The sequence below is a fragment of the Brachybacterium sp. GCM10030252 genome (assembly GCF_042666535.1).
GTDB lineage: Bacteria > Actinomycetota > Actinomycetes > Actinomycetales > Dermabacteraceae > Brachybacterium.
The window spans coordinates 1-110,714 of sequence record NZ_JBHTDM010000003.1; the positions used below are offsets into that span (position 1 = coordinate 1).

General features: G+C 71.4%; 103 protein-coding genes (1 of these 103 running past the window's edge). 57 read left to right on the forward strand and 46 right to left on the reverse strand.

Going from position 1 to position 110,714, the window contains the following annotated elements:
- Positions 1 to 99: 99 nt before the first annotated feature.
- Complete coding sequence (locus tag ACFQRJ_RS00020) at positions 100 to 261, forward strand: hypothetical protein (protein WP_377015670.1); 162 nt, start codon at positions 100 to 102, stop codon at positions 259 to 261.
- A gap of 54 nt (positions 262 to 315) precedes the next feature.
- Positions 316 to 870: a CPBP family intramembrane glutamic endopeptidase gene (locus tag ACFQRJ_RS00025; RefSeq protein WP_377015673.1), complete on the forward strand. Its 555-nt coding sequence runs from the start codon at positions 316 to 318 to the stop codon at positions 868 to 870.
- A gap of 64 nt (positions 871 to 934) precedes the next feature.
- Here the strand turns inward: ACFQRJ_RS00025 and ACFQRJ_RS00030 are convergent, their stop codons facing one another.
- From ACFQRJ_RS00030 to ACFQRJ_RS00055, 6 genes are all read right to left on the reverse strand, one after another.
- On the reverse strand, positions 935 to 1,579 hold the full coding sequence (locus ACFQRJ_RS00030; RefSeq protein ID WP_377015676.1) for a dihydrofolate reductase family protein: 645 nt from the start codon (positions 1,577 to 1,579) through the stop codon (positions 935 to 937).
- Positions 1,580 to 1,838: 259 nt separating this feature from the next.
- A complete protein-coding gene (locus ACFQRJ_RS00035) occupies positions 1,839 to 2,054 on the reverse strand; it encodes a CsbD family protein (protein ID WP_377015679.1) in 216 nt (71 codons plus the stop codon).
- 98 nt (positions 2,055 to 2,152) lie between these two features.
- A complete protein-coding gene (locus ACFQRJ_RS00040; protein WP_377015682.1) occupies positions 2,153 to 2,359 on the reverse strand; it encodes a hypothetical protein in 207 nt (68 codons plus the stop codon).
- A gap of 296 nt (positions 2,360 to 2,655) precedes the next feature.
- On the reverse strand, positions 2,656 to 4,677 hold the full coding sequence (locus ACFQRJ_RS00045; protein ID WP_377015685.1) for a CocE/NonD family hydrolase: 2,022 nt from the start codon (positions 4,675 to 4,677) through the stop codon (positions 2,656 to 2,658).
- A gap of 99 nt (positions 4,678 to 4,776) precedes the next feature.
- Complete coding sequence (locus ACFQRJ_RS00050; protein WP_377015688.1) at positions 4,777 to 6,096, reverse strand: acetyl-CoA carboxylase biotin carboxylase subunit family protein; 1,320 nt, start codon at positions 6,094 to 6,096, stop codon at positions 4,777 to 4,779.
- A 143-nt stretch (positions 6,097 to 6,239) separates the two neighbouring features.
- Complete coding sequence (locus ACFQRJ_RS00055) at positions 6,240 to 8,186, reverse strand: aconitate hydratase (protein WP_377015691.1); 1,947 nt, start codon at positions 8,184 to 8,186, stop codon at positions 6,240 to 6,242.
- Positions 8,187 to 8,510: 324 nt separating this feature from the next.
- Here ACFQRJ_RS00055 and ACFQRJ_RS00060 point away from each other — a divergent pair, with 324 nt between their 5' ends.
- The 7 genes from ACFQRJ_RS00060 (at position 8,511) to ACFQRJ_RS00090 (ending at position 15,186) form a co-directional block, all read left to right on the forward strand.
- Positions 8,511 to 9,254, forward strand: a complete 744-nt coding sequence (locus ACFQRJ_RS00060; RefSeq protein ID WP_377015694.1) for a DUF5701 family protein — start codon at positions 8,511 to 8,513, stop codon at positions 9,252 to 9,254.
- 94 nt (positions 9,255 to 9,348) lie between these two features.
- The gene (locus ACFQRJ_RS00065) at positions 9,349 to 10,260 is read left to right on the forward strand and encodes a dihydrodipicolinate synthase family protein (protein WP_377015697.1); all 912 of its coding nucleotides are present in this window, start codon (positions 9,349 to 9,351) and stop codon (positions 10,258 to 10,260) included.
- Positions 10,261 to 10,267: 7 nt separating this feature from the next.
- Positions 10,268 to 10,774, forward strand: a complete 507-nt coding sequence (locus ACFQRJ_RS00070; RefSeq protein ID WP_377015700.1) for an AAA family ATPase — start codon at positions 10,268 to 10,270, stop codon at positions 10,772 to 10,774.
- Between the two features lie 252 nt (positions 10,775 to 11,026).
- Positions 11,027 to 11,995 (forward strand): YncE family protein, encoded by a 969-nt coding sequence (locus ACFQRJ_RS00075; protein ID WP_377015703.1) that lies wholly within the window; start codon positions 11,027 to 11,029, stop codon positions 11,993 to 11,995.
- 172 nt (positions 11,996 to 12,167) lie between these two features.
- On the forward strand, positions 12,168 to 13,871 hold the full coding sequence (locus ACFQRJ_RS00080) for a carbon starvation protein A (RefSeq protein ID WP_377015706.1): 1,704 nt from the start codon (positions 12,168 to 12,170) through the stop codon (positions 13,869 to 13,871).
- Entirely contained in the window at positions 13,871 to 14,131 is a 261-nt protein-coding gene (locus ACFQRJ_RS00085; RefSeq protein ID WP_377015709.1) for a cory-CC-star protein, read from the forward strand. Before ACFQRJ_RS00080 ends, ACFQRJ_RS00085 begins: the two co-directional genes overlap by 1 nt.
- Complete coding sequence (locus tag ACFQRJ_RS00090) at positions 14,122 to 15,186, forward strand: ArsA family ATPase (RefSeq protein WP_377015712.1); 1,065 nt, start codon at positions 14,122 to 14,124, stop codon at positions 15,184 to 15,186. Before ACFQRJ_RS00085 ends, ACFQRJ_RS00090 begins: the two co-directional genes overlap by 10 nt.
- 322 nt (positions 15,187 to 15,508) lie before the next feature.
- Here ACFQRJ_RS00090 and ACFQRJ_RS00095 read toward each other — a convergent pair whose 3' ends face one another.
- Positions 15,509 to 16,138: a helix-turn-helix transcriptional regulator gene (locus tag ACFQRJ_RS00095; protein WP_377015715.1), complete on the reverse strand. Its 630-nt coding sequence runs from the start codon at positions 16,136 to 16,138 to the stop codon at positions 15,509 to 15,511.
- Between the two features lie 125 nt (positions 16,139 to 16,263).
- On the opposite strand from ACFQRJ_RS00095, the gene ACFQRJ_RS00100 reads away from it, so the two are divergent.
- The gene (locus ACFQRJ_RS00100) at positions 16,264 to 16,632 is read left to right on the forward strand and encodes a VOC family protein (protein ID WP_377015718.1); all 369 of its coding nucleotides are present in this window, start codon (positions 16,264 to 16,266) and stop codon (positions 16,630 to 16,632) included.
- Positions 16,633 to 16,818: 186 nt separating this feature from the next.
- Here the strand turns inward: ACFQRJ_RS00100 and ACFQRJ_RS00105 are convergent, their stop codons facing one another.
- Together ACFQRJ_RS00105 and ACFQRJ_RS00110 are read right to left on the reverse strand one after the other, a co-directional pair.
- Complete coding sequence (locus ACFQRJ_RS00105) at positions 16,819 to 17,361, reverse strand: GDSL-type esterase/lipase family protein (RefSeq protein WP_377015721.1); 543 nt, start codon at positions 17,359 to 17,361, stop codon at positions 16,819 to 16,821.
- Entirely contained in the window at positions 17,327 to 17,998 is a 672-nt protein-coding gene (locus ACFQRJ_RS00110; protein ID WP_377015722.1) for a hypothetical protein, read from the reverse strand. The genes ACFQRJ_RS00105 and ACFQRJ_RS00110 overlap by 35 nt, the downstream gene beginning before the upstream one ends.
- A gap of 264 nt (positions 17,999 to 18,262) precedes the next feature.
- On the opposite strand from ACFQRJ_RS00110, the gene ACFQRJ_RS00115 reads away from it, so the two are divergent.
- Positions 18,263 to 19,834, forward strand: a complete 1,572-nt coding sequence (locus ACFQRJ_RS00115; RefSeq protein ID WP_377015724.1) for a multicopper oxidase family protein — start codon at positions 18,263 to 18,265, stop codon at positions 19,832 to 19,834.
- Between the two features lie 27 nt (positions 19,835 to 19,861).
- Here the strand turns inward: ACFQRJ_RS00115 and ACFQRJ_RS00120 are convergent, their stop codons facing one another.
- Positions 19,862 to 20,524 carry a response regulator gene (locus ACFQRJ_RS00120; RefSeq protein WP_377015726.1) on the reverse strand — a complete coding sequence of 221 codons (663 nt, stop codon included), beginning with the start codon at positions 20,522 to 20,524 and terminating at the stop codon, positions 19,862 to 19,864.
- Positions 20,521 to 21,708 carry a sensor histidine kinase gene (locus ACFQRJ_RS00125; RefSeq protein ID WP_377015729.1) on the reverse strand — a complete coding sequence of 396 codons (1,188 nt, stop codon included), beginning with the start codon at positions 21,706 to 21,708 and terminating at the stop codon, positions 20,521 to 20,523. Before ACFQRJ_RS00125 ends, ACFQRJ_RS00120 begins: the two co-directional genes overlap by 4 nt.
- Before the next feature lie 134 nt (positions 21,709 to 21,842).
- Here ACFQRJ_RS00125 and ACFQRJ_RS00130 point away from each other — a divergent pair, with 134 nt between their 5' ends.
- On the forward strand, positions 21,843 to 22,328 hold the full coding sequence (locus ACFQRJ_RS00130; protein WP_377015732.1) for a hypothetical protein: 486 nt from the start codon (positions 21,843 to 21,845) through the stop codon (positions 22,326 to 22,328).
- 40 nt (positions 22,329 to 22,368) lie between these two features.
- Here ACFQRJ_RS00130 and ACFQRJ_RS00135 read toward each other — a convergent pair whose 3' ends face one another.
- Positions 22,369 to 23,142, reverse strand: a complete 774-nt coding sequence (locus tag ACFQRJ_RS00135; protein WP_377015735.1) for a response regulator — start codon at positions 23,140 to 23,142, stop codon at positions 22,369 to 22,371.
- Positions 23,139 to 24,440 carry a sensor histidine kinase gene (locus ACFQRJ_RS00140; RefSeq protein ID WP_377015738.1) on the reverse strand — a complete coding sequence of 434 codons (1,302 nt, stop codon included), beginning with the start codon at positions 24,438 to 24,440 and terminating at the stop codon, positions 23,139 to 23,141. The genes ACFQRJ_RS00135 and ACFQRJ_RS00140 overlap by 4 nt, the downstream gene beginning before the upstream one ends.
- A gap of 102 nt (positions 24,441 to 24,542) precedes the next feature.
- Here ACFQRJ_RS00140 and ACFQRJ_RS00145 point away from each other — a divergent pair, with 102 nt between their 5' ends.
- Entirely contained in the window at positions 24,543 to 25,292 is a 750-nt protein-coding gene (locus ACFQRJ_RS00145) for a GAP family protein (RefSeq protein ID WP_377015741.1), read from the forward strand.
- Positions 25,293 to 25,398: 106 nt separating this feature from the next.
- On the forward strand, positions 25,399 to 26,712 hold the full coding sequence (locus ACFQRJ_RS00150) for an alpha/beta fold hydrolase (protein WP_377015744.1): 1,314 nt from the start codon (positions 25,399 to 25,401) through the stop codon (positions 26,710 to 26,712).
- A 9-nt stretch (positions 26,713 to 26,721) separates the two neighbouring features.
- Here ACFQRJ_RS00150 and ACFQRJ_RS00155 read toward each other — a convergent pair whose 3' ends face one another.
- The 3 genes from ACFQRJ_RS00155 to ACFQRJ_RS00165 are packed head-to-tail and all read right to left on the reverse strand — an operon-like array spanning position 26,722 to position 30,351.
- Positions 26,722 to 27,804, reverse strand: a complete 1,083-nt coding sequence (locus ACFQRJ_RS00155) for an NAD(P)/FAD-dependent oxidoreductase (RefSeq protein WP_377015747.1) — start codon at positions 27,802 to 27,804, stop codon at positions 26,722 to 26,724.
- A complete protein-coding gene (locus ACFQRJ_RS00160; protein WP_377015750.1) occupies positions 27,804 to 29,195 on the reverse strand; it encodes a sodium/glutamate symporter in 1,392 nt (463 codons plus the stop codon). The genes ACFQRJ_RS00155 and ACFQRJ_RS00160 overlap by 1 nt, the downstream gene beginning before the upstream one ends.
- Positions 29,188 to 30,351 carry an NAD(P)/FAD-dependent oxidoreductase gene (locus ACFQRJ_RS00165; RefSeq protein WP_377015753.1) on the reverse strand — a complete coding sequence of 388 codons (1,164 nt, stop codon included), beginning with the start codon at positions 30,349 to 30,351 and terminating at the stop codon, positions 29,188 to 29,190. Before ACFQRJ_RS00165 ends, ACFQRJ_RS00160 begins: the two co-directional genes overlap by 8 nt.
- 134 nt (positions 30,352 to 30,485) lie before the next feature.
- Here ACFQRJ_RS00165 and ACFQRJ_RS00170 point away from each other — a divergent pair, with 134 nt between their 5' ends.
- Entirely contained in the window at positions 30,486 to 31,421 is a 936-nt protein-coding gene (locus ACFQRJ_RS00170; RefSeq protein WP_377015756.1) for a MurR/RpiR family transcriptional regulator, read from the forward strand.
- A 28-nt stretch (positions 31,422 to 31,449) separates the two neighbouring features.
- Here the strand turns inward: ACFQRJ_RS00170 and rbsK are convergent, their stop codons facing one another.
- The gene (gene rbsK, locus ACFQRJ_RS00175; protein ID WP_377015759.1) at positions 31,450 to 32,403 is read right to left on the reverse strand and encodes a ribokinase; all 954 of its coding nucleotides are present in this window, start codon (positions 32,401 to 32,403) and stop codon (positions 31,450 to 31,452) included.
- 267 nt (positions 32,404 to 32,670) lie between these two features.
- Here rbsK and ACFQRJ_RS00180 point away from each other — a divergent pair, with 267 nt between their 5' ends.
- Together ACFQRJ_RS00180 and ACFQRJ_RS00185 are read left to right on the forward strand one after the other, a co-directional pair.
- On the forward strand, positions 32,671 to 34,098 hold the full coding sequence (locus ACFQRJ_RS00180) for an exo-beta-N-acetylmuramidase NamZ domain-containing protein (RefSeq protein ID WP_377015762.1): 1,428 nt from the start codon (positions 32,671 to 32,673) through the stop codon (positions 34,096 to 34,098).
- A gap of 13 nt (positions 34,099 to 34,111) precedes the next feature.
- Positions 34,112 to 35,998, forward strand: coding sequence for a glycoside hydrolase family 3 protein (locus tag ACFQRJ_RS00185; RefSeq protein WP_377015765.1), 1,887 nt, complete (start codon positions 34,112 to 34,114; stop codon positions 35,996 to 35,998).
- A 62-nt stretch (positions 35,999 to 36,060) separates the two neighbouring features.
- Here the strand turns inward: ACFQRJ_RS00185 and ACFQRJ_RS00190 are convergent, their stop codons facing one another.
- On the reverse strand, positions 36,061 to 37,233 hold the full coding sequence (locus ACFQRJ_RS00190; protein WP_377015768.1) for a DUF4185 domain-containing protein: 1,173 nt from the start codon (positions 37,231 to 37,233) through the stop codon (positions 36,061 to 36,063).
- Between the two features lie 137 nt (positions 37,234 to 37,370).
- Entirely contained in the window at positions 37,371 to 38,765 is a 1,395-nt protein-coding gene (locus ACFQRJ_RS00195; protein WP_377015771.1) for an MFS transporter, read from the reverse strand.
- Between the two features lie 207 nt (positions 38,766 to 38,972).
- Between ACFQRJ_RS00195 and ACFQRJ_RS00200 the strand changes: the two genes are divergently transcribed.
- Positions 38,973 to 39,548 (forward strand): helix-turn-helix domain-containing protein, encoded by a 576-nt coding sequence (locus tag ACFQRJ_RS00200; protein WP_377015774.1) that lies wholly within the window; start codon positions 38,973 to 38,975, stop codon positions 39,546 to 39,548.
- 12 nt (positions 39,549 to 39,560) lie between these two features.
- Here the strand turns inward: ACFQRJ_RS00200 and ACFQRJ_RS00205 are convergent, their stop codons facing one another.
- Positions 39,561 to 40,016: a MarR family winged helix-turn-helix transcriptional regulator gene (locus ACFQRJ_RS00205; RefSeq protein WP_377015777.1), complete on the reverse strand. Its 456-nt coding sequence runs from the start codon at positions 40,014 to 40,016 to the stop codon at positions 39,561 to 39,563.
- Positions 40,017 to 40,137: 121 nt separating this feature from the next.
- On the opposite strand from ACFQRJ_RS00205, the gene ACFQRJ_RS00210 reads away from it, so the two are divergent.
- The 10 genes from ACFQRJ_RS00210 (at position 40,138) to ACFQRJ_RS00255 (ending at position 48,904) form a co-directional block, all read left to right on the forward strand.
- Positions 40,138 to 41,487, forward strand: a complete 1,350-nt coding sequence (locus ACFQRJ_RS00210) for an FAD-binding oxidoreductase (protein ID WP_377015780.1) — start codon at positions 40,138 to 40,140, stop codon at positions 41,485 to 41,487.
- Positions 41,488 to 41,592: 105 nt separating this feature from the next.
- Entirely contained in the window at positions 41,593 to 42,462 is an 870-nt protein-coding gene (locus tag ACFQRJ_RS00215) for a glycosyl hydrolase family 32 (RefSeq protein WP_377015783.1), read from the forward strand.
- Complete coding sequence (locus ACFQRJ_RS00220) at positions 42,459 to 43,550, forward strand: mandelate racemase/muconate lactonizing enzyme family protein (RefSeq protein WP_377015786.1); 1,092 nt, start codon at positions 42,459 to 42,461, stop codon at positions 43,548 to 43,550. The genes ACFQRJ_RS00215 and ACFQRJ_RS00220 overlap by 4 nt, the downstream gene beginning before the upstream one ends.
- A 58-nt stretch (positions 43,551 to 43,608) precedes the next feature.
- On the forward strand, positions 43,609 to 43,884 hold the full coding sequence (locus ACFQRJ_RS00225) for a type II toxin-antitoxin system Phd/YefM family antitoxin (RefSeq protein ID WP_377015789.1): 276 nt from the start codon (positions 43,609 to 43,611) through the stop codon (positions 43,882 to 43,884).
- Positions 43,881 to 44,141, forward strand: a complete 261-nt coding sequence (locus ACFQRJ_RS00230; protein WP_377015792.1) for a type II toxin-antitoxin system RelE/ParE family toxin — start codon at positions 43,881 to 43,883, stop codon at positions 44,139 to 44,141. The genes ACFQRJ_RS00225 and ACFQRJ_RS00230 overlap by 4 nt, the downstream gene beginning before the upstream one ends.
- A 174-nt stretch (positions 44,142 to 44,315) precedes the next feature.
- Positions 44,316 to 45,029 carry a nucleoside hydrolase gene (locus tag ACFQRJ_RS00235; protein ID WP_377015795.1) on the forward strand — a complete coding sequence of 238 codons (714 nt, stop codon included), beginning with the start codon at positions 44,316 to 44,318 and terminating at the stop codon, positions 45,027 to 45,029.
- Positions 45,030 to 45,076: 47 nt separating this feature from the next.
- Positions 45,077 to 45,985, forward strand: a complete 909-nt coding sequence (locus ACFQRJ_RS00240; protein ID WP_377015798.1) for a carbon-nitrogen hydrolase family protein — start codon at positions 45,077 to 45,079, stop codon at positions 45,983 to 45,985.
- A 5-nt stretch (positions 45,986 to 45,990) separates the two neighbouring features.
- Positions 45,991 to 46,398 carry a GNAT family N-acetyltransferase gene (locus ACFQRJ_RS00245; RefSeq protein ID WP_377015801.1) on the forward strand — a complete coding sequence of 136 codons (408 nt, stop codon included), beginning with the start codon at positions 45,991 to 45,993 and terminating at the stop codon, positions 46,396 to 46,398.
- A 55-nt stretch (positions 46,399 to 46,453) separates the two neighbouring features.
- Complete coding sequence (locus tag ACFQRJ_RS00250; RefSeq protein ID WP_377015804.1) at positions 46,454 to 47,386, forward strand: phosphotransferase; 933 nt, start codon at positions 46,454 to 46,456, stop codon at positions 47,384 to 47,386.
- Positions 47,387 to 47,515: 129 nt separating this feature from the next.
- Positions 47,516 to 48,904 (forward strand): GntP family permease, encoded by a 1,389-nt coding sequence (locus tag ACFQRJ_RS00255; protein ID WP_377015807.1) that lies wholly within the window; start codon positions 47,516 to 47,518, stop codon positions 48,902 to 48,904.
- Between the two features lie 31 nt (positions 48,905 to 48,935).
- Here the strand turns inward: ACFQRJ_RS00255 and ACFQRJ_RS00260 are convergent, their stop codons facing one another.
- The 3 genes from ACFQRJ_RS00260 to ACFQRJ_RS00270 are packed head-to-tail and all read right to left on the reverse strand — an operon-like array spanning position 48,936 to position 52,170.
- Positions 48,936 to 49,853 carry a carbohydrate ABC transporter permease gene (locus ACFQRJ_RS00260; RefSeq protein ID WP_377015810.1) on the reverse strand — a complete coding sequence of 306 codons (918 nt, stop codon included), beginning with the start codon at positions 49,851 to 49,853 and terminating at the stop codon, positions 48,936 to 48,938.
- Positions 49,850 to 50,800 (reverse strand): carbohydrate ABC transporter permease, encoded by a 951-nt coding sequence (locus tag ACFQRJ_RS00265; RefSeq protein WP_377015813.1) that lies wholly within the window; start codon positions 50,798 to 50,800, stop codon positions 49,850 to 49,852. Before ACFQRJ_RS00265 ends, ACFQRJ_RS00260 begins: the two co-directional genes overlap by 4 nt.
- Positions 50,797 to 52,170 carry an ABC transporter substrate-binding protein gene (locus tag ACFQRJ_RS00270; protein WP_377015816.1) on the reverse strand — a complete coding sequence of 458 codons (1,374 nt, stop codon included), beginning with the start codon at positions 52,168 to 52,170 and terminating at the stop codon, positions 50,797 to 50,799. The genes ACFQRJ_RS00265 and ACFQRJ_RS00270 overlap by 4 nt, the downstream gene beginning before the upstream one ends.
- Positions 52,171 to 52,575: 405 nt before the next feature.
- Here ACFQRJ_RS00270 and ACFQRJ_RS00275 point away from each other — a divergent pair, with 405 nt between their 5' ends.
- From ACFQRJ_RS00275 to ACFQRJ_RS00295, 5 genes are all read left to right on the forward strand, one after another.
- On the forward strand, positions 52,576 to 53,733 hold the full coding sequence (locus ACFQRJ_RS00275; RefSeq protein ID WP_377015819.1) for a glycoside hydrolase family 172 protein: 1,158 nt from the start codon (positions 52,576 to 52,578) through the stop codon (positions 53,731 to 53,733).
- Positions 53,730 to 55,397, forward strand: a complete 1,668-nt coding sequence (locus ACFQRJ_RS00280; protein ID WP_377015822.1) for a fucose isomerase — start codon at positions 53,730 to 53,732, stop codon at positions 55,395 to 55,397. Before ACFQRJ_RS00275 ends, ACFQRJ_RS00280 begins: the two co-directional genes overlap by 4 nt.
- A gap of 97 nt (positions 55,398 to 55,494) precedes the next feature.
- Positions 55,495 to 56,493, forward strand: a complete 999-nt coding sequence (locus ACFQRJ_RS00285) for a LacI family DNA-binding transcriptional regulator (protein ID WP_377015825.1) — start codon at positions 55,495 to 55,497, stop codon at positions 56,491 to 56,493.
- Between the two features lie 36 nt (positions 56,494 to 56,529).
- The gene (locus tag ACFQRJ_RS00290) at positions 56,530 to 57,417 is read left to right on the forward strand and encodes an aldo/keto reductase (RefSeq protein WP_377015828.1); all 888 of its coding nucleotides are present in this window, start codon (positions 56,530 to 56,532) and stop codon (positions 57,415 to 57,417) included.
- 461 nt (positions 57,418 to 57,878) lie between these two features.
- Positions 57,879 to 58,376 (forward strand): FBP domain-containing protein, encoded by a 498-nt coding sequence (locus tag ACFQRJ_RS00295; protein ID WP_377015830.1) that lies wholly within the window; start codon positions 57,879 to 57,881, stop codon positions 58,374 to 58,376.
- A gap of 293 nt (positions 58,377 to 58,669) precedes the next feature.
- Here the strand turns inward: ACFQRJ_RS00295 and ACFQRJ_RS00300 are convergent, their stop codons facing one another.
- The 7 genes from ACFQRJ_RS00300 to ACFQRJ_RS00330 all read right to left on the reverse strand — a co-directional run bounded on the left by ACFQRJ_RS00300 (position 58,670) and on the right by ACFQRJ_RS00330 (position 69,660).
- Positions 58,670 to 59,296, reverse strand: a complete 627-nt coding sequence (locus ACFQRJ_RS00300) for a nucleoside/nucleotide kinase family protein (protein WP_377016369.1) — start codon at positions 59,294 to 59,296, stop codon at positions 58,670 to 58,672.
- A 100-nt stretch (positions 59,297 to 59,396) separates the two neighbouring features.
- Positions 59,397 to 62,804, reverse strand: a complete 3,408-nt coding sequence (locus ACFQRJ_RS00305; protein ID WP_377015833.1) for a UvrD-helicase domain-containing protein — start codon at positions 62,802 to 62,804, stop codon at positions 59,397 to 59,399.
- Positions 62,801 to 65,602 (reverse strand): PD-(D/E)XK nuclease family protein, encoded by a 2,802-nt coding sequence (locus tag ACFQRJ_RS00310; protein ID WP_377015836.1) that lies wholly within the window; start codon positions 65,600 to 65,602, stop codon positions 62,801 to 62,803. Before ACFQRJ_RS00310 ends, ACFQRJ_RS00305 begins: the two co-directional genes overlap by 4 nt.
- A 118-nt stretch (positions 65,603 to 65,720) precedes the next feature.
- On the reverse strand, positions 65,721 to 66,806 hold the full coding sequence (locus tag ACFQRJ_RS00315; protein ID WP_377015838.1) for a hypothetical protein: 1,086 nt from the start codon (positions 66,804 to 66,806) through the stop codon (positions 65,721 to 65,723).
- 196 nt (positions 66,807 to 67,002) lie between these two features.
- Positions 67,003 to 68,160, reverse strand: a complete 1,158-nt coding sequence (locus ACFQRJ_RS00320) for an SPFH domain-containing protein (protein WP_377015840.1) — start codon at positions 68,158 to 68,160, stop codon at positions 67,003 to 67,005.
- A gap of 66 nt (positions 68,161 to 68,226) precedes the next feature.
- Positions 68,227 to 68,724, reverse strand: coding sequence for a glutathione peroxidase (locus tag ACFQRJ_RS00325; RefSeq protein WP_377015842.1), 498 nt, complete (start codon positions 68,722 to 68,724; stop codon positions 68,227 to 68,229).
- 24 nt (positions 68,725 to 68,748) lie between these two features.
- Positions 68,749 to 69,660, reverse strand: coding sequence for a PfkB family carbohydrate kinase (locus ACFQRJ_RS00330; protein WP_377015844.1), 912 nt, complete (start codon positions 69,658 to 69,660; stop codon positions 68,749 to 68,751).
- Positions 69,661 to 69,737: 77 nt separating this feature from the next.
- Between ACFQRJ_RS00330 and ACFQRJ_RS00335 the strand changes: the two genes are divergently transcribed.
- Complete coding sequence (locus ACFQRJ_RS00335; protein WP_377015846.1) at positions 69,738 to 71,669, forward strand: penicillin-binding transpeptidase domain-containing protein; 1,932 nt, start codon at positions 69,738 to 69,740, stop codon at positions 71,667 to 71,669.
- 75 nt (positions 71,670 to 71,744) lie between these two features.
- Here ACFQRJ_RS00335 and ACFQRJ_RS00340 read toward each other — a convergent pair whose 3' ends face one another.
- Positions 71,745 to 72,236 carry a nucleoside deaminase gene (locus ACFQRJ_RS00340; protein ID WP_377015848.1) on the reverse strand — a complete coding sequence of 164 codons (492 nt, stop codon included), beginning with the start codon at positions 72,234 to 72,236 and terminating at the stop codon, positions 71,745 to 71,747.
- A 32-nt stretch (positions 72,237 to 72,268) separates the two neighbouring features.
- Positions 72,269 to 74,383 (reverse strand): FAD-dependent oxidoreductase, encoded by a 2,115-nt coding sequence (locus tag ACFQRJ_RS00345; protein WP_377015850.1) that lies wholly within the window; start codon positions 74,381 to 74,383, stop codon positions 72,269 to 72,271.
- A gap of 26 nt (positions 74,384 to 74,409) precedes the next feature.
- Here ACFQRJ_RS00345 and ACFQRJ_RS00350 point away from each other — a divergent pair, with 26 nt between their 5' ends.
- The 5 genes from ACFQRJ_RS00350 to ACFQRJ_RS00370 are packed head-to-tail and all read left to right on the forward strand — an operon-like array spanning position 74,410 to position 77,554.
- The gene (locus ACFQRJ_RS00350; RefSeq protein WP_377015852.1) at positions 74,410 to 75,003 is read left to right on the forward strand and encodes an isochorismatase family protein; all 594 of its coding nucleotides are present in this window, start codon (positions 74,410 to 74,412) and stop codon (positions 75,001 to 75,003) included.
- Entirely contained in the window at positions 75,000 to 75,479 is a 480-nt protein-coding gene (locus ACFQRJ_RS00355; RefSeq protein WP_377015854.1) for a DUF1648 domain-containing protein, read from the forward strand. The genes ACFQRJ_RS00350 and ACFQRJ_RS00355 overlap by 4 nt, the downstream gene beginning before the upstream one ends.
- A gap of 46 nt (positions 75,480 to 75,525) precedes the next feature.
- Positions 75,526 to 76,566, forward strand: a complete 1,041-nt coding sequence (locus tag ACFQRJ_RS00360; RefSeq protein WP_377015856.1) for a GNAT family N-acetyltransferase — start codon at positions 75,526 to 75,528, stop codon at positions 76,564 to 76,566.
- Between the two features lie 17 nt (positions 76,567 to 76,583).
- Complete coding sequence (locus ACFQRJ_RS00365) at positions 76,584 to 77,051, forward strand: SRPBCC family protein (RefSeq protein WP_377015858.1); 468 nt, start codon at positions 76,584 to 76,586, stop codon at positions 77,049 to 77,051.
- Positions 77,051 to 77,554 carry a DUF1992 domain-containing protein gene (locus ACFQRJ_RS00370; RefSeq protein ID WP_377015860.1) on the forward strand — a complete coding sequence of 168 codons (504 nt, stop codon included), beginning with the start codon at positions 77,051 to 77,053 and terminating at the stop codon, positions 77,552 to 77,554. Before ACFQRJ_RS00365 ends, ACFQRJ_RS00370 begins: the two co-directional genes overlap by 1 nt.
- Before the next feature lie 9 nt (positions 77,555 to 77,563).
- Here ACFQRJ_RS00370 and ACFQRJ_RS00375 read toward each other — a convergent pair whose 3' ends face one another.
- The 3 genes from ACFQRJ_RS00375 to ACFQRJ_RS00385 form a co-directional block, all read right to left on the reverse strand.
- Positions 77,564 to 78,400: a nucleotidyltransferase domain-containing protein gene (locus ACFQRJ_RS00375; RefSeq protein WP_377015862.1), complete on the reverse strand. Its 837-nt coding sequence runs from the start codon at positions 78,398 to 78,400 to the stop codon at positions 77,564 to 77,566.
- Positions 78,397 to 79,296 carry a serine protein kinase RIO gene (locus tag ACFQRJ_RS00380; RefSeq protein ID WP_377015864.1) on the reverse strand — a complete coding sequence of 300 codons (900 nt, stop codon included), beginning with the start codon at positions 79,294 to 79,296 and terminating at the stop codon, positions 78,397 to 78,399. Before ACFQRJ_RS00380 ends, ACFQRJ_RS00375 begins: the two co-directional genes overlap by 4 nt.
- 218 nt (positions 79,297 to 79,514) lie before the next feature.
- Positions 79,515 to 80,324, reverse strand: a complete 810-nt coding sequence (locus ACFQRJ_RS00385; protein ID WP_377015866.1) for a hypothetical protein — start codon at positions 80,322 to 80,324, stop codon at positions 79,515 to 79,517.
- A gap of 162 nt (positions 80,325 to 80,486) precedes the next feature.
- Between ACFQRJ_RS00385 and ACFQRJ_RS00390 the strand changes: the two genes are divergently transcribed.
- Both ACFQRJ_RS00390 and ACFQRJ_RS00395 read left to right on the forward strand, forming a co-directional pair.
- Entirely contained in the window at positions 80,487 to 81,866 is a 1,380-nt protein-coding gene (locus ACFQRJ_RS00390) for a hypothetical protein (RefSeq protein WP_377015868.1), read from the forward strand.
- Between the two features lie 32 nt (positions 81,867 to 81,898).
- Positions 81,899 to 82,624 (forward strand): VOC family protein, encoded by a 726-nt coding sequence (locus ACFQRJ_RS00395; RefSeq protein WP_377015870.1) that lies wholly within the window; start codon positions 81,899 to 81,901, stop codon positions 82,622 to 82,624.
- 13 nt (positions 82,625 to 82,637) lie between these two features.
- Here ACFQRJ_RS00395 and ACFQRJ_RS00400 read toward each other — a convergent pair whose 3' ends face one another.
- The 3 genes from ACFQRJ_RS00400 to ACFQRJ_RS00410 form a co-directional block, all read right to left on the reverse strand.
- Entirely contained in the window at positions 82,638 to 83,198 is a 561-nt protein-coding gene (locus ACFQRJ_RS00400; protein ID WP_377015872.1) for a TetR/AcrR family transcriptional regulator, read from the reverse strand.
- Positions 83,199 to 83,213: 15 nt separating this feature from the next.
- Entirely contained in the window at positions 83,214 to 83,783 is a 570-nt protein-coding gene (locus tag ACFQRJ_RS00405; RefSeq protein WP_377015874.1) for a hypothetical protein, read from the reverse strand.
- Between the two features lie 308 nt (positions 83,784 to 84,091).
- Positions 84,092 to 84,865 carry a TetR/AcrR family transcriptional regulator gene (locus ACFQRJ_RS00410; RefSeq protein WP_377015876.1) on the reverse strand — a complete coding sequence of 258 codons (774 nt, stop codon included), beginning with the start codon at positions 84,863 to 84,865 and terminating at the stop codon, positions 84,092 to 84,094.
- Positions 84,866 to 85,221: 356 nt separating this feature from the next.
- On the opposite strand from ACFQRJ_RS00410, the gene ACFQRJ_RS00415 reads away from it, so the two are divergent.
- Both ACFQRJ_RS00415 and ACFQRJ_RS00420 read left to right on the forward strand, forming a co-directional pair.
- Complete coding sequence (locus tag ACFQRJ_RS00415; RefSeq protein ID WP_377015878.1) at positions 85,222 to 87,120, forward strand: SpoIIE family protein phosphatase; 1,899 nt, start codon at positions 85,222 to 85,224, stop codon at positions 87,118 to 87,120.
- Positions 87,121 to 87,153: 33 nt separating this feature from the next.
- Positions 87,154 to 87,867, forward strand: a complete 714-nt coding sequence (locus tag ACFQRJ_RS00420; RefSeq protein WP_377015880.1) for a GAF and ANTAR domain-containing protein — start codon at positions 87,154 to 87,156, stop codon at positions 87,865 to 87,867.
- Between the two features lie 18 nt (positions 87,868 to 87,885).
- Here the strand turns inward: ACFQRJ_RS00420 and ACFQRJ_RS00425 are convergent, their stop codons facing one another.
- The gene (locus tag ACFQRJ_RS00425; RefSeq protein ID WP_377015882.1) at positions 87,886 to 89,397 is read right to left on the reverse strand and encodes an amidohydrolase; all 1,512 of its coding nucleotides are present in this window, start codon (positions 89,395 to 89,397) and stop codon (positions 87,886 to 87,888) included.
- A gap of 97 nt (positions 89,398 to 89,494) precedes the next feature.
- Between ACFQRJ_RS00425 and ACFQRJ_RS00430 the strand changes: the two genes are divergently transcribed.
- From ACFQRJ_RS00430 to ACFQRJ_RS00455, 6 genes are all read left to right on the forward strand, one after another.
- Entirely contained in the window at positions 89,495 to 90,484 is a 990-nt protein-coding gene (locus ACFQRJ_RS00430) for an ABC transporter ATP-binding protein (RefSeq protein ID WP_377015884.1), read from the forward strand.
- Complete coding sequence (locus tag ACFQRJ_RS00435; protein ID WP_377015886.1) at positions 90,481 to 91,269, forward strand: ABC transporter permease; 789 nt, start codon at positions 90,481 to 90,483, stop codon at positions 91,267 to 91,269. Before ACFQRJ_RS00430 ends, ACFQRJ_RS00435 begins: the two co-directional genes overlap by 4 nt.
- A 25-nt stretch (positions 91,270 to 91,294) precedes the next feature.
- The gene (locus ACFQRJ_RS00440; RefSeq protein ID WP_377015888.1) at positions 91,295 to 92,461 is read left to right on the forward strand and encodes a sensor histidine kinase; all 1,167 of its coding nucleotides are present in this window, start codon (positions 91,295 to 91,297) and stop codon (positions 92,459 to 92,461) included.
- Positions 92,458 to 93,096: a response regulator gene (locus ACFQRJ_RS00445; RefSeq protein WP_377015890.1), complete on the forward strand. Its 639-nt coding sequence runs from the start codon at positions 92,458 to 92,460 to the stop codon at positions 93,094 to 93,096. The genes ACFQRJ_RS00440 and ACFQRJ_RS00445 overlap by 4 nt, the downstream gene beginning before the upstream one ends.
- Positions 93,097 to 93,129: 33 nt before the next feature.
- On the forward strand, positions 93,130 to 94,056 hold the full coding sequence (locus ACFQRJ_RS00450) for a Na+-dependent transporter (RefSeq protein ID WP_377015892.1): 927 nt from the start codon (positions 93,130 to 93,132) through the stop codon (positions 94,054 to 94,056).
- Positions 94,057 to 94,256: 200 nt separating this feature from the next.
- Positions 94,257 to 96,293 carry an ABC transporter ATP-binding protein gene (locus ACFQRJ_RS00455; protein WP_377015894.1) on the forward strand — a complete coding sequence of 679 codons (2,037 nt, stop codon included), beginning with the start codon at positions 94,257 to 94,259 and terminating at the stop codon, positions 96,291 to 96,293.
- A 46-nt stretch (positions 96,294 to 96,339) separates the two neighbouring features.
- Here the strand turns inward: ACFQRJ_RS00455 and ACFQRJ_RS00460 are convergent, their stop codons facing one another.
- Both ACFQRJ_RS00460 and ACFQRJ_RS00465 read right to left on the reverse strand, forming a co-directional pair.
- Positions 96,340 to 97,266 carry an SRPBCC family protein gene (locus ACFQRJ_RS00460; RefSeq protein WP_377015896.1) on the reverse strand — a complete coding sequence of 309 codons (927 nt, stop codon included), beginning with the start codon at positions 97,264 to 97,266 and terminating at the stop codon, positions 96,340 to 96,342.
- Positions 97,239 to 97,610: an ArsR/SmtB family transcription factor gene (locus tag ACFQRJ_RS00465; RefSeq protein ID WP_377015898.1), complete on the reverse strand. Its 372-nt coding sequence runs from the start codon at positions 97,608 to 97,610 to the stop codon at positions 97,239 to 97,241. Before ACFQRJ_RS00465 ends, ACFQRJ_RS00460 begins: the two co-directional genes overlap by 28 nt.
- 67 nt (positions 97,611 to 97,677) lie before the next feature.
- On the opposite strand from ACFQRJ_RS00465, the gene ACFQRJ_RS00470 reads away from it, so the two are divergent.
- On the forward strand, positions 97,678 to 98,511 hold the full coding sequence (locus ACFQRJ_RS00470) for a class I SAM-dependent methyltransferase (RefSeq protein ID WP_377015900.1): 834 nt from the start codon (positions 97,678 to 97,680) through the stop codon (positions 98,509 to 98,511).
- A 74-nt stretch (positions 98,512 to 98,585) separates the two neighbouring features.
- On the opposite strand, the gene ACFQRJ_RS00475 is transcribed toward ACFQRJ_RS00470, so the two are convergent.
- Entirely contained in the window at positions 98,586 to 99,587 is a 1,002-nt protein-coding gene (locus tag ACFQRJ_RS00475; protein WP_377015902.1) for a bile acid:sodium symporter, read from the reverse strand.
- 95 nt (positions 99,588 to 99,682) lie between these two features.
- Here ACFQRJ_RS00475 and ACFQRJ_RS00480 point away from each other — a divergent pair, with 95 nt between their 5' ends.
- The 4 genes from ACFQRJ_RS00480 to ACFQRJ_RS00495 are packed head-to-tail and all read left to right on the forward strand — an operon-like array spanning position 99,683 to position 103,287.
- Positions 99,683 to 100,927 carry an SHOCT domain-containing protein gene (locus ACFQRJ_RS00480; protein ID WP_377015904.1) on the forward strand — a complete coding sequence of 415 codons (1,245 nt, stop codon included), beginning with the start codon at positions 99,683 to 99,685 and terminating at the stop codon, positions 100,925 to 100,927.
- A 1-nt stretch (position 100,928) separates the two neighbouring features.
- The gene (locus ACFQRJ_RS00485; RefSeq protein ID WP_377015906.1) at positions 100,929 to 102,404 is read left to right on the forward strand and encodes a proline-rich domain-containing protein; all 1,476 of its coding nucleotides are present in this window, start codon (positions 100,929 to 100,931) and stop codon (positions 102,402 to 102,404) included.
- A 36-nt stretch (positions 102,405 to 102,440) separates the two neighbouring features.
- Positions 102,441 to 102,761, forward strand: a complete 321-nt coding sequence (locus ACFQRJ_RS00490) for a hypothetical protein (RefSeq protein ID WP_377015908.1) — start codon at positions 102,441 to 102,443, stop codon at positions 102,759 to 102,761.
- A gap of 1 nt (position 102,762) precedes the next feature.
- On the forward strand, positions 102,763 to 103,287 hold the full coding sequence (locus ACFQRJ_RS00495) for a hypothetical protein (protein WP_377015909.1): 525 nt from the start codon (positions 102,763 to 102,765) through the stop codon (positions 103,285 to 103,287).
- Positions 103,288 to 103,305: 18 nt separating this feature from the next.
- Here the strand turns inward: ACFQRJ_RS00495 and ACFQRJ_RS00500 are convergent, their stop codons facing one another.
- A complete protein-coding gene (locus tag ACFQRJ_RS00500) occupies positions 103,306 to 104,187 on the reverse strand; it encodes an NAD(P)-dependent oxidoreductase (protein WP_377015911.1) in 882 nt (293 codons plus the stop codon).
- Between the two features lie 349 nt (positions 104,188 to 104,536).
- Between ACFQRJ_RS00500 and ACFQRJ_RS00505 the strand changes: the two genes are divergently transcribed.
- Together ACFQRJ_RS00505 and ACFQRJ_RS00510 are read left to right on the forward strand one after the other, a co-directional pair.
- Positions 104,537 to 105,748, forward strand: a complete 1,212-nt coding sequence (locus tag ACFQRJ_RS00505) for an endonuclease/exonuclease/phosphatase family protein (RefSeq protein ID WP_377015913.1) — start codon at positions 104,537 to 104,539, stop codon at positions 105,746 to 105,748.
- 58 nt (positions 105,749 to 105,806) lie between these two features.
- On the forward strand, positions 105,807 to 106,655 hold the full coding sequence (locus tag ACFQRJ_RS00510; RefSeq protein WP_377015915.1) for a sulfurtransferase: 849 nt from the start codon (positions 105,807 to 105,809) through the stop codon (positions 106,653 to 106,655).
- Positions 106,656 to 106,677: 22 nt separating this feature from the next.
- On the opposite strand, the gene ACFQRJ_RS00515 is transcribed toward ACFQRJ_RS00510, so the two are convergent.
- Both ACFQRJ_RS00515 and ACFQRJ_RS00520 read right to left on the reverse strand, forming a co-directional pair.
- The gene (locus ACFQRJ_RS00515; RefSeq protein ID WP_377015917.1) at positions 106,678 to 107,319 is read right to left on the reverse strand and encodes a class I SAM-dependent DNA methyltransferase; all 642 of its coding nucleotides are present in this window, start codon (positions 107,317 to 107,319) and stop codon (positions 106,678 to 106,680) included.
- 79 nt (positions 107,320 to 107,398) lie between these two features.
- Positions 107,399 to 109,192 carry an alpha/beta hydrolase gene (locus ACFQRJ_RS00520; protein WP_377015919.1) on the reverse strand — a complete coding sequence of 598 codons (1,794 nt, stop codon included), beginning with the start codon at positions 109,190 to 109,192 and terminating at the stop codon, positions 107,399 to 107,401.
- A 71-nt stretch (positions 109,193 to 109,263) separates the two neighbouring features.
- Between ACFQRJ_RS00520 and ACFQRJ_RS00525 the strand changes: the two genes are divergently transcribed.
- A complete protein-coding gene (locus ACFQRJ_RS00525; RefSeq protein ID WP_377015921.1) occupies positions 109,264 to 110,205 on the forward strand; it encodes an NAD(P)-dependent oxidoreductase in 942 nt (313 codons plus the stop codon).
- A gap of 12 nt (positions 110,206 to 110,217) precedes the next feature.
- On the opposite strand, the gene mtnN is transcribed toward ACFQRJ_RS00525, so the two are convergent.
- Positions 110,218 to 110,714, reverse strand: partial view of a 5'-methylthioadenosine/S-adenosylhomocysteine nucleosidase gene (gene mtnN / locus ACFQRJ_RS00530; protein ID WP_377015923.1) — the 3' portion only. 235 nt of this gene lie beyond the right edge of the window; 497 of the gene's 732 nt are visible here — the last part of the coding sequence; its start codon lies off the right edge, out of view; its stop codon occupies positions 110,218 to 110,220.

Sequence of the window (110,714 nt, forward strand, 5' to 3'; positions counted from 1 at the left end):
ATGCTGGCCGTCGAACGGCTCGCATCCTAGGCCATGCACCCGCCGGGACCGAGTGGTCACGACCCTACCGAACAAGGCCGCACTAAGGAGGGTCCCCCAGTGAGCGCATCCCCTTCCTCCCCTCATAGACCCGGCTTCCTCGAGCTGGTCCGCGCCGAAGAGCTGCCCACCACCGCCCACTGGGCCCTGCGCGACTGGATCGCGATCGCGGCCGTCCCCCTGATCTTCCTGGGCGGCTGGCTGGTCGAGGCGGCGACCTAGAGCACCACCGTCCTCGCCATCTCCGACACCAGCATCCGGATCCTTCTGTTCATCGTGCTGGTGATCGCCAACCGCGAGCTGCTGGCCCGGCACTGGCGGGCCATGTGGCGGGCCAAGTGGCGCTCGCTGGGGCTCATCCTCGTCGGCATGGTCGTCATCCAGATCGTGATCTCCCTGCTGGGGGCGATCTTGCGACCGTTGTCCGGGGCGGACCTCACCGAGGAGAGCGTCGTGCCCGAACAGGCGTCGATCGCCTTCGGGGTGGTGCTGTTCGCCTCCCTCGGGCCGACGGTGACCGCGCTGGTCGAGGACTTCACCTTCCGCCATACCCTGCTGATGAAGTTCCCGGTGTGGAACAAGGCCGCCCTGGCCGCGTTGCTGGTGGTGGGCAACGCCCTTGTCTTCGGCCTGATCCACGTCAACAACTTCGACGGGCACTGGCTGCTGACGCTCGCCTACGCCGGCGCGGGCCTGGTCATGAACCTGGTCTACCTGTGGACGCGCAACATCTGGCACGTGCTGCTGATGCACGCCCTGAACAACTTCCTGCTCGGCGGGCCGGTCATCGTCCTGTTCGTTCACCTGATGGAGGGCGCGATCGGGGCGTGAGGCCCCGTCAGTTCACTCGACCATCCCGTTGACCTCGGAGATGGTCGGCGTCGCTCTCGGCCTCTCAGCGCCGCCAGAAGAAGCAGTGGGTGATGCCGCTGGGCGGGGTGACCTTCTCGAGGTGGAAGCGATCGGTGAGAACCTCGGGCCGGTCCCATAGTCGCAGCCCGGTACCCAGCTCCGTCGGGTAGACGGCCACATGCATCTCGTCGATGAGGTCCGCATCGAGGAACTCCCGGAGCGTGGTGACGCCGCCGCCGATGCGCACGTCCTTTCCGCCGGCCGCTTCCATCGCGCGCTCGAGCGTTTCGTGCGGGGTGGCCTCGAGGAAGTGGAAGGTCGTCTCGCCGAGGGTGAGGTCCGGCCGCGGGTGGTGGGTGAGGACGAAGACGGGGGTGTGGAACGGGGGCTCCTCGCCCCACCAGCCCTCCCACTCCAGGTCCGGCCAGGGCCCGCGGATGGGGCCGAACTTGTTGCGGCCCATGATCTCGGCACCGATGTTCCGGGCGAAGTCACGGGTGATGTAGTCCTCCACGCCGCGGGTGCCGCCTGGATCGGTGCGGTTGACCCAGCTGGCGGTCGCTCCCGCCCAGCCGAACAGGTCGCCGGGTTCCACCTCGCCGAAGGGCCGCTCCAGGGTCTGGTTCTCGCCGGCGCCGATGCCATCGCGAGAGACGTTGAAGTTCTGGACTCGGACTCGCTGGGTCATCGCGTGCTTCCTTCGGGCGTCGTCGCGGCAGGGAATGCGTCGACTCAGACTAGAGCTTCGCAGGCGCCTGGCGTTGTCCGATCCTGCGACGATGCCGGTCGGCCGTTGCCGCGCCATGTCGGCCCGCCGCACATCAGCGGCCACCGTGGAAGGGGCCGGACACACCGGTGGCGGCCCCACCGAGGTGGAGCCGCCACCGTGGCGCCCAACGCGCGTCGTCCGGGAGCGCGCGGGAGGGGGCGCCGGTCGTGGGCGCTGGTCAGCGAGAGCCGTCGCCCTTGTCGTCGCGGAGCCCGTCGAGGGCGCCCTTGACGGCGTCCCGGGCATCCTGCGCCTTGTCCTTGGCGGCGGCCTTGGTCTGCTGCGCCTGGCCCTCGGACTCTGCTTCCTTGTCACCGGTGGCCTTGCCGAAGCCTTCCTTCGCCTGGCCGGTCACCTTGTCCTTCGCGTTCTCGAACTTCTCGTCTGCACTCATCGGTGCCTCCTGGTGTCGACGCGAACATGCGTTCCGTTCTGGCCGCCCACTATACGAACCACACCGAAGCACTCTCGACCGGGTGGTCGCGCGGGGTCTTACGCCCCGAGGGTCGCTCCGCAGATGGGGCACTGCTCGTACTCCTTCCGCCCCCAGCGCGCCACGGGGAGGACGAAGAACAAAGTGAACTGCTGGAAGGACTTGCGGCGCATCCACTGAGCCGTGTTGTGGCAGCGCGGGCAGGTGCGCGTCGCTCCCGGGCCGAGGTCCCGCTCCTTCGGAGCGATGGAGAAGATGAAGAACATGGCGTGCTCCTAGTGGCTGTGTCGAGGTCGCCATACCGCCGCAGTGGTCGGAATAAGGGTCGCAGACCGGCAACTACGGCGGTATGGCCACGCGGTGCGGGACGCGCTGATGCGAGGCGGTCCGCGGTGCACGGCGGCCCCGGCCGGCTCGCCAGGGAGCACCCCCTCGTAGAGGCCGCTTGGACCCCGCGTAAACGGCCTCAACGAGGGGGTGCTCCCGGTGCGCCTGCTGCCCCGCGCCCCTTCACGTAGTGGCGGGGGAGGGGTGCTCGCGGGGCGCCCGCGGCCCCGCGCCGCTACACGTAGTCGCGGGGGATGGTGGTGCTCCAGGTCTGGGAGTGGATGCGTTCGACCCCCTCCCAGGCATCGAGCTCGGCGTAGACGTGGAAGTCGGTGGGCGTGGAGGTCAGCACGGTGCGCGTCGTGGTGTGCGCTGCCCACTCGCCGCGGGAGAACCCGATGTCCCACAGGGTCTCGCCGCGCACGGAGTTCACGTCGGTCCCCACGAAGCTGTAGGTCTCGTGGGCGTCGCGGCTGACGGTGAGGTCGATGTCGTCGAAGCGCACGGTGCCCAGCCCCTTGACCACGTCCAGCCGGCCGGCGAGCTCGACCAGGTCGCGGCTGACCTTCCACTCGTGGTTGCCCGGCTCCAGCCGGGTCGTGGCCAGCGGTTCGGCCCCCTCGGGCTCCCCGAACGTCGGGCTGACCTCGTCCTCCGGGCGGGGACGCACGGGCAGCACCAGTTCGCTGTCTTCGGGGTGGATCGTCAGCCGCACGGGCTCGGGCGGCGGCCACACCACCGGCCAGTACGACGTGGAGATCGAGACCCGCAGCCGGTGCCCGGCCGGGAAGGACTGCGCCATGCCGTTCAGCCACACCTGCACGGTCTGCCGCTCGCCCGGGACCAGCTCGCTGGGGTCGTCAGAACCGGTGCGGTGGGTGAGGTTGTGGACCCCGTAGCTGACGCGGGTGGAGGCGCCGTCGGGCGCGATATCCGAGAGCCGCACGATGACCTGCGCGATCGGCTGGTCCACGGCCACGTCCAGCGAGACCATCGGCGAGCCCAGCACCTCGAGCCGCTCGGTGAGCTCGTCGGAGGTGAAGACCAGGCAGCCGCCGTCCTCCTCGCGCTGGTCGTAGGGCATGTCCGGCGGGGCGTTGTACGAGCACCACTTGCCGGCGAACTGCCCCACCGACAGCGGCGAGCGCACCGATCGCGGCGGGCTGGAGGGGTCGGAGCCGGGCGGATGGATCCGGTAGTAGCCCAGCGGGTAGTGCGTCGGCTCGATGCGGTCGCTGGGCCAGGAGCTCTCGCCCACCCAGCGGCCCGGCCGCTCCTCGTAGGTGGTGGCCGGCGGGGCGTGGTCCTGCATCCAGATCGTCAGCGCCGGCCGGTCCATCGCGCCGTTGTCCCGCCGGTCCTTCAGCCAGTGATCCCACCAGTCGACCATCTCCTGCAGGAACCCGATGGCCGGTCCGGGCTCGCCGAGGTGGGGGTACTTGTGGCTCCACGGGCCGATCAGGCCGCGCACCGGGGAGTCCAGGCCGGACAGCAGGCGGAAGACGGCGTTGGAGTATCCGTCGGCCCAGCCGCTGACGGCGAGCACCGGCACCTCGATCGCCGAGTAGTCCTCGATCACGGAGCCGTGGCGCCAGTAGTCGTCGCGCCGCTGGTGGCGCAGCCACGTATCCAGCCACAGCCCGCTGTTCTCCAGCCGCTCCAGCCACATCTCGCGCCAGCTCTCGCCCACCACGGCCGGGTCGGGCGGGCAGCCGTTGTAGGCGAACATGGTCGAGGCCCAGGAGAGGTTGTCCGTGAGCAGGCAGCCGCCCATGTAGTGGACGTCGTCGGTGTAGCGGTCATCGGTGGAGCACACGGTGACGATCGCGCCGAGGCTCGGGGGCCGACGGGCCGCGACCTGCAGGGCGTTGAACCCGCCCCAGGAGATGCCCATCATCGCGGTGCGGCCCGAGCACCACGGCTGCTCGGCCATCCACGCCAGGATCTCCTCGGCGTCGCGCAGCTCCTGCTCGAGGTACTCGTCGGTCAGCACCCCCTCGGAGTCGCCGCTGCCGCGCAGATCCACCCGCAGGCAGGCGTAGCCGTGCCCGGCCATGTAGGGATGGTGGATGGAGTCGCGCTGGGCGGTGAGGTCGCGTTTGCGATAGGGGATCAGCTCCAGGATCCCGGGCACCGGCTCGGTGTCCGAGGAGACCGGCCGCCACATCCGCGCCGCCAGGCGCGTCCCGTCGGACATCTCGATCCACAGGTGCTCGGTCTCGGTGACCTCGTGCGGAAAGCTCGTCACGGTCCTCATCCGGTCTCCACGTCTCCTCTCGTCACGATTCTGGTCCGTTCGTCACAGCTCCGGGCCTTGGTCACAGCCTGAGCGCTCGTCCCGGCTCGAGGGCGCTCGTCACAGCTCCAGCCCGGAGTCCGAGATCGTCGTCCCGTCGGCGGCGACCTCGTCGATCCGGAAGTCCAGCGCCTCCACGCAGCGCTGGAAGGCACGGGTGATGGTGGCCTCGTCGTCCCCGCCCGTGAAGATCGTGGCCATCACGTAGCTGTAGGCGTCCTCCGAGACCCGCTGCGAGAGGCGCTCGCCGACCACCGCCGTCACCTCGATGGTGGTGCCGGGCAGCTCGCGCTCCAGCTCGGCGATCTGCTCGCCGGAGGGGACTGCGCGCACGATCCCGTCCTCGCGGAAGACGCGCAGGAACCACTTCGCGGCCATCCCGTAGGGGCCGGTGCGGTGGGGCAGCTGCGGCGTGCGTCCGAAGGCCACATCCAGCATGGCCTGGTGGTTCGAGACACCGTCGACCATCTCGAACAGCAGCGCGTGGGACTGGGAGTGGCGGGCGTTGACCTCGAGCACGTTGATCGCGCCGGTGCGCTCGTCCCAGAAGAACTCGACGTTGAAGGTGGAGTCGGTCAGCCCCGTCGCAGTGATCACCTTCCGCGCGATGTCGCTGAGGCGCTCCTGGATCTCCCACGGAGCCGAGGACGGGTACTGATAGCGCAGGAAGCTCGAGCTGTCCGGGTAGTCGAAGGAGTCGATCACGCCGTAGACGACGACCTCGCCGCCGTGGCTGAACCCCTCCAGTGTCATCTGCCGCCCGCCCACGGCGGCCTCGACCAGGCAGGCCTGCCCGCCGATGCGCTCGATCTCCGGGGGCAGCGGGACCATGTCCAGCACGTCCTGGAACGGCGACCCGAGGCGGTCGATGACGGCGCGCACGTCCGGCAGGTGGCGGCGCAGATCCGCGTCGTCCTCGAGCCGGTAGGCACCCTCGGACGACGCGGAGTTGACCGGTTTGATCCACACCGGATAGCTCATGCCCTCGGGCAGCACCGGCTCGGGGATGTCGAGGTCGAGCAGGCCGAACGCGGGTACCTCCTCGATCGCGTCGGCCTGGACCAGCCGCGCCCAGTACTTGTGCTCGCAGCGCAGCACCGCCCGGAGATCGGCCGACGGCAGCCCGTAGCGGGAGCACAGGATCGGCACCATCTCCACCATCGGGAAGTCCCAGAAGCTGACGATCGCGTCGATCGGATCGGCGGCGTCGCGCAGTTCCTCCTCCGCCCGGTGCAGCAGCTCGTGGATGTCGATGTGGGTCGACTGCAGGTCCCGGCGCGCCAGCAGGCGGTGGAACTCGAGGTCCGCGGCGCCGGGCAGGCGGCGAAGGATCTCCAGGTTGTGCTGGTCCAGCCCGAGGACGAAGACGTGGCGCGTCATGTTCGATCTCCTTCGACCGTGGTGCGGGGTGCTCGCGTCAGCAGAGCCCGGTGCCCTCATAGTGCGGGAGAGGGCAGGCCGCGTAAAGGCGCTATGACCGGCCGGTCAGCGAGCGCGGCGCGTGAGCACGCGCCCCGGCCGCCTCAGCTGACCTCGCGCGCCGCCAGCGGGATGCGCCCGCCGGCCAGGATCATCTCCACCTGCCGGTCCGAGAGCCGGTGGCGCAGGCGCACCTCGCGGCCGCCGATGGTGGCGGTGAGGTCGTGGCCGGCCTGCAGTGCGTCGTGGATGCCCTCGAGCACCGCCTGGTCCCCGACGCTGATCTGCTCGCGGTCGGAGGGGTCGACGAACTCCAGGGCGAGGATCCCGAAGTTGGCGAGGTTCTGCCAGTGGATCCGTGCGAAGGACTCCGCGATCACCACGCGCAGCCCCAGGTACTGCGGAGCGATCACCGCGTGCTCGCGGGAGGAGCCCTGCCCGTAGTTCTTGCCCGCCACCACCACGTGCCCGCCGGGGGTCTGCTGGGCCTTGGCGGGGTAGTCGGGATCGATGCGGGTGAAGGCGAACTCGGAGATCTTGGGGATGTTGCTGCGGTAGGGGAGGGCCTTGGACCCGGCCGGCATGATCTCGTCGGTCGAGACGTCGTCCCCCATCGCCAGCAGCACCGGCACGTCGAGGTGGTCCTCGATGGGCTCGGCGTCCGGCAGCGCGGAGATGTTGGGGCCCTTGACCAGCTCCACCTTCGCCGCCTCCTCGGGCGGCAGCGGCGGGGTGAGCATGTCGTCGATGACGCTGTAGCGCTCGGGCATCGTCGGCCGCGGGTAGACGATCGTGTGGGAGTCGACCAGCGTGCGCGGATCGGTGATCTTCCCGGTCAGCGCGGCGGCCGCGGCGGTCTCCGGCGAGCACAGCCACACTGCGTCCTCCTCCGTGCCCGAGCGGCCCGGGAAGTTGCGCGGCATCGTGCGCAGCGAGTTGCGGCCGCTGGCGGGCGCCTGGCCCATGCCGATGCAGCCCATGCAGCCGGACTGGTGGATGCGAGCGCCGGCCGAGACCAGCGCGGCCAGCCAGCCTCCGGAGATGAGGTCGGCGAGGACCTCGCGGGAGGTGGGGTTGATGTCGACCGAGACGCCCGGGTGCGCCTGGCGGCCATCGAGGATCTGGGCGACCACGGCGAAGTCGCGCAGCCCCGGGTTGGCCGACGAGCCGACCACGACCTGCGAGACGTCCTCTCCGGCGACCTCGGCGACCGGCACCACGTTGCCGGGGGAGGAGGGTTTGGCGATCAGCGGCTCGAGGGTGGCCAGGTCGATGTGCTCTGTGTGGTCGTAGCTCGCGCCCTCGTCTGCCTCGATGCGCTGGAACTCGTTCTCGCGGCCGACGGCCCGCAGGTAGTCGCGCACGGCGTCGTCGGCGGGGAAGACGGTCGCGGTGGCGCCGAGCTCGGCGCCCATGTTCGCGATCACGTGGCGGTCCATGGCGCTCAGCTGCGCGAGCCCGGAGCCGTGGTACTCGATGATCCGGCCGACGCCGCCGCTGACCCCGTGGCGGCGCAGCATCTCGAGGACCACGTCCTTGGCCGAGACCCAGTCCGGCAGGGTCCCGGTCAGCTCCACGCCCCAGATCTCCGGGACGCCGACGTACAGCGGCTGGCCGGCCATCGCCATCGCCGCCTCCAGGCCGCCCACGCCGATGGCGAGCATGCCCAGGGCGCCCGCGGCGCAGGTGTGGGAGTCCGAGCCGATGAGGATGGTGCCGGGCCGGCCGAAGTGGGCCTGGTGGACGGGGTGGGAGACGCCGTTGCCGGGCTTGGAGAACCACAGCCCGAAGCGCTGCGCGGCGGACTGCAGGAAGAGGTGGTCGTCGGGGTTCTTCTCGTCGGTCTGCAGCAGGTTGTGGTCGACGTACTGGACCGACAGCTCCGTGCGCACCCGATCGAGGCCCATCGCCTCCAACTCCATCATCACCATGGTGCCGGTGGCGTCCTGGGTGAGGGTCTGGTCGACCTTGAGGCCGACCTCGGAGCCGGGCGCCAGGTCCCCTTCGAGCAGGTGAGAGTCGATGAGCTTCTGTGCGACGTTCAGTGCCATGGCGCTGTTCCTCCTGGGATCGCGGCCCGCCCCGGTCCGTCGGCGGACCTTCTTCCAGCCTAGGCCGGATCCGGGCGGGCTGCCCAGGGTTCGACCGGGCGGGCGGCAGCGGCTCCCGACGGGCGCGACGCGGGGAAGCGGTCACTGGGGAAGTGCAGTCAGCCTGGCTGACGGCGCCGCGGCTCGCAGCACCACTGCCCGAGCGTCCGGGTCAGAGGGGCAGTACCGGATTCTCGCGGCGGTAATCTGGCCGCAGGCAGGCGACGTCTTCTCGCGCCAGGGAATGAGGCACGCTTCCGCCACGTTGGGGTGCTTGCGGCCGACGTGCCCTCGTCACGCCGCGCCCCGCACCATCCCGGCACTGCCGCCCCTGCCCGAGGAGACGCCATCACGCAGCCCGACGCCGCCCTGCCGACGAACGCCGCCCCCACCGCCGTGTCCCTGCCGAGCCTCGCCGACCAGGCCCAGCGCCTGATCGACCTCGACGTCCATGCCCGCGCCGGACTCACGGCGCAGGCCCTGCACGCTGCGGCCGACTCGCGGGGGAGCGCCCGCACCGATGCGCTGCTGGCGATCCGCCCCGACCTGGCGCCGCCGTCGGCCCTGGCACCACTGATGCGACGGGCCGACAAGCCCGGCTTCGTCGTCGAGGACATGACTGATGTGGACGAGTTCGCACCCGTCGGCATCGACGTCCCGTCGACCCCGGTGTACGTCGTCGAGGGGGTCGACCGCGGCGACGCTTTCGCCAACCGCACGCCAGAGGAGAGCCTCCCGGAGATCACGGGTCCCGGTCGCAGCCCGCTGCTGCTGATGGAGGGTCTGCACTGGGTCCTCCAGCAGCCGGGCGTCCTGGAGCGCAACCACTGCTTCATGACCATCGGATCCCGGCTGACGACGAAGAGCGGAAAGTTCGACTCCCGCACCCCGGCGCTGTGGATCAGCAACGGGACCGGACGCGACGGGCGCGAGCGGAAGGACGCTCCGAAGCTCGGCTGGTGCTGGTGGGGCAACCGCCACACGTGGCTCGGGATCGCCTCCGCCGCCGGTCGTGTCGCCGTGAGCTGAGCGTCGCGCCGCCAGGCTCTGACAGCCGGGCCCTGAGAAACGGGTGCTGAGAAACCTGTAGAGGGGCGGGTCCGGGCGCTGTACGTTCGGGCGCATGCTCACCGGTCTCAGCGCCTTTCCCCTCACCCCGTTCCGGCACGACGACGTGGACATGGGCGCGTATGCACGCCTGGTCGCTCGCATGGTCGAGGCGGGCGTGGACTCGATCGGCGCGCTGGGGTCGACAGGTTCCTACGCCTACCTCGACCGCAGCGAGCGGCGAGCGGTCGCCGCTGCCACCGTCGAGCACGCCGGCGAGGTGCCGGTGATCGTCGGCATCGGAGCGCTGCGCACCTCATGGGTCAGGGCTCTCGCCGCCGACGCCCAGGAGGCGGGGGCATCCGCCGTGCTGCTGGCCCCGATGAGCTACCAGCCGCTGACCGAGGACGACGTGGCCGGGCTCTACGAGGACGTGACCGCCGAGCTCTCGGTCCCGCTGGTCGTCTATGACAACCCCGGCACCACGCATTTCACCTTCGCCCTCGATCTCTACGCCCACATCGCCCGGTTGCCCCAGGTGGGGGCGATCAAGATCCCACCGGTGGCGGGGAGCGTCGCCGAGGTGCGTGAGCGCGTGCAGGCGATCCGTGCCGTCGTTCCCGGCCACGTGAAGCTCGGGATCTCCGGTGATGGGTTCGCGGCAACAGGATTGCTGGCCGGATGCGACGCCTGGTTCTCGTCCCTCGGCGGCACCCTCCCTCGCACGATGGCCGGCGTCGCTCGCAGCGCACTCGCGGCCCGGGCCGACGGCACGTCCCGGGCAGAGCGCTCGCTGGCCGACTCGGAGGGACTGCGCCCTCTGTGGGACCTGATCGCCGACTTCGGGAGCCTGCGCGTCGCGGCCGCGATCGCCGAGCACCTCGGACTGGTCGCCGCACCCTCCCTGCCGCGCCCGCTGCGCGGCCTCACCGAGGAGGACCGTTCTCGCGTGCGAGAGGTCGTCGACACGCTGGATCTGAGGGAGTGACAGCCGCATGGGCACGAAGAACTACTTGATCGAAGGGCTCTCGGGCACCGGCAAGACCACCGTCGCCGAGGAGCTCCAGCGACGCGGCCACCACGTGATCCACGGGGATCGGGAGCTGGCCTACCAGGGTGACCCCGAGTCCGGTGAGCCGACCGAGACCCAGCTCCACGAGCACCACATCTGGGATGCCCGGAAGGTCAGGCAGCTCGCGGGCGATCAGTCGGCGCCCGCCACCTTCTTCTGCGGCGGCTCGAGGAATCTCCCGCAGTTCCGGGACGTCTTCGACGAGGTGTTCGTGCTGCGGGTCGACCTCGCCACGCTCACCCGGCGGCTGGATGCGCGGCCGGACGAGGAGTGGGGCGGAGGGAAACCGACCGAGCGATCCCGTATCGAGCAGTGGCACCGCAACCACGAGGACGTCCCGGCCGGCGCCATCCCGATCGACGCCACCGCGCCCGTGGCCGACGTCGTGGACGACATCCTCCGGAGGTGCGGCACCCGCACAGTGCGGTAACAGGCTCGCGGAGGCTGCCATCGCGCGCACCGGTGGGGGCACGTCGTTGAACCGGCCTCACCCCGCGTCTACCGTGTTTCGCGGTCGCGCAGCGGCGTCCACCGTGCCCTGCGCGCAGCGAACCGAGCATCCCGGAACGAACCGAGCGTCCCGAGTGGACGAGCGAAAGGGCAGAGCGACATGGTGACCCGACGGACCGTATTCCGCGCCGTGGGCGGCGGACTCCTCGCAGCAGGAGCGGCCCCGACCGTGATGACCTCCCCGGCAGGCGCCGAGAACACCCCCAGCGGCGGAGACCTCGAGGGCACTCTGGTCGTGGTCGAGAAGAGCGGCCATGCCGTCGCCTTCCACGACGCCGCCGACGGGACCCTGCTCGAGCGGATCGAGCTGGGGGAGTACCCGCACGAGATGGTCATCGACAGCGCCTCGAAGTACGCCTACGTCGGCCACTACGGGGTGCGGATGTCCGGTGATGTCGGCAGCGGCGGGACCAGCGTGTTCGTCATCGATCTCGACGCCCGCGAGCTGGTGCGGACGATCGACCTCAGCCCGTTCAACCGCCTCCACGGCATCGCGATCGACGAGCAGGACCGGCTCTACGTCCTCAGCGAGGAGAAGGCCGTGCTGGTGCGGATCGACGATCCCGCAGAGGCCGAGGCCCCGTCGGCCGCCGTGCACACCGGCGGCATCAAGACCCACATGGTCACGCTCAACCGTGAGGGCACCCGCGCCTACGTCACCGGGCTGCTGTCGCACACCGTGAGTCTGGCCGACCCGCACGACGCCTCCGTCGCCCCGGTGATCGCCTCCCCGGGCCGGATCCCGGAGAGCTGCGCCCTCAGCCAGGACGAGAAGCACCTCTACGTCGGCGCCCGCGAGGACAAGGCACTCGTGCGGCTCGATGCGCGGACGATGAAGGAGAAGCAGCGGGCCGACGTCCCCGGCGACCCGCTGCGCGTCTACGTGATCCCCGGCCAGGACAAGCTGCTGACCACGGACATCGAGAACCGCACCGTCACCCGCTACGACGCGGATCTCGCCGAGGAGACCTCCATCGGTTTCGACGGGACGCCGGCCGGGATCTCCTTCCACCCCTCGGAGCCGACGGCGTTCGTGACCCTGCTGGATGCCGACACGGTCGCGATCCTCGACCTCGACGCCTTCACCGTCACCGGCACCATCTCCACCGGCTCCGAGCCCGACGTGACCGCGTTGATCTGACGTCCGAGCGCACCCGGAGCGGTGCCGACAGCGCCCCCGTCGTCGGCTACCGTGTGTGCCAACGCGCGCGATGGGGACGCGGACGGAGCCACGCCGCCCACGGCGGCCGCCGGCCCCTGATCGTGGACGCCCACCGGCGCGCGTACCGCACATGACAGGAAGGCTTCCCCCAGTGAACTCGCTGATCCTCGCCGTCGTCGGCATCGCCATGATGGTCGCGGGGTACGTGCTGTACTCCCGCTTCCTCTCCGGTCGCGTCTACAAGCTCGACGCGGCCTTCCGCACCCCCGCCCATGAGCTGCGCGACGGCGTGGATTTCGTGCCCACCAACAAGTTCGTGCTCTGGGGGCACCACTTCACCTCCGTCGCCGGGGCCGCGCCCATCGTCGGCCCCGCGGTCGCCGTGATCTGGGGCTGGCTGCCCGCGTTCCTGTGGGTCACGCTCGGCACCGTCTTCTTCGCCGGCATGCACGACCTCGGCGCGCTGTGGGCCTCGGTGCGCAACCGCGGCCAGTCCATCGGCACGCTCTCGGCCCGCTACATCGGCGCCCGCGGCAGCCGGCTGTTCCTGGTGGTCATCTTCCTGCTGCTGCTCATGGTCAACGCCGCCTTCGCCGTGGTGATCTCCGGGCTGTTCGTCTCGACCCCGACAGCGGTGATCCCGGTCTGGGGCGCGCTGGTGGTCGCGGTGCTGATCGGTCAGGCCATCTACCGGCTGAAGTGGAGCCTGCCGGTGGTCTCCGTGGTGGGCGTGGCCGCCCTGTACGCCCTGATCCTGGTCGGCGACCGGTTCCCCGTCGCCCTGCCGGAGACGGTGCTGGGGATGTCCGCCGAGGCGTTCTGGATCCTGGTGCTGTTCGTCTACGCCGCCATCGCCTCGACCCTGCCGGTGTGGGTGCTGCTGCAGCCGCGCGACTACATCAACGGCCTGCAGCTGTTCATCGGCCTGGGGCTGCTGTACGGCTCGGTGCTGATCTTCCGGCCCGAGATCGTCGCCCCCTCGTTCAACACCAGCGTGCCCGAGGGCACGCCCGGGGTGATGCCGCTGCTGTTCGTGACCATCGCCTGCGGCGCGATCTCCGGCTTCCACGGCATCGTCTCCTCCGGCACCTCCTCCAAGCAGCTGGACAAGGAGACCGACGCCCGCTTCGTCGGCTACTTCGGCGCCGTCGGCGAGGGGCTGCTGGCGCTCGGCGCGATCATCGCCACCACCGCGGGCTTCCGTACGCTCGCCGACTGGGAATCGGTGTACTCGGCGTTCAACGAGGGCGGCGTCGTCGCGTTCGTCGACGGCGGCGGCGCGATCCTCAACGCCGGCCTGGGCCTGCCGACGTCGCTGTCGGCCACGATCCTGGCCACCATGGCCGTGCTGTTCGCGGCGACCACCATGGATACGGGCGTGCGACTGCAGCGCTTCGTGGTCCAGGAGATGGGCCAGATCGTCGGCCTCAAACTCGGCACGCTCTCGGCGACCCTCGTCGTGCTCGTGGTGTGCCTGGCACTCGCCTTCGGCGCGGGGGCCGACGGGTCCGGCGGCATGCTGATCTGGCCGCTGTTCGGCACCACCAACCAGCTGCTGGCCGGGCTGACCCTGGCGATCCTGGCCGTGATGCTCACCCGCAAGCGCCGCCCCGTGCTGCCGGTGATGATCCCGCTGCTGTTCGTCCTCTTCGTCAGCGTCTACGCCCTGCTGATCCAGCTCGGCGGGTTCCTCGCCGAGGGCAACTGGCTGCTGCTGATCATGGACATCGTCATCCTGATCGCGGCGGTGTGGGTGATCGTCGAATCCGCCATCGCCCTGAACCGTGCGCGCCGGCAGGAGCCGGAACTGGACGAGCCGGCCGCGACGACCGCCGACGAGGGCCGCGCACGCTGATGGCGCGCTCCCGCTGGCGGGCATTCAGCGACGGACTGCGCGAGTTCTACGTCGCCCCGTACCGCCGCACCTTCGCCCGTGCCCGGCGCGACCAGGACGACCTGTTCCGCATGCTGGTGATGAGCGAGATGCTGGGGGTGCCGAACCCCGTCTCGTATTACACCGCGGAGCTGCTGCCGGTGCTCTACGACAGCTTCCACGACTGGCACCGCCGCATGGGCATGGAGCGCTCCCCGCTGGAGGATTTCCGATGCTGCTGAGCCTTGCCGCCCAGCGGCGCGTGCTGTTCCTGGGCGGCAAGGGCGGCGTCGGCAAGACCACCGTCGCCTCCGCGCTCGCGCTCGCCGCCGCGCGGGAGGGCCGGCGGGTGCTGGTGGTCTCCACCGACCCGGCCCACAACCTCGGCCACCTCTGGGATCAGAGGATCGGCGATCGCATCACCCCGCTGGACGGGGACGGAGGTGCCGCGGCTGCGATGGATGGCGACGGTGGCCCGCGTGTCGGCGCCGGTCCCGCCGCTGGAGATGGCACCAGCGGCGGCTTGCTCGCCGGCATCGAGATCGACCCCGACGCCACCACGGATCAGCACCTGGCCGAGGTGGGCAGCACCCTGAAGCGGCTGATGCCCGAGCACCTCGCCGGCGAGGTCGACAAGCACATGGGCCTCTCCCGCCGCTCCCCGGGCACCCACGAGGCCGCTGTGCTGGAGCGGATCACCGAGCTGGTCGAGACCGGGATGCAGGACTTCGACCTGGTCGTCGTCGACACCGCCCCCTCCGGTCATACCGCCCGACTGATGACGCTGCCGGAGGTCATGACGGCCTGGACCGACGGGCTGCTGAGCCGCCGGGAGAAGTCCGAGAAGCTGGGCGCGGCGCTGCGGGGCCTGGACGGGCACGGCTCGAAGATCCTCGGCAGTGCCGCCCCGCGCGACCCCGTCGCGGAGCGCGACGAGGAGATCCGCTCCATCCTGCTGCGCCGCCGCGATCGCCTCGCTGGCCTCCGGGAGGTTCTCACCGACGCCGAGACCACCTCCTTCGCGATCGTGCTGGCCGCCGAGCGTCTGCCGGTGCTCGAGACCATCGAGCTGCACGAGGAGCTGACCCGCACCGGCGTCGACGTCGGCGCACTCGTGGTCAACAAGCGCTCCCCGGCAGGCCGCGGGGACTTCCTGGAGCGCCGCCGGGCACTGGAGGAGGAGCATCTGGCCACCCTCCGCTCCGCGCTGCCGGAGGTGCCGCTGCAGGAGATCCCGCTGGGGGAGGAGGACGTCGTCGGCGTCGCCGCGCTGGAGCGGTTCGCGCGGTTGCTGTGACGTGCTGACGGCTCGAGGCCGCGCCTTCCCGGCACCCGAACATGCCCGCCGGGGCTCGTCGCCGCGGACATGCAGCTGGCCATGCTGTCCCTCGCCAACCCCGTGGTCCTCCAGCAGCTGGACGAGAAGAGCGACAGTTACGAGCACGCCCGGCTGATGAGTGTGGACCGGGCCCGAGAGGTGCCCGTGTCGATCCGGACGTTCCTCACCGAGGTCAGCGCCATGGAGGCCTCCGACGGCGGGGGCGTCCTGGCGGGCGAGCCCGAGGACACCCTGCGCGAGCTGACCGTTTGGACCGATGCAGAGGGCGTGACCGAGGGGGTCACTCGTCGGTCTTCTCGATCCGCGCGATGCAGTCGGTGCGGAAGCCGCGCACTGCCTCGCGCAGCCGGCACCAGCCCACCAGGATCCAGGCGCCGCGCACGGTGATCAGTCCCAGCGGCTCCACGTGCCGCTGGGTGCGCTCGCCGCAGAGGTGCGAGACGTACTCGAGCTCGAGAACGCGCGGCCGGACCAGCACATCGCGGATCACCGCGTCGACGTCCTCGGTGGCTCTGCCCTCCGGGGCCATGCTCGCCACCCGGCCGGCGAGGTCCCGGACCATCTCCCGACGCTCGGGAGGCAGAGCGGCCAGAACTTTATCCATCGCCCGGCGCGAATCTCCTGCGAAGGGCGAGCCCATCATGACGCTGAGCCCGGCGACGACCGCCGTCGCCTCCTGCGGCGTGAAGGCCAGCGGCGGCAGCGAGTAGTCCCGTCGGACCGCGTACCCGCCGCGCCGCCCGGGCTCGGCGTAGATCGGGACGCCGGCCTCCTGCAGCGCGCGGACATCCCGCTCGATGGTGCGGGTGCTCACCCCGAATCGCGCGGCCAGCCGCGGCACCGAGATGGGGCGTTCGGCGTTGGCTCGCAGCACGTCGAGCACGGCGTGGTGACGTTCACTGCGGCGCATCCTCTCAGGGTAGAGAGCGCGACCGGGACTACGGCGAAAGTTCGGGTCGAAACCCCGACAGACTGCTGTCGCGCGGCCGCCTGATCCTGGAGGCACACACCCCGATCAGAGAGGAAAACTCCACCATGACCAGTCCGAACATGTTCATCGTCTACGTCAGCGACGTCGTCCGGACCGTCGACTTCTACCGACAGCTCTTCGACATCGAGCCGAGCTTCTTCCCCAGCCCCGGGTTCGCCGCCTTCTCCCTGGCCGACGGGGTGGACCTGGCCCTGTGGAGCGGTCACGGCGACGCGCTCGCCGGAGACCCGGTGCGCACCAGCGAGGTGACCCTGTGCCTGCCCGGCGGGCCGGAAGTCGTCGAGGAGCAGTACCGCACCTGGGCGGGCCTCGGCGTCACGGTGCTTGAGCCCCCTCACGACGCCGTCTTCGGCCGCACCTTCGTCGTCGCCGACCCCGACGGGAACCGCATCCGCGTCGCGCCGGTGGACTGACGGGCCCGCCGGCCCGGCGTCGATGCCCCGAAGGGTTCGAACCCCGTCGGGGCATCGTGCGCGGCTATTCGGCGCGCTCTCGATGGTCAGCAGTGAGGATGTGAGCGACGGGCACTGAACTCATGAATCACTTCTCAGGATGACGGAGAGAAGCCGCGGATCGGTCCGCGCGGCTGCTGTATCGCGTCAGTGAGTCGCAGCCGAGCGAGCTGCCGTCCCTGCGCGCCCCAGCGCCAGCTGCGCGAATCGCTCCCCGATCAGGCGATGCGCTGCGGTCGAAGGGTGCAGCCCGTCGGGCAGCGGCAGCCGGTCGGCGTCGGCCTCGCCGTACAGGGAGAGCCCGTCGACCAGGTGCAGGTGCTGGTCGTCGCTGCGCCCCTCGAGTACCTCCCTCGTGGCGTCCCGGATCACCTCGAGGGTCAGTCGCCCCAGCTCCGTGTCGCCGGGGGCCCCGGTCGCCGTGAAGCGCACCTGGTCGCTGCCGATGCTCTCGGGGTCGATAGCACCCGGGCCGGGAGTGCGCTCGTGGATCCCACAGTAGATCGGGGTGACCACGAGCAGCGGAGCATCGGGATGGCCTTCGCGAACGGTGTCGAGCAGCCCGTGCAGTGCGGGGACGAACGTGCGGCGCCGCATGGCATCGGCGTTGACGAGGTTGATGCCGATCGCGAGGCTCACCACGTCGGCCGGCTCGTCACGGACGATGCGGCCGATGAACGGATCGGCCATGGCGCTGCCGCCCAGCGGCCAGGTTCCGCAGCCGCATGCCGGCCGCGCGGGCGGCGACCACGGGCCAGATGCCGGTCGGGTGGGTGGCGTTCGAGCCCTGACTGATCGAGCTGCCGTAGTGGATCCACCGCGGCCCCGTCTGCTCCGCGGGCCGCACCGGTGCGTCGGCGCGCGCGGAGAGGATCTCGACCTCCTCGGTGTGGGGCAGCCACAGCTGGACGTGGTGCTCACCGGGGGAGGGGAGCTCGAGGAGGACCCGGTGCGGGGATCCGGTGACCAGTTCCGTGCTGCCGTCCCGGAGGTCGACCTGGACTGCGTCACCACCGGTGAGGCTCTCGCTGCGCAGGAGTTCGCCGTCGACGACCACGTCCACGGCGCCCCGTGGGCGCGGCGCACCGACGTAGTCCACGCGGCGGGGGTGCAGGACCAGCTCCACCTGCCCTGCCGCAGTGCGCAGCTCCAGGCGCACCCCGGAGGGCTGTGCCTCCATGGCCATCAGCTGCGGCTCGGGCCAGCGCTCGCGCAGCCACGAGGGCAGCCGGTGGGGCCGCACGCCCCGTGCGGTCCGCTCCAGGCCGCCGTCAGCGGCGGTTGCGGAGCCGAGGAGGAACTCGTCGGTGAGAGGGACGTCGATCATGCGGGGTGTCCTTCGCGGGAAGCTGAGCCGGTGCGGGGAAGGTGCGCCGCACGAGCTGTCGGGCCGACGCTCGCCGAGACCACGGCAGCGTCCGTGAGAGCGGGACCATCCGGTGTCCCCGAGTATGCCGTGTTGCGTCGCCGGCGTGCCCGGCCCGGCCCGTCCCGTCGCTTCCCGTCGACCCCGGACGTCGCCCGCGAGCGACCCGGGCCGCGACGGGAGGCCGATGACGGACCGGTACCCGGCTCCGTAGCGTCCGACGGTATGCAGACAGGAACGTCACCACAGCGACCCTCGCGCCGCGACGCCCTGCGCCTCGGCGCTCTGGCCAGCACTGGCCTCGCCCTTCCCGCCCTCGCCGGCTGCTCGGGAGGCGGGCTGCTGCCGGGCGGGCTCTTCGCCGGCAACCAGAGCGCCCAGGGCAGCGCCGGCGTCGTGATCGAGAGCGCAGCCCGGTTGCCGGAGCCCTTCACCGCACCCCTGCCGATCCCGCCCGTGCTGGAGCCGGTCGGCACGGACGGTGACGCGGACCGCTACGAGCTCATCCAGAAGGTGGGCCAGGCGCAGATCCTGCCGGAGGTCACCACCGAGGTGTGGGGCTATGACGGCATCTTCCCGGGCCCCACCCTGGAGACCCGGCGGGACCGGGAGACCGTCGTGACCCACCACAACGGGCTGGACGTGCCGACCGTCGTGCACCTGCACGGCGGGGTCACGCCGGCCGAGCACGACGGCTACCCCACCGACTTCGTCGAGCCCGGGTCGAGCCGCGAGTACGTCTACCCGCTCCGGCAGCGCGCGATGACGCTGTGGTACCACGACCACCGGATGGACTTCACCGGGCCGCAGGTCCACCGCGGCCTGGCCGGCTTCCACCTGGTCCGCGATGACGAGGAGGACGCGCTCGGTCTGCCGGCGGGGGAGCGGGAGATCCCGCTGATGATCGTCGACCGCAGCTTCGCCGAGGACGGCTCGTTCCTCTACCCCTCGATCGACCCCACGCTGCAGGAGCATCCCGGGGTCGAGGAGGAATACCTCAGCGGCGTGCTCGGCGACTGTATCCTGGTCAACGGCGCCGCGTGGCCCGTCCTGGAGGTCACGAACACGATGTACCGCTTCCGGCTGCTGAACGCCTCGAACGCCCGACGGTACGAGCTCGCCCTGGATCCGCAGCCGGCCGACGGGGCATCGTTCGTCCAGATCGGCAGCGACGGAGGCCTGCTGGCCGCGCCCGTCGCGCACGAGTCGATCGAGATCGCGCAGGCCGAACGGTTCGACGTGGTGGTCGACTTCTCCGCATACTCGGTGGGGGACGAGGTGACGCTCGTGAACCGGCTGGGTCAGGACGGCACCGGCCAGGTGATGCGCTTCGTCGTCGCCCGCGAAGGTCCGGAGGAGGCGCGGATCCCCGAGACGCTCTCCGAGATCACGCCGCTCTCCCGTGACGAGGTCACCGTCGAGCGGGAGTTCGTCTTCCAGCGCGGCGGCGCCGAGCACGAGGGCATGACCCTGTGGACCATCAATGGCGAACCCTTCGACCCCGACCGCATCGAGGCTGCGCCGCAGCTGGGTGAGGTGGAGCTGTGGCGGATCCGTGCGCTGAACCTCGCCCACCCCTTCCACGTCCACCTCTCGCCGTTCCAGGTGCTCAGCACGGGCGGCGGGGACGATCCGGGCCCTTACAACGGCGGGTGGAAGGACACCGTCAATCTCGGCAGCGGCGGGGAGGCGGAGATCCTGGTGCGCTTCGAGCAGTTCACCGGGAAGTTCGTCGTCCATTGCCACAACCTCGAGCACGAGGACATGATGATGATGGCCAACTTCGAGGTGTTCTGACCTGCGGTCATTGCTTCTCGTCGGTCGTCAGGCCTCGTCCTCGGAGTAGAGCCCGGAGCGGTGCGCGATGACGGCCAGCTCGGTGCGGTCGCGGGCGTCGAGCTTGGTGAGAATACGGCTGACGTAGGTGCGGGCCGTGGCGGGGGAGACGAATAGGCGGCGGGCGATCTCTGCGTTCGTCTCGCCATGGGCGATACGGCGCAGCACGGCGAGCTCGCGCTCGGTCAGGCGCGCCAGGCGCGGATCCGGTGCCTGTGGGACGGCCGAGGATGCCAGCTGCGCCATGACCTGTCGGGTGATGCGCGGCGAGAGCAGGTTCTCCCCGGCCGCGACCGTCCGCACGCCGTCGCGCAGGTCGCCGGCGGGGGTGTCCTTGAGCAGGTATCCGGCCGCGCCCGCCCGGACGGCGGCGAGGATCTCGGCCTCGTCGTCGAACGTCGTGAGGATCAGCACCCGCACTGCATCCAGGTCCCCGTCGGCCGTGATCTCGGCGGTGGCGGCGATGCCGTCGGTATCGGGCATCCGGATATCCATGAGCACCACGTCGGGATGGTGCCGTCGGGTCAGCTCGACGGCCTCTCGGCCGGAGCGGGCCTCAGCCACCACACTGAGGCCAGTGGCCCCCTCGAGAAGGGCGCGCAGACCTGCGCGCACCAGGTCCTGGTCGTCGGCCAGCAGCACGCGGATCATCGCGCCTCCTCGTCGTGGGCGAGCGGCAGCACCGCGCGGACGGCGAATCCGCTGTTCTCGGGGCCCGCGGTGAGGTGCCCGCCGAGGGCTTCGGCGCGCTCGCGCATGCCCACGATGCCCGCCCCGTGCGATGCCGGCGGCCCCGCGTCGCCGTTGTCGATCACCGACAGCTCGAGTACGCCCTCGACGATGCGCGCCGTCACCTCCACCCTGCTTGCGCGAGAATGACGGACGACGTTGACAGCCGACTCCTGCACGATCCGGGCGGCCGCCGCGTCGACCGGTCCGGGCAGTGGGGCATCGAGCTGGACCGACGTCGACAGCTCCGTGCCGGGCACGAGCAGCGTCGGCAGGCTCTCGAGCACGGCGGAGAGAGACTCGGCCGGCGCGTGCGCCTCGTCCGGGGCCCGCAGCAGTCGCACAGTGCGTCGCAGCTCCGAGAGCACCGCCTGGGAGGAGTCGGTGATGATCCCCAGCGCCGCGTCGGCGGCGGCCCGGTCTCCTCGATCGAGCGCCTCGCGGGCCACGTCGGCGTGCAACGAGATGACGGTCGTGCGGTGACCGAGCGCGTCGTGCAGGTCGCGGGCGATCGCCTCGCGTTCGATGCGGGCACTCTCGGCGGTGCGTCGGCGTTCGTCCTCGGCGGTCAGGGCGATGATGCGGCGGGCATCGGCCACCAGGCGGCGGCGCGAGCGGAGCCCGTCACCGAGGGCGATCGCGGCCGCCATCAGCAGCACGTGGCCGGCCAGCTCGTACCCGATCACCAGGGAGGCGGCCTCGCCCTCGGCGAGGCGGAAGAACACGCTGGCGCCGACGACGAGCAGCGCGGCGCCGATCGCCCAGCGCAGGCGGCCGGCCTCGGCGGCGGAGAACAGGGCCGCGGCGACCGGCACCGCGACCCCGATGGCCGGGTAGCCGAAGGAGTAGTAGGCGAACAGGCCCAGCACCGAGACGGCGAGGACGAGGACCGGGTAGCGGCGACGCACCAGCATCACCGCGCCCAGGCCGGCGGCCCACAGGTAGGTGACGGCATCGGACTCGGTGTCCCCGCCGACGCCCGCGGAGATGATCGCGACCAGCACCCCGGTCACCGCGAGCGCCAGGATGATGTCCAGCGGCCGGCCGCCCAGTCCGCGCGCCGGCCCCGTCGGGGCGTTCAGGCGGGAGGTGGAGGGCGTGGTCACGGTGACAGCGTAAGCCGGGCCTGGCGACGTCGGCGTCGGCCGCGAGGCGACATCGCGGTGTCGGCGGGCGGCGTACCCGGCTCGCGACGGCCGACGGATGTGGAGATGGCCAGCCGATTCCTAGTGTTCCGGGCATGACGAACCAGACCGCGTCCTCCGCTCCTGTCCGCACCTCTCGGGGCCCGCTGGGACTGTCGATCCTCGCGATCCTCGGCCTCGCCCTGCTCGGTGTTCCGCGCGTGATCCTGCACGACCTCGGCGTGCTCCACCCCGGCACGCTGGCGAACATGCTGCTGGTGTTCGTGCCCGTGATCGTGTGGATCGCCGTCGCGATCGCCGCGAGGGTGCCCCGCCCGTTCCTGACGCTGCTGGCGATCGGCGCCTGCTACGGCGTGCTCCTCGCGATCGGACACCAGATCTTCTGGGGCGCCTCGTTCCCCGACGGCGGCCCGTCGCTGGGCGGGAACCTCTCCGGTCTCGATCCGACGGCCCAGGCCATCGTGTTCCGCCTGGTCGCGGTCTTCTCGAGCCTGTTCACCGGGCTCATCGTCGGCGTGCTCTCGGGCCTCGTCGCTGAGCTGGTCCGGCTCATCCTGCGCGGGGTCCGCCGCGCCGCGTGAGGTCGCGTGCCGGGTGAGAGCGCGACGCGACGCAGTGCCCTCAGCCGCGGTTCTGCTGCCACCACAGTGCCGCCTGGACCCGCGAGTCCAGCTGCAGCTTGGCCAGCGCGTGGGACAGGTGGGACTTCACGGTGGTGATCTCGACGAACAGGTCGCTGGCGATCTGCTGGTTGGACATGCCCTGGGCGACGAGCGCGAGGACGTCCTCCTCGCGGCGGGTCAGCGGCGGGGTGGGAGCGGCCTGTGCGGTCGCATCTGCGATCTCCGAGCGGGAGCCGGGCCCGGGTCCGGGTGCCTCGGCGGCCCCGGCATCGGTGGTGCCCCGGTCCATGGCTACGCGGCCCGCACCGGCGGCCGGCGTGGCTGTCGCCTCGTGCCGGGACGGCAGTGCGCGCCCCCGCAGCGCCCCCACCACCGCCTTGGTCGCCGCCGCGGACAGCACGGCGTCACCCCGGTGGACGTCGCGCACCGCGGCGAGGATCCGCTCCGGGTCCTCGGTCTTGACCAGATAGCCGTCGGCCCCCGCGGCGAGCGCACCGAGCACGTACTCATCGAGGTCGAATCCCGAGATCACCAGCACGTTCGCACCCGTCTCCCGGAGGCGCGGCGTGATCTCGATACCGGTCGCGCCGGGCATGCGGACATCGGTCAGCACGACGTCGGGCCGGTGCTCGCGGGCCGCGGCCAGCGCCCCGGTGCCGTCGGAGGCCTCGGCGACCACGGTGACGTCGGGCGCCGAGTTCAGCAGCGCGACCAGCCCGGAGCGCACCGCGGGGTGGTCGTCGGCGACGAGCAGACGGATGGGTTCACTCATGAGGTGCGCTCCTGATCCTCGAGGGAGACGGTGGGCCGGTGCGGACCGGCGTGGGCGGGCTGGGCGGCTCGCGAGGAGACCTCGGTGCGGCCGACGGGCAGACACGCATGGACCCGCCACGTCTCCGGCTCGCCGGCATCGGAGGCCATCGGCTCGGACACGGCGGTGCCGCCCACGGCAGTGGCACGGTGGGTGATCGCTCCGCGCCCCACGCCGGCACCGGGCTCCGACTGCACCGCGAGGCCGTTGACCAGCTCGAGCGTCACGGCGTCGGCTTCCGCGCGGACCACCAACGAGCTCGGCGCCCGACCGTGCTGGACCGCATTGGTGACGGCCTCTGCGGCGATGCGCAGCAGAGCGGCCTGCACCGACGGGTCCACGCGCGCCGGGTCCGTGGCGGCGGGGTCGATCTCCACGCGCGCCGCGGGGTCCCGGCCTCGCAGCCGCGCTTCGAGCGAGGGCCAGTCCAGCGTGGCGGTGGGCAGGGCGCCGGATTCCTCGCTCGAGAGCACCCCAATGATCGAGCGCAGATCGCGCAGCGCCGCGTGCGCCGATTCCCGGGCCGTGACCAGCGAGCGTCCACGCGCCTGCTCGTCCTCGAGGGAGGCGGCCAGATTCGTGTGCAGAGAGACCGCGCTGAGATGCCCCGCGATGACGTCGTGCAGGTCGTGGGCGATCTGGCGGCGCTCCGTCTCGACGGCATGGACGGCGCGGGTGGCTGCGAGCTCGCGTTCGAGCCCGGCGAGACTCTCTGCCGCCTCCCGGGCCCCGCGATGGTGGCGCACCTCCCAGCCCCACAGCAGCGGAGTGGTCACCACGAGCACCGTCACCATCAGCACCACCAGCAGGATCGGCCCGACGCCGTTGATCACGACGGTGGTGATCAGCGCGATCGCGCCGGCCGCGACCGCGAGGGCGGTGGTCGCGCGAGCCAGGCGGCGGCTGCCGTGCATCACCGGGTCGAACAGCGCCTCGAACAGCAGGAAGTACGCCGAGATCTGCCCACCGACGACGATCTCCAGCACCGCGAGCGGGCCGGCCACGGCCAGGGTCACCACCGGACGGCGACGCCGCCAGATCATGCTCGCGCAGCCGGCCAGCATCAGCGTCACCGAGAGCCACAGCGGCCACCGTCCGTCGGCCTCGACGAAACCGGAGTTGCTCGCCCCGGAGGCCGCCAGCAGCAGCACCAGCGCCGCATACCCGCCGGCGATCAGCAGGTCCCGGCGCTCCGAGCCGAGGCGACCGAGGTCCTCGGGCGAGGGGTCGGCCGCCACCGGCGCCGGGGGAGTGGACATGTTCCGAGGTTACGACGCCGTGGCGCACGCCACCTCCCCTGCGCGCGCGGTCGGCACCTTCGGAGGAGGACCGCAGCGGCACCGCCCGGCAGGATCGACGGCATGGAATCGCTCGTCGACACTGCCGGACCGCTCGGCCTGCTCCTGCTCGCCCTCGTGGACTCCACCTCGATGGGCACCCTGGTGATCCCGGTGATCCTGCTGGTCGTCGCGGAGGGCGGGGCGCTCCGCGTAGCCGGCCGCACCCTGCTCTACCTCGTGGTGATCGCCGTGTTCTACCTGCTCCTCGGCATCGCACTGCTAGCCGGGCTGCTGCCGCTGATGGAGACCTTCGGGCACCTGCTGGCCGCGCCACCGGTGACCGTGCTGCTCGCCGCGCTCGGCGTGGCGCTGGTGATCTGGTCCTTCCGCCTGGACCCCAAGTCCATCGCCAAGCGCGGCGGGGATCCGGAGGCCTCGGCGCGGAAGTGGACCGAGCGCGCGCGCCGTGCCTCGGGCCGGCCCGCGACGCTGGTCGGCCTGGCTCTTCTGGCCGGAGTCATCGAAGCGGCCTCGATGATCCCGTACCTCGCGGCGATGGGCATCATCGCCGACATGGGCATCGGCCTGGGCACCGGCTCGCTGGTGCTGGTCGGCTACTGCGCGGTAATGATCGTGCCCGGCATCCTCTTGAGCGGAGTGCGCGCGGCCCTCGGGGCGCGCGGGGACGCCGTGCTCGAGCGGGTCCACAGCTGGTCGGTCAAGAGCGCGGCCGGCGCCTTCTCGTGGACCGTCGGCATCGTCGGCGCCATCATCGCGCTGAACACCCTCGGTCCGGCGCTGGAGCTGCTGACCGGCGGGCAGATCTCCTGACACCGGCACCGGCACCGGCACCGGCACTGCCAGCACGGCACCAGCAGCGGCGCCGCCGTGGCGGTACCACCGGCGCCGACACTGCGCTCGCCGATACTCTGGGCAGATGCCGAGACCGCTGTTGACGACCGACGACATGAGCACCACCTGGACCCTGCCCGGTCTGGAGCTGCGCGACATCACCCTGCCGGTCCCGCTGGACCACGCCGAGACCGGCTCGCCGCGCCTGGAGCTGTTCGCGCGGATCATCTCGGAGCCCGACGGGCAGAAGAAGCCCTATCTCGTCTTCCTCCAGGGCGGCCCGGGCGCCGAGGCCCCGCGCCCGCTCGGCGCCGAGAACCCGCCCTGGCTGGCCCGCGCCCTGCGCGAGCACCGCGTGGTCATGCTCGACCAGCGCGGCACCGGCCGTTCCACCCCCGTCGGGCTCGACACCGCTCTGCCTGAGGGTGCCATCGCGGGCGCCGCCACCCTGCGCGAGGCCACCGCCTCCCAGCAGGCCGCCTACCTCACCCACTTCCGGGCCGACGCGATCGCCCGCGACGCCGAGCTGCTGCGCGAGCATCTGGGCGCCGAGAAATGGTCGCTGCTGGGCCAGTCCTTCGGCGGGTTCACCACCCTGCGCTACCTCAGCGCCCATGCCGGCTCCGTCGACAAGGCCCTGTTCACCGGCGGCCTGCCCTCTGTCGGGCCGGACATGGACGCCGCCTACGCCACCACCTGGCAGGGCATGAACGCCCGCAGCGAGCGGTACTGGGCCCGCTTCCCCGGCGACCGGGACCGCTTCCGCCGCCTCGCCGATCTCGCCGCCGACGGGCATCTGCGCCTTCCCGACGGGCAGCGCGTCGGCATCGAGCGCCTGCGCCGGCTCGGCCACCTGCTGGGCGCCTCCCAGGGCCAGGAGAAGCTGCACTATCTCCTCGACCTCGATCCGGCCTCGCCCGCCTTCGCGCACGACCTCGCCTCGGCGCTGCCCTTCGGCGGCCGCAATCCGCTGTACGCCGTGATCCACGAATCCTGCTGGGCCGACGGCACCGCCACCCGCTGGGCCGGGGACCGCATGATGCCCCAGGAGGTGCGGGAGGATGCGACGCTGCTGGCCGGCGAGCACATCCACCGCGACCTGTTCGACGAGGATCCCGAGCTCGCCCCCTGGGCGGAGGCCGCCGACCTGCTGGCCGAGCACGAATGGCCCCGGCTCTACGACGAGGCCGCCCTGCGGGCGGCCGACGTGCCGGGCGCCGCGGCGATCTACTTCGAGGACGCCTACGTGCCCCGCCGGTACTCCCTGGCCACGGCCGAGCTGCTGCCCGGCCTGCGCACCTGGGTCACCAGCGAGTACGAGCACAACGGCCTGCGCGCCGGCGGCGACCGGGTGCTCGACCACCTGCTCGACCTCGCCGACGGACGCCGCGCCGCCTGAGGAGGGCGGTCAGTACCTCGAGGCGTGGAACATCGCCGGCGCATCCGGTGCGATCGACCGCTCCAGAATGCACTCTGCGAGCAGATCGCCGATCGCCGGGCCCAGTGTGATGCCGCTGTGCATCACGGCCTCGTAGTACCCGGGCAGCTCGGCCATGCCACCCAGGATCGGCATCCCGTCGCGGGGGAGGGGGCGCACACCGACGCGGGCCGCCACCAGGTCCGCCCCGTCGAACCCGGAGTGGAAGGCTGAAGCCCGCCCCAGCAGCTCCTCCACCGCGTCAGCTGGTGGGGCGGCGGTGCCGTCGGCCTGGCCAAGGTGGGCATCGACCGCATCGCTGTGGAGGAGGTACGTCGTGCCGCCGGTCGGTCGGATGTCGAGCAGTTCATGCATCACCACCAACGGGGTGACCGGGTCGCCGGTGCGTACTCGGACCACCAGCCCGGGCCGTGAGGTGAGCGGGAGCGTCCTGCCCAGCATCGCGGCCACCGCCGGCGCGCCGAGTCCGGCGGCATTGACGACCGCGTCGGCGTGCAGGCGCTCGCGGTCGGTGACCACGGTGTATCCGTCGGCCTCGTGCGCGATGGAGCGCACGGGCGAGCTCGTCCGGACCGTGCCGGCCCCGAGCCCGGAGAGGCAATGGCGCACATAGAGCGCGGGGTCGAGCCATCCTTCCTCGGGGTAGAGGACGGCTTCCTCATCGGCGACGTGCGGAAGGGCCAGGCCCCGGTCACGGAACACCTCGTGCAGCCGGGTCCGGTGCAACGGGTATCCCCACTGCTCGAGGTGCCGCGTTCTCTCGGCGAATCCCTGCCGGTAGTGCCCCGTCGTCAGGGTGCCGCTCTCGGTGAACCACGGGCTCGGGGACCGGGCGGAGCGGTCACGGTGCGCGCGCAGACCTGCGGCGTTCAGCGCGAAGTACTCCCGCGGCGTCTTGTTGCTGGCATTGACCCAGCCCAGCCCTCGTCCGCTGGCCGCCTCGAACGGGTGATCCCCGGCCTCGAGCACCACCAAGTCCCGTACGCCGCGGCGCGCGAGGGCGTCGGCGATCGACAGGCCGATCACCCCCGCACCGATGACGACGATGCGCATCAGACCGCCGTTGCCTGCGAACCGGCGGTCCGCACTGCGCCCGCGGGAGCGCGCCACAGCCCGGTCAGCTTCGCGACCAACAGCAGCGCGGCGCACAGCGCCACGCATCCCAGCCCCACGGCCAGGTTCCCGAACTGCACGATCACCACGGGGACCAGCGCCGTGACCAGGCCGCCGCCCACGAATGGGCTCGAGAAGGGTGCGCGCAGGGCGAACCCTTCACCGGCCTTGGTGCGCAGCCCGGGATCAGCTGCCCGCAGCAGCATGAGGCCGACGGAGGAGACGCCGGTCATGGCGCCGAAATTGACGATGCTGTTCTCGACCCAGTCGGTGCGGAAGAGGCGGGGCCCGACGACGTAGAACATGACGACGCTGATCACGATCGCCACCACCGTCAGCACCACGATCGCGGCGAGGTTCTCGAGCAGGACGGGCAGCTGGATGGAGGCCACGGCCGCCACGACCAGGAAGTCCAACGCGATCCCGGCGATCTGGTTGAACGTGCGCCGGTCGACGATCCGCGACAGCGCCGTGCGCTGGATGACCAGCTGCACCAGCAGCCCGCCGATCATCGCCAGGGGGAACAGCGGCACCCCGGTGAACACCAGGTCGATGAGCGCCTTGAGCGCCCACCCGATCAGGATCGCGACCATGATCAGGCTGAAGTGGAAGGCCAGATTGTCCAGGGAGGCCTTGTGCAGACGGCTGACCGACTGCACCTCGCCGTCGCCGTCGACCAGGAGGTCCTCCCGGCCCGCCTGGTCACCGCCCGGCGCCGAGGTGCGCAGCTGCCCCCGGCGGGAGGCGATGTTCAGCAGCACCATGCCTCCGAAGATCCCGAAGATGAGACCGAACGTGGCAAGGCCCAGCGCCAGCGAGCTGCCGTCCTGCCATCCGAACTGCTCGAAGACGGGAGCCATGCCCGCGGCCGTGCCATGACCGCCGGGCCAGCTGATCTCCAGCAGCGATGCCGCCAGCGGATGGGTGCCGAACACGGGCGTGAGCAGCAGGACGCACATCAGGGCGGAGGCGCCCACCAGCGCCAGCGTGCTGAGGTAGCTGTAGAGCACGTGGGGTGCGGCGACGCCCGCTGCCTCCTTGATGCTGGGCAGCTTGGAGCCCATCAGCATCGGCGCGAACACGAAGGCGATCAGGATGCCGCCCATGGCCGACCAGGTCTCGTTCATTGCCTCGGAGACGAGGCCGAGCGCGAACGGGCCCGCGGCGATGCCGATCAGCCCACCGATCAGCGCAGCGGGGATGAAGAACCGTCGCAGCGCCGGGATCAGCAGCCGCAGGAGGACGCCGACCAGGAGCAGGACCCCGAGGAAGCCGATCGAGAGCATCAGCGATTCGAGCTGCTCCGAGCTCAGAGGGACGACATCAAACATGGGTGGGTTCCTTCCGGGAGAACCGTGTCCAGCTGAACGGGGAGAGCTCGGCCGGCTTCTGCCCGCTGTCCAGCCACTGGTCGAGCAGGGCTGCGACGGCGGGCACCAGCGCCCATCCGTGCCCGCTCCACCCGGCAGCGATGAACAGATTCGGGGCCTCCGGGGCGGTGTCGATGACGGGGATGCCGTCCAGCGAGGCCGTCTCGGCACGGGAGGCGTCGGCCTCGAGCAGAGAGAGCTCGCCGAGTCCCGGGAAGGTGCGGGCCAGCTGCGCGAGGTTGCCCTCGACGTTGGCCGGGACCACGGTGCCGCGACCCGTCTCCTCGGAGCGGACTCCGCGCCATCCACCGCTGAGCATGACCACGTCATCCTCGAGGATCTTCACCGAGAGCGGCCGCCCGTCGTGTGCCACCAGGTAGCGGATCTGCGTGGGGTGGGCGGCCTTGGCCAGCACGGCCTGGGGATAGACCGGCCAGAGAGGGAGCTCGTCGAGCTGAGAGCGGGAGAGGAGGCCGTTCGTCCCGGCGTTCGCGGCCAGCGTGACCGAGCTGCCGGCGGTGACAGTTGTCCCGTCCTCCAGGAGGAGGCCGACGGCTCGGCCGGCCTCATCCCGTCGGACCGAGTGCACGGGGGAGGCCTCGAGGATCTCGGCGCCGTGGCGGATCGCGTCCTGGGCATAGAGGTGGGTGGTTGCCTCGTGGCTCGCAACACCGTCGTGCGGGCAGTAGCTCGCCCCGAGCACGTCCTCGGTGACGGTCGGGAGCTGCGAGCGAGTGGTCTGCTGGTCCCAGAGCTCGGTGGCGATCCCCGCGGAGTTCTGGTGGGCGGCGCGCACGGTCGAGGCGCCCAGGCTCGAGGCGAACCCGGAGGACTCGGCCTCGCGCAGGTACAGGCCGCCGCTGCGGACGTACCCGGTGTCCCCGCCGAGATCCTCGGCGAGGCCCGGCCAGATCTCCTGGGCGAGCCGCGCGAGCTCGAGCTCGCGGATGTCCCGGCGATTGGCGCGCACCCCGCGCTTGCCCAGGCCACCCGAGGCGCCCGCCGCGATCGTGGCGGCCTCGAGGACGAGGACCGACTCGCCGCGGCGAGCAAGACGCGAGGCGAGCGCGAGCCCGTGGGCCCCGGCGCCGACGATGACGTGCTGTGCTTCTCTCAACGGACCCTCTTCCTCGGAGATCAATGTGGTGCAGGTAACCATAGTTTCACTTGGCTGTCACTATGAAGGAAATGTTTCACCACATGGTGGACGACGATGGGGCGAGCCGGAGAGCGCAGGAGAGAGGCAGGACAATGGATGAGGCGAGGGATGACGCCGGAACGTCGGGCACGGCCGAGGGGGTCCGCCCGGGCACGGAGCGCCCCCTGAGCGCAGCTCAGCAGAAGGTCGCACTGCTCGCCCGGCACGACCCGCTGGGATTCGCGACCAGCTCGGTCCAGGTCATCGCCCAGCGCGCGCAGGTCAGCGAGGCGACGGTCGTCAGAACCGCCCGACGATTGGGATACGCCGGTCTGCCCGAGCTCAAGGCCGCCTGCCTGGCCTCACATCGGACCGCTGCGGCGCTGCCCGAAGTGATCAAAGGGCGGTTCGACGCGCTGGGCGAGGACGTCGAGGCCTCCATCCTCCGCAGCCACTCGGAGGTTGAGCAGGGATTCTCCGAGACCTTCACCGCTCCCGGCTATGCCGCCCTGCTCCAGGGGTGCCTGTCCGCCTCGCGGCTGGTCTTCTTCGGGCTCGGCACCGCCTATTCCGTGGCGACCTACGCAGCCTTGGAGTGCCGCCGCAACGGGGTCGAGGCCGTAGCGCTGACCGGAGGCGGGCACAGCCTCGCCGATGCGGTCTTCGCCCTGCGGCCTGGCGACTGCGTCCTCACTCTGGCGCCCATCAACGTCGGCCCCGACCTGCGCCGCTTCGCCCGAGCGGCCGCCCGGGGCGCGCACCGCTCGGTGATGATCAGCCAGCTCGACGAGCCCGACGGCGCCGCACCGGGCATCGACTGGGTGCGGTTGCCGGGCACGAGCGATACCCCCACCTCGGAGACGTTCGTGCTGTGGACGCTCATCGACGTCCTCATCGCCCGCCTCTCGGTCGAGGACCGGGATCGCGCGATCGGGGCACGCGAACGCCTGCAGGCGATCCGCGACGACCTCGCGTCCGGCGACGGGGACGATTTCCCGGCCGCCGACGGCGAAGTGTCTGCCTTCCGCACGGATCCCGACGGCAGCTGAACCGGCCCGGGCAGGTCCGCCACCTCTCTCAGCGTCGCGCCAGCAGGTCCGTGACCTCGCTGTCAGCGGGGATGCTGGGGGAGGCCCCGCGTCGGGTGACCGCCAGCGCCCCGGCCGCCCCCGCCCGGTCCGCGGCCGTGGCCAGGTCTTGGCCTGCAGCGAGCGAGGTCGCGAGGTAGCCGGCGAAGGCGTCGCCCGCCGCCGTGGTGTCGAGGACGTCGACCGGGCGCGCTTCGAGGTCGGTGGTGCCGTCTCGATCGACGAGGACGCTGCCCGCGCCCGCCATCGTGATCACCGCGTGGCCCGTCCCGCGCTCGAGGAACCAGTGGCCCGCACGCTGGGCGGTCTCGCGGGAGTCGACCTCGATGCCGGTCAGCAAGGACGCCTCCGTCTCGTTCGGTGTCACGACGTCCACCAGGGGCCAGATCGACTCGTCGAGGCCGCCCGGCGGGGCGGGGGCGGGATCCAGGATCACCGTGAGGCCGTGCTCGCGGGCGCTGCGGATGATGTGCGCTGTCAGCTCGAGTGGAGTCTCCAGCTGGGTCAGCAGCACGCTGCTGCTCGCGGCGAACTCCTCCAGGGCCGCGTCCACAAGCGTGGCGCCGAGGCGGCCGTTCGCGCCGGGCACCACCACGATGTCGTTCTCCCCGGCGCCGTCCACACGGATGTGCGCCACGCCCGTCTGGCCGGGGACCTCATGCAGGTGCGAGATGTCCACGCCGGCCTCGCGCAGGCCCTCCTGCACCAGCGGGGCGAACACGTCATCGCCCACGCAGCCGACGAAGCGGACGGGTGCCCCGGCGCGCCCCGCGGCAACGGCCTGGTTCGCCCCTTTGCCTCCCAGCACGACGGAGAAGGACTCGCCCAGCAGCGTCTCGCCCGGTCGCGGCATCCGGCTGGCGAACGCGGTCACGTCGACCGACGCGGATCCGATCACCAGGACGCCGTCCGCGCCGGCGGAGGACGGGGGCTGTGCGGGCATCTGCGCTCCTCTGCTCGGCCGGTGGGGCGGCGCGATTCGGCCGGTGGGACGGCGTCATGCGACGAGCTCCACGGTAGCCGGGCCGGCGCATGGCTCCACCGCGCCCACTCTGTGTGACGGTTGTCACGGCACGCCATCGTTGCTAGCGTCGTCAGTCGCGCGCGATGGAGCCGCACGGCGTCGGCGCAGTGTCCGCGCCGGACGGTACGCAGAGCTGACCAGCACGAGCGTTCGCGCGGCGGACCCGACGACGGAGGAATTCTCATCGTGAACAACCCGGCGCTCCAGCCTGCCCAGCCCCCGCGTACGCCCTCCACGGGCGACCACCGAGACTCCGAGGCAGGAGCAGAGCGCCCAGGGCGCCGGCGCGTCCTCGCCTCCCTCCCGGCCGGTGCCGTGCTGGCCACCGCCGGCGCCGCGAGCGCCCTCCCGGCGGACAACGGCGGCGGCACCAACGGCAAGGGCAACGGACACGGCAAGGGCAACGGCGGCGGCCACGGAAAAGGTCACGGCAAGGGGCGCTTCGCCCTCGGCGTCGAGAATCTCCTCGAGGCCGACCAGCTGTCCACGCTGGACGGCGCGACCGTCGGCCTGATCACGAACCCCACCGGCACCGACCGGGAGCTGACCTCCACCATCGACCTGCTCATCGGTGCCGAGGATGAGGGCGGCTTCAGCCTGGTCGCGCTGTTCGGCCCCGAGCACGGTGTGCGGGGTGCAGAGCCGGCCGGCGGCGAGGTCGGCGACTACATCGATGAGAAGACGGGCCTGCCGGTGCGCTCCCTGTACGGAGAGACGCAGAAGCCCACGCCCGAGATGATCGCCGACGTCGACACCCTGATCTTCGACATCCAGGACATCGGCGCCCGCTTCTACACGTACATCTGGACCCTCTACTACGCGATGGAGGCCGCCGCCGAGAATGAGAAGCGGTTCCTCGTCCTGGACCGCCCGAACCCCCTGGGCGCCGAGGCCGAGGGCTTCATCCTCGAACCGGCGCTGTCCTCCTTCGTGGGCCTGAAGGAGATCCCGCAGCGCCACGGCCTGACCGTCGGCGAGCTCGCCCGCCTGTTCAACGGCGAGTTCCTCGGCGATGCAGTGGATCTCGAGGTCATCGAGATGAGTGGCTACGATCCCGAGGAGCCGGCCGACGCGGGCCTGCCGTGGGTGCTGCCCTCGCCGAACATCCCCACCGCCGAGACCGCGATCGTCTACGCGGGCACCGGCCTCATCGAGTCGCTGAACGTCTCCGAGGGTCGCGGCACCACCACCCCGTTCCTGTGGTTCGGCGCCCCGTTCATCACCGAGTCCCAGATCGACGCGATCATCACCGACCTCGCCGACCTACCCGGTGTGCTGGCCCGGCCCATGTTCGCCACTCCCACCACCAGCAAGCACGCCGGGGAGTTCTGCGGCGGGCTGCAGCTGCACGTGACGGATCCGGAGGAGTACGAACCGGTGCGCACCGGCATCCACGTGCTCGCCGCCCTTTTCAGGCAGGTCCCGGAGGTCGACTGGCGCGAGGGCGAGGACTGCCGCACCGAGTCCGACGTCTGCTGGATCGACAGCCTCTCCGGCACCAAGCGCACCCGCTCGATGCTCGAGGCCGGCGACCCGGCCGACGAGATCGTCGCCGCCTGGCAGGACGAGCTCGACGAGTTCGTCGCCACCGCTCGCCGCTACCGCCTCTACTGAGCAGGAGCCCCCGATGACCCCCAGCATCCCCACCCCCTCCGGCCCCGACGACGCCACTTCCGGCAACCACGCCGCCTCCAGCAACCACGCCGCCTCCAGCAGCCGCCGACGGCCCGGCCACCTGCTGGACCGGCGCAGCTTCGGTGCCCTGGCCCTCGCCGGCACGGCCACCGCACTGCCCGCGACCGCGCACGCCGCCGGGACCCGGAGCGCCCCCGCCCGCGGCGGCGACAAGCACGACGCCCGTCTCGACGAGCTGCTGGCCGGCATGAGCCTCGAGCAGAAGATCGGCCAGCTCTTCGTCGCCGTCGGCTACGGCTCTGCGGCCGACGAGCCCCACCCCTCGAACACCTCCAGCACCGGGGTGGACACCATCGCCGAGATCATCTCCACCCACCACGTCGGCGGGCTGATCTACTTCGTCTGGAGCGAGAATCTCGAGAGCATCGAGCAGATCGCGACCCTCTCGAACGAGGCCCAGGACGCGGCGCTCGCGGCCGGCGGCATCCCCCTGGTGATCAGCACCGACGAGGAGCGCGGCGTCGTCTACCGGCTGCCGGCCCCGGCCACCCCGCTGCCCGGGGCGATGGCCCTGGGCGCCACGGGCTCCGGCTCCCACGCCCGCAAGGCCGGCGACATCATCGGCTCCGAGCTGCGCGCGGCCGGCATCGGCCAGGCCTTCGCCCCGGTGGCCGACGTCAACGTCGCGGCGCAGAACCCGGTGATCGGGGTGCGCTCCCTCGGCGCGGACCCGGAGGCCGTCGCGGACCTCGCCGCCCGCCACATCAAGGGACTGCAGAAGGCGAACTGCTCCGCGGCCGCGAAGCACTTCCCCGGCCACGGGGACACCGCCACCGATTCCCACGTCGGCCTGCCGGTCATCGACCACACCCGCGAGGAGATCGACGAGATCGATCTGCCACCCTTCATCGCCGCGATCGAGCAGGGCGTGGACGCCATCATGACCGCACACATCGTGGTCCCGGCGCTGGATGACTCCGGCCGGCCCGCGACCCTGTCCCAGCCGATCCTCACCGGTCTGCTGCGCGAGGAGCTCGGCTACGACGGGGTCATCGTCACCGACTCGCTGGCCATGGAGGGTGTGCGCACCATGTTCGGGGACGACCGGGTGCCGGTCGAGGCCATCCTCGCCGGCGCCGACCAGATGCTCATGCCACCGGATCTGGCCGTCGCCATCGGCGGCGTCCAGGAGGCGGTGGCCAGCGGCGAGATCACCGAGGAGCGGCTGGATCAGTCCGTGCGGCGCATCCTCGCCCAGAAGCTGCGCCGGGGCCTGTTCGAGGACGCTCACGTCGACGTCGCCGATGCCGTCGCCGCCGTGGGTACGGAGCGCTCGGCGCGCACCGCGCAGAAGATCGCCGACGACGCCGTCACCGTCATCACCGATGACGAGACCCTGCCCCTCGCGGGAGGCACGAGCGTGCTGGTCACCGGCGTCGGCACGCAGGAGAAGCTGGAGGTGACCGTCCAGGCGCTGGACGAGCACGGCCTCGAGGCGACGGCTCTGGTGCTGGACCCGCTCGACGAGACCACCGCCGAGGAAGCCGCCACCGCCGCTGCGGACCATGACGCGGTGCTGGTGTTCACCTCGTCGTCGGCATTCGAGACCCCGGCCGCTCAGGTCGCCCTCGTCGGTGCCCTGGCCGGAACCGAGGTGCCCGTGATCCACGCGTCGCTGCGCAACCCCTACGACGTGGTCCACGTCGGCGAGGTCGCCGCGTCACTGGCCGCCTACGGCAACTCCGCCTGCAACCTCCGCGCGGTCGCCGGTGTGGTCGCGGGCGCGGTCGAGCCGCGCGGCACCCTCCCGGTCGCGATCCCCGCGGCCGACGGCAGCGGGGAGGCCTACCCGATCGGCCACGGACTGCAGCTGGGCTGAGCGGGACGCCGACAGCCGGCCCGAGCGAGCCGCACGGGCCGGCGTCCGGTAGGCCGGCAGGGTCAGTCCCCGCAGTGCCGTCCCAGCGGATCCTCGATGCGGAACTGCTCGACGTGGTACGGCCAGTCGGGCCCGGTGCGCCACTGGGAGCACAGCAGATGCATCACCTCGAGCGTGGAGCCGGGCACGATGTAGGGCCCGTACAGCTGGGCGACGACGTTGTGCTCCTCGGCGCCCCAGTCACCGCCGTGCAGCAGCGTCGAGGCGGTGGCGTCACGGACCTCCAGTGGCGAGTCGGCGGCGAGGATGTCGACGCGGTAGTTGCCGGCGTCGAAGTAGGTCAGCACCCACTCGCCGTCGACGATCCGCAGGCACATCTCGCCGATGGCGCCGTCGATGACCGGCGCCGGCTCCTCGCCCCAGCCCCAGCTCTCCTCGCCCGGCCCGTAGGTCTCGTAGGCGCCGGGATCCAGCACGGAATCGACCGGGACGCGGTGGAGCAGCACGCCCTTGTCGCGCTGGAATCCCGTCGTCAGCAGGTAGACGTAGTGCTCGGCGGGGGCGCGGAACCAGGTGCACTGCTGCATGAACCCGCCCAGGTGGTCGCCGGGGAACATCTCCGCGGTGCGATCCCACGTCTCCCCGGAATCGGTGGAGGTCCAGATCTCGGTGCTGCCGACGGTCGGGAAGCCGTGGTTGACCATCATCCACAGGTACATGGTGTCGCCGATGGTGATGATGTCCCCGGGCAGGATCGTGGAGACCGGATCGTCGTCGTGCTCGTAGGGGACCAGTTGCTCGGCGGTCTCGCCGCCGACCGCGCTGGTCCAGCGGATGCCCCCGTCCAGCGGGACGTCGGGGTCGGCGTACAGGCCGACGGGAGAGCGCCAGAACCCGCCACCGACCACGGCGTCCTCGAAGGTGTCGCCGAAGATGAACAGCGAGCGGCCGTCGGGCGTGACCGCCGGGGCACCGAGATCGGTGGCCTCCATCCGAAACCGGGTGGTGACGCCCGGGCCGGTCACCGGGGCCATCCGCTCGATCCGGGGACAGGTGTCGGGGACGGGGCCGAAGCCCGGGGACTCGGCGGGCGAGGTGCCGGCCGGGCCGTCACCCAGGGGCTTGGATGGCGAACTCGCGCCGCCGCCGGGATGGGCGCCGGCGGCTACGGGGGTCAGCGCACTGGCGCCGGCCGCAGCGACTGCGCCGCGCAAGAAGGTGGAACGAGTGATCACAGCGGGACCTCCTCCAGGTCCGGATGCCCCCGCGCATCCACGGGCGGGGTCGCGGCGGGCGCCGGCCAGCTCTGCCGCGGTCCCGCTCGCACGTTTCCGTTCCCACCGTACGGAGTCGCTCCCCGCTGGGCAATCGTTTACTCGTGAAACTCCGGGATCCGTGCACCCTCGGAGGGCGAGGTGCCTCCCGGCCGCGTGCCGCTCGCGGCCGGGACCGAGCTGGCCGCCGCCGGAGCGGAGCCGACCGTGGCCGGCACGGCGTGCCCCTCGGCGGGCGCGTCGTCCTGGCCCGTCGGCGCCTCGACCCGCGCGAGCCGCCGGTCCTCGCTCTCCCGCGCTGCGCGGGCACGACGCCCGTGCAGCCAGGCTGCGGTGAATACGCCGCCGGCCATCAGCATCACGCCCGTCATCACCGTGATGACGACGGTGAACGTCGCCTGCAGCGAGACCAGCGAGATCAGGCCGCTGGACGTGATGATCCCGAGCGCATTGGCCGTGCGCAGCTGCGCGAAGACCTCGGCGCGGTGCTCGGCCGGGACCAGCCGGTCCAGGATCAGCGAGTAGTACGTCGCCAGCGGGGCGAGGACCGCCCCGACCAGCAGCGCGCCCACGAGAGTGGCTGTCACCGAGTGGCCGAGCCCCACGCAGGCGACGCCGAGGGCGGTGGTGGCCAGCCAAGCGAGCACCGTGCGACGGCGCGGCACCCGGTTGTGGATGCTGACCCAGACCCCACCGGCGACGGAGGTGACGCAGAGAGCGAGGGGGAAGATGACGCCCCACGCTGCAGGCATGCCGAACGAGACCGCCATCGACACGGCCCCGATCTCGATCGCGGAGATGGAGGCCGCGCTCGCGCCTCCGCACACCAGCCACAGCATGATCATCGGCCTCAGGGTGAGGCGATCGCGGCGCTGTTCCGGCCCCGGAGCGGTCGCGGTGGGGATCCGCGGCAGCAGCAGCATCGGCCCCATCCCGAGGATCACCATCGCCCACGCGGCGGCCTGCGGGGAGACGCTCCCCAGGGCGGCGGCCACCAGCGGCGCGGCCGCGAACGTGACCTCGTTCAGGGTGGCGGCGACGCCGAGTGCCCGCGGCAGCCGGCCCGAGGGCACCAGGTGGTTCAGCACCGCGCGCAGATGTCCGTAGGCGGCGCCGTTGACCAGGCCCGCCAGTGCGGCCCCGGCCACGACGAAGGCGAAGGGTGCGCCCAGCCCGGCGCACACGGCGATCGCCGCGAGCGCCACGGTCCGCAACCCGATCAGCACTCGCAGGAAGGGCAGCGGGGAGAAGCGGCGCCCGAGGCGCGTGATCGGGACGGCGCCGAGTACCTGCGCGATCGTCATCGCGAGCATCATCGCCGCGCCGCTGCCGGGATCCCCGGTCAGGGGCAGCGCGATCAGTGCGAAGGCGATCGGGGCGGCGGCCTGCGGCACCGCGAAGGAGCCGTAGGACATGAACCAGCGCAGCAGACGGCCATCCGGGCGGGAGGCCGGCGCGGGTTGCGTGGTGGACGCGGGGGCGTGGTTGGTCACGGGGACGACCTCCTTCGACGGGATGGAACTTTGCGGTGGCGGGTGAGCGCAGGCGGGGCCACAGCGGGGCCCTGGGCAACATAATGCCCACCCGCGCCGATGCGCAATATAGTTCCCGTCACGTCCGTTCCGGGTGAGCCTCCCGATACGCTTCTGGTCACGTCTCAGTCTTTCGAGCGTGCGTGCATCACCGAGAGGAGGTCCGACATGCCCGGTGGTATGCGTCCCGCGGTCGTCGCCCAGCTCGGCGAGCGCATCCGCGCCGCGCGCCAGGACCAGGACCTCAGCGTCGGCGCGCTCGCGGACCTCAGTGACGTCAGTCGCCGCATGCTCACCCAGATCGAGCTCGGCCAGGCCAACCCCAGCGTCTTCATCCTCGACCGCATCGCCGCCGGCCTCGGCACCACCTTCGCGGCGCTGATGGGGGTGGGCTCCGACGCCCCGCCGGACGGGGTCGAGGTGTGGTCGACCGACGGGGGCAGCTGGTCGGTGCTGCTGGACGCGATCGACACCGAAGGGCTGTCGGTGGAGACGTGGAAGTGGAAGCTGACCGGCGATGACGTCTACCAGGGCGGCTCCGGCGTGCCCTCGCCGGGCACGATGATCCACGTCATCGAGGGCGCTCTCGAGATCGTCGACGGAGATGATGTCCAGCTCATCGAGGCCGGGGGCTCGGGCCGCGTGGTCACCGAGGACGACTACCTCTACCGTGCCCGGGATGCGCAGGGGGCCGTGTTCACCTGCGTCTCCCTGCAATCTCGTGGGGGCCCGGCGGCCCCCTGAGCAGCCGGGGCGTCAGTTGCCGGTCGTGCGGCCGATGTACTCGTCCGCCGCAGCGGCGATGCGGGGCCCCATCTCGTAGAGCAGCGCGAGGTCGGCCTCTGTCCCGGCGGCCGCGCGCACGTGGGCATCGAAATCCTCGATCGCCGTGCGCAGCGTGGTGAACAGCTCCGTGCCGCGCTCGGTCAGCGCGATCTGCTGTGTGCGCTGGTTCTCGGGTGGGCGGTATCGGGTGATCAGGTCCCGCTCGGCCATCACGCGCAGGTGCTCGCTCAGGGTGGCTTCGCGCAGGTCGACCACCGCGGCCAGCTCGCGCTGAGTGGTGCGGTCCTTCTCGTGGAGCGCGAGGAGGATGAAGTAGATCGGCCGACTGCCGCCGTGGCGGGCGAAGAGGGTCTCCGCCGCCTGGCTGGTGTGCTGATCCATGTGCCGGATCAGCGCCGCCACCGGTTTCCTCGTCCAGTCGATCATGCCGGACAGCTTAGAGGCCACTCGCCGTCACCCGAGCCCTTGACGCATATCACTTCGGGCCCTAACGTTCAGGGAGCGAAGTGAACTCTGCACTCGTCTGCCGAACCCCGCAGGAGCCACCATGACCGCCGTGCCCGCTCTGGCCCGCTCACTCGGCCGCAGCTTCCTCCGGCCGGGTTCGCCCGGCTATGACCTCGCCACCGACATCCCCTTCGCCACCCCCGGACGTTCCCCGCTCGCCGCCGCTCGACCCACCAGCACGCGGGAGGTCGCCACGATCGTGCGCGGCGCCCGCGAGGCCGGGGCGCCCCTGGCCGTGCGCAGCGGCGGCCACTCCCGCCGTGGCATCGTCGACGGGGCCCTCACCCTCGACATGCGGGGACTCGATCAGCTGTCCATGGACCCCGACTCCCGTATCGCGACCGTCGGCGGCGGGGTGCTGGCCGCCGACTATCTCGCCGCCGCACACGAGCACGGCCTGACCACCGGCTTCGGCGACGCCCCCACGGTCGGCATCGCCGGCATCACCCTGGGCGGCGGTGTGGGTTTCCTGACCCGGCGCGACGGGCTGAGCATCGACAACCTGCGCTCGGCCGAGGTGGTGCTGGCCGACGGCAGCGTGATCATGGCGGGCCCCGACGAGCACCCCGAGCTGTTCTGGGCACTGCGCGGCGGGGGCGGGAACTTCGGAGTGGTCACGCAGCTGAGTTTCGACCTGCACCCGGCAGGCACCGTCGCCGGCGGGATGCTCGCCGTGCCCGCCACCGCCGAGGTGCTCGCCGGCGCGATCCGGGCCGTGCGCACCGGGCCCCGGGAACTCGGGGCGATGCTGAATCTCATGGCCGCCCCTCCCGTGCCGTGGCTGCCCGAACGGCTCCACGGCACCCCCGTGCTGGTGATGGCCCTGTGTTACTCCGGGGCCCCCGAGGATGCGCCGTCCGTGCTGGATCCGCTGAGGCAGCTGGGCGAGCCCGCGCTGGATACGGTCGGCCCCACGCCCTACCCCGAACTGATCAAGGGCCCTCCTCCGGCGCCGGCGAAGCTGCATCCGGTGGTGCGCTCCGGGTTCGTCGACGGCGCCGACGCGTCCTGGGCGGCCGCCGCGCTCGAGGCCCTCGGCCGGCGCGCTACAGATATGGCCGCCGTACAGATTCGCTTCCTCGGCGGCGCCGTGGCGGAGGTGGCCGAGGACGCGACCGCCTTCGCCCACCGGCAGCGCGAGGCCACCGTGGCCGTCGTCGCCGCCACCGCGGATCCCGGGCAGCTGGAGCCCGCGAGGCAGTGGGCCGACGCCACCGAGCAGGCACTGGGCCTGACGGGGCGCTACCCCAACTTCCTCTCCGACCCCACCACCGAGGAGGATGTGGCGGCTGCGTATCCGGGCGAGACGCTGACGCGACTGCGCGAGGTCAAGCGCGCCTACGACCCCGACAACACGTTCTTCTCCGCCCTCAACATCGCCCCGCTCTGAGGTGGGCGGCCATGTACGCCGGGCGAGGGTGACGCTAGGGTCGACGGGACGAGTACACGATTGCTGTCGTACTCCCCGCCGCCACCTGCTCGACGAGGAGCATCCGTGCCCCCAGCACCAGTCCGCCTCATCCCCGGCACCAAGCGTCGCCTGCTCGACGCCTCGCCGTCGGCGGAGGACCCCTGGTACATCAACGACCACACCCTCATCCGGGACGCGGACGGCACCTGGCATGTCTTCGGGATCTGGCATCCCGAACCCGCCGATCCGCTGGGGGAGAACCTCTTCCTCCACGCCACCGCCCCGGACCTGACCGGCAGTGAGTGGACGATCCACGACCCGGTGCTCCACGCCCGCACGGAGATCGGCGAGACGCACGTCTGGGCACCCCACGTGATCCACCACGACGGCCGCTACTGGATGTTCTACTGCGGCGGCCGCGCAGACCACGCCGACTACCGCATCGAGCTCGCCATCAGCGCCGATCTGTTCACCTGGACCCATCACGAGGGCGGGTCGCTCTTCGCCGACGGCTACGACGCCCGCGACCCGATGGTCCTCCGCGACGGCGAGCGCTGGCTGCTCTACTGCACCCGCACCTCGGAGCCGACCGGCGGCTTCCACGAGGTCGGTGTGCGCACCAGCACTGATCTGGTGACCTGGTCGGAGCCCTCGGTCGCCTACCGCTCGACCGTCTCCGGCACCGTCGGCGGGCCGACGGAGTCGCCCTTCGTCATCCGCGCCGGCGACGGCTGGCTGCTGTTCGTCTGCGAATCGGGGGAGTACGACCGCACCCTGGCCTACTACTCGCGCGACCCGTTGCACTTCGAGGACGCCGGGCAGGTCGACGTCGACCTCGACGAGCACTGCGCCGAGATCGTCACCGACCCCGAGAACCCTGCCCGCACCTGGATCACCGGCGGCGGCTGGGACCGTGGCGGGCTGACCATCCGAGACCTGGAGATCCGCGCATGAACCCCACCGATCTGACCGGCCGCCGCCTCTCCGCCGTCGAGACCCGGCCGATCCGCAGCCGCTACCCGCGCCCCATCGGCCGCAATGCCCGCCTCGGCGCGCACGGTGAGGGGCCGACGGCGCTCGCCGTCGTGGCACGCACCGACTCCGGGCACGTCGGCTGGGGCATGTACGAGGGGCCCGAGGCGGACTTCACCGCGTGCGTCGGCGCGCCCATCGAGGAGATCTTCGACCCGGCCATCGGCGTGCTGGACTCGGCGGCACTGCCGCTGGACGTGGCGCTGCACGACCTCGCCGCCACCATCCTCGACGTGCCCGTCCACCAGATGCTCGGCGGGCTCGGCACCGCGCCCGTGCCCTGCTACTCCGGCGCGATCTACTTCGATGATCTCGACCCCGACGACTCCCCGCGCGGCGTAAGCGGCGTGCTGGCCTCCTGCGCCGCCGACTGGGACGCCGGATACCGCGCCTTCAAGCTCAAGATCGGCCGGGGCAACCGCTGGATGCCCTCCGAGGCGGGGCTGGCCCGGGACCTCGAGGTCGTCCGCGCGGTGCGCGAGGCGTACCCGGACGCCCGCCTGCTGGTCGACATGAACGACGGCTATACCCCCGAGCAGACCCTGCGGTTTCTCGAACAGGTCGAGGACTGCGACCTGTACTGGATCGAGGAGCCCTTCGCCGAGCACGCCGAGGGTCTGCAGCAGGTTCGAGCGCACCGGGACCGCAGCGGCTCGAACGTCATGGTGGCCGATGGGGAGTACGACCCCGACGTCGACCACGTGCTCGATCTCGCCCGGGACGGGCTGCTGGACGTACTGCTGATGGACGTGCTCTCCTTTGGATTCACCGCCTGGCGGCGCCTCATGCCCACCGTCCGCGAGATCGGCGTCGTCGCCTCGCCCCACGCGTGGGGGCACCCGCTGAAGACGCTGTACGCCGCGCACCTGGCGGCCGGACTCGGCAGCGTGCCCGTGGTCGAGGCGGTTCCCGGCACCACCGAGGGCGTCGACGCCTCGGCGTACTCGCTGCAGGACGGGCAGATCGTGCTCCCGCAGACCCCGGGCTTCGGGCTGATGCTCGAGAACTGAGGCCTCCCATCGCTGCGTTCCGTGTGTACACAGTGACCGGTAGCGCTACAGTGGCTGCATGTCGAGCGGTGAGAACAGCATGAGCAGTGAAGTGTCCACACGAGAGCTCCGGCGCCAGCTTGCCGACGTGCTCGGCCGCACGATGTACGGAGGGGAACGAATCGGCGTGACGCGCAATGGAAAGCTCGCAGCAGTCCTGGTGAGCCCTGCAGATTTCCAGGTGCTCGAGGAGTACGAGATGGCTCAGGATGTCGCTGCGTATCGAGAAGCCAAGGCGGCTGATGACGGGGAGCGCATCGACCTCGACGACCTGCGCCGCGACATCGCCTTGTGAGGTACCGAGTCGTCTTCACGAGCGCTGCCGCGCGCCAGGTGAAAAAGCTGCCGAGGCCGGCGCGGGAACGTGTCCTCGCGGCCGTGGAGGACCTCGCTGCGAATCCACGGCCCCACGGGGCCACGAAGTTGGTCGGTGAGCGGACGGCGTGGCGGATCAGGGCCGGTGATTATCGGGTCATCTACGACGTGCTCGACGAAGAGCTCACGGTGACGATCGTCCGGGCAGCGCACCGCCGAGATGCCTACGACCGATAGCAGACTGCCGTCGGGCCGAAGAACGGAGAGGGACTGACTGATGGCAGAGACCGACGGTATGTCGCTGGTGCTCGACACCGACATCGGTACCGACGTCGACGACCTCCTGGCGCTCGCGGTCATCCTGGGTTCCCCGAGCTGAACGCCACTGCGGTCACGACGGTCTACGGCGACGTGGAGCTGCGGGCCCGCCTGGTGGCGAAGGTCTTCGCCTCCGCCGGGCGGGCCGCCCCGATCATCGCGGCCGGCCTCGCCGAGACCCGGTCCGGCAAGCCCGCGTGGTGGGCCGGGCACGAGGGCTCCACCATCGAGGACCTGGACGAGCAGGAGTTCGCGGAGAACGTCAGCGCGGTGGATGTGCTGGCAGCCGGCGGCCACGTCGTCCCGATCGGCCCTCTCACGAACGTGGCCGCGGCTCTCGAGCATCCTCGGTGCGCGATCAGAGAGATCACCATGATGGGCGGCGCCTTCGACGGGCGCACGGACCACAACATCCGCTCCGACGTCGACGCCGCCCGCGTGGTGTTCGATGCCGGTGTCGAGCTCACCGCCGTCGGCCTCGAGATCACCGAGCAGGTCCGGCTGACGGAGGCCGACCTGACCGGTCTCGACGGTGAACTTGGACAGCTGCTCCTTGGCGAGGTGCACCGGTACTGGTCCGTGATCGGGCACGACTGGAACACGCCGCACGACCCGATTGCAGTGCTGACGATGGTCGCGCCCGAGCTGTTCCGGTTCGAGCGCGGCCGGATCCGCATCGACGGCGCGGACGGTTGCACCGACTTCGACCCGGATCCCGACGGGCCGCACCGGATCGTGCGGGCGCTGGATATCGAGGGAGTCCGCCACGAGCTGGTGACACGACTCGGACGGGCATGCACCCGGTGAGACGCGGGACGGGGGCGGAGACGGTCCGAGTCGGCGACCATGGGCCCATGGTTCGCATTGCAGTGGCGCAAGGACTGGGGACCCAGAGGTTCGACGCGGCCTCGATCGCCGCGCAGGGGCGCGAGGTCCGGGAGCTGATGCGCGTCGCGGCAGCCGGCTCGGCGCGCCTGGTCCTGTTCACTGAAGGGGCGCTGTCCGGGTATCCCCACAAGCGGCTCATCTCCAGCGATCCCGCGCAGGTTGCGGACGCCGACTGGGCACTCGTGGCGTGGGACGTCCTCGCGCGCGAACTCGAACTGACCGCGCAGCTGGCCGGCGAACTCGAGCTGTGGACGGTCGTCGGATCTGTTCACCCGTCGTCTGAGGGCGGGCGTCCCTCCAACAGCCTGCACGTGATCAGTGACGCCGGGGTGATCGTGGACCGCTACGACAAGCGGTACCTCTCGACCACGGAGAGCTCGTTCCTCTATGCCGCGGGCACTCGGCCGACGACGTTCGAGGTCGAGGGGCTCAGATTCGGGTGCGCGCTGTGCATCGAGGCCGGGCTCCCGGAGGTCTTCATCGAGTACGAAGCGATGGGTGCTGACTGCGTGCTCCTGGCCAGCTACAGCACGGACCCGGACTCGCTGGACGAACAGCGCCCGCTCGCGCACGCCCTGCTCACCCAGATGTGGATCGCCTTCGCCGCGCCCGGCCTCGAACCCGGCCACCCTCGCTCGGGCGTCGCCTCCGCCGACGCCCGGTGGCTGGCTCGCGGCGCGGAGGACGGGGCGCCCCAGGTCGTCCTCGCTGATCTCGATCCGTCGCACGAGGCAGCACAGACCGGTTACCGGTACGGCCGTCCCTGGCGCGCACGCCACCGCGCAGCATCCGCCGTTGCCCCTGATTCGGTATGCCCGCCGGGCGCCGAACATCGAGGGGCCCACAGGTCGCGGGGCCGGCCTGCGGAACACTGATCGCCATGGGAACGATGGAGCCGCTCAACTACGCCTGGCGTGACGACGTCTCCGATCAGGAGGTCGCCTCCCTGCACGCCGCAGCCTTCGCGCACGCCGAGGAGATGGAGCCGTGGGTCGAACGGCTGCAACGGCACTCGCTGGGGTGGGTGACGGCGCGCAGAGGCTCGGACCTGGTGGGCTTCTGCAATGTCGTCACCGATGGGGGCCGGCACGCGTTCCTGCTCGACACCTCCGTGCACCCTGACCATCAGGGCTCAGGCATCGGGCGCGAGCTGGTCCGTCGGGCGATCGAAGAATGCCGAGCCGGCCCCGTCGAATGGCTCCACGTCGACTTCGAGGTCGCTGCGGGGCCGTTCTACCTGGCTGACGAGTTGTTCCGGCCCACCGCCGCCGGCATCGTCGACGTCTGACGCGGTCCGCCGAAAAGACGGTGCGGTCTTCGCCGGCCCGTGGAAAGGTGGGCCGATGACCCCGAGACTGACCTGGACGGACCTCGATATCTCGCTGCGCGGGCGCCTCGAGGAGCTGCTCGGTGAACCCGTGGTCCACACCCACTCGTGTCGCGGCGGGTTCTCCCCGAGCAGCGCCGAGATCCTGAGCGGAGCCTCCGGCCGCAGCCTGTTCGTCAAAGCCGTCCGCGAGCAGGACAACCCCGACTCACCGGCACTGAACCGCGCCGAAACCGCGGTGCTCGAGCAGATGCCGACGCAGGCCCCGGTGCCCCGCCTGGTGGACGCCTTCGACCACGGCGACTGGTTCGTGCTGGTGACCGAGGCCGCGCCCGGCTCCCTGCCGCAGCAGCCGTGGACAGCCCGGCAGCTGGACCAGGTGCTCGCGGCGCTCGAGGCACTGCAGGCAGCCACCACGCCGTGCCCGGTGGCCGGCCTGCCCACGGTGCCGGAGCATCTCGGGCCGGACATGCTCGGCTTCGAGCGCGTCGCCGAGAATCCGCCGGAGGACCTGGATCCGTGGCTCGCCGAGCGTCTCGACGCCCTGCGCGCCGCAGCACTCCGCGGCATCGACGCCCTGGCGGGAGACACGCTCTCCCACTCCGACGTGCGCGCCGACAACATGCTGATCACCGACGACGGCGACGTGAGCCTGGTGGACTGGGCCCACGCTTCCCGCGGCAGCCGTGTCTCCGACGCCCTCCAGCTGCTCTCCAGCATCGACGACGTCGACGGCACCCTGCGGGTCAACGATCGTGTCGATGAGGTGCTCGCTCGCCACGGACACCCCCGGAGGATGGGCACCGATGTCCTCGTCGGGATCCTCGGGTTCTTCGTCGACGCGGCGCGGTTGCCGCACAATCCGACTCTGCCCCTGCTGGGGGAGCACCGCCGGCGCCGTCGCGATTCGCTCTTCGCGATCGTCCGGGAACGGTGGGGCGGCGGTTGAGCGACGGCTGACGTGTCGATGCCGAATGCGCGACTTGTGTCCGGTCCGTATGACAGGCTCACCGTGTTATCCGGTGTGAGGCAGCGGGCTCGCAGCACACCGTCCGGCTGGTGATCGACGGAGATTCACATGGACGACTGGACACAGACATTGGGAGCAGGTCCGCTGCTCGGCATCGCCGCCGCGGCGGTCGCCCTGATCCTCATCCTCATCATGCGCTTCCGCGTACATGCGTTCATCACCCTGGTGGTGGTCTCGGCGCTCACCGCGATCGCCGCCGGCGTACCGATGGCGGCGGTCTACGAGACCATGTCCGAGGGATTCGGGTCCACGCTGGCCTCGGTCGCCATCCTCGTCGCCCTGGGCGCGATGCTCGGCCGCCTCGTCGAGCACTCCGGGGGCGCCAAGGCTCTGGCCGACCGCATGATCGACACCTTCGGCGAGAAGCGCGCCCCCTTCGCGCTGGGTATCTCGGCACTGATCCTCGGGTTCCCGATGTTCTTCGACGCCGGCCTGGTCATGATGCTGCCGATCGTCTTCGCCGTTGCTCGCAGGCTCTCCAGCCGCTCCGTGCTGCTCTATGCCATCCCCACCGCGGCGGCGTTCTCGGTGATGCACGTCTTCCTGCCCCCGCACCCCGGCCCGGTCACCGCCACCGAGCTCTACGAGGCCAACCTGGGCCTGGTGCTGCTGATCGGCGCCCTCATCGCCTTCCCGCTCTGGTACGCCGCAGGCGCCGTATGGGGCCGCATCGTCGCCGCCCGCGTCCCGCTCCCGGTGCCGACCATCTTCGGCACCGTCGACGACGACCAGCCCGCCGCCCCGCCGGCCGTCGGCACCGTCATCGCCCTCCTGCTGCTGCCGATGCTGCTGATCCTCATGAACACCGGTCTGGACGCCCTGGGCTCGGTGGGCGCGGTGGATGCCGACGCGACGTGGGTCGCTGTGCTGTCCTTCCTCGGAACGTCGGCGATGGCGCTGCTGATCACCGTGATCGTGGCGACGTTCGTGCTCGGCCACCGGCGCGGCGAGAGCGGCTCCGCCCTGGAGAAGGTGCTGGACTCCGCGCTCGGCCCCATCTGCTCGGTCGTGCTGATCACCGGCGCGGGCGGGATGTTCGGCGGCGTGCTGCAGGCCTCCGGCATCGGAGATGCCCTGGCCGACTCCCTGGGCGGCATCGGGCTGCCGGTCTTCATCGCCGCCTACCTGATCGCGGTGATCATGCGACTGGCCCAGGGCTCCGCGACCGTCGCCCTGGTCACCGCCGCCGGCCTCGCATCCCCGGCGGTCATCGCGGGCGACTTCAATTCGCTGCAGGTCGCCTGCATCGTGCTGGTCACTGCGGCGGGCTCGGTCTTCGCCGGCCACGTCAACGACTCCGGCTTCTGGCTGGTGGGCCGATTGCTGGACATGGACGTGAAGACGACGCTGAAGACCTGGACCGTCCAGCAGGCGCTGCAGTCCGTGATCGCCTTCGCGCTCGTCGGCATCATCTACCTCATCGTCTCGGCCTTCTGACGCGATCGCCGGGGCCCGACCCGCGCCGGGCCTACTTGAACCCGGAGGACTTGATCGACTCCACGATCTGGCGCTGGAAGAAGAAGAAGATCAGCAGCGTCGGCATCGCCGCCACGGTCGAGGCGGCCAGCACGTAGTTCCAGTCGGATGCGTACTGCTGCTGGAACGTGGCGATGCCGAGCTGGACCACGCGCAGGTCCGGATCCGAGGTGATCGTCAGCGGCCATACGAACGAGTTCCAGTTGGTGAGGAAGAAGAACACGGTCAGGGCCGAGAGGATCGGGCGGGACAGCGGCAGGATCACGCTGCGGTAGATCCGCCAGTAGCTGGCGCCGTCCACCAGCGCCGCCTCCTCGAGCTCGGCGGGCAGGGAGACGTAGAACTGGCGCAGCAGGAAGATGCCGAAGGCGTTGAAGATCGCCGGGATGATCAGGCCGGCATAGGAGTCGACCATGCCGAGGGTGCGGACGACCACGAACGTCGGGATCAGGATCACCGGCAGGCTCACCAGCAGGGTCGAGAAGATCAGCAGGAAGATCGTCTCGCGACCGGGGAAGCGCAGCCGGGCCAGGGCGTAGGCCGCCATCGAGTGGAACCACAGCGCCAGCACCGTCACCGCGGCCGAGACGATGAAGCTGTTGAACATGTACCGCAGGAACGGCACCTGGGTGAACACGTAGGTGAAGTTCTCCAGCGTCGGCTCCGAGGGCAGCAGCGCGGAGCCGTTGACCTCGGCGGCGGGCTTGAAGGCACCGGTGACCATCCAGACCAGCGGGAAGATCGTCATCAGCGCCAGCAGCACGCCGAGGATGAACAGGAGCGTCGTCGTCGGCGTCCAGCGTCGCCGGCGGCTCGGGCTCATCGCGGGCCGGTCGGATACGGATCCTGCCCGGTGCGGCTCGGCCCGGTGGGCGGGGGAGGGGTGCGGGGTGGAGACTGCGTCGCTCATTCGAAACGACCTCCCTTGGTCAGAGCGAACATGACGGCGGACCAGGCGAGCATGGCGACCACCAGCACGGAGCCGATGGCGGCCGCATAGCCGAGCTCACCGAACAGGAAGGCCTGCTCGTAGATGTAGAAGATCAGCAGGGACGTGGCACCGGCGGGGCCGCCGCCGGTGAGGACGAAGATGAGGTCGAGCCCGCCGGTCATCACGGCCACGGTCGACGTGATCAGCACGAAGAAGCTCGTCGGCCGCAGCAGCGGCAGGGTGACGCGGCGGAAGCGCTGCCAGGCGCTCGCGCCGTCGATGCGTGCCGCCTCGTAGTACTCGCCGGGGATGTCCTGCAGCCCGGCCAGGAAGATGATCATGTAGTAGCCCATCTGGAACCACACGGTCACCACCACCACCGTGCCGAGCGCCAGGTTGGGCTGTCCCAGCGGGGAGATGTTCTCGAAGCCGAGCAGGCCCAGCATCCGGCTGAGCACGCCGACCCGGTCGGCGAGCATGAACTGCCAGACCATCGCGACCACCACGAGGCTGACCACGTAGGGCACGAACAGGGCGCTGCGGATGAGGCCGACGAAGGGCAGCTTCTGCTGGACCAGCAGCGCCAGCCCCAGGCCGAACACGAAGATCAGGGGGACCACGGCGACCAGGTACAGCAGCGTCACGCGCACGCTGGACCAGAACTGCGGGTCGCCGATCATGCGCACGTAGTTGTCCACACCGATGAAGTCGAAGGACCCGAAGCCGTCGACCCGGAAGAAACCCAGGACGATGGCGAGCACCATCGGCACCGCGACGAAGACCAGCAGGCCGAGGGTGTCGGGCAGGAGGAACCAGAAGGCGGCGCGGCGTTCCCGGCGCGCCCGGGTGTTGCCCAGGGTGGAGGGCCGGGAGGTCCCCGTCCCGGTGGCGGTGCCCGCGGTGCGGGCGAGGCGGACGGTGTTCACAGCAGGGGCCCTCCCTCGTAGGTCTCGAGGTAGCTCTCGATCGCGTCCTGTGCGGTCGCGGCCTCCTCGGCAGGGTCGGCGCCGCCCAGCTGGGTGGCCTGGATGGCGTTGGAGACGGCTTTGTAGATGACCGGTGGGAAGCGCGGCTCGGCGCGGCCGGTGGGGAGGATCTCGTCGCGGAACTGCTGGAGGATCGGCTCCTCGAAGGCGCCGGTATCCCCGATCGCCTCGGTGACCGAGGTGCGGGCGGGGATGTTGCCCTTGGCGACGCCATTCCACTGGACGCCGGCGTCGATCGAGTCCTGGCTCATCGAGCCCATCACCTCGACCGTGAGCTGGGCGGCGGCCTCGGGGTCGCGGCCACGGGCATTGACGCACCAGGCCCAGCCGCCCAGCGTGGTCACGGGTTCGCCGCCGGGTGGGGCGGGCAGCGAGAAGACGCCGTACTCGTAGTCCGGCGCGTTCTGGCGCAGCGCCTCCACGTCGAAGATGCCGCCCTGCCACATGGCGGCATAGCCGCCGGTCAGAGCGCTGACGATGTCGCCGTTGGCCGGGCGTGTGCGGGGAGCGGCACCGCTGGTGATGGCGTCCTGGAACAGCTGGAGAGCCTGGATGCCGGCTTCGCTGTCGAAGACGGGGCGCTGGCTCTCGACGTCGATGACGTCCCCGCCGGCCTGCCACAGCCAGGGGTAGAAGGTGAAGTTCTGGTAGTAGCCCGGCAGGGTCTCCAGCACCAGGCCGGCGCGTTCGCCGCCGGTCATGCGTTTGCCGAGCTCGAGCATCTCGTCCCAGGTCGTCGGCAGGTCGCCCTCGGAGAGCCCGTGCTCCTCGAAGGTGGCGACGTCGTAGAAGATCGCCAGCGGCTCCTGCTCCATGGGCAGCCCGTAGATGCCGTCGCCGACGGTGCGGGTGGCCAGCGCCTGGGGGTAGAAGTCGTCGATCGCCTCCTGGCTCATGTACGGAGCGAGGTCCACCAGTACGCCGCCGTTGTAGTAGCGCAGGAAATCGCCGGGGGAGATGAGGAAGATGTCCGGTCCGGCCCCGGAGGCGAAGGCAGTCACCAACCGGGTGTTGGTCGGATCCGTGTAGCCGGGGATGTAGACCGGTTCGACGGGTCGGCCGCCGGCGTCCTCCCAGGTCTTCAGCACGTTCAGGAACCAGTCGTTCTGGGCGACGAGGTTCGGATCCTGCTGATCGATGGGCGCGTAGAACTGCCAGAACTGCATCGGGTCGGACGCGCCTGCACCGCCGGCGGAGCCGCAGCCGCCGATGGTCAGCGCGCCGCCGGCGCCCGCGGCCGTCGCGGCCCCGCCGCGCAGCAGGTTCCGCCGGCTGAGGAGAGGTTCTCTGCTCGCAGGGTGGGTTCTCATGGTCGCCTTCCGTGGCGTGGGGAGGTCTGCACGTGGCCTTCCTCGGAACACGTCGTCGTGGCGCAGCCGCGGTGCGGTGGCGAAGCTGCGGAGGTCTCGACTCGGCCGTCTGGAGGAGGGAGCATGGGCGTCCGCTCCGGCGTCTATGCCCGGCCGTCGTCAGTAATCGATTTATCGCTACGGTAGAGGCAGGGGCGATCGGCGTCAACCACGGCTCGTGGACCACTGTCGGGCTCCACCCCCCCGCACCCGGGCCCGGGTGGATTGACGGTGCGCGCCGCCTCTCGTATCGTGCCAGTAATCGTTTCCCACCCGCCGTCCTCTGCTCCGGTTCCTCCCTGCGATATGGCGGGGTGGGGCCCCGACGACGAATCACCGTTGATCCGACTCCCAGGGAGTACCCGCGTGACCCACCTTCCCAGCCCCGTCGCCCGCCTGCGTCCCGTGCAGACCCGCTCCATCAGTCCCGAGAACTTCGACGGCTCCCCGGGCGGCGGAGGCCGCGCCACCGACGGCACCGGCGCGGAGGCCGCGCGCGATCTCGGGCAGGGCTGGAAGGTCTCGCCGAGCGTCGACGTGAAGGCGGGGGAGACCTTCACCCTCGCCGACATCGACTCCGCCGGCGTCATCACCCACATCTGGATCACCACCCACACCGACCACTGGCGCCACCTGGTGGTGCGCGCCTACTGGGACGGCAGCGACGAGCCCGCGGTCGAAGTCCCCTACGGCGACTTCTTCTGCAACGGCTGGGGCGTGTTCTCGCAGGTCGACTCGCAGATGGTCGCCGCCAATCCGCACGGCGGCTTCAACTCGTACTGGCCGATGCCCTTCTGCGAGGGCGCGCGCCTGACCCTCGAGAACACGGCCGACGCCGACGCCCGCGTCTACTACCAGGTGACCTACGAGCTGGGCGGTGACCACAGCGAGGACGCCTACTTCCACGCCCAATGGCGGCGCTCCAACCCCCTCGATGAGGCCACCGAGCACGTGCTGCTCGAGGACGTCGAGGGTCACGGACAGTACGTGGGCACCTACATCGCCTGGGGCGTGAACTCCAACGGCTGGTGGGGCGAGGGCGAGATCAAGTTCTACATGGACGACGACCTCGCCAGCGGCCGGGACGGTGGCTTCCCGACGATCGCCGGCACCGGCACCGAGGACTACTTCGGCGGCGCCTGGAACTTCGACATCCCCGGCCAGGGGTACACCGCCTTCTCCACCCCGTACCTGGGCATGCCGCAGGTGATCCGGCCCGACGGTCTCTACATCGCCCAGCAGCGCTTCGGCATGTACCGCTGGCACATCGCCGACCCGATCCACTTCTCCACCGGCCTGCCGCGCGTGGACATCCAGGCGCTGGGGTGGAAGTCCGCCGGGCGCTACCTGCCGCTGCGCGACGACATCGCCTCCACCGCCGTGTTCTACCTCGACCGGCCCGCCACGGCCCGCCCGTCGGCCCCGACGTTCGAGGACATGGAGATCCACCTGGGATCCGGCGCCGCTCCCCACAGCCCCGCCGGTCCCGCCCGCACCGACCACAACTCGGGAGAGCGCTCATGACCACCACCACCGCCGCCCAGCGCAACTACGACCTCCCGGCGCCCCGCGAGGTCGCCCCCGCCCCGGAGAACACCGTCTACCTCATCCCCAGCGGTGACTCGCGCGAGAGCGCGAACCTCCCCGCCTGGCCGTTCCAGCAGGAGCTCGAGCGTCTCGTCTCCGACGCCGTCGGCGCCGCCGGAGGGCAGGTGCGGCGCGGCTTCGAACCGGACCCGGAGGCGGGCCACGGCTTCATCCGCTCCCAGCGCATGGGCATCGAGGTGTTCAAGCACATCCCGCCCGAGGCGCCGCTGATCGTGGCCACCGCCAACTGGCAGTACAGCCACCACGTCCTCGCCGGGCTGCGCAGCCACCGCGGCCCGATCCTGACGGTGGCGAACTTCGCGCCCGAGTGGCCGGGCCTGGTGGGCCTGCTGAACCTCAACGGCGGCCTGACCAAGATGGGCCGCGAGTACTCCACCCTCTGGACGGTCGACGGCACCGACGACTGGTTCCGCGAGGGCGTGGCCACCTGGCTCTCCACCGGCCGCCTCGAGCACGACGAGCGCCACGTGCGTCCGCTGCCGCCCCTGCCCGCCAATGCCGAGGTCGAGCTGGGCCGGGCCCTGGCCGATCAGCTCCGCGCCGACAAGGCCATCATCGGCATATTCGACGAGGGCTGCATGGGCATGTACAACGCGATCATCGACGACGAGATGCTCAACCCGCTGGGCATCTACAAGGAGCGGCTCTCGCAGTCCGCCCTGTGGGCCGAGATGCAGACGGTCACCGACGAGGAGGCCGACGCCGTCGGCGCCTGGCTGCAGGAGGCCGGGATGACGTTCCGACTCGGCACCGACGAGGCCACCGAGCTCACCGAGAACCAGCTGCGCGGGCAGTACAAGATGTACATCGCGGCGCTGCGGATCAGCGACGACTTCGGCCTGGACGCCGTGGGCATCCAGTACCAGCAGGGACTCAAGGACGTCACCCCGGCCTCGGACCTCGTCGAAGGTCTGCTCAACAACGTCCAGCGCCCCCCGGTGACCAGCCGTGACGGCTCCCGCGTGCTGTGGGAGGGCCAGGCCCTGCCGAACTTCAACGAGGTCGACGAGGGCGTGGCCGTCGATGCGCTGGTCACTAATCGCCTGTGGACCGCGATGGGCATGGACCCCGCCACCACGCTGCACGACGTCCGCTGGGGCGAGGAGTACGACGGGCAGTACGTGTGGGTCTACGAGATCTCCGGCTCCGTCCCGCCCAGTCACTTCCCTCGCGGCTACGCCGACGCGGAAGGCTGCCGGCAGGGCCCGGCGTTCTTCCCTGCCGGCGGCTCGACCATCAACGGCGTCTCCAAGCCCGGCGAGATCGTCTGGTCCCGCGTCTACATCCAGGACGGCGGCCTGCACGTCGACCTCGGCCGCGGCAGCGTCGTCGAGCTGCCCGAGGAGGAGGTGCGCCGCCGCAAGGAGCTCACCAACCCCGAGTGGCCGATCGCGAACGTGGTGCTGCACGGCGTGAGCCGTGACCAGTTCATGGGCCGGCACAAGGCCAACCATGCCCAGCTCGTCTACGCTGATGACCAGGGCGCGGCCGACCGCGCCTTGACCGCGAAGGCAGCTTTCTTCGAGCGTCTCGGGGTCATCGTGCACCTGTGCGGCGATGCCGAGATCGTCCAGGACTGAGCGACGTCCGGGACCGAGCGACGGGCACGGGCTCTCCCGTCGCCGCCCGAAGAGGGCATGAACCGACCGGACCACCGGAACGACCCAGGAGAAGCACATGGTGACGCCACGGCCGACGATCATGGACGTGGCGCGCGCAGCGGGGGTGTCCTCGGCGACGGTCTCGCGGGTGATGAACGGTGCCTCCACGGTCGACAAGGAGCTCACCCGGAGAGTGCGGGCGGCGGTCCGCTCGACCGGGTACGTGCCCAACGCCATGGGCCGGTCCCTGCGCCGCGGCGGCACCTCGCAGATCGCCGTGGTCGCGCCGGATGCGGAGAACCCCTACTTCACCCAGATCATCAGTGAGGTGGAGCGGATCGCCCGCGGCCGGAACCACTCGGTGACGGTCGCCCACACCGAGGACGACCTCGAGGTCGAGCGCGAATGCTTCGCCCAGCTGGTGGGTCGGCACGTCTCCGGGGTGCTGCTGGTCCCGGTCCACAGCACCCTGACCGATCTGACGCCGCTGGCCGATGCCGGCATCCCGGTGGTGCTCGTGGATCGCTGGATCGAGGGGGCGAACACGGACCTGGTCGCCACCGACAACCTCGACGCCGGCCGCCAGGCCGCCCGCCATCTGCACGAGCGCGGTTTCCGCCGCCCGGCCGTGATCGCAGGGCCGACGGACCTGCGCACCACCGAGGACCGCGTGGCCGGGTACCTCACGGCATGGCGCGAGGCCGGCGTCGACGTGGACGACTCCGCCGTGCTGCGCGGTGACCTCCACGTTGAATCCGGCACCGCGATGATGGAGCAGATCCTCGAGGGCGCCGCGGCGGACTGCGTCTACGTCACCAACAACCGCATGTCCGCCGGGGCCTTCGAGGCGGTGCGCGGCAAGAGCGAGGTGCCGGCGCTGCTGGCCACCGACGACGATCTGTGGACTCGCCTGGTCACCCCGTCGATCTCCGTCGTCCACCAGCCGGTGCGCGCCACCAGCCGGGCCGCGGCTCGCATGCTCGGACAGCGCATGGCCAACCCCGACGAGGACCCCTCCACCACGCTGCTGCGCTCACGGATCATCGAGCGCGAGTCCACGCAGCCGCGCAGTTGAGTCCCCGCGCTGTGAGCTGAGACATAGGATCCTCCCATGACTGCACCCACGCGCCGCATCGGATCCCTGACCGTCTCCGCCCTCGGACTGGGCGCCATGCCCGTCTCCTTCGGCCGCTCCGAGCCCGTCCCGCACGAGCAGGCGATCGCGACCATCCACGCCGCCCTCGACGCCGGGATCACCCTCATCGACACCGCGGACATCTACGCCCCCAGCTGGGACACGATGGGCCACAACGAGAAGCTGGTCGCCGAGGCCCTGGGCTCCTGGAGCGGGGACAGCTCCGCGATCACCCTTGCCACCAAGGGCGGCATCACCCGCAGCGAGGGCGAGGTCAGCGGCCGCGACGGTTCCGCCGCCTACCTCCGCTCCGCGCTGGAGAAGTCGCTGAACGCTCTGGGCACCGACAGCGTCGACCTCTACTACTGGCACCGGCCCGACCGCAGCATCCGCTACGCCGAGGGCGTCGAGGCCCTGGCCGCCCTGCGCGAGGAGGGCCTGATCCGCGAGATCGGTATCTCCAACGCCAACGTCGAGGAGATCGACGTGGCCCGCGAGGTGCTCGGCGACGGCGGTCTCGCCGCCGTGCAGAACCAGTTCTCGCCCACGTTCTTCCATACCAGCGCCGGCGAGCTGCGCCACTGCGGTGAGCACGGGATCGCCTTCGTCCCGTGGTCGCCGCTGGGCGGCACCGGCGGCGGCGCCCGCGCCGTGGGGGAGCGGTTCCCGCAGATCCAGCGCATCGCCGAGGCCCACGCCGTCAGCCCGCAGCAGGTCGTCCTCGCCTGGGAGCTCTCCCTCGGCGAGCACGTGGTCCCGATCCCTGGCGCGGGCCGCCCGGAGTCCATCGTCGATTCCGCGCGCGCCATGACGCTCGAGCTCACCGACACCGATCTCGCCGAGCTCGGCGAGATCATCGCCTGACCCCGGGCAGCGTCCGTCTGATCCCCAGGGATGCTTGCCTGATCCCGGGGGATGTCCGTCTGATCCCGGCGAGATCATCGCCTGGTCCCGGGGATTGTCCGTGTGATCCTGGCGCCGACACCGCCGTAGTGGTCGCTATGCGTACGCCATAACGACAACGACGGCGGTGTCGACCCGTGGCGGGCAGCAGCAACGGAACCTTCGGGCCCTGGCGGGGCGATGCGCGCCTCAATCGGGTTGCCGGCTGCCCACGCCGGGCGTAGCGTGTCCGCGTCCATGACGGGAGAGGAGCACAGCATGCCCACGACGCATGCAGGAAGCGGGGCGGCCCACGCGGCCTGCTCGGTGTGACCTCGGCGTGCCCGCACGCCACCACGACGCTCACCTGAACACTCTCCCGCGCGCAGGGACACCCGTCCGAGTACGGGGCGGTCCCGCGCGCCCGTCGTGAGGACACACCCATGAACCCCCTGACCGAGTCCCAGATCCGCAGCTCCTTCGTCAACGCCAGCAAGGGCGACGCCAAGCGGGCGAGCCTGCCCGACCTCGCCCAGGTCCGGTGGGACCAGCTGGACTACCTCGGCTGGCAGGACGCCAAGCGTCCCCGTCTGCACTACGTCGCCCTCGAGGTCGACGGCTTCGTGGCCTGCCTGTTGCTGCGCGGCAACGACACCTCTCCCACCCGCAAGATGCTGTGCGCGTGGTGCGAGGACGTCATCGACGGCCTCCACGCCGCGTCCTTCGTGGCCCCGCTCGCCGGGGACTCCGGCCGGCGCGGCAACTCCATCGGCACCGCGATCTGCGCGGACTTCCGCTGCTCGAAGAACGTGCGACGGGCGCCGACCCCGGTCGAGATCCGCACCGAGGACCCGGCACTGCTGGAGTACTACCGCGAGCAGAAGATCGCGGGGCTGCAGGAGCGCTCGGCAGCGTTCGTGCGCTCCGTGCGCACCCGCTGACCGGCGTCAGCCGCAGCGCACGCCGCGGAGCCATTGCCAGGGCCGGCACCGACGTGCCCCCATGCCGAGCATCCTCGTTGTGGGGCCGCTCCACGTCGAGCATCCTCGTTGTGAGGCCGCTCCACGTCGAGCACCCCCGCAGTGAGGCCGCTTTGAGGTGCCCTTAACGGCCACTCAGAGGGGGTGCTCCGGCGGGCGTGGGGAGACCGACCGGAACGTGCTGGACAACTGGCTCGGGCAGGACCGGGCTCGTGGCTCGGCGAGCGCTGGCGGGCGCTGATCGGCAGGCCCGGTCAGCCGCAGCGCACGACGGCATCGGCCCGGTCCCGCGTGGCGGCGACCAGGCGGGCATTGGCCTCGTCCGGCCCCAGCGCCCAGTCGCGGGCCCGGGCGGGGCTCTTGCCGAACCGTTCGTGGCGGGCGATCAGGCGCTCGTGACGTACCTCGTCGGGCGTCTCCACGAACCAGCGGGCATCGAGCATCGTGCGCACATGGGCGAAGGCATCGTCGGCCAGGAGGTAGTTGCCCTCGGTGATCACCAGCGGCACGTGGCCGGCAACCTCGATCGCTCCGGCCAGGGGCTGCTCGAGGTCGCGTTCGAACATCGGCGCCCACACCGGCGGATCCTGCCGACGCGCGGTGCGCAGCCGCTGCAGCAGCGCCACGTAGCCGGCGGCGTCGAAGGTGTCCGGAGCGCCCTTGCGCTCCAGCCTGCCCAGTCGCTCGAGCGCGACGTCCGCCAGATGGAAGCCGTCCATGGGGACGACGATGCAGGACCCGGCGGGCAGCTGCTCGATCAGCACATCCGTGAGCGTGGACTTCCCGGCGCCGGGTGCCCCGGCGATGCCGAGCAGACGGCGCGTCCCGGACCGCATCGCCTCATCGAGCAGGGTCAGCGCGCGGGCCGTCGCCTCCTCCATCGACAGCACGGGCGGCCCTCCGCCGCCTTCTGCTGGTCTGGCGCGGGTAGTTGGCTCGCTGCGGACGGCGGGCTTGCCACGGTCAGCGGACCTGCCGCGGTCAGCGGGCGTGCTCATGCAACATCACCTCCACGACCTCTCCGCGCAGGGGCAGGTGGATGAGGATGCGCTGGGGCCGGGTGCCGGCTGCGGTGAGGGCGCGGGAGTAGGTGGACATCTGGCCGAGGTACTGCTCGCGCACGTGGGTGACGGGGTCCGTGCCGGGGTAGCTCTTGTGGTCGACGAGGACGACGTCACCGTCGGGAAGTCGCAGCAGGGTGTCGATCCAGCCCTCCATCACCTGCGCGTCCTCGTTCCACCAGGTGATGGGCTGCTCGGTGAGCTGCACGGCGCCGGGGAACTCGGCAGCGAGGAACGAAGCCCAGGAGGCACCGGCCTCGAGCAGCACCGATGGGCCGACGGTGCGGGTCACGGACCAGCGCTCCAGCAGCCGCTCGGCGGCCGCCTCGCGCTGCTCGGCAGAGAGCGCCGCGAGCGGCAGTGCCAGGTACGCGTGGACCGCCTCGCCGACCCGTTCCCACTGCGGGCCGCCGCCGGAGACCAGAGCGGGGCCGATGGACCGGGGTGGGGCCACCTCGCCGAGGGTGTCGGCCGAGTCTGTGGCCGAGGCCTGGAAGCGCGCGGCGGAGTGCACGACACCTGCTGCGGCGGTCTGCTCGGGCCGCAGGGGCACATCGGTCGCGGCCAGCGGGTCCTCCCCGGGCGGCAGTTTCGTGGGCACGGTATCCATGAGCTCGTCGATGTCGACCCGGGTCACACGAGCGGGCAGCGGGTCCGCCGTGCCGAGGACCGTGATGGCGTCGTCGGACCAGCGCACCAGCTGCGCCGGCTCGCCGACGGTGGCTGTCCCGGCTACCCCAGCTTCCCCAGTTGCGCCGGTTGCGTCTGCGCCGGAGCCTCCTGCTGCGCCGCCGGAGGCGGCGGCAGAGGGTGAGGCTGCCGCCGCGGCCTGCGGCGGCACGAGCCCGTCCAGCACCGTCGCCGGACCGGGGACGGCCAGCACCGCGGTACGGGCGGCGCGGGTGAGGGCGACGTAGTGCAGGCGGCCCGCCTCCTCGGCCTCCGCCCTCGCGCGGCGGGTGGCGAACTCGGAGGCCGCCAGATTCTCGGCGATCTCCTGCGGAGCGGGGACCTCGGGCCAGAAGCGCAAGGTGCGGCCGGCCAGCGGGGAGGTCACGTCGATGTCGCCCGGGGTCGAGACCAGCACGCCGTGGGCGTGGTCGCGCTCCTTCTCGGAAGCGGCCAGGTAGGTGACGACGTGGTCCCATTCCAGGCCCTTCGCGCCGTGGATGGTGCCCACCCAGACCGCGTCGGGCAGCCCGGAGAGATCGGGGCCCTCCTCCCAGGCGTCCAGATCTGCCCGCAGGCCCGTCAGGGTCACCGGAGAGCCCTCGGCGCGGCGCCGGGCCGTGGTCTCCTCGGCCAGCGACCGCAGGGCATCCAGGGTGCGGCGGCGCGAGCCCTGCTCGCTCCAGCTCTTGAGTCGCTGGGGCAGGTCGAGGGCGTCGATCAGGGCGCTGATCATCTCGGCGGGAGTGAAGCCGATGCAGGCCCGCCGCACCTCGCGCAGACCGGCGAGGGAGTCGTCGTTCCACCAGGTGGCGAAGACCGCCCGGCGCGCCTCCGCGTCGGGAGCGGCCATCAGGTCGCGGAACCAGCTGTCATGGGCAGCGTGATCCTCGAGCAGGGTGACCAGCTCGGTCAGGGCGAGCGTGTCGCTGCCGTCGAGCGTGACGGCCAGGGCCGCGCGCACCAGCTGCGCCTCGCGGGTGGCCAGCAGGGGATGGGCGGCACCGGCGGTGGGCACACCGCGTCTCTGCAGGGCGGCGACGACGGCACTGCGCTGAGCGTTGCTGCGCACCAGGACAGCTGTGCTGGCGGGGGTGAAGGTGCCGTCCTCGATCCGGCGGCGGATCTGTTCGGCGATCATCGCGGCATGCTTGTCGGCCCCGAGCACACCTCGACGCTGCTTCCTGGCCTCCCACACCTCGAGGGCGCCGTCGCCGGCGCTGGCCGCGCGGGCCGGCGGGATCGACAGGGTGATGCGCGAGGTGTCCCCGCCGTCGGGTGCGAACACGGGGGTGAACACGGCGTTGGTCAGCCGCACCAGCAGCTCCTGGGAACGCCAGGAGTGGGACAGGTTCTCGACCGTGCCCTGCCCGAACACGGTGCCACCGCCCTCGAGCGCGGCGATGATGTCGCCCATCAGACGCGGGTCGGCGTCGCGGAACCCGTAGATGGCCTGCTTGGGATCACCCACCCAGATCTTCTCCTCGATCAGCTGGGAGAGCTCGAGGAACAGGGCGAGCTGGATGGGGGAGGTGTCCTGGAACTCGTCGACCGCGAGCAGGCGGAACCTCGAGGCGACGGAGGCGCGCACGCGCGGGGACTCCTGGAGCAGGCGCAGGGCGCGCACCTCCTGGTCGATGAAGTCGATCAGGCCCAGCTCGCGCTTGTAGTCCTCGTAGGCCTCCAGGGACTCCGCCGCGGTCTCCAGGATCAGCGTGATCAGATCCCGGAGGTCCTGCTGCCAGGCAGGGTTCTGGGCGAAGGTCTCCGAGATCTCGATCGACAGCGGCATCAGCGCCTGGTTCGCCGGCGCGCGGAAGGCTCCGCGGGACTTCCCCTTCGCATCGGTCTCGGCGCCGCGGGCGAGCTTCAGCCAGCTCGACCACGGGGCCCGGCCCTGATCGGCGAGCCGGCGCTGCAGCGTCCGCAGCGCCTCGAGGTCGCTGCGGGCCCCGGGGACGCTGCGCGCTGCGATGGGCCCGCCGCGCACGGGCTCGCCGTCGGGGCCGACGGAGGCGGTCAGGTCCGCCTCGAGGTCCTCCAGGCACTGCCCCAGCCGGTGCAGCCAGCGAGAGCGCAGGTCCTCGCCGGGCTCCGGCAGCCCGGCCGAGGCCCGGAACTCCTCCCACGAGGCCGGGGCGGCGGCGCGCAGCTCCTCGGCGCCGAGGAGGTTGGTGCGGGCGGCGTCGGCGACGTCCTTCACCCGGCCGCGCCAGGCCTGCTTGCGCACCCCGAACCCGGTGTCGTTCTCGTCGCCGTCGTGCTCGGTGCGCGCGAGCATCGCCGCCCAGCGGGCCCCGGCCACGGCGGCCGTGCGGGCGATGGCGGCGGAGAACGCGGCCTTCTGCGTGGTCTGGTCCAGGACCTCGACGTCCGGGGAGATCCCGGCGTCCAGCGCGTACTCCGTCACGAGGCGGCCGGCCACCGAGTTCACCGTGCCCAGCAGGGCGCTGTCGATGCCGCGCGCCGCCTCGATCTGGCCCCGGTCCAGCAGGGTGGAGCGCACGCGCTGGGCGAGCTCGTCGGCCGCCTTGACGGTGAAGGTGGTCGCGATGACCTGGGAGGGATCCAGGCCCGCGGCGATCCGCTGGGCGAGCTCGCGGGTCAGCGTGTACGTCTTGCCGGAGCCGGCGGAGGCATTGATCAGGGTGAAGCTCATGAGTCGTCGCCTCTCAGCCCGCACAGCAGGGCGAAATCGCAGAAGTCGCAGCGGGCGTCGACCACGATCCCACCGTCGGCGCGGGCCGCCTCCCGGGCCTTCTCGTAGGTCTTCTTGGCGGTCGTGCGCGCGGTGGCGAGATCCTGGCCGGCATCGAGCAGGATCTGTCCGGAGGCGGCGTCGACCTCGCCATCGCGGATCGCGTCCAGCGCCTCGGTGATGCCGGTCGTCGTCGTGGACCAGGCGGCGTCGATGTCGAGCGTCGGCCGGCCGTGGGGATCCAGCGCCGGGTTGGCGGAGACGAACTCGCCCTGCTTGAGCAGGTAGTAGCCGACCTCGGCGTCCTGGCGGTGCAGCGACCAGGCGTAGGAGGCCAGCTGCAGCGCTTCGCCGGTCTCGAACAGGTCGGGGTACTTGGTGGCGGCGGCCGTCCACTTCAGGTCGATCACCGTGGGCCGGCCCGCGGAGTCCTCGGCGACCACGTCGCGGAAGCCCGTGAACGGGACGTCCACGTCACCGCTGCGCAGATGCAGGGTGAGGGTCTCCTCGAATCTCGACTCGACCGACGTGATGGTCAGCCCCGCCTCGACCAGCCGGGCGAAGAACTCCTGCAGGGAGGTGACGGCGTTCTCGCGGGTGGTGGTCAGCTCGACCTCGCGGCCGGGCAGCAGCAGCTCCGAGGCGAGCTGGGGGACCTTGGCGTCGAATGCGGCGCCGATCTCCTCGCCGGTGGGCGGGCCCATCCGGCCCGCGGCTCGGGCGGTGTCCACGAGATCCTCGACCACCGCGTGCACCAGGGTGCCGATCATCTGGTTGCCGGTGGGCACGCTGGAGACCGAGGCGGGGCGGATCCCCAGCCCGGAGCGGTAGGTCCATTTCTGCCGGCAGCCCAGCAGGTTCTCCGCCTGGGAGTACGACAGGGAGCGCGGCAGCAGGTGCGGCGCGGGGCCGGCGTGCTTGGTCAGCGTCCCGGGCAGCTGCGGGGGCCGGGTCCGGGCGGGCATGCTGAGCTCGCGGCGCGCCCCGGCGAGTTCCCAGACCCCGTGGCCGATGGCATCGGCGGGCGCGTGGGTGTGGCGGGACAGCACCGCGGCGACATCCTCGCCGACCCCGGCCCGCTCCGCCGCGAGGTGGGCGAGGAGGGAGGCCGGGGCGGTGGCCTTCTGCGCGCGGGTACGGGTGCGCACGACGATGAGGCGGTCGGCGCCGGAGAGCCCGCGCAGGCCGGCCTCGGTCTCCAGGGCGGCCACGTGGGCCGGGTCCAGGATGCGCGCCCCCAGCTCCACCAGCGCGCCTACCTCGGCGTCGTCCCAGGTCACGCCGGTGGCGGCATCGTGGCGGTCGGCTCCCCACCACAGCACGTCCCCGCCGCGCGGGAGCAGCTGGGAGGGCCGGGTGCAGGTGCGCCACGCGGCGGTGGCCTCCGGCCGGGCGAAGGGGGAGGCGGCGCGGCCGCCGGCGGCCTCGAGGATCTGGGCGAGTTCCCGGCGGCCCAGGACGTGGCCGGCGGGGAGCGTGTCTAGCACGTCGTGGAAGACCGCGAGATGCGCCGAGGCACGCAGCAGTCCGGCATCGCCCTGGCCGAGGCTGCGCAGCCGCGTCTGAAGCCACGCAGTCGCCTCGCGCAGCCGGGCCGGGGTCAGCGTCTCGGGCTGCAGGGGCGAGGTGACCAGGTCGGAGAGCGACTGCGCGGTGGCCAGGGCGGTCTCGGCCCGGGGCCGCTCCTCGGGGCCGGCCCCCTGGACGTCGGCGGCGAGCTGCTGGAGCACGGCGTTCCAGGCGGGGCCGCCGGTGCCGGGCTCCTGGGCGAGCGCGTCCAGGAAGCCGCGTCGCACGGGCCGCGGGACGAGGCCGACGGGGTCGCGATCGTCCTCGGGCGCATCGAGCACCCGCAGATCGAGGAAGGCCGCGAGCTGCTGCACGTCCACGGGGGCGATGGCGATCGAGAGGTAGAGGGGGAGGATCTGCAGCGCGGTGCGATCGGCCGACGGCTCGGCGACCCCGAGGGCCGCCTGGCCGCGACGATGCAGCTCCTGGTCCAGGAGGACGGTGTCCGCGGTGGCGAGGACCTGCAGCGACGGGGCGCTGCCGACGGGAGCGGGCTCGGCCGCGCGGCCGGCGAGGTACCGGGCGGCGGTCTCGGCGGCCGCCCACTCGTCCTCCGCCTCGACGATGACCAGCTCCGGCCGGCCCGCGTCGCCGGCACCGGAACCGGGGGCCGGCCGCACCAGGGCGACGCCCGCGGCTTCCAGCAGCATCAGCAGGCGTCCCCACAGCCCGGGCAGCCGCTGCGGATCCTCGTGGCAGCGGATGATCTCGATGCCCAGCGGCCACGGCGACCCGCTCGCCACCACGGACTCGAGCAGGTCGACGAGCTCGCGCAGATCGTCGGACGCACCGGGGGAGAGGGCGAGAGCGGGGCCCCCGCTCGCGGACCCGTCGGCCCCGCGGATCTGCTCCTCGATGCTGCGCAGGGCATCGATGCGCGCAGGCAGTTCAGAATGGCCCCGGAGCTCGGCCCCGGCCACCACGGCGGCGTCCCGCCAGGTCAGCAGGGTCGCCGAGGTCGCCCACGGGTCCGCGGCGAAGGAGGCGCGCGGCCAGGGGTGATCGGCGGCGGCGATCGCCCGGGAGTACTGCGCGATGCGCACCGCCGGGTGGACGTCCGGGCGGGTCAGCGCGAGCCGCGTCTGCAGCAGATGGACCAGTGAGCGCGGCCCCATCCGCACCGTCCCCGTCGCCGCCGAGCCGTCCGCCCAGGCGGCGTTGTCCAGGGACCAGCCGAACTCGATCTGCATCTGGGCTTCCTGCTCCTCGGCTCCTCGCACGCCCGGGCCGGCGCGTGCGGTTCCACAGTAGAGGAGCGGGCCGACGGTTCAGCGCGCGACCCGGCCGGGGCCGATCAGCGGTCGGTGCTCACCGGTTGAACGGGTCGTCCGCGCGGATGCCCCAGCTGAAGCCGCGGTCGTACAGCATCGACCCGGAGGGATCCGGGGCGAGCACGAGGTCCACGCCGTCGCCGGTGACGTGCAGCGTCCCGTCGGCCCGCTCCTCGACAGCCAGGGTGAGGGTCCGGGGCTCGGTGTCCGCATAGTCGGCCACCGACTGGCCGGCCTCCCGCAGCGGCCGCAGCTCGAGCTCGACGGCGGAGTCCCCGGTGCGCCGGTACTGACCGGTCAAAAGGTCGCCGCTGGCCAGTCGCAGCTGGGCCTGGGCGGCGTCCCCGTACAGCGTCGAGCCGAAGGCCACCCGGCTCCAGCGGTCGTCATCGGCGAGCTGGGCGGCGGGCTCGGCGGTGTCCTCCTGGACGCTCCACACCCCGGCCGGCGCGGACTCGTCGGTGGTGCGCTCGGGATACATCTGGCTCACCCCGTACCCGATCAGCGCCACCAGACCGAGAGCGGCGATCGGTCCCAAGACGTCGGTGACCCGGGCCAGGGGACGCCACGGGACCAGGGTCGGCAGGGGGCCGCGCGGGATCTCCCCACGCCCGACGAAAGCCCGGGTCAGCCGCGGCATCCAGGGGATCAGCACGATCAGCGCCATGATCAGCAGTGCCAGCGAGATCTGCTTGACCGGCACGTCGTAGCCGAGGTTCAGCACGAACACCAGGGCCATCGAACCGGCGGCGATGGCGGCACCCAGCGGCACGGAGCGGCGCCACAGCAGGGCGATGGCGGCGCCGAACTCGGCGAGCCCGGCCAGGACCTGGAACAGCGGGGAGAAGGCGACCATCCGCCACAGCATCCCCATCGGGCTCATCTCGCCCTGGGCGATGAGGGCGCCGCCCGCGTCCGCGACGCCGAACTGGCCCAGGACCAGCTTCGCGAAGCCGTAGTACAGCATCGCGGCGGCCAGCAGGAAGCGCACGCCGCCGTGCGCCCACCAGCCCAGCGTGATGACGGCGAGCCGGCCGATGCGCTTCTCGGCCGAGTAGTCGCCGCCGTCGGCCGGGGAGGAGTCGAGGGGAGGGGTCGTGGTCTCAGCAGCGGGAGCGGTCATGCCTGCATCTCATCGCCCCCAGGCGCGCGAGTCATCTGCCGACGGGTGCGGCGCGGACCGTCGGCAGTCGGCATCCGGCACCGGCCGGCCTCGACTTTCGACGGAGGGCCCGGACGCAGCACGGCCCGCGCAACACGGCCCGGACACAGCAGGGCCCGGGACGCATGCAGCGTCCCGGGCCCGGCCGGCGAGTGGGTCAGCCCTGGTTCGCGGACCCCGGGTGCGCCCACGGCGGCTGGTCGCCACCGGGGTAGCCGGAGTCCTGCGCCTGCTCGGCCGCGCGGCGAGCCTGGTTCTGGGCCTCGCGGGCGCGGCGCTCGGCCTCGCTGCGAGCACGTTCGGCGCGGGCCTGCTCCTGCTCGCGCAGCTGATCGGCCGAGATCCGCTCGCGGTTCGCGGCGTCGGCGACATCGGCGTCCTGATCGGCCTGCGCCGCGGCCTGGGACTGCAGCATCGCGGTGCGGATCTCCTCGCCCATGTTGCCCACCGCGCCCGGGTTCGAGGGCAGGTAGAGCACGTTGGAACGGCCGTTGCGGGCCACGTCCTGCATGGTGTCGAAGTACTGGGTCATCAGCAGCAGCTGCTCGGCCGAGTTCTCGATGCCCACCTTGCGCAGCATCTCGTACTGCTCGGCGATACCGAGGGCGATCGCCTTGCGCTGGCCGGCCACGCCCTCACCCTGGAGGCGCTTGGACTCGGCCTCGGCCTGGGCCTGGGTGACGCGCTTGATCTTGTCGGCCTCGGCCAGGGACTGCGCGGCGACCCGGTCGCGCTGGGCGGCGTTGATGGAGTTCATCGAATCGCGCACCCGCTGGTCCGGGGAGATGTCCTGGACCAGGGTGTTGATGATGTTGAAGCCGAACTCCTGCATGCGGGCCGACAGGGTCTGTTCGACGCTGTAGGCGATGTCGTCCTTCGACTCGAACGCGGCGTCCAGCTCGAGGCTGGACAGGGCCGAGCGCACGGTGTCGAACACGTAGGAGCGGATCTGCGCCTCGGGGTTGGACAGCTTGTAGTACGCGTCGACGACCTGTTCTTCCTTGATCACGTACTGCACCGCCACCGGGACGGTGACGAACACGTTGTCCTTGGTCTTGGACTCGATGTTGACCTCGAGCTGCTGGACGCGCAGCGAGATCGGCTTGGTGATGTTGTCGATGAAGGGCGCCTTGAAGTTCAGACCGGCGTGCGCGACTCGGCGGAACTTCCCGAAGCGCTCGACGATGACCGCTTCACGGGAGTGCACCGTGAACATCAACGAGGTGCGCAGGCCGCCGAACAGCAGCGCCGCGATGATGGCCAGGGCGATGATGACGCCGACGGCCAGGACGAGGAAGATGATGACGCCTTCCATGGGTTCCCCTTTCACGAGGGATGGTGTTGTGGCCCAGGTTACCAACCTGGGCGTTCGCACCGTGCCTCAGCGCAGGCCGAGCTCCATCTCGATCCGCCGGGCGATGCGCACCGGCGGCACCGGCGGGGCGTAGCGGCGCAGCACGCTGCCGTCGGGGGCGACGAGGAACTTCGTGAAGTTCCAGGCGATCCGGCCGCCCATCACGCCCGCCTTCTGCTGGCGGATCCACTGCCACAGCGGGTGCGCGTCGGGGCCGTTGACGTCGACCTTGGAGAACAGCGGGAAGCTGACGTCGTAGGTGGAGGTGCAGAACTCCCGGGTCTCCGCATCGGTGCCGGGGTCCTGGTGGAACTGGTCCGAGGGGAAGCCGAGGACCGTGAAGCCGTGCTCGCCGAAGCGGTCGTGGAGGCACTGCAGGCCCTGCAGCTGCGGGGTGAAGGCGCACTCGGTGGCGGTGTTGACCACCAGCACCAGCTGCCCGCGGTACTCGCTCATCTCACGGCATTCGCCGTCGATGGTCCGCGCCCGGAAGTCGTGGAACGTCGACGCGTCGAGGGTGCCCATCGGATCATCGTAGGCGGGCGGGGCTCAGGACAGGAACGCGTCGACCTCGTCCCGGGTGGGGGCGCTCTGCGGTCCCCTCCGGGTCACGGCGATCGCGGCGGCGGCGTTCGCGCGGGTGGCGGCGGACTCCCAGTCGGCGCCGCAGGCACGCTCGGCCAGCAGCACCCCGGTGTGGGTGTCGCCGGCGCCGTTGGTGTCGACGGGGGTGCGGGGGAAGGCGGGGATCTCGGTGCCCCGGCCGTGGTGGAAGACGATGCAGCCGCGCGCGCCGTCCCGCACCACCACGACGCACTGCGAGCCGATGCGCCGCCGCAGCGCCTCCGGGGTGTCCTCCAGGGCGTCGAGCCCGGTCAGCGCCCGGGCCTCCTCGGCGTTGGACGTCCACACGGTGGTGCGCGCGAGCACGCGCTCTTGCACCTCGCGCGGGAACGTCGAAAACGGCGCGCCGGGATCCAGCACCACCTCCACGCCCGCGGGCACGGTCTCCAGGAACTCCAGCAGCGGTTCCCGAGTGGGCTCGAACAGGCTGTACCCCGACAGGCACAGCAGGTCGCCCGGCCTTGGCGCGAGCGTCCCCAGCGACTGCGCGGTGATCTCCCGCTCCGCGCCGTAGACGGTCACGAAGGTGCGTTCGGCCGACGGTTCCAGCAGCACCAGGCAGTGGCCGGTGTCCTGGCTCCGGCGCGGCTCGTCGGACAGCGCCACCGCGTCGGCCGCCAGTGCCCGGCGGATCAGGTCGCCATGGGGGCCGACGCCGTGCGCGCCGCCGTGGACCGCCTCGGCACCGGTGCGAGCGGCGGCGACCAGCGTGGTCACCGCGCCCCCGGCGTAGTGGTGCTCGCTGCGGGCGTTGGCGTTGCCGCCGCGCGGGGGCAGCTCGTCCACCTCGACGACGACGTCGACGAGCGCCTGGGCGGTGTGCAGGACGCGGGCCATGGGGTGAGTGTAGGCGGCGCAGTGTCCGCGGCGTGGCCCGTGTGGACGGACGGCGCCGGAAGCTGGACGATACGACCATGGACGCCTCACCTGCCCGCTCCCGCCGCCGGGCGCCGCTGCTCATCGCCCTCGCCGTGATCGCAGCCCTCGTGCTCGCCGTCATCCTGTGGCGCGACCGCTTCGGCAGCGGCGAGGACGAGGCGCGCGCCCTGGCCGCGGCGCTGCCCGCGGGCGACTTCGCCGACGTCCCGCTGACCGGCGATGACCCGGCCGCCGCCGCGGAGGAGCACGAGCGCATCCTCGGGCCGCTGCTGGAGGCCACCGACGCCCCGCCGCAGGTCGAGCTCACCGATCCCGGCACCGCCGAGGACGGGACCCGCACCGCCACCCTGGAGTGGACCTGGACACTCCCGCACGAGGCCGGGACCTGGAGCTACACCACCGAGGCCACCCTCGAGCGCACCGGCGAGGGCTGGGCCGCGGACCTCAGCCCGGAGACGTATGCCCCGGGCCTGACCGCCACCGAGCACCTGGAGGCGAAGACCCTCCAGCCGACCATGGGCACCGTCACCGACCGCGAGGGCACCGACCTCTACGGTCCCCGCGACGTCCGCGTGCTCGGCCTGGACAAGACGCTCCTGGACGGCGCGGACCCGGAGGCCACCGCGCGGGACCTCGCCGGACTGCTCGGCATCAACGCCGACAACTACGCCCAGAAGGTCGCCGACTACGGGGACGACGCCTTCGTGCCCGCACTGACCATCCGCGCCGAGGACGAGGGGAACTACCCCCTCGGCGAGGCGGAGGACATCACCGGCTATCGCGCCCTCGAGCAGAGCCAGCCGCTGGCGGCCGAGCGCGACTACGCCCCGGGCGTGCTCGGTTCCCTGCGGGAGGCCACCAAGGAGGACATCGACGGCTCCGACGGGGAGATCGAGGCCGGCGACTACGTGGCCACCGGCGGCGTCGTCTCCGCTCGCCACGACGAACTGGTCGGCACACCCGGCGTGGACGTCGTCGCCGTCGACTCCGAGACGGGCAGCGAGCGCTCCCTGCACACGGTCGAACCGACCGACGGCACCGACGTGGCCACCACGCTGGACGATGACCTGCAGCGCCTGGCCACCGACGCCATCGCCGACGAGGACGCCCCCAGCGCGGTGATCGCGATGCAGCCCTCGACCGGGGACGTCCTCGCCTCCGCGCTGGGCCCGACGGGCCAGGAATACCCGATCGGCCTGGTGGGCCAGTACGCGCCCGGATCGACGTTCAAGACGGTCACCGCCCTGTCGCTGCTGCGCGCCGGGCTCACCCCGGACTCCACCGTCGAGTGCCCCGAGACGGCCACCGTGGAGGGCCGCAGCTTCAAGAACGCCGACTCGCTCTCGCCGGACCTGTTCGGGTCGATGCCGCTGCGCCAGGCGATCGCCCACTCCTGCAACACGGCGATGCTGCTGCAGTACGACACCGTCGACCAGAGCTCGCTGGCCGACGCCGCGACCACCCTCGGCATCGGCCAGGAGGCCCCCGACGGCCTGGAGGCGTTCATGGGCTCGATCGACCCGGAGGACACCGGCACCGAGCACGCCGCCGCGATGATGGGCCAGGGCCGCGTGCTGACCTCGCCGCTGGCGATGGCGACCGTGCTGGCCAGCGTACAGAACGGCAGTACCGTCAGCCCCCGCATCCTCGCCGACGACGACTCCGCCCCGGCCGAGGTGCCGACTCCGCTGACCGAGGACGAGACGTCCCAGATGCAGGAACTGCTGCGCGGCGTCGTCACCGACGGCAGCCTCGACGACTTCGCGGACATGCCCGGCGACCCGGTCATCGGCAAGACGGGCACGGCCGAGTACACCGACGAGAACGGTGATCTGGCGCTGCACTCGTGGGTCATCGTCGCCCAGGGCGACCTGGTCGTCGCCGCCTTCGTCGAGGACGGCAGCTACGGCTCGGTCACCGCCGGCCCGATCGCCCGCGAAGTGCTCGAGGGCGCCCAGGCGAGCTGATCGCGACCTCAGCACCCCGAGACCAGGGCGTCGGCGTCCCCGGAGCCCGAGACTTCGTGACCCCGAGACCTAGCCTCAGTACTCGGTGCGGTCCTCGAGTGCTTGCCACGCTTCGAACGGCTCGAGCGCCTGCGCGGGACGGCTCTGCTCCGTCGGCAGCAGGGCGCGGTGGCCGGGCGATTCGAAGAACTCGTAGAACGCGGCGTCATCGAAGCCCGCGCGAGCGGCGTCGGCCCGATCGGCGGCGAACACGACCCGGTCCACGCGGGCCCACAGCGCCGAGGCCAGGCACATCGGGCACGGCTCGCAGCTCGCGTAGAGCACCGCGCCGGTCAGCTCGAACGTGCCGAGCTCCTGGCAGGCGGCCCGGATCGCCATCACCTCGGCGTGCGCGGTGGGATCGAGCGTCGCGGTCACCCGGTTCGTGCCGTCGACGAGGCGGCCGTCGGCGGTGCGGACCACCGCTCCGAAGGGGCCGCCTCCGGAAGCGACGTTCGCGCTCGCCAGGTCGACGGCGCGGGCGAGCAGTTCCTCGTCGTACGGCGTGAGGGTGCTGGGAGGGTTCATGTGGCCAGTATCCCCTCAGATGCGCGATCCCCTCAGATGGCCACCGCGACCTCGACCGCCTGGCGGATGGCGCGCTCCGCGTCGAGCTCGACGGCGAGGTCGGCCCCGCCGATCACGTGGACCCGCGGCGTGCGACCCCGCCGGGCCTCGCGGACCTCGCCGGCCAACTCGTCCACGCTGATCTGCCCCGCGCAGACCACCACGGTGTCCACCTCCAGGACCTGCTCCTCGCCGTCCTCCACGAGGTGCAGCCCGTCGGCATCGATCCGCCGGTAGGAGACGCCGCGATGCTGGATCACCCCGGCCCGGCGCAGCTCGGCGCGGTGGACCCAGCCGGTCGTCCGCCCCAGGCTCGCCCCGATCCGGGTCTGCTTGCGCTGGAGCAGGTGGATCTCGCGGGCCAGCCGCCCGTCGGCCGGATCACCGTCTCCGTCGCGCCGGCGCGGCACCACCCCTCCGCGCTGCTGATCGGGATCGACGATGCCCCAATGCGCTTTCCATGCCGCAGCATCCAGCGTCGGCGACGGGCGCGGGGAGGAGAGGAACTCCGCGACGTCCACGCCGATACCGCCGGCACCGATGATCGCGACCCGCTCGCCGGCCTCGGCGCGGCCCTCGAGCAGATCGGCGTAGCTGACCACGTCCGGCCCGCCCTCGGAGCTGCCCGGGGCGAAGCCGGGCAGGTCCACCACGCGCGGCTCGACCCCGGTGGCGACGACGACATCGTGGAAGCCCGTCAGGTCCCGGGCCGACGGCCGGGTCCCGAGCCGGATCCCCACGCCGGCCGCGGCCAGCCGCATCCGCCAGGACTGCAGGGCCTGGGCGTAGTCCTCCTTGCCGGGGATGCGGGCGGCCAGTCGCAGCTGCCCGCCGATCTCCTCGGTGGCCTCGAACAGGGTGACCACATGGCCGCGCTGGGCGGCGGTCACGGCCGCCTCGAGCCCGGCGGGCCCGGCGCCGACGACGGCCACCTTGCGGGCGCGGCGCTGGATCACCGGAGTCAGCTCCAGCTCGGTCTCGTGGCCGGCGCGCGGGTTGACCAGGCAGCTGGCCCGCTTGCCCTCGAACACCTTGTCCAGGCAGGCCTGGTTGCAGGAGATGCAGGCGACCACCTGCGAGGCGCGGCCGTCGGCCAGCTTCGCCGGCAGCTGCGGATCGGCGAGCAGCGGCCGCGCCATGGAGATCAGGTCCGCCCGGCCCTCGGCCAGCACGCGCTCGGCGACCGCCGGGTCGTGGATCCGGTTCGAGGCGATCACGGGCGCGTCGACCGCCTCGCGCAGCATCCCGGTCTGCTCGGCGAAGGCGGCCCGCGGGACCGAGGTGACGACGGTGGGCACGCGGGCCTCGTGCCAGCCGATGCCGGTCGAGAGCACATCCACGCCGCGCTCGGTCAGGCCACGGGCCAGGGCGACGGTCTCCTCCCACGTCTGCCCGTCCGGCACCAGGTCCAGCAGCGAGATGCGGTAGCTGAGCAGGGCGTCGTCCCCGATCGCCTCGCGCACCGCGGCCGCGATCGCCAGCGGCAGTGCCCGTCGGCCCTCGGGCCCACGGCCCCAGCGGTCGCGGCGCCGATTCGTGGCGGGGACCAGGAACTGGTTCAGCAGGTATCCCTCCGAGCCCATGATCTCGACCCCGTCGTACCCGGCCTCGACCGCCCGGTGGGCGGCGGCGGCGAAGTGCTCCACGGTGCGGCCGACGCCGCGGCGGGTCAGGCGGCGCGAGCGGAACGGGGAGATGGGGGAGCGGCCGGCGTGGGCGGAGGCCGCCAGCGGATGGAAGGCGTACCGGCCCGCGTGTAGCAGCTGCAGGATGATCCGCCCGTCGGCCTCATGGACCTCGCGGGTGATGACATCGTGGGCCCGCAGCGTGCGGGCGTCGGCCTGGGCGCCGCGCGGCGTGAGCCGGCCGGTGCGGTCCGGGGAGTAGCCGCCGGTGACGATCAGTCCCGCTCCGCCCCGGGCGCGCTCGCCGAGGTAGGCCGCAAGCTTCTTCGCCTCCCGCGGCTGATCCTCGAGGCCGACGTGCATGGACCCCATGACGATCCGGTTGCGCACCTCGAAACGCCCCAGGTCCAGCGGCGAGAGCAGCCTCGACAGCGCGGTGGGCGAGGGAGGGCCGACGGTCGGGCGGGGAAGCGGCGCGGACATGCGGCGATTGTGCCAGGCTGGGCCGCATGAGCCGGAGACTGCTGATCATCGTCGACGTCCAGAACGACTTCTGCGAGGGCGGCGCGCTCGCCGTGGACGGCGGCTCGGCCGTCGCGGCCCGGACTGCCGAGTTCGTGCGCGAGCACGCCGCCGACTACGACCGGATCCTCGCCACCCAGGACTGGCACCGCGGCGACACCGACAACGGCGGCCACTTCGCGACCCCGCCGGCCGAGCCCGACTTCTCCGAGACCTGGCCCGTGCACTGCGTGGCCGGCACCCGCGGTGCCGAGTTCCATCCCGAGATCGAGGCACTGGTCGCTGACGTGGGCCGCATCGAGATCGCCCGCAAGGGGTACGGCATCCCCTCCTACAGCGCCCTCGAGGGCGCCACCGTCGGGACCGAGGAGAGTGTGCAGCAGCTGATCGGATCCGGCGACTGGGATCAGGTCGACGTGGTGGGCCTGGCCTACGACTTCTGCGTGCGCGCCACCGCCCTCGGTGCGGTCGCCACCGGCGCCCCGGTGCGGGTCCTGCGCCGTCTCACCGCCGCCGTGCACCCCGCCGGCAACGAGCAGCTCGAGGCGGAGCTCGCGGAGGCCGGGGTGCAGCTCGCGTGACGTCCCCGCGGCCGGCACGGACCGAGGCCGCCGGGGCGGCAGTGCGGGTCCTGCGCGGCGTCGCACTGCTGATCACCGCGGCATTGACCGGCTGGGTCCTGGTCCGTTATCCCTCCCTCCCGGATACGGTCCCGACGCACTTCGGGGCCCAGGGCAACCCTGATGAGCACGGCAGCAAGGTGAGCGTGCTGGTGCTCGCCGGCGTGATGATCGTGCTGTCCGCGCTCATCGCCTGGCTCTCGACGCGGCCTCGGCTGCTGAACTATCCGATAGCGGTGACCGAGCAGAACGCTCAGCGCCTCTATCGCGAGGGTGAACGGCTTCTCGTCGTGATCCTTCTGGGACTCCAGTCGATCTACCTCGGCATCATTCTGTCCGTCACCGGAGGTGCCGGCCGGCCGGCGCTCGTGGTCGGTCTGGTGGTGACGGTGATCGCCGTGGTGACGGGCATCATCCGGATGGTCCGCGTCCGCTGAGAATTTACGTCGACCTGCACGGATCGCGTGTGGTCCACTTTTCTCCATGCGCTTCTCGATCCGGCCCCTGGAGGCTCTCTCCCACGTCGACCTCGTCCAGTACAACGCTCTGGACGAAGCGCTGGACGAGGCCAACTACGGCGGCAGCGAGGCGTTCACGGTCCAGCAGCGCAGGGCCTCGCTGCAGGACTCCCCGTACTACCGCACCCGGCGCTGGGTCGCCGTGACCGAGCTGATGGAGGGTGGCGAGACGATCGTCGGCCGTGCCTCGGTCTACCTGCCGCAGCAGGAGAACCTCGAGACGATCTCCGTCGCCGTCGCCGTGCACCCCGCCTTCCGCGGTCACGGCGTCGCCACGGCCCTGCTCGAGGAGGCGCTGATCCCCGCGATCCGGGAGTCCGGGCGCAGCCTGGTGGAGGCCTACGGGGAGATCCCGGCCGACGGGGATGTCGACGACCCCGCCCAGCCGGTCAACCGCCTGGCCGCGCGGTTGGGCATCACGCGCAAGAACGTCGCCGTCTGCCGCACCCTCGCCCTGCCCCTGGAGGAGCAGCTGTTGGACCGGCTGCAGGCGGAGGCCGAGGAGAAACTGGGCGACTACGGGGTCGAGCTGTGGGACGAGGGCGTGCCCGAGCAACACCTCGAGGCCTACGGGGTGCTGCTGCGGCAGCTCGAGCTCGACGAGCCGGACGAGGACGTCGAGCATGAGGCGCCGGAGTACACACCGGAGCGGATCCGCATCATCGAGAAACGGCTGCGCGAGATCGGGGTGCGGCCGATCCTGGCGGTCGCCGTCGCCCCGGACGGCAGCTTCGTCGGCAACTCCGAGATCCACGTCCAACGGTCCCCGCGCACCACCGTGGCATGGCAGGAGAACACCCTGGTGATGCCCGAGCATCGCGGGCACCGACTGGGACTGGCGCTCAAGGTCGCCACCCACCGTCAGCTGCGCGAGCGCGCCCCGCAGGTGCGGGCGCTGGTCACGTGGAACTCGCACGTGAACCCGTGGATGATCGCCATCAACGAGAAGCTCGGGTACCAGGTCGCCTACCGCGAGATCGCCCTGCAGGGACGCCCGCAGCTCTGAGGTGGCACGATAGGGACATGACCCAGGGCAGGGCAGAGGCAGACCGCGTCGTCAGCGTCTCACGCGTGATCGCGGCGCCCGCGAGCGTGCTCTTCGAGCTGATCGCCGACCCGGCCCAGCAGCCCCGCTGGGACGCCAACGACAACCTCGCCGAGGCCGCGGACGGCCAGCGCGTGCGCGGCGTCGGCGACGTGTTCCGCACCAGATTGACGATCGACTCCGTGCGCGAGAACCACGTCGTCGCCTTCGAGGAAGGCCGCGAGATCGCATGGAAGCCGGCCGAGGAGGGCACACATCCACCAGGGCATATCTGGGCCCTGTCCCTCGAGCCGGTGGATGAGCATCGCACGCGCGTCATCCACACCTACGACTGGACGGACATGCGCGATCCGCACCGCGTGTCCACGGCGCAGGGCGTCACCGCGGACTCGTTGCGCGCCTCCCTCGACCGTCTGGCCTCGCTGGTCGATGAGGGCGAGGGATGATGAGCGAGACCGACGGACCCCGCCGGCCGCCGATGGCCCCGGACGTCGCCCGCGTCGAATCCGCGCTCGAACAGGCGCGTGCCCGTGGGGATTTCGACGACCTGCCAGGCGCCGGCAAGCCGCTGAACCTGCCGGACACCCACGACCCGGACTGGTGGATCAGGCAGCGCGTCCAGGACGGGGACATCGACCGCGACGCACTGCTGCCGGTGGTCATGCTGCTGCGCCGAGAGTTCGAACGACGCGAGGAGACTCTCGCCGAGCTCCCCACCGAGGAGGCCGCCCGCGAGTACGCGGAGGACTACACGCGCCGCGTCCACGACGACCGGCGCGCGAATCCCCTGCAGCGCACCATCGCGCCCGAGATGTACCCGGAGGACGCCGCGAAGCGCTGGCGAGAGCTGCGCGAGGCCGCGGCCGCGGCCCGACCGGCCCCGGAGCCGACGGAGACCGAGGAGAAGCCGCGGCCCCGCCGGCGCTGGTGGCCCTTCGGCCGGAGCTGACCGAGGGCCTCAGGCCGACACGGCCAGCGTCTCGCGCGTGTCGGAGACCAGCGCGGACACGTCGCGGACCGCCGCTGCGAGCCCGTCGGCCGAGAGATCCGCGCCGATCGCAGCCAACGCGGCACTGGCCTTCTCCGCGAAGCCGCCCGTGTCCAGTGGGAGCCAGGCGACGGCCGGGATCAGACCCTTCTCGTTGGTGACCCACACGTCGGCCTCTCCGTGCCAGGACAGAGCGCACCACATCAGTGCGGTGGCGCAGCACAGCTGGACGTATCCGACGTCGCCGCGCGAGGTCGCCTTTGCGACACCGCCCATGAGGAACTCCGCACTGCTCAGGTTCTCTCGCAGCGCTTTCCGCAGCGGCGCAGGATACGGGTCCAGGCCCGCCCGCAGTTGCGGCACAAGGCGCCGGGGGTCGGCCAACGGGCGGCAGGTGGCGATCTCCGCCGCATAGGTGACGTCGAGGAAACCCAGGGGATGGCCGAGCTGCCAGTGGAATCCGATCTCGCCGCGGATCGCCCGGTCACGCTGCTCGCGCACCCGTTCCACGTGACGCAGGATCAGGTCGACGGCCGTCCCATCGACCTCGAGCCACGCGCCGCCGTCCACCCACGGCCCCCAGCCACCGGGCCCCGCGACCTGGACCGGTGCGCCGACGACCCCACGGGCCGCCCTGGTCAGCGCCGCGACATCGAGGGTCGCCGCCTCGTAATAGAGCCCGAGGTCCACGTCGGAGCCGGCATGGTGGGTGCCGCGGGCGCGGCTGCCACCGAGCACGACCGCCTCGATCCCGGGCACTCCTGTCACCTCGTCGGCGACCCGTCGCAGGCGGTCCTCATTGATCATCGTCGCCCTCCTCGGCGCTGTGCGGCCTCGAACCACTCCTGCGGGTCAGCGGCCGATGCCGGCGCTCCGTGCGCTCGCAGCCAGGTGCACATGTTCTCGCAGTCCCGCCGCAGGAACTCGTTCCCGTGCGGGTTGGCGACGAGGTCGATGACCTGCGGAACGTCGATCACCACCGGATCCGGCTCGGCGAGACGGGTGTCGGCGAGGACGTTGTAGGGGGAGAGGTCGCCGTGGACCAGCCCCAGCTCGGCCAGGTCGATCACGACGTCTCGCAGCCGACGCGCCCAGCGTTCGGCTTCCTCGAGGGTGGGCCGGCACTCCTGCAACCGTGGGGCGGCGACCGCGCCGTGCTCGTCATCGGTGCCGATGAACTCCATGCACACCTCCGTGCCGACGATCTGGACGGGAAAGGGCACCGGGAGGCCGGCGGACCACAGCCGGGCGAGCACGTCGAACTCCGTGCGGGCCCATTGCGCGGCCGCGACCTGGCGGCCGAACGCGGTGCCCTTGGCGATGGCGCGGGCCTCGCGGGAATCCTTGGTGCGACGGCCCTCGGTGTACTGGTGGGAACGGTGGAATGTGGTGTGTTCGGGGGAGCGGTAGCGCTTGGCGACCATGAGGGTCGTCTCGCCGGCGGCGCCGGTGCGGTGCTCCTCGGGCAGGGCGCGCTCGAGCAGGAAGGCGTCGGCCTCCTTGCCGGATTTGAGGATGCCCAGCTCGGTGTCGATCGCACCGTCGTGCTGGACGACCCACTCGGGGAAGGGCTGCGGGCCGCGATCCAGCGTATGAGCGGTCTCCGGCCACGTGGACCAGCGCTGATCCTCGTCGAGGTCAGCGATGTAGGCGGTCAGAAGGGACTTGGCGAAGAAGTCGTCCCGGTCGAAGGACGGGGTCATGGCAGATCTCCTGGAGGGTAGGAAGGACGGCAGGGGTCAGCACGGCGACAACCATCAGTTCCTCCTTCCCTCAGGGCTCCGGGCCGGAGCTGGGGCCACGGTATTGCGGACACCCATGAGGGGCGAGTGATTTTCCGTCGGGCTAACGTCCAGGTGATTGTGGACAGTTGCCCAATCTGTGAGGTCGGCGATGATTGGATGGCAGCGTGCCTGCGTTCTCAGCCCCGCTCCGCCCCACCCGTCGTTCCCTCCTCCTCTCCAGTGCCCTGCTCGCCCCGTTCGCGCTCGCCGGGTGCGACGCGGATATGAGCTGGCTCCCCTTCGTCGAGAAACCTCGGGCGAGCGTCACCCTCGCGCCACTGACGACCTCCTCGGAGCTCGTCGCCGAGGAGCCCGTCCGGATCAATGAATGGGGGCTCGCGCCGACCGCCGACCGTCCGCTGGCCATGCTGGTCCACCGCGAGAAGTCGCTCGAAGCTCAGGTGAGCGTCGTGACCATTGCCGAGCCGCAAGGAATCGAGGTTCCCGTGGAGCCCGCGGCCACCGGGATTCGGGTCGATGGATCCGGCGAACGCGTGAGGGTCTACTCGCGTCGGATCATCGAGGACGTCTATGCCTATTCCATGTGCACCTCCACCGACCTCTCCGACTGGGAGACGGTCGAGCTCGCCGACGGCATCGATGCCGATTTCACCGTCGTCGGCGGCGGGCTGGTCATGGCCCTGCCTCGCGATCACAGGATTCGGATCTGGGAGGTAGCCGCGGACGGGGGAGTCACGGAGCTGGAGTCCCTCGCTGTTCCCGATGGTGAGACCTGGCAGCCCGAAGCAGTCCGGCGAATCGAGGAGACCGTCGTCGTCCTGGTGATGCGCGAGGTGGGAACAGAGGCGTGGGAACCGGCCGTCGTCACCTCGACAGATGGCGGTGCGACCTGGAGCGAGCCTGTGGCTTTGCCTGATAAGGCGCAGCGTCCGGGCGCCGAGGACCTGCAGGTTCAGGGCGACGCGTTCGTGGTGATGGGTGACCATCTCATTCCCGCCGACTGGGCGGAGGGGGAGAGGTACCGTCGCCCGATCGCCTGGTCGAGCACAGACGGATCGTCCTTCGCGCAGGAGGAGATTCCCCTTCCGACGTGGGGCATCGACGGATTCGAGCACGACACTCGAGGCGATCTCGACCCCGAGACTCCGATGGACTTCTCGGACCTGGAACTCGGATCCTCCGTCGTCGCAGCAGACGATGCGTCGATCTCGCTGGCCGTCTACTTCGCTGACGACTGTCGCACGGCTCGACGTGGGGCGGACGGGGCCTGGTCGATCAGCGACGTCGACGCATACTCGCCGGAGAGAATCTTCAGCTGTGTCGCCGACGAGGAGGGCACTATCGCGCGCACCGAAGCGTGCGTGTACGTGAAGAAGCGCGACGACCCGAGCTACACAGCGGGCCTCGCGTACGCCCCGACGCGCGAGCTCCAGCTCTCGGCCGGCAGCTCCGCCGACGGAATCGTTGCCATGTCCACCTGGGATACCGGGTACTTGCGTCGCGACGACCGCAGAATCGCGTGGGGGGACCGCGAGGGTCGGCTCCCCGTCGGTGTCGAGGGCGACGAGGTCGTTCGCCCGCACGACCCGGACGTCGGCCTGCAGGATCCCAGTGAGGCATACATCCATCACCTCGGCGGCGGCATCACGCTCTACACCGGCGTTCCTCCGTCTTCCGACGACGCCGCATCGCTCTACGTACGCGTGAGCACCGATGGCACCACGTGGCAGGAACCTACGGGCATCGAGATTCCCGAAGGTAACGTCGAGATCGGCGACGCCGTCAGTGTGGACGGGATCCACTACTTCCCCTTGTCGTCGTGGGTGCCGCGGGACGGATCCGCGTCGAAGATCGAGCCGGTCGTCTACCGCTCCGAGGACGGCCTCACATGGGAGAGAGTCGGGGCGTTCGACGCAGCGTTCCCCGTACCGGACCTGGCCGCCAACGGTGCGCGGGTCCAGTTCGTCACCGTCGTCGACGGTCAGATCATTGGGGTCGGTACCTCGTACGACGCATCCGATGCCCAGCGGCTCTGCACCTTCCTTCTGCAGGGACAGAGCTGGACGCCCATCCCTGTGGACGGGGCGCCGGCCGGCTCGACGTTCTACGGCAGCTCCGTGGTCGCGGGGAACGCGATGGTTCGTAGCCGCTGGGGAAGCCGATGGTCAGTGGCCACGGTGGCAGCCGATGGCTCGATCTCCGAGAACTATCGGTCCACCGATATCGAGGACAGGGGACTTCCTCTCGACCTCGGCGGTGGTGCAATGCTCTCGGGCGGGTGGATAGATCGGCCCGCCGCCGAGAACGAGAAGGCCCCGGAGGTCGGCGTCGGGGCGTGCGTGTGGGCGAGCTTGGACGCGGGGGAGACGTGGAACGCCACGATGCTTCCTGCGGAGGAAGGCAGGTATCCCGATGTCAGTCTGATTCCTGACGGCGAAGACGTCCTCGTCCTGCTCGAGGACCCCGACATCCCCCGTGGCTACCGCATCGTCGGCGCTCGCGCGGACGTGCTCGGTGAAAACGAGTAGCCGAGCGGTCCGCGCCGGGCGAGACTGAATCCATGTTTCTGGAGAACATCGGCATCGACGCCACGGATCCGGTACGACTCGGGCGCTTCTGGGAAGCGGCGCTCGGCACGACGGCGCTGACCGTCGAGGACGAGGTCTATGAGACGCGCCTGCCCCTCACCGATGACGCGTACCTGGACTTGTGCTTCGTCCGTGTCCCCGAGCCCCCGGTCTCTCCTGTGAGGCTGCACGTCGATCTCGCGGGCGGCGCCGAACAGTCCGAGGTCGCTGAGAGACTTCGCGAACTCGGAGCGAGGGACCTCGACATCGGTCAAGGTGACGTGCCGTGGATCGTGCTCGGCGACGTCGAAGGCAACCCCTTTTGCGTGATGGAGCACCGCGACGTCTATGTCGAGACGGGCCCCATCGCGGCTCTGCCGCTGGACTCAGCGGACCCGCAGCGGGACGCCGACTTCTGGTCCTGGCTGAGCGGGTGGGGCGACGCGCCGGGTGTCGCCCCTCGCAGCCTGCGGCACCCCTCGCAGCGCGGGCCGTTGCTGGAGCTGTGCCACGAGTCCGCGCCGAAGGGCGAGGGGAAGAATCGGATGCACCTGGACATCCGCCTCGAGCCGGGTGACGACGCCGACGAGGTCGCTGCGGGGATCGCTGAGCGCGGGGGTCGGGAGCTCCATCCCGACTGGGGCGAACTCCCATGGCGCGTATACGCCGACCCGTCGGGCAACGAGTTCTGCGTGCTGCCCGCGCCCGGTTTCCCCTGAGCGGCTCCTGTCTTCACCCGACGTCGGCAAGGAGCGCTCGGAGCCGAGTCCCGGCGATGGAGCGTGCCGTGTCAGGCGACACGCTCCGAGGTTCGGCCAGCACGCTCACGGTCAGGCCGTCCAGGAGAGCGAGCAGCTCAGTGGCGGCCGACTCCGCCTGCGCCCAGGATGCGTGCGGGCGCGCCTCGGCGAGGAGCTCGGTCAGCCCTCGACGGGTGCGGTGCCAGATGTCTTGGTAGCGCTCGGCGACAGTAGGGTCGACGGCAGCCTGCGCGGCGAAGGCCAGCCAGACGCGGGCGACGGTGGTCCGGTCCGGCGAGGGCAGCATCAGATCGATCAGAGTATGAAGCTGGCTCTCTGTCGTCTTGTCGGGCGATCTCCCGTGCTCCAGCCCTGTGGTCGCGATGATGTTCTCCATCGCGGCGAGGAGCATGTCGGTGCGGCTGCGGTAGTGATGCTGCACTGTTCCGATGGCGACGTCAGCACGGGAGGCGACGGCGCGGACGCTGAGCCCGGCGATGCCCCCCTCGGCGATCGTGTCGATGATGGCGCGCTGGATGAGTTCTCGGGACATCTTCCGATGTTAGGACTATGAACGCAGGAGGCTCCGGCGTAGCCGCCACAGCGAGCCGGCGATGCGCCGGGCCAGGGCCAGGGGCTCATCCCGGCCATCCTTGGCGGGCCGCGAGGCGACCACCGCAAGACACATGAGGATCATCCCGATGCCGATCAGTCCGAACTGCAACGCCTCACTGACCATCAGTGCGAGGAACGTCAGCCCCTCGTGCTCGGGGCCGAGATCGATAGGGACAAAGCGCAGCGCCGCTCCGGCCGCCGAGGAGACGCCGCCGGTCAGGAGCAGAGGAATCCAGGTGGGGGAGACATGGGGTCCGAGGCCCGCTGCCGTCATGAGAAGTACGACGGTCAGAGCGATGACGGTCAGACGCACCATGCCCCACATTTCGAGGTGATGCGTCATCCCCTCGAGGTCTCTGCCCAGGAAGACGGACTTCTCGCTGAGGAGGCCGATGATCGATGCAGCGATGCCCGCTGCGCAGGCGAGGAGCCCGACGGTGACCGGGCCGGGAGCGCGCTGCCGGAACAGGACGAGGAATGCGGCTCCGATGATCGGAGCGGCGAGCCCGACGAGTTGAATCATTCGCAACACGGCACCCTCCAGCCATACGTCTGTATGGGTTCAAGCATACATATGTATGGACGCGCGCTCAAGGGTGGCATTCTCGATGATCCACTCGGCCTCGGAGCGGTGGGCTTCGTGCTCGGGCAACCGGTAGGTCTCCCGCGGACGGCCCAGCACCGGCTCCTCCGTCTCCCGGGACGCGAATCGGCACCTGCCCGGCACGCTCTCATGGAGCGCACCGCCAGGTGCCGATGTGGGGACAGCCGAGCCCCCGATCGCCGCACTCGGACGCGCGAGCCCCGGTCGCGGGACCCGCTACGCCCGACTCACTCCGTGCGGTCCAGCAGAAAAGTACGCGCCAGGTCGCAGACGTCCTTGACGGGGGAGTCGTTGTGGTCCTCGCGCTGCAGCGTCCGCACCGTGCGCTCACGCACCGCGTCCCGCAGGATCAGCGCCAGCATGGCGCGGCTGGCGAACTCCGGATCCACGCAGCTGCGCAGCTGGCCGTTCTTCTCGAGCGCGACGAAACAGTGCTCGAGCACGTGCTCGTGCACGCGGCGCAGCCGAGCCATCCGGAATCGGCCGGGATGGTCGTCGCTGATGGCGTCGGCGTCGAGGGTCGCCAAGAGCTGGATGAGGTGCGAGCCCGGGTTCCACATCTCTGTCAGGCCCCGCAGGAGCGCGTCACCGTCGGAGCAGAACTCCTCCTTGCGATCGAGCGCTTGCTGAGCATGCGCCTCGAGCCGGTCGATCACGCCTCCGAGCAGCTCATCCTTCGAGGAGAAATGATGGAGCATCCCGGGATGGGAGAGCCCGACCCGGCGGGAGATGTCGCGCAGGCTGGCCCCGTAGTAGCCGTACTCCGCGAACAGCTCGGACGCGCCGTCCAGAATGGATTCACGCCGGGACCCGTGCTCGATCTTCGCCGGTGCCTGTGCCGGCGCATCGCCGACGACGTTGAGATCGGGCCGTCCCGACCGGGCGCCGGCCGGGGTCGCCGAGCGCGGGGACGTGGTCCCGGTCGCCGGGGTGGCCGTGGTCGCGGTGGTTCGGCTGGACGTGACCAGGGAACCTTCATCGGTGGAGGGTGCGCGCGTCATGACTGCACCCCCGCGGTGTCGGCCGGGCCATGCTGGGCCGGCCGGATTCCTGCGGTCGCGGGCCCCGGGGTGGAACTCATCCCGGTGGGCGACTGCGTATGGGGTCTCCACCCGCCATCGGCGGGGTGGTTGACGAGTAGCGGAGGGTTCATGGCAAGCCTCGATTCGCGCAGGACGAAAACTCTTGGCCACTTGCCGGACCTACTGGTGAAAGTACTTCGTCTCGCGATGGTGCGCAAGCCCACAGCGGGCACGCACGGACGCGACCGATAGGAGACGACGGGCGGGTGAGGGCGGGGAATTGCGCCGTCGGGCGGGGTTTGTCGTAACCTGCCCGCCAACGAGAGGACTGCACGATGACCGGTTCCGGCGACCCCGCCGATCCGATGCGGCGCATCGGCGATCACGAGATCGCCCGCGAGGGTTTCGAGGGTCTTCCGTACCCCGTCGTGATCGTCCACGGGTCTGCTCACCTCATCGCGGCGGCGAACGCCGCCTACCGGTGCTTCGCGGGCCGGGACGACCTGCTCGGCGTCCCACTGGGCGAGGTTCTCCCATCCCCGCAGGGACAGCGGCTGCTCGAGGCGACACAGCAGGTCATGTCCACCGCCGAAAGCGTCACGGTCAGGGAATGGCTCGTGCCCCGTGGTGCCTCCGGGGGCACAGGGGAGTCGTTCGTCGACGTCGATCTCCGGCCCCGGCGCGACGACCAGGGGCGGATCGACAGCGTCCTGATCGTTCACATCGACGTGAGCGAGCGGGTGCGCCGGCGCCGGGAGGCCGACTTCGCGCTCGACCAGGCGTTGCTGCCCGCCGAGCTCCCGGTGCTGCCACTGGTGGACATCGCCGTGCAGTACACGACTGCGCACGACGGAGAATCCGGTGAGCAGGAACGCGGGGGCGACTGGTTCGACGCCGTGCCACTCGCCGGTGGCCGAGTCGCGCTGATGGTCGGCGACAGCCCCGGCCAAGGGCTGGGGGCTGCGGTCGCGGCAAGTCATCTTCGCCTGCTGCTCGCCGAGACCCTGTTCGAGACCGGCGATGTGCGGAACGCGGTAGGGAAGGTCGATTCCGTCGCTTCCCGGGTGCGCACGATCCGCACCGCCACGGTGTGCCTCGCTGTGTTGGACCCGGCAGGTGGTGAGCTGACCTATTGCACGGGAGGACATCCGCCTCCGCTGATCGTCTCGGCCGACGGGTCGCGGCGCTCCCTGGTGGCGAGCGGATCGCCCCCGTTGGGCACCGGATGCCCGCCGCTGGTGACCACGGTGCGTCTCGAGCCGGGTGAGACGGTGGTGCTCTGCACCGGGAACATCCGCGATCTGCCGGGAAATGCCACGACGCCGGAGGGGACGGCAGCGATGGGGACGGTCGAGGACCCCGAGTCGACGGCGGAGCAGATCTGCCGTGAGGCGATCGAGCGGTTCGCCGGCCCCGGCCCCGATGGGGATATCGCCGTCCTTGCGGCCCGTCGTCGAGAGGAGGCCATCCCGCCGTTGCGCTGCGACGTCGTCGCCTCGGCCGCCGGCCTGAGCGAGGTGCGCACCGCGCTCGCGGACTGGCTCGCACAGCTGGGATGCTCGGATGCGGACAGGCAGGACGTGGACGTGGCCGCCGTCGAGCTGGTCACCAATGCGATCGAGCACGCGTACCGCGACCGTGCCGCGGGGACCGTGAGCGTCGAGGGGACGCTCGAGGTCGACGGGGTGCTCACGCTGGTCGTCGGCGATCACGGACAGTGGCAGGTTCCCGCTGCGCCCGGAGCCGCCGGTGGCCGCGGCCTGTGGATCGCTCGGACCTTCACCGACGCGCTCGACATCCGGCACGGCCAATCTGACGGGGACGAGGACGGCACCGTCGTGATCCTGCATCGACGCCTGCGGCGGGCGCCGCGGTCCTCTCTCCGTCCCGAGCGGACGCGCCTGGACATGCCGGAGCTGCGCCTGCGAGTCGACGGCCTGCCGCCGACGGTCACTGCCTCCGGCGAGGTCGATACCACGAACTCGCAGCGGTTCGCCGACCATCTGGACGGTGCCTGCCGGGGCGGATTGCACCCCCTGACCGTAGACTTGACCGCTGTCGAGTTCCTGGCCAGGGCAGGAGTCCGGGTGCTGCTCGAGATGCGGGAACGGCTCGTCGCCTATGGGCACGAGCTCGATCTGCTCGCGAGCGAGGACACGCCTGTCCAGGAGGTCCTGGACCTCGCCGGCCTCGCATGGCGGCCGAACGGGAACTCGACGAACGCAGGTACGTGACTGTGGGAGCACAACCGGAAGGAAGGCGCGCGGATGCCTGGCAGGACTGTTCACGAGCTGGCACTCGAATTCCGTCGCCTGAGCACGTACCTCACCTCCGGGGGCTCGCCGGCCGTCGCTCGCCAGCGTCTGGTCGATCTCGCGCCCACGTCCATCCCCGGCTGTGACTGGGCCGGCATCACGGCCCGTCCCGAGAACGGCCAGGCGCGCCTGGTCGCCTGCAGCGATGACATCGCCCGCCGGCTCGACGAGCTCCAGGACCGCACCGGCCAGGGACCGTGCCTGGAGGCCGCCGCCGGATCGGAGTCCGTGCGCAGCAGTGACCTCTCGACGGAGACCCGCTGGCCGGAGTTCACGGCTCTCGCCCTGGAGGACACACCGGTGCGGGGTGTGCTCGCCTTCCACCTGATGGAGACGCCCTCACCCACCGCGCTGAACCTCTATGCAGGCACCGGCGAGGCCTTCGACGACGACGCCGTCACGCTCGGTGCCCTGTTCGCGACCCACGCCTCCGTGCTGATGGCCCTCGCGGACAGCACGCATGAGGCAGCGACGCTGGGTGCGGCGCTGAGCACCAGCCGGCAGATCGGGGCCGCTGTGGGAATCCTGATGTCGGTCCATCGGGTCACCGAGCCGGAGGCGTTCGAGCTGCTCAAACACGCCAGCAACCACCTGAATCGGAAGCTGCGGGACATCGCCCGCGACGTCACCGAGACCGGGCAGCTCCCGGAGTCCGACGCGCGCTGACCGGCCCGGCCGGCTCGGTCAGCTCGTGCCGATCGTCCCGCCGACGACGGTCGCCAGGACCTCCGCGGCCCGCAGCTTCTCCGCCGCCTCGCGCGCCGCGGTGTCGACCATGAGCCCGTCGGGCCCGAGCGGCACGTCGGCGAAGGGATCCTCGGCCAGCAGCACCACGTCTCCCGGGCCGCCCGGGCGCAGGGCCGTGATCCCGTCGGTCGAGGCGGCAAGAGCCTCGAGCGGCTGCAGCTGCTGCTCAGGGTGCCAGCCCTCGCGCTCGTCGGCGCTGCGGTGGACGGCGGCGGCCATCGCCAGCCACGGATCCAGCGGCGCCACGGGGGCGTCGGACCCCAGCGCCAGCGGGACGCCGGCCCCCAGCAGGTCCCGCAGTCGGAAGGCCTCGCCACTGCGTCCGGGCCACAGATTCTCGGTGACGTCCCGGTCCTCGAGCAGGTGCGCGGGCTGGACCGAGGCCGTCACTCCCAGGGCCGCCATCCGCGCCACGTCGCGGTCGGTGAGCATCTGCGCGTGCTCGATGCGGGCGGCGATGCCGACCTGCTCGACGGCGTCGAGGGCGACCGCGGCGGCGGCGTCCCCGATCGCGTGGATCGCGGCCGTCAGCCCCAGCGCCTTCGCCCGGGCCAGTGCCGCGGTGAGCTGCTCGGGGCCGACGCTGAGCACGCCGCGGCCGGCGTACCCGTGCCCATCGGTATAGGCCTCGCGGGTGTAGGCGGAATGGGAGCCCAGCGCGCCGTCGACGATCACCTTCAGCGGGCCCATCCTCACCAGTCCGGTCTCGTCGAGCACGGTGCCCGTCGACCCCGGAGCGTTCTCGAGCTCGGCGATGTACACGGCGGTGCGCACCCGCAACCGGGGAGAGCGGGCTGGCCACTCGAGCCAGGGCCGCCCCCATTCCATGTCGACCAGGCCGACGACGCCGCGCTGGAGCGCCTGCCGCTGCATCATCGCCGCGCCGGTGGCGAAGGACTCGGCGACGCCGGGCAGCGCTGTCAGCTGCGGGGCGAGGTCGAACCACTCGTCCTCGGCGACGATTCCGTCCCGCGCCGGGAGCCCCAGCAGCTCCAGCGCCGCGGAGTTCAGCCAGGCGTGGTGGGCGTCGCCGCCGATCAGCACGGTCGGCACAGGGCCGGTGGCCTCATCCAGAGCCGGCACCGTCGGCGGCACCGCGAAGTCGATCAGCCGGTGGCCGAATCCGATCAGCGCCTGTCGAGGATCGGTGCCGGTCTCGCGGCGGCGCCCGAGCTCGCGCCGGACCAGCTCGAGGATCACGCCGACGCTCCCGGCACCGCTGGTGTCGAGGCGGGAGTGCGCCTGGGCGAGCTGACCTGTGTGGACATGCTGGTCCCACAGGCCGGGGATCGCCGGCGCCCCGCCGCCCTCGAGGACCTCCTCCCCGGGGGAGCGGGTCAGCTCGGCGGCCACCTCGGTGATCACGCCGTCACGAACGCGCAGGTCCACCGGCCGGGCCGGGACCTCGCCGGAGGCGGCATCCAGGGGCCGCACCTGTCTGATCAGCACCGATCCAGCGTAGCTCCCCGCGCCATGACGACTGTCATGGGTCGAGGGTGATCGCAGGGTCTGGGGCCGGGGGCCGAGGCTCGCAAGACTCGCTGCCATGAACACCACGACCGCTCCCGGCCCCACTGCTCCCGCCCCCGGCCGTGCACCGCACGAGCCCCCTCCGGCCGCCGCCATCAGCCTGCGCGGCGTCACCAAGCACTACGGCCAGGTCCGCGCCGTCCAGGACCTCGACCTCGAGGTCGGTCACGGCGAGATCGTCGCGCTGCTGGGCCCCAACGGCGCCGGCAAGTCCACCGCCATGGAGATGATGGTGGGCCTGGCCGGTCCCGACACCGGGGCGGTCAGCGTCCTCGGCGCCGACCCCGTCACCGCCACCCGCACCGGGCTGATCGGCGCCATGCTCCAGGCCGGGGCGCTGCTGCCGGACCAGAAGGTGCGGGCGATGCTGCAGATGCTGCACGCCCTCCAGCCCCACCCCATGCCGCTGGCCGACGCGGTCGAGCAGGCCGCCGTCGGCGATCTCCTCACGCGCCGCATCGGCGCCCTCTCCGGCGGCGAGGCGCAGCGGGTCCGTTTCGCGATCGCGCTGCTCGGCGACCCGCAGGTGCTGCTGCTGGACGAGCCCACCGTGGGCATGGACGTCGGTGCCCGCCGCGCCTTCTGGGTCCAGATGCGCGCCGTCGCCGCCACCGGCCGCACCATCGTCTTCGCCACCCATCACCTCGAGGAGGCCGAGCGGGAAGCCGCCCGCGTGGTCGTCATGGACCGCGGACACGTCGTCGCCGACGGCACCGGAGCCGAGATCAGCGCGATCGTCGCCGGCCGCGTCATCACCCTCCGCGGCGCCGGGCCCGAGCAGCTCGCGCAGCTGCCCGGCGTCGAGAGCGCGGGGGTCGACGAGACCGACCCCGGGCGGGTCCGCGCGGTCTGCTCGGATTCCGACGCGGCACTGGCCGCCCTGTTCACGGGCCCCCTCGCCGAGGACGTCCACGAGGTGCTGGTCTCCGCGCCCGGCCTCGAGGAGGCGTTCCTGCACATCACCGACCACACGGACCCCGATGATCCCGAAGGAGCCCAGCGATGAGCACCGCAGCCCCCACGCTCCCCGTCCGCGCCTCGGCCGTCCCGTCGGCGGCCACCCGCACCGTGCGCTACGCGCTGCACACCACCCGCATGACCGTCAGCAACGTCATCTTCATGGTCTTCACCATCGCCCTGCCGGTCGGCATGTACCTGCTGTTCTCGATGATGCTCGGGGACATGGACGGCGGCCAGGCCCGCGGCATGGTCATGATCAACATGGCCGCCTACGGCGGGCTCGGCGCCGCCGTCACCGCCGGCACCCAGATCCAGGAGGACCAGCGCAACGGATTCCTGCGCCAGCTGATCGTGGCCGGGCTGTCTCCGCGCTCGTTCCTGGTCGGCTCCGTGATGGCCGCCAGCGCCGTGATCGTCCCTGCGCTGATCGCCGTGGGCCTGGTCGGGGCCGTCACCGGCGTCGAGACGGCCGTCGGCCCGCTCCTGGCGACCCTGGCCGTGCTGTGGCTGGGACTGCTGCCCACCATCCTGATCGGACTGGTGCTGGGCATGGTCCTCAAGGGCGGCGCTGCGATGGCCGGCGGCGTGGTCACCATGATGGCGATGGCGATCTTCGGCGGGCTGTGGATGCCGCTGGAGATGTTCCCGCAGTGGATGCAGGACTTCGGTCGCGCACTGCCGACCTACTGGATTTCCAGCCTCGGCGAATGGACCCTGTACGGAGGCGACCTGCCGGTGACCGGGCTGCTGGTGATCGGCGCCTGGACCGTGGTGCTGGCGGTGCTGTGCGCGGTGAGCATGACCCGGGCCGTGGGCCTGACCCGCCGCTGAGGTGGCCGCTGACACAATGGCCCGCATGGAGACCACCGAGGCGCCGAGCTGGGGATCCTGGGCGCGCGGCAGCGAGAGCGAGGCCGCCGCCCGGCCCCTGACGCCGCGGGCGATACACCGGGCGGCCGTCGACTCCGGTGGGCTGCCCTTCGCGCTGCCTCCGGTGATGTTCACCGCCGTCCCCATCGTCATGGCATGGATCGACGGCCCCGGGCCGCGCGCCGCGGCCGTGACGCTGCTGCTCATGGTCTACGCAGCGCTGTTCATGTACGCCACCGGCGTCGGCCTCTACCCCCAGCGGGTGCGGCTGGCGTGGTTCGCGGTGTGCACGGGGCTGCTGCTGGTGCTCGTGCCGATCCTCGGCGTGTACGTGCTGTACATGGTGATGTTCCAGGCGATGACGCACGTGCTGCTGCTGCCGTGGCGGTGGGCCGTGCCCTCCATGGTGGTGATGTGCATTCTGGTCGGCTCCACCGCGATCGCCGTGGGGGAGTACGTCGCGGCGGGGCTCGCGATCATGGGGATGGTGATGGCCTGGGGGATCGGCTACGGCATCCGCCAGCAGATGCTGCAGGAAGAGCTCGAGGCGGCCCAGCAGCGCAACGCCGTGCTCGCCGTCGCCGCGGAGCGCGAGCGCATCGGCCGCGACCTCCACGACCTGCTCGGCCACTCCCTGACCTCGCTGACCATCTCCGCCCAGCTGGCGCGCCGGCTGCTGGAGAGCGACCCCGAGGCCGCCCGCGAGCAACTGGTGCACATCGAGGACACCGTCCGTCAGGCGCTGTCCGACGTCCGCGCCACCGCCAGCGGGATGCAGGCCGTGCGCGCCGCCTCCGAGATCGCCTCGGCCCGTTCCGTGCTCGCCACCGTCGGCATCCAGGCCGAGGTCCCGACGGCGCTGCCGCCGCTGCCTGACGAGCGCGCCGAACTGTTCGGCTACGTCATCCGCGAGGGCGTGACCAACATCGTGCGCCACTCCGGCGCCACCCGCGCCACGATCGCGGTGGACGAGAACTCGGTGAGCGTCAGCGACAACGGCACCGGCTTCCCGGAGACCGCCCGCCGCTCCGGGCTGCAGGGCCTCGAGGCCCGTGTCGCCATCGCCGGCGGGCACCTGGACGTCGACTCCGGGGAGGACGGCACCCGGCTGACCGCGACCATGGGGGCAGTGACCGCGGGGGAGGCGGCATGATCCGGCTCGTGGTCGCCGACGACCAGTCGATCCTGCGCTCGGGCCTAGTTGCTCTGCTGCGCCTGGAACCGGACCTGGAGGTGGTCGGTGAAGCGGCCGACGGGGCGAGCACCCTCGCGGCCGTGGCCGAGCACCGCCCCGACGTGCTGCTGCTGGATGTGCAGATGCCTGCCGGCGCCTCGGCCGACGGTACGCCCGGCCCCGAGGACGGCATCGCCGTCGCCGAGGCGCTGCGGGAAGCACCTGGCACCGGCCCCCGCATCATCGTGCTGACCACGTTCGGTCGCGCCGGGTACCTGCGCCGCACCATGGAGGCCGGGGCCCAGGGCTTCATGGTCAAGGACACCCCCGTCGAGCGGCTGGTGGACGCGATCCGCCGCGTCGACCAGGGGCTGCGGGTGGTCGACCCCGAACTGGCCGCGCAGTCCCTCGCCGTCGGCCCCAGCCCGCTGACCCCGAAGGAGACCGAGGTGCTGCAGGCCGCCGCGACCGGCGCCGGCACCGCGCAGATCGCCGCCACGCTGTTCCTCAGCGAGGGCACCGTGCGCAACCACGTCTCCGCCGCGATCGGCAAGCTCGGGGTCAGCAGCCGCGCCGAGGCCGTGAGGACCGCCTCGGACAATGGCTGGATCTGACCATCACGCGCCGTGCGCGCGTAACCTTTCGTGGTGCACACGATCGGATCCCTGCTGAGTCTGCTGATCGACGTCAGCGTCCCCGCATTCGCGATCGCGTCGATGCTGTCCATGGGTCTGCGCACGCCGCTGCGCGCCTTCGCCCTCCAGATGCGGGACCGGCGCACCGTCTTCTCCGTGCTCGGTGCCAACTTCGTGGTGATCCCGGCGGTGGGCACGCTGATCGTCTGGCTCCTGAACGGGCTGCTGCCCCACCACACCGGCGAGGGCTTCGTCATCGCCCTGTGCGCGGCGGGCGCGCCGTTCGTCCTGCAGCTGGGAGCGATGGCCCGCATCCCCTACGGCGAGACCGCCGGGCCGATGGCGGTGCTGCTGCTCGGCTCGATCGTCTTCATGCCGCTGGTGGTGCCGCTGCTCCTGCAGGACATCGAGGTCGACGGCTGGGCCGTGGCGCGGCTGCTGCTGGGCACGATGCTCTCCCCGATGATCGCCGGTATCGCCATCGCTGCGGTCTTCCCGCACCACGCCGACAGATTCGCGCGCGCCGCCGGCACGGTCGCCGCCGTCGCCGCGGTGCTGATGTTCCTCTCCGGCTTCGGCTCCAACTCCGCCCTGGTGCTGCAGCTGATCCTCTCCCCGGTGCTGCTGGTCGCCGCGGGCCTGGTGGCGCTGGCCTTCGTCGCCGGCCGGGTCGCCGGCGATCTCGCCGGGGACGTGCTGACGGTGCCCGACGGACCCGCGATCCTCTCCAGCCAGCGCAACATCGCCGCCGCCCTGCTGGTGGCCCGCTCCGACGGCGTCACCGATTCGGTGACCATCGCGATCCTCCTGCTCAGCGCCGTGGGCTTCGTGATGCTCGTGCCCTATGCCCTGGTCACCGGACTGGCCCGGCGGCGCCGGGCGGGGGAGAAGAGCTCGGTCGGGGTGCTGCTGGGCGTCGTCGGCCCCAAGACGGACTGAGGCGCGGCCGCGTCGCACGTTCCGGGCCGTACCCGCTCGCTCGTGGCACCCGCCTCCTCACGCCGGAGCGCCCCGGGATCCGTGAGCCGGTTGGATCCGGGCACCCATACCAACAACCTCGCGGATCCCGCGGTCGCGTTCTGCTCAGCTCGGGGCGGAATCCAGTGGGCTCGTCGGTGTCGGCGACATAGGCTGGCAGGGTGTCGTCCCTCCTGCGCATCATCCGTTTCACCCGCTCCCTCGCCCCTCTGTACGCCGCGGTCATCCTCGCCTCGGTCCTCACCGCGGTCGCCGGACTGGTGGTGCCGTTCCTGATCGGGAACGCGACCGACACCGTCGCCTCCGCCGTCAACGGGGAGACGCCCACCGGCACCGCTGTGCGCACCGTCCTGCTGATCGCCGGCGCGGTGCTGCTGGCCGAGCTGGCCAACACCGTGGTCTCCAACGTCGGCGGCTGGTTCGGCGACGTGATGAGCAACCGGATGCGCACCATCCTCTCGGTGCGCTACTACGACAAGCTGCTCCACCTGCCCCAGCGATGGTTCGACGGCGAGGTCACCGGCACCATCGTGGCTCGGCTGAACAGGTCGATCACCGAGATCACGAACTTCGTGAAGATGATGTCGAACAACTTCGCGTCGATGCTGATCACGACCTTCGCCGTCCTCGTGATCAGCGCCTGGTACGCCTGGCCGCTGGCGCTGCTGCTGCTGATCGTCTTCCCCGTCTACGTGTGGCTGACCTCGCTCACGTCGGTGAAATGGCAGCGGCTCGAGGGGGAGAAGAATGAGCAGGTCGATATCGCCTCCGGCCGTTTCGCGGAGGTGGTCGGGCAGATCCGCGTGGTGAAGTCGTTCGTGCGCGAGCGCGGGGAACTGGCGGACTTCTCCCGTCGCTTCCGCTCCACCGACGCCACCACCCGGGAGCAGTCCTCGCACTGGCACCGGATGGACATCATCCGCCGCGCATTCCTGAACCTCATCTTCTTCGGCATCTACGCGATCATCTTCGTGCGCACCGTCCAGGGTCAGTTCTCCCTCGGTGAGATGGTGCTGCTGGTCCAGCTGATGACCATGGCCAAAGCACCGGTGGAGTCGATGAGCTTCGTGATCGACTCCGCGCAGCGCGCGATCGCGGGCTCCAAGGACTACTTCCGGGTGATGGAGACCCCGGTCGATCCGCGCACCGCCGCCGTGATGGCTGCACGCCCGGCCGATGCTCCGGACGCCGGTTCGGCCGACGGGCGGGCGGCCGAGGCCCCGATGCTCGTCGGTGCCGGCGCATCGGGTTCCAGCTCTGCTCCCGCCGACGGGTCCGCCTCGGGTTCCAGCTCTGCTCCCGCGGCCGGTTCCGCCTCGGGTTCCAGCTCTGCTCCCGCGGCCGGTTCCGCCTCTGGTCCCAGCTCTGCTCCCGCGGCCGGTTCCGCCGTCGCCACGCTCACCGAGTCCCCGCTGATCGAGCCGGTGCCCGGCGCGCCCGTGGTCGCCTTCGAGGACGTCAGCTTCGCCTACGAGGACGGCGAGGACGTGCTGCACGGGATCGGCTTCCACATCGAGCCCGGCGAGAAGATCGCGCTGGTCAGCGAATCCGGAGGCGGCAAGTCCACCATCGTGAACCTGTTGCTGGGACTGTACGAGCCGCGCACCGGCAGCATCGAGGTGATCGGCCACCCCAGCGCCGACCTGCCCCTGGACCAGCTGCGCGCCCACATCGGCGTCGTCTTCCAGGACGCCTCCCTCTTCTCCGGCACGATCCAGGAGAACATCGCCTACGGTCGCCCCGAGGCGAGCGAGGAGGAGGTCCGCGAGGCCGCCCGCCGCGCCAACGCCGACGCCTTCATCCGTCGCTTCCCCGAGGGCTACCAGCAGGTGATCGGCGAACGCGGCCTGAAGCTCTCCGGCGGTCAGCGCCAGCGCATCGCCGTGGCCCGCGCGATCCTCAAGGACGCCCCCGTGCTGGTCCTCGACGAGGCCACCTCGGCGCTGGACACGAAGGCGGAGATCCAGGTGCAGAAGGGCCTGGACGAACTGATGGCCGGCCGCACCTCGCTGATCATCGCCCACCACCTGTCCACGATCGCCGAGGTGGATCGCATCATCACCCTGCGCGAAGGCGTCATCGACGAGATCGGCTCCCCGTCCGAGCTCGCCGAGACCGGGGGCATCTACGCCCAGCTGCTGGAACTCCAGAGCTCCGGCGACACCCGGCGCCTCGCCAAGTACGACATCACGGGCTGAGCCGAGAGACGGATTCGGCCTCGCGGGGCGAGATTTCAGACCGGTCTCACGCCGGCGAGGACAGCTTCTCCGCGAGGCCGTCGAGGGCGGTTGCCCAGTGCCGCCGGCGATCTCCGGCCGGTTCATCGCCGGTCCAGGGGCCGCAGTGGCGGATGCTGAGCAGCGTCGCGTTCGGCCCGGCGGGCTCCAGACGCAGGTCCACGGCCTCGTCACTGCTCTCGCCCCCGTGCCCCGCCCGGGTCCACGAGAAGGCGAGGCGCTCGGGCGCCTCCACCTCGAGATAGGTGCCCTCCAGGGCGAACCCGGCCGACGGGGCGGTGATGCGGTAGCCGCCCCCACGGCGGACGTCGGCCTCGACGTGCAGGTCGGGGCATCGTCGTCGCAACCACGTGCGCATCTCGTGCGCCGAGGCGAACGCCTCCCAGACTCGATGGACAGGTGCCGGCACTCGCTCCCGGAACTCCAGCGGTGCGGCACGCAGCAGTTCCCACCGCTGAATCGCCTCGCGCTCGATCACCTCGTCGGCGGGTGCATCTGCCGTCGACGCTGCGACCGAACGGGACAGCGACTCCAGCATCTGCTCCCATCCGCCGCCGTATCCGGCCACGTGCTCCGACTCGCGCAGAGCGTGGTCGACGCGCAGTTCGGTGTCGTTCTCCGCGAGGCGGATGATCTGCGCGGTGATCACGCTCTCGGGTTCCCCCTGCCACCTCCAGCTCACGCGCACCAGATCGCGTTCGCAGGCGAGGACCTTGCCGCCGGCAGGGTCGGATCCGTCGCCGGAGAGATCGGCCGTGAAGGAGTCCCCGACTCCGGACGGTTCGCCCTCGATGCGGCCGAACCAGCGGGCGAGGCGTTCGGGGGTCGAGAGAGCGCCGCGCAGGTTCTCGGCGCTGGTCCGATACCTGCGTCTGAAGGTCAGCTGCGGGCGATCGCGGGTGCCGGTCAGAGCGCGGGACGTCGATCGGTGCACGGGGTCTCCTGTGAGTCGCGGAGGCTGTGGTGCTTCGCGCGGGCAAGCTCGGTCTCGAGCGCATCCAGGCGTCGGGACCAGAGCCGTGAATAGCGGTCGACCCAGGCGACGATGTCGTCGAAGGCGTCCGGCGAGAGCGTGTAGAGGCGGCGGGATCCGGCAGCGGCGACCTGTACGGCGTCGGCCTCGCGCAGCACCCTCAGCTGATTGGAGACTGCCGGCTGGCCGATGTCGAACTCCGCCGAGATGATTTCCCCGATCTCGCCCGCCGATCGTTCACCGTCGCTGAGGATCTCGACGATCCGACGGCGGACGGGATCGGCGAGCAGGCCGAAGGACGTCATGACGCGATGATATTGACGAGCGGTGAAATATGCCAGAGGTCGGGAGAGGGGAGGAGAAGATGGAGCCATGGCATGGGACGGCGTGGCAGAGGCGTACCGGTGGTCGTTCGCGACCCTCTGCAGGGGCGCCGTGCCCGCTCTGCTGGAGGCCACGGCACCGGCCGTCTCGCATCTCGACGTCGGCTGCGGGACCGGTGATCTCGCGCTCGCCGCGGCCCGGGCCGGGCGGCGGGTGGTCGCGGCGGACCCGGAGCCCGACATGGTGGCGCTGACCCGTCGGACGGTCGAGGCCGACGGCGCGGGCGTGAGCGTCGTGGGGGCCGGGGCCCCGGGACTGCCGTTGCCGGACGCGGTATTCGACGCGGTCACCGCCAACTTCGTCGTCAACCACGTACCGGAGCCCCGAGCCACCATCGCGGAGCTCGCGCGGGTCGCGACACCCGGAGGACGGCTCGCCATGACCATCTGGCCGGCCGAGCCCGGGCCCCATCTCGCGGCGTATGGGCAGGCCGCCCGGAACGCGGGTGCCGTGCCCGTCGCGAGCACGCGCCTTCCTCCGGAGCTCGACTTCCCGCGCACGCCGCACGGCCTGGCAGACCTGGCGCGTGGTGCCGGGCTGCGCGTCGAGAGCGCCGAGGAGATCACCTGGACCTGGCACATCACCGCCGACGACCTCATGGCCGGGATCGCGGGAGGCGTCGCCACCCCTGGCCAAACTCACCGCGCCCAGAAGCCAGAGGTCCGCGCCGCCATCGAGCGGCGAGCGCGGGAGCTGTGGAGCGCGTACGCCACGGATGGCGGAGGTGGCGTGGCCGACGCACCAGGCATCTCCTGCGCCACGCTCGCCTTCCCCGTCTCCGCCGTGCTCGTGTCCGCCGTCGTCCCCGTCGAGACCGCCTGAGTTGTCGCTGACCGAGGGTCATAGCGACCACTGAGAGGGTCTCGACGGGACAGAAGCTCCCATCGCGAGCCGACTCACCCCTTCAGCAGTCGCGGCAGCACCCGCACCAGCACCACCATGCCCACGAGCTCCACGACCGTCTGCGTGACCACCGCCGCCGGGACCAGCGCCAGCTGCGCAGGCATCGCCAGGGCCAGCGGGAGGACCACCAGCGAATTGCGAGTGGCACCGGAGAAGGTGAGCGCCCGCGCCGCGCGCACCTCGAGGCGGGCCACGCGCGAGAGGAGCAGGCCCGCTGCCGTGGCGAGGACGAGGAAGGCCGCATAGACGGGCACCAGCGCCAGCAGCTGCACCCCACCGGTGCGGATCAAGGGGACCTGGGAGCCGACCGCCGTGACGAGGACCAGCACCATCAGCGGCACCATCGTCGCCGAGAGATCCCAGCGCGGTGCGACGCGCTGGATCAGCATCGCGGCTGCCAGCGGCAGCAGGATCAGCAGGACGAGAGCGCGTATGAACGGGCCGACGTCGATCAGATCCGCGACACCGCTCGCGCCGCCGCCGAGCAGCGGCACCAGCACCGGCAGCGCGAGCATCTGGGCGAGCATCAGCACCGGAGTCGCGGCGAGCAGACGCTCCCGGTCGCCGCCGGCCAGGGCGGTGAAGACGATGACGTAGTCGATGCACGGGGCCAGCAGCACCAGCAGAGCACCGATCAGCAGAGCCGGGGAGGCGGCCAGCGGACGCGTGATCGCCCAGACCACCACGGGGACGACGACGAAGTTCAGGACCAGGAGCGCCGCGAGGAAGCGGCCGTCGGCCACAGAGACCCGGAAGCGTGTCAGCGGCACCCCGAGGAAAGTGACCAGCAGCAGGGCCGCGATGGACGGCTCGACCGCGGTCTCCATCGCTCCAGCGGCGCGGGGCAGCAGGGCGCCGAGGACGGCGCCGACCGCGATCGCCGCGAGATAGATCGGCACCTGGCGACGCTCGAGACGGCCGGCCCAGGCCGCGAGCGTGCTCGTCGCACCGCGCGCGTTCCGCTCGCGGGGCTCGACACCTCGGCTCCCGTCCATGGGTCGCTACGGTAGTGCGAGCGGCTCAGGGGGCGTTCGGGGGCACGGGATAGCATGTCTCCCGTCACACGTCCGGGGGCGACGAAGGAGCTCACATGGGATTCATCCAGGCATTCAAAGGCGCGATCGGCGGGATGTTCGCCGACCAATGGCAGGACTTCCTCACCGTCCCGAACGGGCTGCCGCAGACCGCGGCGCTGTTCCCGGCCGTGCCGCGCGGCACCAATGCCGGTCGCGGCTCCAACGTCCGCGGCTCGGAGAACGTCATCACCAATGGCTCACGGATCCTCGTGCCCCAGGGCTACGGTCTGATCACCGTGGTCGACGGGCGGGCCACGGGCCTGATCACCGAGGCCGGCGGCTACGAGTTCAATGATCAGTCCCCGGACTCGCGGTCCGTGTTCGCCGACGACGGCATCCTCGCCTCCACCGTCGGCATGTCCTGGGAGCGCTTCAAGTTCGGCGGCCGGCCCACTTCGCAGCAGCTCGGCTTCTACGTCAGCCTCAAGGAGATCCCGGACAACAAGTTCGGCACCCAGTCGGAGATCTACTGGGACGACGCCTACCTCAACGCCCAGGTGGGCGCTGTCGCGCGCGGCTCTTACACGATGCGGATCATCGACCCGCTGCTGTTCGTGCACAACTTCGTGCCTGCCACCTTCATCGGCCCGAACGCCCCCGTCTTCGACTTCTCCGATCCGGACAACGCCGCCGGCAACCAGCTGTTCCGCGAGGTCGTCGGCTCCCTCGCCCAGGCGTTCTCGCGCTACACGAACGATCCGGACAAGGGCAACCGCATCTCCCGCATCCAGGGTGACTCGGTGGGCTTCGCCCAGTCCCTCTCCGCCGCCGTCGAGGAGGGTTACCGCTGGTCCACGGACCGCGGCCTGGCCATCGTCAAGACCGCCATCGCCTCGATCGAGTACGACCAGCGCACCCGTGAGCTGCTCACCGACGTGCAGAAGGCCGACGCCCTCTCCGGTGCCCGCTCGCAGTCCTTCCTCAATCAGTCCGTGGCCCGCGGCGTGGAGAACGCCGGCGAGAACGGCGGCGGCGCCGGGCTGGCCATGTTCGGTGCCGGCATGGGAGCCACCGGCGGCCTGGTGAACCCGGCACAGCCCTGGGCGCCGCCCGGGCAGCAGGGCGGCCCGGCGCAGGGTGCGCCCCAGGGCGGCGCCCCGCAGCAGGGCGGCCAGCAGGCGCCTCAGGGCGGCCAGCAGGCAGCGCCGCAGCAGGAGGATCCGGTGGCCAAGCTCGCCCAGTACAAGGAGATGCTGGATCAGGGCCTGATCACTCAGGAGGACTACGACGCGGCGAAGAAGGCCGCCCTCGGTCTCTGAGATGTCCGTACCTCCCGAGCACCCGGAGTGGGCGCGCCCGGACCAGCCCGCCCGGCCACCCGCCGAGAGCGGGCGGGAGCCGGCCGTGCAGGGGCCGCCGCAGCAGGCCGGGCCGCCGCACCAGTCCGGCTCCCCCCAGCAATCCGGGCCGCCCCAGCAGGCCGGGCCGCCGCACCAGTCCGGCTCCCCCCAGCAGTCCGGGCCGCCGCAGCAGGGGAAGTCCCCTGCGCAGATGCTCGGTGACGATCAGATCGCCGGAGCGACGGAGGCCGCGCGCCAGCACGCCGCACACCGGATCATCGACACCAGCTCGGGCCGCAGCGACGGACTGAGCAAGTGCCCCCGCTGCGGCAGCACGGACATCAAGTATTCACTGAGCGCCAAGGCGCTGGTCTGCGCGTACTGCCGCCATCAGTGGAACGAGGACAACGCCGAGCAGGCCTTTGGCCTGGATTCCTCGATCGCGGAGCTGCAGGGCCACACCATGGCCTCGGGCACGGCGGACATCCGTGAGGACGTCTCTGTGGTCACCCTGAAATGCCAGGGCTGCGGCGCGGAAGTCGTCATCAACGTCGACCAGGAGCTGCAGGCCCGCTGCCACTGGTGCCGTCAGACTCTGTCCGTCAACACCCAGATCCCCAACGGCGCGGTCCCCGACGCGGTGCTGCCCTTCGAGCTCACCCGCGAGCAGGCCATCGAGCGGATCGACGAGTTCGCCGGCAAGCGCAAGGCCTTCGCGCACGGCCGCTTCAAGCAGGAGTTCGTGCCCGACAACGTGATGGGCGTGTACATCCCGTACATGGTCGTCGACGGGAACATGCACGCCGTCCTCGGCGGCACCGGCGAGGTCACGACGCGCCAGTACACGGTGCGCCGCCGGGTCGGCAAGGACAACTACGTCACCGAGACCTACTACGACGCCGACGTCTACAACGTCCAGCGTGCCTTCGACCTGCTCGTGGACGACCTGACGGTGGAATCCGCCCAGCGCTTCAACGCTCGCGACAACTCCCAGGCGACCAACAACATCCTCAACGCCGTCCAGCCGTACGACACGGAGAACGCGGTCGCCTACAACTCGAACTACCTCAAGGGGTTCACCTCCGAGCGCCGCGACCTCGACGTGCAGGACGTCGATGACGCGGTGGAGGACAAGTTCCTGGCCATCGCGCGGGCGAAGGCGCTGCCGACCATCGGCCGGTACGACCGCGGCGTGCGCTGGGAGCAGGAGGGCGTCGCCGTGCACGGGACCCGCTGGGTGGCGGTGTACGTGCCGGTGTGGCTGTACAGCTACGCGGACTCCGCCAAGGGCGAGAACTCGCTGACCCACTACATCGCCGTCAATGCGCGCAACGGCAACACCATGGGGTCGGTGCCGGTCTCGCATCCGAAGATCTTCGCGGTCGCGTGCCTGGCCGGCAGCGTCGCCGCGGCGGTCGGCGCCGTCGTCGGCTTCGGCTGGTTCTTCGCAGGATGAGGGTGTCGAGAATGGATGAGGAAAGGAGCCGAGACGATGCTGCCACTGCTCGCTGAGCTGGCCGGGGATCCGGCGACCACGATGCTGCTGGCCGACGGGGACTCCCGGGTCATCGGCCTGTCCTTCCCGTTCCTGGCGGGGCCGGCCGTGTTCGCCGCGGTCTACGGCGGCATCTACCGCTACTACCGCAACACCGACAAGCGCCACCACTTCGAGAAGGAGACCGAGGTCTCCGTCGGCAACCTCAAGCAGCGCGACGCGAAGGTCGGCACCAACAACCGCCAGAAGTCCCGCACCATGAGCGGGAACAACTCCACCGACCACCTCAAGAGGGTCCGCCGGATCACGGTGGACTGAGATGGGCTCTCCCTCGGCGCGCGCCCTGCTGATCACCGGTGCCGTCGGCGTCGGCAAGACCACGGTGACCGACGCCGTCGGCAGCGAACTCGCCCGCCGCGGCGTGCCCGGGGCGGGAATCGACCTGGACGGGCTGCGGCGCTGCTGGCCCGCTCCCGACGGCGACCGCTTCCACGGCCGGCTCGAGCTGGCGAACCTGCGCGCCGTCTCCGTGAACTACCGGGACGCCGGGGCGCGAGTGCTGGTCGCCGCCGGCGTGCTCGAGCGTCGCGCGGACCGGACGCACTACGAGGACGCGATGGGGTGCCCGTTGACGGTGGTGCGGCTGCAGGCGCCGCGTGACCTGGTCCGTGCCCGGCTGCACCGGCGCCACGAGCTCGACCCGGACGGCCTGGACTGGCATCTGGAGCGTTTCGACGAGCTCACCGAGATCCTCGACGCCGCCCACGTGGAGGACGTCTCCGTTCCCGTCGCCGCGACTCCCGAGCAGACAGCGCGGGCGGTGCTGAGCGCCGTCGGTCTCTGAGCCGGCGGCCCGAAGCCGTCACTGCCCGGTGGGCTCGGCCCTCGGCAGCAGCATCGTCGAGAAGTCGTGCTCGCCGTGGTCGGCGGCGATCTCCGCCTCCAGGGAGGCCAGCGCCCCGCGCAGTGCGGGCAGATCGGAGCCGGGTCGTGCGGGCCCGTCGGCCGACGCGGAGGTGACCGTGTCGATCATGAGCCGGGTGTCCTTGGCGATCGCATTCGCGGAGAAGTCTCCACCCTCGGTGCTGCGTTCCCCGCGCACGAACGGGCCCTTCATCCCGGCGATGACCGCGAGCCCGGTCGAGCCGAGCATCTCGAGGGTCTCCTCGTCCGTGGCGCCCGCCGCCTCTCCCAGGGCCAGTGCTTCGCGCAGTCCCTGCGCTGTCACCGCGAGCGCCAGGTTCGCCAGCAGCTTGCCGGTGGCGGCCCGGCGACCGGACTCGACGCCGTGCAGGCGCTCCGGGTCCGCCCACGGCGCCACCAGCTCCGTGACCTGCGCGCGCAGCGCGTCGTCCGGGGTGCCGACGTAGACGCCGAGGGTGCCGTTGCGGGCGGGGCCCAGGGTGCCCAGGATCGGCACGGCCACGTAGGTGGGGACGGCCGCGGCGAACTCGTCGGCGTCAGCGGGGGAGACGGTGGTGGTGTCCACCCAGGGGACGCCCGCCGGGATCAGACCGGGGCCGGTCACGGTCTCGCGGACGGTGTCGGGACCGAACAGCGCGGTGATCACGACCTCGGCTCCGTCGACCGCCTCCGACGGGCTCTCGGCCACCGCGGCCCCGGCGTCGGCGAGGCGGGCGGTCTTCTCCCGCGTGCGGTTCCAGACGGTGAGCTGATGATCGGGGATCAGGTGGAGGGCCAGTTCGGTGCCCATACGGCCGGTGCCCAGGAACGCGATTCTCATGCGTCCAGTCTGGCACTGCGATCCCGGCGCTGTCAGGGGCGGCTGCGTCTCTCGCCGGTGGGCGGATGGCCGACCGGAGGGTCACGGCAGGAGGCCGGTCGAAGGCCTCAGGGGAAGGGTCGTCGCCGTCGTCGGTCCGGAGGTCCGGCGGGATCCGCGCGGGCCCGTCGGAGACCCGCCGGGACACGCGCATGTCTATCTGACACGAAGCAGCGACCTGAAGACGGGGAAAACGCCCTGTCCAGGGGCGTTTCCGTCCGAGCGGGAGGCTGGATGAGGAGGAGTGATCGTCCACATCAGGTGTCGCTCGCGCGGACCAGCATGCACAATGGAGACCATGACACCGCGCATGAGCCGACGCCGAGCGATCGCCGCAGCCGCCGCGGCAGGCCTCAGCCTGCCGGCAGCTACTGCCTACGCTGGGCAGCAGCCGGCCCGTCGCGGCGAGCGCATCGAGCAGCTGCGGGTGGCCACCTACAACGCCTCGCTGAACCGGGCTGCCGCCGGAGAGCTCCTGGCGGACCTGGAGACCGGCGAGGACGAGCAGATCCGCGCGGTCGCCGAGGTCATCCAGACCAACAATCCCGATGTGCTGCTGATCAACGAGTTCGATCACGACGATCAGCAGCAGGGAATCGATCTCTTCCGCAGCAACTACCTCGAGGTCGGCCAGAACGGGCGCACCCCGGTCTACTACCCCTACGCCTTCACCGCTCCGGTCAACACCGGGGTCGCCAGCGGGTACGACCTCAACGCCGACGGCACCGTCGGCGGCCCGGACGACGCATGGGGCTTCGGTGAGTTCCCCGGCCAGTACGGGATGGTCATCCTCTCCCGCCACCCGATCCTCACCGACCAGGTGCGCACCTTCCAGAATCTCCGCTGGGCCGACATGCCGAGCAACCTGCTGCCCACCGAGTTCTACGGCGAAGAGGTCGCCGCCGAGCTGCGTCTGAGCTCCAAGTCCCATTGGGACGTGCCGGTGCGGGTCGGCAACTCGACGCTGCACGTGCTCGCGGCGCACCCGACGCCGCCGAGCTTCGACGGTCCGGAGAAGCGCAATCAGCGCCGCAACAGCGATGAGATCCGCCTGTGGGCCGACTATCTCAGCCCCGGCAGCCGTTCGCAGTGGATCGTGGACGATGAGGGCAAACGCGGAGGCCTCGCCCCGCAGGAGAAGTTCGTGATCCTGGGCGACTACAACTCCGATCCGGCCGACGGCGATTCCTGGCCGGGCGCTATCGACCAGCTGCTCTCGCATCCCCGCATCCATGATCCGAAGCCGCGCAGCAGCGGGGCGGTCGAGGCCGCCGAGCTGCAGGGTGGGGCGAACGCTGGCCACTCCAGTGACCCTCAGTTCGACACCGCCGACTTCTCGGACGACCCGAGCCCGGGCAACCTGCGCGTCGACTACGTCCTGCCGGAGAAGAACCTCCAGGTCGTCTCCTCCGCCGTGTTCTGGCCCGAGCAGGGTGCGCCCGGCAGCGAGCTGACCGGTGAATACCCCTTCCCCACCTCGGACCACCGCCTGGTGCGCCTCGACATCCAGGTGCGTTCCTGAGCTGACACACCACGGGCCGCCGCTCCATGGCTCGGCCCGCGCACGGAGGATCTGCGGCATGGCACCTGCGCTCGACCCCATCATCGACGTCGCCCAGCTCCACGAGCTCCTCGACCGGGGCGCGGACCAGGGCCGTCCCGTCCACCTGCTCGACGTGCGGTGGGCACTCGACGGTTCCAAGGGCCACCACACCTACCTCGAGGGGCATCTGCCCGGGGCCGTGTACATCGACCTCGATACCGAGCTGTCAGCACCTCCCCGGCCCGACGCCGGCCGCCATCCGCTGCCCGACCCGGAGGACTTCGCGGCCTCGCTGCGCCGCGCCGGCGTGACGGCGGACTCCGTGGTGATCGGCTACGACGACTCCGGCGGCGCCCCCGCCGGACGCCTGGTGTGGATGCTGCGCGCCCTCGGCCATGAGGCGGCCATGCTCGACGGCGGCCTGGCCGCCTGGGACGGCGAGCTGAGCACCGCCGACGAGCACCCTGCGCCCGGCGACGTGCCGGCACGCCCGTGGCCGGCCGACGCGATCGCCACCGCCGACGAGGTCGCTGCCGGAGGCTCCGTGGTCATCGACGCCCGGCCCGCCGAGCGCTACCGCGGCGACAGCGAGCCCATCGACCCCCGCGCCGGGCACATCCCGGGCGCGGTGAACCTGCCCTTCACCGGGAACCTCGGGGAGGACGGGCGCTTCCTGCCGCCCGAGGACCTCGCCGAGCGGTACACCGCGGCGGGAGTGCGGCCCGAGGGTGAGGCCATCGTCTACTGCGGCTCCGGCGTGAACGCCACCCACGATGTCCTCGCCCTGCAGCGCGCCGGATTCGGGAAGGTGCGGATGTTCCCCGGCTCCTGGTCGCAGTGGAGCGCCGACGACTCTCGTCCGGTCGCCACGGGGCCGAATCCCTGACCCGCGGATGTGCTCCGAGCTTTCAGGCTCCTCTGCGCGCGAAGACCATCGCTCCCGGTATCTCGTCGTCCGGTCGCAGGAGCAGCTCGGCCTCGATCGTGAACCCGGCGTCCCGCAACCACCCAGAGACGCGGCTCAGCGGGCGGTGGTGGCTGTCCACGGAGATCTGACGGCCCGTGTAGCCCTGTGAGGAGTGGTGCGTCCCCTCGCCCACGTGGAAGCCGACCAGCAGCGGGCCGGCCGGGCGCAGCACTCGGCGGAACTGCGCGAACACGCCGGGGACAGCGTGATCGGGAATATGGATCACGGACCAGAACGCCACGAGACCGGCCATGGATTCCTCGCTCAGCGCCAGATCGGTCATCGAACCCACCTCGAACCGCAGATGCGGGTATCGGTGCCGGGCGATATCGACCATCGCGGGGGAGAGATCGATGCCGACGGTGTCGATCCCGAGGCGGTGAAGATGGTCGGTGACGTAGCCCGGCCCGCAACCGATGTCGGCCACGGTCCCGCTCCCGCTCTCGCGCACCGATTCGGCGAACATCGCCAGGCCTCCGCGCAGATGGGGCCGTCGCTGCAGCAGACCGTCGACGGTGCGCGCATAGCCGGTCGCATCGGCGTCGTAGGAGGCGCGGGTCTCGGACAGCCAGCTCTCGGGCATGGGCGTCACAGTAGCTGCCCGTGCCAGGCGCTGAACGAGTCGGGCGTTCTCCGGGACGGCTTGCGGGCGCGCCGGGCGCTCACGTGCCCGGGTGGATCTCCCGGATCGCCTCGATGATGGCGAGGTGGCGGCGGCGCCGGGCCGTACGGTCCGCCGCGCTCGCGTCCTCCCCGAGCACCGCGGCCCAGATGGGCACCATCTCCTCGTGGTAGGAGTGGCCGTGGCCGCCGGTGACCTTGATCGACAGCGGCATGTCGGCGGCGATCTGCCAGAACGTGATCCACGGGAACCAGCGCATGGCGGGGGTGACGTCGTGACCCACGCGCTCCTGCAGCCAGGCCGGTTCCTCCCACAGCAGGGACGGCCGCCAGGCGACCACCGGATCCGACGGGTGCTGGGCGTAGACCACGCGCGGGCGCTGCCACGGCTCGTACAACCCGCCCCAGTAGTTGTGCTCGAGGTCGCGCGGGCGGGTGACCACGCGGATGTGCCGGCCGTTGTCCAGGATCGGGGCGATCGCCGGGGCACCCCGTCGGCCGCGCTCGGTGATCTCGCGGTAGATCGGCGTGAAGCTGGGTGTGCCCGTCCAGACCGCGCCGTCGACCTTGGCCAGCATGTCCTGGACATCGCGGAACGCCGCGTGGCCGCCGACGGAGCCCAGGGACTCCCCGGCCACGAACAGCCGCGGCCGGGACTCCTCGGGCATCTGATCCAGACGGCGGCGCACCGCATGGAACAGCAGGTGGCCGGCGCGCTGCGGGGAGCGCCCGTCGAGCAGATAGCTCAGCGCACTGGTGTAGACCGAGTACTGCAGGGAAGCGGTCGCACAGTTCCCGCCGGTGAGGAACTCGATGGCCGACAGCGACCACTCCTGCAGCCAGCCCGTACCGGTCCCGGTGAACAGCACCAGCACGTCCCGGTCCCAGGCGCCGGTGCGGTCCAGCTCGGCGAGCACGGCGTCGACGGTCTGCTCGAGGGTGCGGGTCGAGGATTTCCCGGCGTAGACCCGGATCGGCTCCATGGCCTCCTGGCCGGTGGTCCGCGCAATGTAGTCCGCGCCCGCACCGGCCGAGACGATCTTGCGGCCCGGAGCCCCCAGGGACTGCCAGGACTCCAGCGAGTCCGGGCTGCCCGAGCGCAGGGGTGAGGTGGGGCGGGGCACGTCGGGGGAGATCAGACGGTTCGCCGCCTCGGCACTCTCGATCATCTGCTCGAGCAGCCGGCCGCGGATGATCCGTTCTGCGAGCGCCGTGACGGTCGCGGCCGTCAGCATCAGGGAGACTGCGCCCACGGTCCGCGCGGGCAGGTAGGGCCGCAGCAGCGCCCGGTAGAGGTGGGCGGTCGCGATCACGGCGCGCACCGTCACCAGGGTCCCGAACGAGGCGGAGAGCCCCCCGATCGTGCCGACGATGTGCGTGGCGAGGTTCTTGGGCTCCTGCTGGACGAGATGGCTGATCTCCCGCTGGCGGAGCACCCCGCGCACCCATGAATAGGCGGAGATGCCGATCAGGGCCGCGGCGCCCAGACCGCGGGCCCGACGCCGACGGTCCTCTGCGATCTCCACGTGCAGGCCGATCTCGGAGGCGGCCCGCAGCACCAGCCGCTCGGTCAGCACGCCGGTCGCGTAGCCGTAGATCTGAGAGAAGCCGATGTTGGCCGTCCACATCCACCAGGTCCGCGGCAGCAGGCTCGGGGAGGTGGAGATCCATCCGGTGATCGAGGCCCCGAGGAACCCGCCGGTGGACAGCGGGCGGCTCATCGCGGCCCGCCGCATCCGTCGGCCGGTCCTCCTGGTGGCCCCCCGCACGACGTCCGCGGCGCCACCGAGGACCGCCGAGAGGGCCGACACGGACGATGCGGAGCCAGATCCCATGGGGGCAGGGTATCGAACCCGGGCCGGGACGGCAGGGGCGCGACGGCCCGGGCACGCCGTAGCCTGTGGCCATGAAGATCCTGCTGCCAGACACCATCCCGCTGGACCCCGCCCTGCCGGAGGGCTGGGAGTCCGCCGTTATCGACGCCCGCGCCGAGATCCCCGCCGAGCACCACGATGCCGATGTGCTCGTGGTCTGGGGCTCCTCCCGCAGGAACCTGAGCTCCGCCGCGGAGAACCTCGGGCAGCTGAAGCTGGTCCAGTCCCTCTCCGCGGGGGTGGACGGGATCCTCGCCGCGGGCTTCCCGGAGGACGTCGTCATCGCCTCCGGAGCAGGCCTGCACTCGCTGACGGTCAGCGAGCACGCCCTCGCGCTGCTGCTGAGCCTGCTGCGCCGTCTGCCCGAGGCCGCCGAGGCCCAGGCCCGCCACGAGTGGTCCCGGGAGCTGGGCGGGCTGCAGCCGCTGCACCCCGAAGGGCGCATCACCTCCCTGATCGGTGCGCGGGTGCTGATCTGGGGCTTCGGCCAGATCGGTCAGAACCTCGCCCCGACCCTCGCGGCGCTGGGCGCCGAGGTGCGCGGCGCCGCCCGCAGCGCGGGGACCCGGGCCGGTTTCGGGGTCATCGCCGACGAGGACGTGCTGGACGCGCTCCCGGAGGTCGACGTGCTCATCGACATCCTCCCGTCCACCGAGCAGACCGCCGGCGCCATCGGCCGCGAGGTCCTCGCGGCCCTGCCCGACCACGCCGTGCTGATCAACGTCGGTCGCGGCACCACGGTCGACCAGGCCGCGCTGCGCGAGGCGCTGGAGGCCGGAACCCTGGGCAGTGCCGGCCTCGACGTGACCGACCCGGAGCCGCTGCCGGCCGACGACCCGCTGTGGGACGCCCCGCGGCTGCTGATCACCCCGCACGGAGCGGGCGGCCGCCCGGTGGGAGCCGACGAGCGGATCCGCGACAACGTGCGCGCCCTCGTGGAAGGCACCGAGATCCAGCACGTCGCCTCGCGCTGAGCGCGCCGGCGCTCACTCGGCGAGGCCGCGCGCCAGCCCCGCCACGGCCCGGGCGGAGATCTCCGCGACCAGGTCGATCTCGAGATGGAACTGCTGGCCCGCGGCCGGGCCGCACAGGTCCGAGACGGCCCGCAGGGCGACGAACGGCACCCCCAGCTGGGACGCGGTGCGGGCGCTCGCGGTGGTCTCCATGTCGGCGCTCAGCGCCGCGGGGAACCGCTGGCGCATGGGCTCCGCCAGGGGAGCGGTGACGAAGGCGTCCCCGGTCAGCATCAGCCCGCGACGGACGCCCGGGTCGCCCGGATCCTTCCGGGCCGCCTGCTCTGCCGCGTCGACCCAGCCGGGCTCGGCGAGGAAGCGCTCGGGCCCACCGGGCAGCTGCCCCGGGGCGTAGCCGAACGCGGTGGCGTCGGCGATCGAGTACGTGAAGGACTCGCCCACGATCACCGTGCCGACCTCGACGTCGGGCGCGAGCCCGCCGCAGGACCCCGCGGCGACCACGGCCCGAG

What these genes read in the sequence shown, in the direction of transcription:
- ACFQRJ_RS00520 (WP_377015919.1), bottom strand. Translation starts at nt 109,192, where the DNA reads ATGGGATCTGGCTCCGCATCGTCCGTGTCGGCCCTCTCGGCGGTCCTC.
- ACFQRJ_RS00515 (WP_377015917.1), bottom strand. Translation starts at nt 107,319, where the DNA reads ATGCCCGAGAGCTGGCTGTCCGAGACCCGCGCCTCCTACGACGCCGAT.
- ACFQRJ_RS00320 (WP_377015840.1), bottom strand. Translation starts at nt 68,160, where the DNA reads ATGGAAGGCGTCATCATCTTCCTCGTCCTGGCCGTCGGCGTCATCATC.
- ACFQRJ_RS00065 (WP_377015697.1), top strand. Translation starts at nt 9,349, where the DNA reads ATGCTCACCGGTCTCAGCGCCTTTCCCCTCACCCCGTTCCGGCACGAC.
- ACFQRJ_RS00475 (WP_377015902.1), bottom strand. Translation starts at nt 99,587, where the DNA reads ATGGACGGGAGCCGAGGTGTCGAGCCCCGCGAGCGGAACGCGCGCGGT.
- ACFQRJ_RS00380 (WP_377015864.1), bottom strand. Translation starts at nt 79,296, where the DNA reads ATGACCCCGTCCTTCGACCGGGACGACTTCTTCGCCAAGTCCCTTCTG.
- ACFQRJ_RS00245 (WP_377015801.1), top strand. Translation starts at nt 45,991, where the DNA reads ATGGGAACGATGGAGCCGCTCAACTACGCCTGGCGTGACGACGTCTCC.
- ACFQRJ_RS00410 (WP_377015876.1), bottom strand. Translation starts at nt 84,865, where the DNA reads ATGACGCGCGCACCCTCCACCGATGAAGGTTCCCTGGTCACGTCCAGC.
- ACFQRJ_RS00250 (WP_377015804.1), top strand. Translation starts at nt 46,454, where the DNA reads ATGACCCCGAGACTGACCTGGACGGACCTCGATATCTCGCTGCGCGGG.
- ACFQRJ_RS00330 (WP_377015844.1), bottom strand. Translation starts at nt 69,660, where the DNA reads ATGGCCCGCGTCCTGCACACCGCCCAGGCGCTCGTCGACGTCGTCGTC.
- ACFQRJ_RS00415 (WP_377015878.1), top strand. Translation starts at nt 85,222, where the DNA reads ATGACCGGTTCCGGCGACCCCGCCGATCCGATGCGGCGCATCGGCGAT.
- ACFQRJ_RS00135 (WP_377015735.1), bottom strand. Translation starts at nt 23,142, where the DNA reads ATGAGTGAACCCATCCGTCTGCTCGTCGCCGACGACCACCCCGCGGTG.
- ACFQRJ_RS00390 (WP_377015868.1), top strand. Translation starts at nt 80,487, where the DNA reads ATGGACTTCTCGGACCTGGAACTCGGATCCTCCGTCGTCGCAGCAGAC.
- ACFQRJ_RS00470 (WP_377015900.1), top strand. Translation starts at nt 97,678, where the DNA reads ATGGCATGGGACGGCGTGGCAGAGGCGTACCGGTGGTCGTTCGCGACC.
- ACFQRJ_RS00085 (WP_377015709.1), top strand. Translation starts at nt 13,871, where the DNA reads ATGGCGCGCTCCCGCTGGCGGGCATTCAGCGACGGACTGCGCGAGTTC.
- ACFQRJ_RS00335 (WP_377015846.1), top strand. Translation starts at nt 69,738, where the DNA reads ATGGACGCCTCACCTGCCCGCTCCCGCCGCCGGGCGCCGCTGCTCATC.
- ACFQRJ_RS00120 (WP_377015726.1), bottom strand. Translation starts at nt 20,524, where the DNA reads ATGATCCGCGTGCTGCTGGCCGACGACCAGGACCTGGTGCGCGCAGGT.
- ACFQRJ_RS00295 (WP_377015830.1), top strand. Translation starts at nt 57,879, where the DNA reads ATGAACCCCCTGACCGAGTCCCAGATCCGCAGCTCCTTCGTCAACGCC.
- ACFQRJ_RS00240 (WP_377015798.1), top strand. Translation starts at nt 45,077, where the DNA reads ATGGTTCGCATTGCAGTGGCGCAAGGACTGGGGACCCAGAGGTTCGAC.
- ACFQRJ_RS00395 (WP_377015870.1), top strand. Translation starts at nt 81,899, where the DNA reads ATGTTTCTGGAGAACATCGGCATCGACGCCACGGATCCGGTACGACTC.
- ACFQRJ_RS00310 (WP_377015836.1), bottom strand. Translation starts at nt 65,602, where the DNA reads ATGCAGATCGAGTTCGGCTGGTCCCTGGACAACGCCGCCTGGGCGGAC.
- ACFQRJ_RS00055 (WP_377015691.1), bottom strand. Translation starts at nt 8,186, where the DNA reads ATGGCACTGAACGTCGCACAGAAGCTCATCGACTCTCACCTGCTCGAA.
- ACFQRJ_RS00030 (WP_377015676.1), bottom strand. Translation starts at nt 1,579, where the DNA reads ATGACCCAGCGAGTCCGAGTCCAGAACTTCAACGTCTCTCGCGATGGC.
- ACFQRJ_RS00485 (WP_377015906.1), top strand. Translation starts at nt 100,929, where the DNA reads ATGTCCGTACCTCCCGAGCACCCGGAGTGGGCGCGCCCGGACCAGCCC.
- ACFQRJ_RS00435 (WP_377015886.1), top strand. Translation starts at nt 90,481, where the DNA reads ATGAGCACCGCAGCCCCCACGCTCCCCGTCCGCGCCTCGGCCGTCCCG.
- ACFQRJ_RS00105 (WP_377015721.1), bottom strand. Translation starts at nt 17,361, where the DNA reads ATGGCCGATCCGTTCATCGGCCGCATCGTCCGTGACGAGCCGGCCGAC.
- ACFQRJ_RS00155 (WP_377015747.1), bottom strand. Translation starts at nt 27,804, where the DNA reads ATGCGCATCGTCGTCATCGGTGCGGGGGTGATCGGCCTGTCGATCGCC.
- ACFQRJ_RS00340 (WP_377015848.1), bottom strand. Translation starts at nt 72,236, where the DNA reads ATGAACCCTCCCAGCACCCTCACGCCGTACGACGAGGAACTGCTCGCC.
- ACFQRJ_RS00370 (WP_377015860.1), top strand. Translation starts at nt 77,051, where the DNA reads ATGAGCGAGACCGACGGACCCCGCCGGCCGCCGATGGCCCCGGACGTC.
- ACFQRJ_RS00090 (WP_377015712.1), top strand. Translation starts at nt 14,122, where the DNA reads ATGCTGCTGAGCCTTGCCGCCCAGCGGCGCGTGCTGTTCCTGGGCGGC.
- ACFQRJ_RS00510 (WP_377015915.1), top strand. Translation starts at nt 105,807, where the DNA reads ATGGCACCTGCGCTCGACCCCATCATCGACGTCGCCCAGCTCCACGAG.
- ACFQRJ_RS00200 (WP_377015774.1), top strand. Translation starts at nt 38,973, where the DNA reads ATGCCCGGTGGTATGCGTCCCGCGGTCGTCGCCCAGCTCGGCGAGCGC.
- ACFQRJ_RS00110 (WP_377015722.1), bottom strand. Translation starts at nt 17,998, where the DNA reads ATGATCGACGTCCCTCTCACCGACGAGTTCCTCCTCGGCTCCGCAACC.
- ACFQRJ_RS00115 (WP_377015724.1), top strand. Translation starts at nt 18,263, where the DNA reads ATGCAGACAGGAACGTCACCACAGCGACCCTCGCGCCGCGACGCCCTG.
- ACFQRJ_RS00070 (WP_377015700.1), top strand. Translation starts at nt 10,268, where the DNA reads ATGGGCACGAAGAACTACTTGATCGAAGGGCTCTCGGGCACCGGCAAG.
- ACFQRJ_RS00300 (WP_377016369.1), bottom strand. Translation starts at nt 59,296, where the DNA reads ATGGAGGAGGCGACGGCCCGCGCGCTGACCCTGCTCGATGAGGCGATG.
- ACFQRJ_RS00440 (WP_377015888.1), top strand. Translation starts at nt 91,295, where the DNA reads ATGGAGACCACCGAGGCGCCGAGCTGGGGATCCTGGGCGCGCGGCAGC.
- ACFQRJ_RS00315 (WP_377015838.1), bottom strand. Translation starts at nt 66,806, where the DNA reads ATGACCGCTCCCGCTGCTGAGACCACGACCCCTCCCCTCGACTCCTCC.
- ACFQRJ_RS00420 (WP_377015880.1), top strand. Translation starts at nt 87,154, where the DNA reads ATGCCTGGCAGGACTGTTCACGAGCTGGCACTCGAATTCCGTCGCCTG.
- ACFQRJ_RS00290 (WP_377015828.1), top strand. Translation starts at nt 56,530, where the DNA reads ATGACTGCACCCACGCGCCGCATCGGATCCCTGACCGTCTCCGCCCTC.
- ACFQRJ_RS00365 (WP_377015858.1), top strand. Translation starts at nt 76,584, where the DNA reads ATGACCCAGGGCAGGGCAGAGGCAGACCGCGTCGTCAGCGTCTCACGC.
- ACFQRJ_RS00210 (WP_377015780.1), top strand. Translation starts at nt 40,138, where the DNA reads ATGACCGCCGTGCCCGCTCTGGCCCGCTCACTCGGCCGCAGCTTCCTC.
- ACFQRJ_RS00285 (WP_377015825.1), top strand. Translation starts at nt 55,495, where the DNA reads ATGGTGACGCCACGGCCGACGATCATGGACGTGGCGCGCGCAGCGGGG.
- ACFQRJ_RS00045 (WP_377015685.1), bottom strand. Translation starts at nt 4,677, where the DNA reads ATGAGGACCGTGACGAGCTTTCCGCACGAGGTCACCGAGACCGAGCAC.
- ACFQRJ_RS00205 (WP_377015777.1), bottom strand. Translation starts at nt 40,016, where the DNA reads ATGATCGACTGGACGAGGAAACCGGTGGCGGCGCTGATCCGGCACATG.
- ACFQRJ_RS00400 (WP_377015872.1), bottom strand. Translation starts at nt 83,198, where the DNA reads ATGTCCCGAGAACTCATCCAGCGCGCCATCATCGACACGATCGCCGAG.
- ACFQRJ_RS00445 (WP_377015890.1), top strand. Translation starts at nt 92,458, where the DNA reads ATGATCCGGCTCGTGGTCGCCGACGACCAGTCGATCCTGCGCTCGGGC.
- ACFQRJ_RS00280 (WP_377015822.1), top strand. Translation starts at nt 53,730, where the DNA reads ATGACCACCACCACCGCCGCCCAGCGCAACTACGACCTCCCGGCGCCC.
- ACFQRJ_RS00225 (WP_377015789.1), top strand. Translation starts at nt 43,609, where the DNA reads ATGTCGAGCGGTGAGAACAGCATGAGCAGTGAAGTGTCCACACGAGAG.
- ACFQRJ_RS00095 (WP_377015715.1), bottom strand. Translation starts at nt 16,138, where the DNA reads ATGCGCCGCAGTGAACGTCACCACGCCGTGCTCGACGTGCTGCGAGCC.
- ACFQRJ_RS00480 (WP_377015904.1), top strand. Translation starts at nt 99,683, where the DNA reads ATGGGATTCATCCAGGCATTCAAAGGCGCGATCGGCGGGATGTTCGCC.
- ACFQRJ_RS00505 (WP_377015913.1), top strand. Translation starts at nt 104,537, where the DNA reads ATGAGCCGACGCCGAGCGATCGCCGCAGCCGCCGCGGCAGGCCTCAGC.
- ACFQRJ_RS00145 (WP_377015741.1), top strand. Translation starts at nt 24,543, where the DNA reads ATGGAATCGCTCGTCGACACTGCCGGACCGCTCGGCCTGCTCCTGCTC.
- ACFQRJ_RS00495 (WP_377015909.1), top strand. Translation starts at nt 102,763, where the DNA reads ATGGGCTCTCCCTCGGCGCGCGCCCTGCTGATCACCGGTGCCGTCGGC.
- ACFQRJ_RS00220 (WP_377015786.1), top strand. Translation starts at nt 42,459, where the DNA reads ATGAACCCCACCGATCTGACCGGCCGCCGCCTCTCCGCCGTCGAGACC.
- ACFQRJ_RS00405 (WP_377015874.1), bottom strand. Translation starts at nt 83,783, where the DNA reads ATGATTCAACTCGTCGGGCTCGCCGCTCCGATCATCGGAGCCGCATTC.
- ACFQRJ_RS00525 (WP_377015921.1), top strand. Translation starts at nt 109,264, where the DNA reads ATGAAGATCCTGCTGCCAGACACCATCCCGCTGGACCCCGCCCTGCCG.
- ACFQRJ_RS00360 (WP_377015856.1), top strand. Translation starts at nt 75,526, where the DNA reads ATGCGCTTCTCGATCCGGCCCCTGGAGGCTCTCTCCCACGTCGACCTC.
- ACFQRJ_RS00305 (WP_377015833.1), bottom strand. Translation starts at nt 62,804, where the DNA reads ATGAGCTTCACCCTGATCAATGCCTCCGCCGGCTCCGGCAAGACGTAC.
- ACFQRJ_RS00035 (WP_377015679.1), bottom strand. Translation starts at nt 2,054, where the DNA reads ATGAGTGCAGACGAGAAGTTCGAGAACGCGAAGGACAAGGTGACCGGC.
- ACFQRJ_RS00375 (WP_377015862.1), bottom strand. Translation starts at nt 78,400, where the DNA reads ATGATCAATGAGGACCGCCTGCGACGGGTCGCCGACGAGGTGACAGGA.
- ACFQRJ_RS00150 (WP_377015744.1), top strand. Translation starts at nt 25,399, where the DNA reads ATGCCGAGACCGCTGTTGACGACCGACGACATGAGCACCACCTGGACC.
- ACFQRJ_RS00100 (WP_377015718.1), top strand. Translation starts at nt 16,264, where the DNA reads ATGACCAGTCCGAACATGTTCATCGTCTACGTCAGCGACGTCGTCCGG.
- ACFQRJ_RS00170 (WP_377015756.1), top strand. Translation starts at nt 30,486, where the DNA reads ATGGATGAGGCGAGGGATGACGCCGGAACGTCGGGCACGGCCGAGGGG.
- ACFQRJ_RS00385 (WP_377015866.1), bottom strand. Translation starts at nt 80,324, where the DNA reads ATGGTCACCCATCACCACGAACGCGTCGCCCTGAACCTGCAGGTCCTC.
- ACFQRJ_RS00270 (WP_377015816.1), bottom strand. Translation starts at nt 52,170, where the DNA reads ATGAGAACCCACCCTGCGAGCAGAGAACCTCTCCTCAGCCGGCGGAAC.
- ACFQRJ_RS00345 (WP_377015850.1), bottom strand. Translation starts at nt 74,383, where the DNA reads ATGTCCGCGCCGCTTCCCCGCCCGACCGTCGGCCCTCCCTCGCCCACC.
- ACFQRJ_RS00325 (WP_377015842.1), bottom strand. Translation starts at nt 68,724, where the DNA reads ATGGGCACCCTCGACGCGTCGACGTTCCACGACTTCCGGGCGCGGACC.
- ACFQRJ_RS00185 (WP_377015765.1), top strand. Translation starts at nt 34,112, where the DNA reads ATGACCCCCAGCATCCCCACCCCCTCCGGCCCCGACGACGCCACTTCC.
- ACFQRJ_RS00050 (WP_377015688.1), bottom strand. Translation starts at nt 6,096, where the DNA reads ATGACGCGCCACGTCTTCGTCCTCGGGCTGGACCAGCACAACCTGGAG.
- ACFQRJ_RS00465 (WP_377015898.1), bottom strand. Translation starts at nt 97,610, where the DNA reads ATGACGTCCTTCGGCCTGCTCGCCGATCCCGTCCGCCGTCGGATCGTC.
- ACFQRJ_RS00430 (WP_377015884.1), top strand. Translation starts at nt 89,495, where the DNA reads ATGAACACCACGACCGCTCCCGGCCCCACTGCTCCCGCCCCCGGCCGT.
- ACFQRJ_RS00130 (WP_377015732.1), top strand. Translation starts at nt 21,843, where the DNA reads ATGACGAACCAGACCGCGTCCTCCGCTCCTGTCCGCACCTCTCGGGGC.
- ACFQRJ_RS00140 (WP_377015738.1), bottom strand. Translation starts at nt 24,440, where the DNA reads ATGTCCACTCCCCCGGCGCCGGTGGCGGCCGACCCCTCGCCCGAGGAC.
- ACFQRJ_RS00075 (WP_377015703.1), top strand. Translation starts at nt 11,027, where the DNA reads ATGACCTCCCCGGCAGGCGCCGAGAACACCCCCAGCGGCGGAGACCTC.
- ACFQRJ_RS00040 (WP_377015682.1), bottom strand. Translation starts at nt 2,359, where the DNA reads ATGTTCTTCATCTTCTCCATCGCTCCGAAGGAGCGGGACCTCGGCCCG.
- rbsK (WP_377015759.1), bottom strand. Translation starts at nt 32,403, where the DNA reads ATGCCCGCACAGCCCCCGTCCTCCGCCGGCGCGGACGGCGTCCTGGTG.
- ACFQRJ_RS00160 (WP_377015750.1), bottom strand. Translation starts at nt 29,195, where the DNA reads ATGTTTGATGTCGTCCCTCTGAGCTCGGAGCAGCTCGAATCGCTGATG.
- ACFQRJ_RS00260 (WP_377015810.1), bottom strand. Translation starts at nt 49,853, where the DNA reads ATGAGCGACGCAGTCTCCACCCCGCACCCCTCCCCCGCCCACCGGGCC.
- ACFQRJ_RS00255 (WP_377015807.1), top strand. Translation starts at nt 47,516, where the DNA reads ATGGACGACTGGACACAGACATTGGGAGCAGGTCCGCTGCTCGGCATC.
- ACFQRJ_RS00350 (WP_377015852.1), top strand. Translation starts at nt 74,410, where the DNA reads ATGAGCCGGAGACTGCTGATCATCGTCGACGTCCAGAACGACTTCTGC.
- ACFQRJ_RS00500 (WP_377015911.1), bottom strand. Translation starts at nt 104,187, where the DNA reads ATGAGAATCGCGTTCCTGGGCACCGGCCGTATGGGCACCGAACTGGCC.
- ACFQRJ_RS00490 (WP_377015908.1), top strand. Translation starts at nt 102,441, where the DNA reads ATGCTGCCACTGCTCGCTGAGCTGGCCGGGGATCCGGCGACCACGATG.